Origin of the sequence: Streptomyces sp. PTY087I2 (assembly GCF_001687325.1) — a bacterium.
Lineage (GTDB): Bacteria > Actinomycetota > Actinomycetes > Streptomycetales > Streptomycetaceae > Streptomyces.
This window is the reverse complement of sequence record NZ_LZRD01000008.1, coordinates 170,105-285,447: the sequence shown is the minus strand read 5'-3', so window position 1 is coordinate 285,447 and position 115,343 is coordinate 170,105. Positions and strand designations below refer to the sequence as shown.

Annotated in this window: 94 protein-coding genes, 1 pseudogene and 1 riboswitch (2 of these 96 running past the window's edge); of the genes and pseudogenes, 60 read left to right on the top strand and 35 right to left on the bottom strand. The window is 71.7% G+C overall.

What is annotated here, in order from left to right; genetic code table 11:
* The 9 genes from A3Q37_RS11305 to A3Q37_RS37740 form a co-directional block, all read left to right on the top strand.
* Window positions 1–2,764, top strand: the 3' portion of a protein-coding gene (locus A3Q37_RS11305; protein ID WP_065481854.1) for a DNA translocase FtsK. The gene continues 26 nt to the left of window position 1, outside the view; only the last 2,764 of its 2,790 coding nucleotides appear in the window; its start codon lies off the left edge, out of view; its stop codon occupies window positions 2,762–2,764.
* Between the two features lie 331 nt (window positions 2,765–3,095).
* A complete protein-coding gene (locus A3Q37_RS11300; RefSeq protein WP_065481774.1) occupies window positions 3,096–3,896 on the top strand; it encodes a helix-turn-helix domain-containing protein in 801 nt (266 codons plus the stop codon).
* Window positions 3,897–4,061: 165 nt separating this feature from the next.
* Window positions 4,062–5,543, top strand: a complete 1,482-nt coding sequence (gene rimO, locus A3Q37_RS11295; RefSeq protein ID WP_065481771.1) for a 30S ribosomal protein S12 methylthiotransferase RimO — start codon at window positions 4,062–4,064, stop codon at window positions 5,541–5,543.
* On the top strand, window positions 5,540–6,388 hold the full coding sequence (pgsA, locus tag A3Q37_RS11290; protein ID WP_065481765.1) for a CDP-diacylglycerol--glycerol-3-phosphate 3-phosphatidyltransferase: 849 nt from the start codon (window positions 5,540–5,542) through the stop codon (window positions 6,386–6,388). The genes rimO and pgsA overlap by 4 nt, the downstream gene beginning before the upstream one ends.
* Window positions 6,385–6,894, top strand: coding sequence for a CinA family protein (locus A3Q37_RS11285; protein WP_065481762.1), 510 nt, complete (start codon window positions 6,385–6,387; stop codon window positions 6,892–6,894). The genes pgsA and A3Q37_RS11285 overlap by 4 nt, the downstream gene beginning before the upstream one ends.
* 109 nt (window positions 6,895–7,003) lie before the next feature.
* Window positions 7,004–7,387, top strand: a complete 384-nt coding sequence (locus A3Q37_RS11280; protein ID WP_003965837.1) for a helix-turn-helix domain-containing protein — start codon at window positions 7,004–7,006, stop codon at window positions 7,385–7,387.
* Between the two features lie 199 nt (window positions 7,388–7,586).
* On the top strand, window positions 7,587–8,057 hold the full coding sequence (locus tag A3Q37_RS11275; RefSeq protein ID WP_065481759.1) for a Dps family protein: 471 nt from the start codon (window positions 7,587–7,589) through the stop codon (window positions 8,055–8,057).
* Between the two features lie 101 nt (window positions 8,058–8,158).
* Window positions 8,159–8,350, top strand: coding sequence for a CsbD family protein (locus tag A3Q37_RS11270; RefSeq protein WP_065481754.1), 192 nt, complete (start codon window positions 8,159–8,161; stop codon window positions 8,348–8,350).
* A 171-nt stretch (window positions 8,351–8,521) separates the two neighbouring features.
* The gene (locus A3Q37_RS37740) at window positions 8,522–8,779 is read left to right on the top strand and encodes a hypothetical protein (protein WP_079137743.1); all 258 of its coding nucleotides are present in this window, start codon (window positions 8,522–8,524) and stop codon (window positions 8,777–8,779) included.
* Here the strand turns inward: A3Q37_RS37740 and A3Q37_RS11265 are convergent.
* The 3 genes from A3Q37_RS11265 to A3Q37_RS11255 form a co-directional block, all read right to left on the bottom strand.
* A complete protein-coding gene (locus tag A3Q37_RS11265; RefSeq protein WP_065481743.1) occupies window positions 8,727–9,491 on the bottom strand; it encodes an SDR family NAD(P)-dependent oxidoreductase in 765 nt (254 codons plus the stop codon). The two genes, A3Q37_RS37740 and A3Q37_RS11265, sit on opposite strands and share 53 nt — an antisense overlap.
* Window positions 9,492–9,689: 198 nt before the next feature.
* Entirely contained in the window at window positions 9,690–10,559 is an 870-nt protein-coding gene (locus A3Q37_RS11260) for an Fpg/Nei family DNA glycosylase (RefSeq protein WP_065481738.1), read from the bottom strand.
* Window positions 10,560–10,645: 86 nt separating this feature from the next.
* Window positions 10,646–15,340 carry a DEAD/DEAH box helicase gene (locus A3Q37_RS11255; protein ID WP_065481735.1) on the bottom strand — a complete coding sequence of 1,565 codons (4,695 nt, stop codon included), beginning with the start codon at window positions 15,338–15,340 and terminating at the stop codon, window positions 10,646–10,648.
* Window positions 15,341–15,442: 102 nt separating this feature from the next.
* On the opposite strand from A3Q37_RS11255, the gene A3Q37_RS11250 reads away from it, so the two are divergent.
* From A3Q37_RS11250 to A3Q37_RS11240, 3 genes are all read left to right on the top strand, one after another.
* A complete protein-coding gene (locus tag A3Q37_RS11250; protein ID WP_065481732.1) occupies window positions 15,443–16,291 on the top strand; it encodes an AraC family transcriptional regulator in 849 nt (282 codons plus the stop codon).
* Between the two features lie 95 nt (window positions 16,292–16,386).
* Window positions 16,387–17,211: an AzlC family ABC transporter permease gene (locus A3Q37_RS11245; protein WP_065481727.1), complete on the top strand. Its 825-nt coding sequence runs from the start codon at window positions 16,387–16,389 to the stop codon at window positions 17,209–17,211.
* A complete protein-coding gene (locus tag A3Q37_RS11240; protein WP_065481724.1) occupies window positions 17,208–17,513 on the top strand; it encodes an AzlD domain-containing protein in 306 nt (101 codons plus the stop codon). The genes A3Q37_RS11245 and A3Q37_RS11240 overlap by 4 nt, the downstream gene beginning before the upstream one ends.
* Window positions 17,514–17,553: 40 nt before the next feature.
* Here the strand turns inward: A3Q37_RS11240 and A3Q37_RS11235 are convergent, their stop codons facing one another.
* Window positions 17,554–18,468, bottom strand: a complete 915-nt coding sequence (locus A3Q37_RS11235) for a hypothetical protein (protein WP_065481851.1) — start codon at window positions 18,466–18,468, stop codon at window positions 17,554–17,556.
* Between the two features lie 79 nt (window positions 18,469–18,547).
* On the opposite strand from A3Q37_RS11235, the gene A3Q37_RS11230 reads away from it, so the two are divergent.
* Together A3Q37_RS11230 and A3Q37_RS11225 are read left to right on the top strand one after the other, a co-directional pair.
* Window positions 18,548–18,742 (top strand): DUF3046 domain-containing protein, encoded by a 195-nt coding sequence (locus A3Q37_RS11230; protein WP_065481721.1) that lies wholly within the window; start codon window positions 18,548–18,550, stop codon window positions 18,740–18,742.
* A 256-nt stretch (window positions 18,743–18,998) separates the two neighbouring features.
* Window positions 18,999–20,156 (top strand): AI-2E family transporter, encoded by a 1,158-nt coding sequence (locus tag A3Q37_RS11225; protein WP_065481718.1) that lies wholly within the window; start codon window positions 18,999–19,001, stop codon window positions 20,154–20,156.
* A 45-nt stretch (window positions 20,157–20,201) separates the two neighbouring features.
* Here A3Q37_RS11225 and A3Q37_RS11220 read toward each other — a convergent pair whose 3' ends face one another.
* Window positions 20,202–21,155 carry an SDR family oxidoreductase gene (locus A3Q37_RS11220; protein ID WP_304364738.1) on the bottom strand — a complete coding sequence of 318 codons (954 nt, stop codon included), beginning with the start codon at window positions 21,153–21,155 and terminating at the stop codon, window positions 20,202–20,204.
* A gap of 237 nt (window positions 21,156–21,392) precedes the next feature.
* Here A3Q37_RS11220 and recA point away from each other — a divergent pair, with 237 nt between their 5' ends.
* Complete coding sequence (gene recA / locus A3Q37_RS11215) at window positions 21,393–22,517, top strand: recombinase RecA (RefSeq protein WP_065481705.1); 1,125 nt, start codon at window positions 21,393–21,395, stop codon at window positions 22,515–22,517.
* Between the two features lie 3 nt (window positions 22,518–22,520).
* Window positions 22,521–23,276 carry a recombination regulator RecX gene (recX, locus tag A3Q37_RS11210; protein WP_065481697.1) on the top strand — a complete coding sequence of 252 codons (756 nt, stop codon included), beginning with the start codon at window positions 22,521–22,523 and terminating at the stop codon, window positions 23,274–23,276.
* A gap of 97 nt (window positions 23,277–23,373) precedes the next feature.
* Here the strand turns inward: recX and A3Q37_RS11205 are convergent, their stop codons facing one another.
* From A3Q37_RS11205 to A3Q37_RS11170, 9 genes are all read right to left on the bottom strand, one after another.
* A complete protein-coding gene (locus tag A3Q37_RS11205; RefSeq protein WP_065481680.1) occupies window positions 23,374–24,000 on the bottom strand; it encodes a hypothetical protein in 627 nt (208 codons plus the stop codon).
* Window positions 24,001–24,122: 122 nt separating this feature from the next.
* On the bottom strand, window positions 24,123–24,557 hold the full coding sequence (locus A3Q37_RS11200; RefSeq protein WP_065481677.1) for a rhodanese-like domain-containing protein: 435 nt from the start codon (window positions 24,555–24,557) through the stop codon (window positions 24,123–24,125).
* Window positions 24,554–25,123, bottom strand: coding sequence for a cysteine dioxygenase (locus A3Q37_RS11195; protein WP_065481674.1), 570 nt, complete (start codon window positions 25,121–25,123; stop codon window positions 24,554–24,556). The genes A3Q37_RS11200 and A3Q37_RS11195 overlap by 4 nt, the downstream gene beginning before the upstream one ends.
* A 73-nt stretch (window positions 25,124–25,196) precedes the next feature.
* Window positions 25,197–25,283, bottom strand: coding sequence for a putative leader peptide (locus A3Q37_RS38325; RefSeq protein WP_311605579.1), 87 nt, complete (start codon window positions 25,281–25,283; stop codon window positions 25,197–25,199).
* A gap of 246 nt (window positions 25,284–25,529) precedes the next feature.
* Window positions 25,530–27,239, bottom strand: a complete 1,710-nt coding sequence (locus A3Q37_RS11190; protein ID WP_065481673.1) for an FAD-dependent monooxygenase — start codon at window positions 27,237–27,239, stop codon at window positions 25,530–25,532.
* 176 nt (window positions 27,240–27,415) lie between these two features.
* Window positions 27,416–28,357, bottom strand: coding sequence for an amino acid ABC transporter permease (locus tag A3Q37_RS11185; protein WP_065481670.1), 942 nt, complete (start codon window positions 28,355–28,357; stop codon window positions 27,416–27,418).
* Window positions 28,354–29,001 (bottom strand): amino acid ABC transporter permease, encoded by a 648-nt coding sequence (locus A3Q37_RS11180; RefSeq protein WP_065481666.1) that lies wholly within the window; start codon window positions 28,999–29,001, stop codon window positions 28,354–28,356. The genes A3Q37_RS11185 and A3Q37_RS11180 overlap by 4 nt, the downstream gene beginning before the upstream one ends.
* Window positions 29,002–29,214: 213 nt before the next feature.
* A complete protein-coding gene (locus tag A3Q37_RS11175; protein ID WP_065481665.1) occupies window positions 29,215–30,138 on the bottom strand; it encodes a glutamate ABC transporter substrate-binding protein in 924 nt (307 codons plus the stop codon).
* Window positions 30,139–30,170: 32 nt separating this feature from the next.
* A complete protein-coding gene (locus tag A3Q37_RS11170) occupies window positions 30,171–30,956 on the bottom strand; it encodes an amino acid ABC transporter ATP-binding protein (RefSeq protein WP_065481664.1) in 786 nt (261 codons plus the stop codon).
* A 387-nt stretch (window positions 30,957–31,343) separates the two neighbouring features.
* On the opposite strand from A3Q37_RS11170, the gene A3Q37_RS11165 reads away from it, so the two are divergent.
* Window positions 31,344–32,036 carry a response regulator transcription factor gene (locus tag A3Q37_RS11165; RefSeq protein ID WP_065481661.1) on the top strand — a complete coding sequence of 231 codons (693 nt, stop codon included), beginning with the start codon at window positions 31,344–31,346 and terminating at the stop codon, window positions 32,034–32,036.
* A gap of 21 nt (window positions 32,037–32,057) precedes the next feature.
* A complete protein-coding gene (locus A3Q37_RS11160; protein ID WP_065481658.1) occupies window positions 32,058–33,452 on the top strand; it encodes a HAMP domain-containing sensor histidine kinase in 1,395 nt (464 codons plus the stop codon).
* Between the two features lie 93 nt (window positions 33,453–33,545).
* Here the strand turns inward: A3Q37_RS11160 and A3Q37_RS11155 are convergent, their stop codons facing one another.
* Window positions 33,546–34,547 (bottom strand): TAXI family TRAP transporter solute-binding subunit, encoded by a 1,002-nt coding sequence (locus tag A3Q37_RS11155; protein WP_065481656.1) that lies wholly within the window; start codon window positions 34,545–34,547, stop codon window positions 33,546–33,548.
* 137 nt (window positions 34,548–34,684) lie between these two features.
* Between A3Q37_RS11155 and miaB the strand changes: the two genes are divergently transcribed.
* Window positions 34,685–36,205 (top strand): tRNA (N6-isopentenyl adenosine(37)-C2)-methylthiotransferase MiaB, encoded by a 1,521-nt coding sequence (gene miaB / locus A3Q37_RS11150; RefSeq protein ID WP_065481651.1) that lies wholly within the window; start codon window positions 34,685–34,687, stop codon window positions 36,203–36,205.
* A gap of 178 nt (window positions 36,206–36,383) precedes the next feature.
* The gene (locus A3Q37_RS11145; RefSeq protein ID WP_065481644.1) at window positions 36,384–37,103 is read left to right on the top strand and encodes a class III extradiol dioxygenase subunit B-like domain-containing protein; all 720 of its coding nucleotides are present in this window, start codon (window positions 36,384–36,386) and stop codon (window positions 37,101–37,103) included.
* A 99-nt stretch (window positions 37,104–37,202) separates the two neighbouring features.
* On the opposite strand, the gene A3Q37_RS11140 is transcribed toward A3Q37_RS11145, so the two are convergent.
* Window positions 37,203–37,487 carry an antitoxin gene (locus A3Q37_RS11140; RefSeq protein WP_065481642.1) on the bottom strand — a complete coding sequence of 95 codons (285 nt, stop codon included), beginning with the start codon at window positions 37,485–37,487 and terminating at the stop codon, window positions 37,203–37,205.
* 205 nt (window positions 37,488–37,692) lie between these two features.
* Here A3Q37_RS11140 and miaA point away from each other — a divergent pair, with 205 nt between their 5' ends.
* The 6 genes from miaA (at window position 37,693) to hflX (ending at window position 45,875) form a co-directional block, all read left to right on the top strand.
* Complete coding sequence (gene miaA / locus A3Q37_RS11135) at window positions 37,693–38,631, top strand: tRNA (adenosine(37)-N6)-dimethylallyltransferase MiaA (RefSeq protein WP_065481639.1); 939 nt, start codon at window positions 37,693–37,695, stop codon at window positions 38,629–38,631.
* 107 nt (window positions 38,632–38,738) lie between these two features.
* Window positions 38,739–39,191 (top strand): hypothetical protein, encoded by a 453-nt coding sequence (locus tag A3Q37_RS11130; protein WP_010072354.1) that lies wholly within the window; start codon window positions 38,739–38,741, stop codon window positions 39,189–39,191.
* Window positions 39,192–39,324: 133 nt separating this feature from the next.
* Window positions 39,325–40,191: a diaminopimelate epimerase gene (dapF, locus tag A3Q37_RS11125; RefSeq protein WP_065481636.1), complete on the top strand. Its 867-nt coding sequence runs from the start codon at window positions 39,325–39,327 to the stop codon at window positions 40,189–40,191.
* A gap of 213 nt (window positions 40,192–40,404) precedes the next feature.
* Window positions 40,405–42,627: a bifunctional (p)ppGpp synthetase/guanosine-3',5'-bis(diphosphate) 3'-pyrophosphohydrolase gene (locus A3Q37_RS11120; RefSeq protein WP_065481633.1), complete on the top strand. Its 2,223-nt coding sequence runs from the start codon at window positions 40,405–40,407 to the stop codon at window positions 42,625–42,627.
* Between the two features lie 150 nt (window positions 42,628–42,777).
* Window positions 42,778–44,223, top strand: coding sequence for a M1 family metallopeptidase (locus A3Q37_RS11115; RefSeq protein ID WP_065481630.1), 1,446 nt, complete (start codon window positions 42,778–42,780; stop codon window positions 44,221–44,223).
* A gap of 131 nt (window positions 44,224–44,354) precedes the next feature.
* On the top strand, window positions 44,355–45,875 hold the full coding sequence (gene hflX / locus A3Q37_RS11110) for a GTPase HflX (RefSeq protein ID WP_065481627.1): 1,521 nt from the start codon (window positions 44,355–44,357) through the stop codon (window positions 45,873–45,875).
* A 90-nt stretch (window positions 45,876–45,965) separates the two neighbouring features.
* On the opposite strand, the gene A3Q37_RS11105 is transcribed toward hflX, so the two are convergent.
* Together A3Q37_RS11105 and A3Q37_RS11100 are read right to left on the bottom strand one after the other, a co-directional pair.
* Window positions 45,966–47,138 (bottom strand): serine protease, encoded by a 1,173-nt coding sequence (locus tag A3Q37_RS11105; RefSeq protein ID WP_065481625.1) that lies wholly within the window; start codon window positions 47,136–47,138, stop codon window positions 45,966–45,968.
* A 219-nt stretch (window positions 47,139–47,357) separates the two neighbouring features.
* Window positions 47,358–48,524 (bottom strand): serine protease, encoded by a 1,167-nt coding sequence (locus A3Q37_RS11100; RefSeq protein ID WP_065481622.1) that lies wholly within the window; start codon window positions 48,522–48,524, stop codon window positions 47,358–47,360.
* Between the two features lie 355 nt (window positions 48,525–48,879).
* Between A3Q37_RS11100 and A3Q37_RS11095 the strand changes: the two genes are divergently transcribed.
* The 5 genes from A3Q37_RS11095 (at window position 48,880) to A3Q37_RS11075 (ending at window position 57,062) form a co-directional block, all read left to right on the top strand.
* The gene (locus A3Q37_RS11095) at window positions 48,880–50,274 is read left to right on the top strand and encodes a diaminobutyrate--2-oxoglutarate transaminase family protein (RefSeq protein ID WP_065481616.1); all 1,395 of its coding nucleotides are present in this window, start codon (window positions 48,880–48,882) and stop codon (window positions 50,272–50,274) included.
* Window positions 50,275–50,302: 28 nt separating this feature from the next.
* Window positions 50,303–52,192, top strand: a complete 1,890-nt coding sequence (locus A3Q37_RS11090; RefSeq protein WP_065481609.1) for an IucA/IucC family siderophore biosynthesis protein — start codon at window positions 50,303–50,305, stop codon at window positions 52,190–52,192.
* Window positions 52,193–52,275: 83 nt separating this feature from the next.
* On the top strand, window positions 52,276–53,001 hold the full coding sequence (locus tag A3Q37_RS11085; protein WP_065481606.1) for a GNAT family N-acetyltransferase: 726 nt from the start codon (window positions 52,276–52,278) through the stop codon (window positions 52,999–53,001).
* 60 nt (window positions 53,002–53,061) lie between these two features.
* Entirely contained in the window at window positions 53,062–55,053 is a 1,992-nt protein-coding gene (locus A3Q37_RS11080; RefSeq protein ID WP_065481603.1) for an IucA/IucC family siderophore biosynthesis protein, read from the top strand.
* Window positions 55,054–55,091: 38 nt separating this feature from the next.
* On the top strand, window positions 55,092–57,062 hold the full coding sequence (locus tag A3Q37_RS11075) for an ATP-dependent DNA helicase (RefSeq protein WP_065481600.1): 1,971 nt from the start codon (window positions 55,092–55,094) through the stop codon (window positions 57,060–57,062).
* 180 nt (window positions 57,063–57,242) lie between these two features.
* Here the strand turns inward: A3Q37_RS11075 and lexA are convergent, their stop codons facing one another.
* Window positions 57,243–58,040 (bottom strand): transcriptional repressor LexA, encoded by a 798-nt coding sequence (gene lexA, locus A3Q37_RS11070; protein WP_010072358.1) that lies wholly within the window; start codon window positions 58,038–58,040, stop codon window positions 57,243–57,245.
* 547 nt (window positions 58,041–58,587) lie between these two features.
* Between lexA and nrdR the strand changes: the two genes are divergently transcribed.
* Together nrdR and A3Q37_RS11060 are read left to right on the top strand one after the other, a co-directional pair.
* Complete coding sequence (nrdR, locus tag A3Q37_RS11065; protein WP_065481596.1) at window positions 58,588–59,100, top strand: transcriptional regulator NrdR; 513 nt, start codon at window positions 58,588–58,590, stop codon at window positions 59,098–59,100.
* Between the two features lie 165 nt (window positions 59,101–59,265).
* On the top strand, window positions 59,266–62,163 hold the full coding sequence (locus A3Q37_RS11060) for a vitamin B12-dependent ribonucleotide reductase (protein ID WP_065481592.1): 2,898 nt from the start codon (window positions 59,266–59,268) through the stop codon (window positions 62,161–62,163).
* 137 nt (window positions 62,164–62,300) lie between these two features.
* On the opposite strand, the gene A3Q37_RS11055 is transcribed toward A3Q37_RS11060, so the two are convergent.
* Window positions 62,301–62,837, bottom strand: a complete 537-nt coding sequence (locus tag A3Q37_RS11055) for a TerD family protein (protein WP_065481587.1) — start codon at window positions 62,835–62,837, stop codon at window positions 62,301–62,303.
* A gap of 173 nt (window positions 62,838–63,010) precedes the next feature.
* On the opposite strand from A3Q37_RS11055, the gene A3Q37_RS11050 reads away from it, so the two are divergent.
* The 6 genes from A3Q37_RS11050 to A3Q37_RS11025 all read left to right on the top strand — a co-directional run bounded on the left by A3Q37_RS11050 (window position 63,011) and on the right by A3Q37_RS11025 (window position 68,985).
* Window positions 63,011–63,616: a YdbC family protein gene (locus A3Q37_RS11050; RefSeq protein ID WP_065481583.1), complete on the top strand. Its 606-nt coding sequence runs from the start codon at window positions 63,011–63,013 to the stop codon at window positions 63,614–63,616.
* Window positions 63,617–63,770: 154 nt separating this feature from the next.
* Window positions 63,771–64,430 (top strand): histidine phosphatase family protein, encoded by a 660-nt coding sequence (locus A3Q37_RS11045; RefSeq protein WP_065481581.1) that lies wholly within the window; start codon window positions 63,771–63,773, stop codon window positions 64,428–64,430.
* A gap of 12 nt (window positions 64,431–64,442) precedes the next feature.
* Window positions 64,443–65,351 (top strand): ADP-ribosylglycohydrolase family protein, encoded by a 909-nt coding sequence (locus tag A3Q37_RS11040; protein ID WP_065481578.1) that lies wholly within the window; start codon window positions 64,443–64,445, stop codon window positions 65,349–65,351.
* Between the two features lie 216 nt (window positions 65,352–65,567).
* The gene (locus A3Q37_RS11035; RefSeq protein WP_065481577.1) at window positions 65,568–67,355 is read left to right on the top strand and encodes a DUF4153 domain-containing protein; all 1,788 of its coding nucleotides are present in this window, start codon (window positions 65,568–65,570) and stop codon (window positions 67,353–67,355) included.
* Between the two features lie 210 nt (window positions 67,356–67,565).
* Window positions 67,566–68,276 (top strand): ribonuclease HII, encoded by a 711-nt coding sequence (locus A3Q37_RS11030; RefSeq protein ID WP_065481574.1) that lies wholly within the window; start codon window positions 67,566–67,568, stop codon window positions 68,274–68,276.
* Between the two features lie 64 nt (window positions 68,277–68,340).
* Entirely contained in the window at window positions 68,341–68,985 is a 645-nt protein-coding gene (locus A3Q37_RS11025; RefSeq protein ID WP_065481571.1) for a hypothetical protein, read from the top strand.
* A 51-nt stretch (window positions 68,986–69,036) separates the two neighbouring features.
* Here the strand turns inward: A3Q37_RS11025 and A3Q37_RS11020 are convergent, their stop codons facing one another.
* Complete coding sequence (locus tag A3Q37_RS11020; protein ID WP_065481568.1) at window positions 69,037–69,684, bottom strand: hypothetical protein; 648 nt, start codon at window positions 69,682–69,684, stop codon at window positions 69,037–69,039.
* A gap of 365 nt (window positions 69,685–70,049) precedes the next feature.
* On the opposite strand from A3Q37_RS11020, the gene A3Q37_RS11015 reads away from it, so the two are divergent.
* The 4 genes from A3Q37_RS11015 (at window position 70,050) to A3Q37_RS11000 (ending at window position 74,942) form a co-directional block, all read left to right on the top strand.
* Window positions 70,050–72,209: a RecQ family ATP-dependent DNA helicase gene (locus tag A3Q37_RS11015; protein WP_065481847.1), complete on the top strand. Its 2,160-nt coding sequence runs from the start codon at window positions 70,050–70,052 to the stop codon at window positions 72,207–72,209.
* Between the two features lie 159 nt (window positions 72,210–72,368).
* Entirely contained in the window at window positions 72,369–73,004 is a 636-nt protein-coding gene (locus A3Q37_RS11010; protein ID WP_065481565.1) for a hypothetical protein, read from the top strand.
* Window positions 72,994–74,007, top strand: a complete 1,014-nt coding sequence (locus A3Q37_RS11005; RefSeq protein ID WP_065481562.1) for an aromatic prenyltransferase — start codon at window positions 72,994–72,996, stop codon at window positions 74,005–74,007. The genes A3Q37_RS11010 and A3Q37_RS11005 overlap by 11 nt, the downstream gene beginning before the upstream one ends.
* Window positions 74,004–74,942 (top strand): methyltransferase domain-containing protein, encoded by a 939-nt coding sequence (locus tag A3Q37_RS11000; protein ID WP_065481558.1) that lies wholly within the window; start codon window positions 74,004–74,006, stop codon window positions 74,940–74,942. Before A3Q37_RS11005 ends, A3Q37_RS11000 begins: the two co-directional genes overlap by 4 nt.
* Before the next feature lie 128 nt (window positions 74,943–75,070).
* Here A3Q37_RS11000 and A3Q37_RS37200 read toward each other — a convergent pair whose 3' ends face one another.
* From A3Q37_RS37200 to A3Q37_RS10965, 8 genes and pseudogenes are all read right to left on the bottom strand, one after another.
* The gene (locus A3Q37_RS37200) at window positions 75,071–75,319 is read right to left on the bottom strand and encodes a DUF6461 domain-containing protein (RefSeq protein WP_065481556.1); all 249 of its coding nucleotides are present in this window, start codon (window positions 75,317–75,319) and stop codon (window positions 75,071–75,073) included.
* Between the two features lie 15 nt (window positions 75,320–75,334).
* Window positions 75,335–75,708: pseudogene (locus tag A3Q37_RS37735) on the bottom strand (transposase); the annotation flags it as partial.
* Window positions 75,709–75,750: 42 nt separating this feature from the next.
* Window positions 75,751–76,341, bottom strand: coding sequence for a hypothetical protein (locus tag A3Q37_RS10990; protein WP_065481553.1), 591 nt, complete (start codon window positions 76,339–76,341; stop codon window positions 75,751–75,753).
* Between the two features lie 327 nt (window positions 76,342–76,668).
* Complete coding sequence (locus A3Q37_RS10985; protein WP_065481550.1) at window positions 76,669–77,736, bottom strand: aromatic acid exporter family protein; 1,068 nt, start codon at window positions 77,734–77,736, stop codon at window positions 76,669–76,671.
* A gap of 70 nt (window positions 77,737–77,806) precedes the next feature.
* Window positions 77,807–79,249: a glucose-6-phosphate dehydrogenase gene (gene zwf, locus A3Q37_RS10980; protein ID WP_065481547.1), complete on the bottom strand. Its 1,443-nt coding sequence runs from the start codon at window positions 79,247–79,249 to the stop codon at window positions 77,807–77,809.
* A complete protein-coding gene (locus tag A3Q37_RS10975) occupies window positions 79,249–80,727 on the bottom strand; it encodes a sugar porter family MFS transporter (RefSeq protein ID WP_065481545.1) in 1,479 nt (492 codons plus the stop codon). The genes zwf and A3Q37_RS10975 overlap by 1 nt, the downstream gene beginning before the upstream one ends.
* A 148-nt stretch (window positions 80,728–80,875) precedes the next feature.
* Complete coding sequence (locus A3Q37_RS10970) at window positions 80,876–81,787, bottom strand: aldose 1-epimerase family protein (RefSeq protein ID WP_065481542.1); 912 nt, start codon at window positions 81,785–81,787, stop codon at window positions 80,876–80,878.
* 138 nt (window positions 81,788–81,925) lie between these two features.
* Window positions 81,926–82,993 (bottom strand): TrkA family potassium uptake protein, encoded by a 1,068-nt coding sequence (locus A3Q37_RS10965; protein ID WP_079137742.1) that lies wholly within the window; start codon window positions 82,991–82,993, stop codon window positions 81,926–81,928.
* Window positions 82,994–83,282: 289 nt separating this feature from the next.
* On the opposite strand from A3Q37_RS10965, the gene A3Q37_RS10960 reads away from it, so the two are divergent.
* The 6 genes from A3Q37_RS10960 (at window position 83,283) to A3Q37_RS10935 (ending at window position 91,363) form a co-directional block, all read left to right on the top strand.
* Window positions 83,283–84,677 (top strand): DUF4192 domain-containing protein, encoded by a 1,395-nt coding sequence (locus tag A3Q37_RS10960; RefSeq protein WP_065481539.1) that lies wholly within the window; start codon window positions 83,283–83,285, stop codon window positions 84,675–84,677.
* Between the two features lie 135 nt (window positions 84,678–84,812).
* Window positions 84,813–85,571: an NUDIX domain-containing protein gene (locus A3Q37_RS10955; protein ID WP_010063447.1), complete on the top strand. Its 759-nt coding sequence runs from the start codon at window positions 84,813–84,815 to the stop codon at window positions 85,569–85,571.
* Window positions 85,572–85,716: 145 nt separating this feature from the next.
* Window positions 85,717–87,450 (top strand): ATP-binding cassette domain-containing protein, encoded by a 1,734-nt coding sequence (locus A3Q37_RS10950; RefSeq protein ID WP_065481536.1) that lies wholly within the window; start codon window positions 85,717–85,719, stop codon window positions 87,448–87,450.
* A gap of 159 nt (window positions 87,451–87,609) precedes the next feature.
* Window positions 87,610–88,497 carry a FadR/GntR family transcriptional regulator gene (locus A3Q37_RS10945; RefSeq protein WP_176711393.1) on the top strand — a complete coding sequence of 296 codons (888 nt, stop codon included), beginning with the start codon at window positions 87,610–87,612 and terminating at the stop codon, window positions 88,495–88,497.
* A 322-nt stretch (window positions 88,498–88,819) separates the two neighbouring features.
* On the top strand, window positions 88,820–90,367 hold the full coding sequence (locus A3Q37_RS10940) for an RNA polymerase sigma factor (protein WP_065481529.1): 1,548 nt from the start codon (window positions 88,820–88,822) through the stop codon (window positions 90,365–90,367).
* Window positions 90,368–90,532: 165 nt separating this feature from the next.
* On the top strand, window positions 90,533–91,363 hold the full coding sequence (locus A3Q37_RS10935; RefSeq protein WP_065481528.1) for a trypsin-like serine protease: 831 nt from the start codon (window positions 90,533–90,535) through the stop codon (window positions 91,361–91,363).
* A gap of 257 nt (window positions 91,364–91,620) precedes the next feature.
* Here the strand turns inward: A3Q37_RS10935 and A3Q37_RS10930 are convergent, their stop codons facing one another.
* The gene (locus A3Q37_RS10930) at window positions 91,621–91,854 is read right to left on the bottom strand and encodes a hypothetical protein (protein ID WP_006128079.1); all 234 of its coding nucleotides are present in this window, start codon (window positions 91,852–91,854) and stop codon (window positions 91,621–91,623) included.
* A gap of 447 nt (window positions 91,855–92,301) precedes the next feature.
* On the opposite strand from A3Q37_RS10930, the gene A3Q37_RS10925 reads away from it, so the two are divergent.
* The 3 genes from A3Q37_RS10925 to A3Q37_RS10915 all read left to right on the top strand — a co-directional run bounded on the left by A3Q37_RS10925 (window position 92,302) and on the right by A3Q37_RS10915 (window position 96,715).
* A complete protein-coding gene (locus A3Q37_RS10925) occupies window positions 92,302–94,428 on the top strand; it encodes a type IIA DNA topoisomerase subunit B (RefSeq protein WP_065481525.1) in 2,127 nt (708 codons plus the stop codon).
* A gap of 254 nt (window positions 94,429–94,682) precedes the next feature.
* Entirely contained in the window at window positions 94,683–95,126 is a 444-nt protein-coding gene (locus A3Q37_RS10920; RefSeq protein ID WP_065481520.1) for a DUF485 domain-containing protein, read from the top strand.
* Window positions 95,123–96,715: a cation acetate symporter gene (locus A3Q37_RS10915; RefSeq protein ID WP_065481511.1), complete on the top strand. Its 1,593-nt coding sequence runs from the start codon at window positions 95,123–95,125 to the stop codon at window positions 96,713–96,715. The genes A3Q37_RS10920 and A3Q37_RS10915 overlap by 4 nt, the downstream gene beginning before the upstream one ends.
* A gap of 28 nt (window positions 96,716–96,743) precedes the next feature.
* On the opposite strand, the gene A3Q37_RS10910 is transcribed toward A3Q37_RS10915, so the two are convergent.
* Complete coding sequence (locus A3Q37_RS10910) at window positions 96,744–97,418, bottom strand: response regulator (protein WP_065481509.1); 675 nt, start codon at window positions 97,416–97,418, stop codon at window positions 96,744–96,746.
* Entirely contained in the window at window positions 97,415–99,097 is a 1,683-nt protein-coding gene (locus tag A3Q37_RS10905; RefSeq protein ID WP_065481497.1) for a sensor histidine kinase, read from the bottom strand. Before A3Q37_RS10905 ends, A3Q37_RS10910 begins: the two co-directional genes overlap by 4 nt.
* A 218-nt stretch (window positions 99,098–99,315) precedes the next feature.
* Between A3Q37_RS10905 and A3Q37_RS10900 the strand changes: the two genes are divergently transcribed.
* Window positions 99,316–100,335: a LacI family DNA-binding transcriptional regulator gene (locus A3Q37_RS10900; protein WP_065481490.1), complete on the top strand. Its 1,020-nt coding sequence runs from the start codon at window positions 99,316–99,318 to the stop codon at window positions 100,333–100,335.
* Between the two features lie 62 nt (window positions 100,336–100,397).
* On the opposite strand, the gene A3Q37_RS10895 is transcribed toward A3Q37_RS10900, so the two are convergent.
* Complete coding sequence (locus tag A3Q37_RS10895) at window positions 100,398–101,645, bottom strand: citrate synthase (protein WP_065481487.1); 1,248 nt, start codon at window positions 101,643–101,645, stop codon at window positions 100,398–100,400.
* Window positions 101,646–101,754: 109 nt separating this feature from the next.
* Between A3Q37_RS10895 and A3Q37_RS10890 the strand changes: the two genes are divergently transcribed.
* Both A3Q37_RS10890 and A3Q37_RS10885 read left to right on the top strand, forming a co-directional pair.
* Complete coding sequence (locus tag A3Q37_RS10890; RefSeq protein WP_065481483.1) at window positions 101,755–102,909, top strand: citrate synthase/methylcitrate synthase; 1,155 nt, start codon at window positions 101,755–101,757, stop codon at window positions 102,907–102,909.
* 23 nt (window positions 102,910–102,932) lie between these two features.
* Complete coding sequence (locus A3Q37_RS10885) at window positions 102,933–104,066, top strand: GTP-binding protein (RefSeq protein WP_065481473.1); 1,134 nt, start codon at window positions 102,933–102,935, stop codon at window positions 104,064–104,066.
* A 98-nt stretch (window positions 104,067–104,164) separates the two neighbouring features.
* Here A3Q37_RS10885 and A3Q37_RS10880 read toward each other — a convergent pair whose 3' ends face one another.
* Window positions 104,165–106,621 carry a DNA topoisomerase (ATP-hydrolyzing) subunit A gene (locus A3Q37_RS10880; RefSeq protein WP_065481471.1) on the bottom strand — a complete coding sequence of 819 codons (2,457 nt, stop codon included), beginning with the start codon at window positions 106,619–106,621 and terminating at the stop codon, window positions 104,165–104,167.
* A gap of 306 nt (window positions 106,622–106,927) precedes the next feature.
* Here A3Q37_RS10880 and A3Q37_RS10875 point away from each other — a divergent pair, with 306 nt between their 5' ends.
* From A3Q37_RS10875 to A3Q37_RS10860, 4 genes are all read left to right on the top strand, one after another.
* Window positions 106,928–108,301 (top strand): pitrilysin family protein, encoded by a 1,374-nt coding sequence (locus A3Q37_RS10875; RefSeq protein ID WP_065481461.1) that lies wholly within the window; start codon window positions 106,928–106,930, stop codon window positions 108,299–108,301.
* Between the two features lie 26 nt (window positions 108,302–108,327).
* On the top strand, window positions 108,328–109,698 hold the full coding sequence (locus A3Q37_RS10870; protein ID WP_065481451.1) for a pitrilysin family protein: 1,371 nt from the start codon (window positions 108,328–108,330) through the stop codon (window positions 109,696–109,698).
* Window positions 109,699–109,941: 243 nt separating this feature from the next.
* Window positions 109,942–110,108: riboswitch (cyclic di-AMP (ydaO/yuaA leader) on the top strand.
* Window positions 110,109–110,122: 14 nt separating this feature from the next.
* Complete coding sequence (locus tag A3Q37_RS10865; RefSeq protein WP_065481444.1) at window positions 110,123–110,938, top strand: M23 family metallopeptidase; 816 nt, start codon at window positions 110,123–110,125, stop codon at window positions 110,936–110,938.
* Window positions 110,939–111,118: 180 nt separating this feature from the next.
* Window positions 111,119–111,826 (top strand): GntR family transcriptional regulator, encoded by a 708-nt coding sequence (locus A3Q37_RS10860; RefSeq protein WP_065481438.1) that lies wholly within the window; start codon window positions 111,119–111,121, stop codon window positions 111,824–111,826.
* Window positions 111,827–111,997: 171 nt separating this feature from the next.
* Here A3Q37_RS10860 and A3Q37_RS10855 read toward each other — a convergent pair whose 3' ends face one another.
* On the bottom strand, window positions 111,998–112,279 hold the full coding sequence (locus A3Q37_RS10855) for an HPr family phosphocarrier protein (RefSeq protein WP_065481435.1): 282 nt from the start codon (window positions 112,277–112,279) through the stop codon (window positions 111,998–112,000).
* A gap of 96 nt (window positions 112,280–112,375) precedes the next feature.
* Here A3Q37_RS10855 and A3Q37_RS10850 point away from each other — a divergent pair, with 96 nt between their 5' ends.
* On the top strand, window positions 112,376–115,343 hold the 5' portion of the coding sequence (locus tag A3Q37_RS10850; protein ID WP_065481432.1) for a bifunctional GNAT family N-acetyltransferase/acetate--CoA ligase family protein. The gene runs 62 nt beyond the window's last position; the window shows 2,968 of its 3,030 coding nt (coding positions 1–2,968); the start codon lies at window positions 112,376–112,378; its stop codon lies off the right edge, out of view.

The window sequence follows — 115,343 nt, the reverse complement described above, 5'->3', positions numbered from 1 at the left end:
TTCCCAGGGCACGGCGGGCACCGCGAAGCGCGTCGGCCGTACTCCGGGCCCGGCGAAGAAAGCCGCGCCCGCCAAGAAGACCGCGCCGAAGAAGTCGGCCGCCCCCGCCAAGAAGGCTCCCGCGAAGAAGGCGGCGGCCAAGAAGCCCGCGCCCAAGCCCGCGCCGTCACCCACCGGGGGCGTCTACCGGCTGGTGCGCGCGGTCTGGCTCGGCATGGCACACGGCGTCGGCGCGGTGTTCCGCTCGATAGGGCGTGGCGCCAAGGGACTTGACCCCGCCCACCGCAAGGACGGGCTCGCCCTGCTGCTGCTCGGCCTGGCGCTGATCGTCGCCGCGGGCACCTGGTCCCATCTCCAGGGGCCGGTCGGCGACCTGGTCGAGATGCTGGTGACCGGCGCCTTCGGCCGGCTCGACCTGCTCGCGCCGATACTGCTGGGCGCGATGGCGGTGCGGCTCATCCTGTACCCGGAGCGGCCCGAGGCCAACGGCCGGATCGTCATCGGACTGTCCGCCCTCGTCATCGGGGTCCTCGGTCAGGTCCATATCGCCTGCGGTACGCCGGGCCGCGACGCGGGCACCGAGGCCATGCAGGACGCGGGCGGGCTCGTCGGCTGGGCCGCGTCCAAGCCGCTGATCTTCATGATGGGCGAGGTGCTCGCCGTACCGCTGCTGGTGCTGCTGACCGTGTTTGGGCTCCTCGTCGTCACCGCCACCCCGGTCAACGCCATTCCGCAGCGGCTGCGCCAGCTCGGCGTCCGCCTCGGCATCGTGGAACCGCTGCCCGAGGCCCACGAGGGGTACGAGGACGACGACGAGCGCTACGAGGAACAGTGGCGTGAGGCGCTGCCCGAGCGGACCCGCCGGCGCGGCACGCGGCGCACCGACGCGGACCCGGTGTACGACCACGACCAGGCCGAGGCGGAGGCGCTCAGCAAGCGCCGCAGGACCCGCAAGCCCTCCGCGCAGCCCGCGATGAACCGGCCGCTGGACGCGGTGGACGTCGCGGCCGCCGCCGCTGCCGCGCTCGACGGGGCCGTGCTCAACGGCATGCCGCCCTCGCCGGTCGTCGCCGACCTGACCCAGGGCGTCTCCGTGGACCGGGAGCGCACCGGGACGCCCGTGCCCGGGGCCCGGGAGGCAGAGCGGGAGGAGCGCCCGAAGCCCGGAGTCCGTAGGTCCGCTCCCGAGCCCGAGGGCGCCGAGGAGCGGTCGGGCGGGGTGCCCGACCTGACCAAGCCCGCCCCCGAGTCCTCGCCGGGGCTGCCCGCCCGGGCCGAACAGCTCCAGCTCTCCGGCGACATCACGTACTCCCTGCCCTCGCTCGACCTGCTGGAGCGCGGCGGCCCCGGCAAGACCCGCAGCGCCGCCAACGACCGCGTGGTCGAGTCGCTGACCACCGTCTTCACCGAGTTCAAGGTGGACGCCGCCGTCACCGGCTTCACCCGGGGTCCCACCGTCACGCGGTACGAGGTGGAGCTCGGCCCCGCCGTGAAGGTCGAGAAGATCACCGCGCTCACCAAGAACATCGCCTACGCGGTGGCCAGTCCGGACGTACGGATCATCTCGCCGATCCCGGGCAAGTCGGCGGTCGGCATCGAGATCCCCAACAGCGACCGGGAGATGGTCAACCTCGGCGACGTGCTGCGCCTGGCCGAGGACGACGACCCGATGATGGTGGCCTTCGGCAAGGACGTCGAGGGCGGCTACGTCATGCACAGCCTGGCGAAGATGCCCCACATGCTCGTGGCCGGCGCCACCGGCTCCGGCAAGTCGTCCTGCATCAACTGCCTGATCACCTCGATCATGGTGCGGGCCACCCCCGAGGACGTACGGATGGTCCTCGTCGACCCCAAACGCGTCGAGCTGACCGCGTACGAGGGCATCCCGCACCTGATCACCCCGATCATCACCAACCCCAAGAAGGCCGCCGAGGCGCTCCAGTGGGTCGTGCGCGAGATGGATCTGCGCTACGACGACCTCGCCGCCTTCGGCTACCGGCACATCGACGACTTCAACAAGGCGGTCCGCGAAGGCAAGGTGAAGCTCCCCGAGGGGAGCGAGCGCGAGCTGTCCCCGTACCCGTATCTGCTGGTGATCGTCGACGAGCTGGCCGACCTGATGATGGTGGCCCCGCGCGACGTCGAGGACTCGATCGTCCGCATCACCCAGCTCGCCCGCGCGGCCGGCATCCACCTGGTGCTCGCCACCCAGCGGCCCTCGGTCGACGTCGTCACCGGCCTGATCAAGGCGAACGTGCCCTCCCGGCTCGCCTTCGCCACCTCCTCGCTCGCCGACAGCCGCGTCATCCTCGACCAGCCCGGCGCCGAGAAGCTCATCGGCAAGGGCGACGGGCTCTTCCTCCCGATGGGCGCCAACAAACCCACCCGTATGCAGGGCGCCTTCGTCACCGAGGACGAGGTCGCCGCCGTCGTCCAGCACTGCAAGGACCAGATGGCCCCGGTCTTCCGGGACGACGTCGTCGTCGGTACGAAGCAGAAGAAGGAGATCGACGAGGACATCGGCGACGACCTGGACCTGCTCTGCCAGGCCGCCGAACTGGTCGTCTCCACCCAGTTCGGATCGACCTCGATGCTCCAGCGCAAACTGCGGGTCGGCTTCGCCAAGGCGGGCCGGCTGATGGACCTGATGGAGTCCCGCTCCATCGTCGGACCCAGCGAGGGATCCAAGGCCCGGGACGTCCTGGTGAAACCCGACGAGCTCGACGGGGTGTTGGCCGTCATCCGCGGGGAATCCGCTCCATAACGGAATCCGCACGGAATCCGCTCCGTAAAGGTTTTGTGGGCAACCGTTTCGTACGGTCGTACGTCCAGTTGAAGGGAGGGACGGAACCGTGCTCCTCCCCGCGGCTCACCCCGTCACCACCCCGCCCTTACTCCCACCCCGTTCGGCCCACTACAGGTTGCCCAGTCCTCGATCGGGGCTGTTCTCCGCCCCCGCTCCGCATCGGAACCGGAGGCGGAGACGTCCGGCGAACCCGATGGCGTACAAAGTCGTCCCTCCCGGTTGCCCCTCCCTTTCGTACCCCCCCTAGACTGAACATCCAGCAGGTGGCTCACGCTCGAAAGGCGCCCCCGTGTCCATCGGCAACTCCCCCGAAGATGACCGGCCTTCGATCGGTCGTGCCCTTCAGCAGGCCCGCATCGCCGCAGGTCTGACGGTCGAGGAAGTCAGCAGCTCCACCCGGGTGCGCATCCCCATCGTGCACGCGATCGAGCAGGACGACTTCTCCCGCTGCGGCGGCGACGTCTACGCCCGCGGCCACATCCGCACGCTCGCCCGTGCCGTCGGTCTCGATCCGGAACCGCTGGTCGAGGAGTACGACGCCGATCACGGCGGCCGTCCCGCCCCGACCCCCGCGGCACCGCTGTTCGAAGCGGAACGCATCCGCTCCGAGCCCCGGCGGCCCAACTGGACCGCCGCCATGGTCGCGGCCATCGTCGCCGTCATCGGTTTCGTCGGCTTCACGCTCTTCAGCGGCGAGGACGAACCCACCAACACCGCGCAGGTCGCGGAGGGCTCCAAGCCCGACAAGACCGCGGCCAAGCCCACCACCACGAAGCCCGCCGAACCCAAGCCCGTGCCCTCCGAGAGCGCCATCGCCGCCGCCCCCCGGGACAAGGTGACGGTCAAGCTCAGCGCGGACCGCGGCAAGAGCTGGATCTCGGTCAAGGACCACAACGGACGGCGGCTCTTCGACGGGCTGCTGCTCCAGGGCGAGTCCAAGACCTTCCAGGACAAGGAGCGCATCGACCTCGTCCTCGGCGACGCCGGGTCGATCGACCTCTTCGTCAACGGCAAGCAGGTCGAGGACCGCTTCGGTCCCGGCCAGGTCGAACGGCTCTCCTACACCAAGGGTGACCCCGAGGCCGGCTGATCCGCCGTCCACGATTCCCTTGCCGCGTCCCGACGGGCGCCCGGCCTCGTGCCGGGCGCCCGTCGGCGTTCCCCGCCCCGTCCGGCTGCTACGGGGAGTAACAGCGGCGGGGGCAGGCAACCCTGCACGGCAGGGCGGTCGCCGGGACGAAGTAGTCTTGAGTCCATGCCCGAACGCCGTACCGTCGCCCTTGTCACTCTTGGCTGCGCCCGTAACGAGGTGGACTCGGAGGAGCTTGCAGGCCGCTTGGCAGCGGACGGCTGGGACCTCGTCGAGGACGCCTCGGACGCGGATGTCGCAGTCGTCAACACCTGTGGGTTCGTCGAAGCCGCCAAGAAGGACTCCGTCGACGCCCTGCTCGAAGCCAACGATCTCAAGGACCACGGCCGCACCCAGGCCGTCGTCGCCGTCGGCTGCATGGCCGAGCGCTACGGCAAGGACCTCGCCGAGGCCCTGCCGGAGGCGGACGGCGTCCTCGGGTTCGACGACTACGCCGATATCTCCGACCGGCTCCAGACCATCCTCAACGGCGGCATCCACGCCTCGCACACCCCGCGCGACCGCCGCAAGCTCCTGCCGATCAGCCCCGCCGAGCGGCAGGACGCCGCCGTGGCGCTGCCCGGCCACGCCCAGGAGACGCCCGCCCCGGCCCCCGAGGACCTGCCCGAAGGCGTCGCCCCGGTCTCCGGGCCGCGCGCCCCGCTGCGCCGCCGGCTCGGCACCAGCCCCGTCGCCTCGGTCAAGCTCGCCTCCGGCTGCGACCGCCGCTGCTCCTTCTGTGCCATCCCCTCCTTCCGCGGCTCCTTCATCTCGCGGCGGCCCTCGGACGTGCTCCAGGAGACCCGCTGGCTGGCCGAGCAGGGCGTCAAGGAGGTCATGCTCGTCTCCGAGAACAACACCTCGTACGGCAAGGACCTCGGCGACATCCGCCTGCTGGAGACCCTGCTGCCCGAGCTGGCCGACGTGGACGGCATCGAGCGGATCCGGGTCAGCTACCTCCAGCCCGCCGAGATGCGCCCCGGCCTCATCGACGTCCTCACCTCCACGCCGAAGGTCGCCCCCTACTTCGACCTCTCCTTCCAGCACTCCGCCCCCGGCGTGCTGCGCGCGATGCGCCGGTTCGGCGACACCGACCGCTTCCTGGAGCTCCTGGACACCATCCGGTCCAAGGCCCCCCAGGCCGGCGCCCGCTCCAACTTCATCGTCGGCTTCCCCGGCGAGACCGAGGCGGACCTCGCCGAGCTGGAACGCTTCCTCACCGGCGCCCGCCTGGACGCCATCGGCGTCTTCGGCTACTCCGACGAGGAGGGCACCGAGGCGCTCGGTTACGAGAACAAGCTGGACGCCGACGTCATCGCGGAGCGCCTGGCCCACATCTCCCAGCTGGCCGAGGAGCTGACCTCTCAGCGGGCCGAGGAGCGCGTCGGCGAGACGCTCCAGGTGCTCGTGGAGTCCGTGGAGTCGGAGGACGACGGCGAGGTCGCGATCGGGCGCGCGGCCCACCAGGCTCCCGAAACGGACGGCCAGGTGGTCTTCACCACACGCGAGGGTCTCGTACCGGGCCGTATGGTCGAGGCAAAGGCAGTGGGCACCGAGGGCGTCGACCTCGTGGCCGAACACCACGAGCTTGCGGAGGCAGCCAGATGACGGGAGTCCCGGCATCCGCGGCAGGCGGTTCCGGCGCGAAGCCGGTCCGCGGCGGCAAGCTGGGGACTGCGGCCGTCAACCAGGCCAGCCTGTGGAACATCGCGAACATCCTGACCATGGTGCGGCTGCTGCTCGTGCCCGGCTTCGTCCTGCTGCTGTTCCACAACGGCGGCTACGACCCGGCCTGGCGCTCGTTCGCCTGGGCGGCCTTCGCCGTCGCCATGATCACCGACCTGTTCGACGGCCATCTGGCGCGGACGTACAACCTGGTCACGGACTTCGGGAAGATCGCCGACCCGATCGCGGACAAAGCGATCATGGGCGCGGCGCTGGTCTCGCTGTCGATCCTGGGCGATCTGCCCTGGTGGATCACCGGGGTGATCATCGCGCGTGAGCTGGGCATCACGCTCATGCGGTTCTGGGTGATCCGTCATGCCGTGATCCCGGCCAGCCGGGGCGGCAAGCTGAAGACGCTCGCGCAGGGGACGGCGGTCGGGATGTACGTCCTGGCGCTCACCGGCCCCCTGGCGACCTTGCGCTTCTGGGTGATGATGGTCGCCGTCGTGCTGACGGTCGTCACCGGACTCGATTACGTACGCCAGGCCGTCGTCCTGCGCCGCAAGGGCCTCGCGGCGGAGCGCGCCGCCACGGCCGAGCGGGCGGCGGAGGCCACGGAGGAGGCGTTGCAGGCTGCGGCGGGGACCGCGGCCGGTGGCGCAGTCGGCGGCACGGTCGGCGCGGGTTCCTCCGGCGGCGCTGTGGCCGGTGTGGCGGATGTGCGTGGTGGTGTGGCAGACGTACGCGGTACGGCCGAGGCGCGCGATGCCGCGGAGGCCGAGCGGTGACAGCCGCTGCCCGGGTGCTCCGGCTGCTCGGGGCGCGGGGCGAGACGCTCGCCGTCGCCGAATCGCTGACCGGCGGCCTGGTCGCCGCCGACCTGACCTCCGTACCCGGAGCCTCGCGGTCCTTCCGGGGCTCGGTGACGGCCTACGCCACCGAGCTGAAGCGGGACGTCCTGGGCGTCGACCCGACCCTTCTGGCGGAGCGCGGCGCCGTGGACCCCGAGGTCGCGCTCCAGATGGCGGCCGGTGTGCGCCGGGCGCTCGACGCGGACTGGGGGATTTCCACCACGGGCGTCGCGGGGCCGGAACCCCAGGACGGGCAGCCCGTCGGCACCGTCCACGTGGCTGTCGCCGGACCCTCCGGCGTCGAGAAAGTGACGGCTCTGCGGTTGAATGGTGAGAGGGCGGATATCCGTAGTGAGAGTGTGCGAAGCGTCCTCGAACTGCTCGCGAGCGAACTCGGCGGGAATGCGCGGGCACAGGATACGGAACAACACGGGGGGAATTGATGTTTGCAGCCCTGAGTGAACACGACATCGCTCCCCGCACGGCCGCAGCACAAGGCGGTACGGTAGGGCGTGAAGGATGCGGCTACGCGGTCCGAGGAGGGAGCCACCGATGATTCTGCTCCGTCGCCTGCTGGGTGACGTGCTGCGTCGGCAGCGCCAGCGCCAAGGCCGTACTCTGCGCGAAGTCTCCTCGTCCGCCCGGGTCTCGCTCGGTTATCTCTCCGAGGTGGAGCGGGGGCAGAAGGAGGCATCCTCCGAGCTGCTCTCCGCGATTTGCGACGCGCTTGACGTACGGATGTCCGAGCTCATGCGAGAGGTGAGCGACGAGCTCTCGCTCGCGGAGCTGGCCGAGTCGGCAGCTGCCAGTGATCCGGTCCCAGTACCGGTTCGTCCCATGCTCAATTCCGTCTCCGTCTCGTCGGTCGCAGGTGTGCCGTCGGGACGCGTGACCATCAAGGCGCCCGCGGAAGCGGTGGACGTCGTCGCCGCCTGATCCATGCGGCACTGAGCTCGACCGGAGTCCCGGTCGGCCCCTACCGGGGCCGGCCGGGACTTTTGCGTGAGGTGTGTGAGGCCGGAGTCAGTGGGCACACGGAGGACAAGGCCCACATGACCGTTTTGCTTTATTTGTGCCATCGTGGGTGATGCACCGAGACGGTCAGTGAAGTGGCTGACGGATGGGAGTAGCGCACATGTCTGTGGTCAAGAGCACGTTGTCCGAGGGCGACCTCAAGGTCGTGGGAACGGCGCTCCAAGGCGCTCTGGTCGACCTCGTCGACCTCTCCCTGGTGGCCAAGCAGGTCCATTGGAACGTGGTCGGTCCGCGCTTCCGCTCCGTGCACCTTCAGCTCGACGACGTCGTCACCACGGCCCGGCAGCACTCCGACACGGTGGCCGAGCGTGCCTCGGCGGTCGGGGTCAACCCGGACGGGCGCTCCGGCACCGTGGCCAAGGAGACGGCCATCGCGTCCGTGCCCGAGGGCTGGATCAAGGACGCCGACGCGGTGAAGATCCTGGTCGACGCGCTCGGCGTGGTCATCGGCCGGATGCGGGAGCGCATCGAGGCGACCGACGAGCCGGACCCCGTGACCCAGGATCTGCTGATCGCGCTGACGGCGGACCTCGAGAAGCACGCCTGGATGTTCCAGGCGGAAAGCGCCTGACCGGCTGCCGATGCGGCCGATGCGACCTGTGGCCGGTGACCGGCGACCGATGACCGGTGACCGGCGACCGCGATACGTCTGACGAGCGAAGGAGCGACATCATGAGCGACGGAGCCATGGACAAGCTGAAGGGCAAGGGCAAGGAAGCGGTCGGCAAGCTGACCGGCGACCACCGCAAGGAAGCCGAGGGCAAGGCCGACCAGGCCAAGGGCGGAGCCAAGGACGCGGCCGACGGGCTCACCGAGCGCGCCAAGGGCGTCAAGGACTCCCTCGGCCGGGACGACGACAAGTAGTCCCGCGGCCCCGGCCGCCCAGGTTCTCCGTGCCCCCGCCGTTTCGGCGGGGGCACGGCCGTGTGGTCGGGCCTCGCCCGCGGGGGTGGCTCTTCGGCCGGACGTTCTGGATGCACTGCCGTCGCTGCCAGGGGAAACTGCCGAAAAGGACCCCGGCCGCAGGAGGCAGCGATGATACGGCGATGGGTGCCGGCGCTGGTTCTCGGCGGGCTGTGGTGGTGGGCGGTGCTCCGGCTGGTGCTGCGCCCGGAACAGGCGGGGCTGGTGGAGGGGGCGGTGGCGGCGGGCGGCTGGGGGCTGAGCCTGTTGCCGGTCCATGTCGCGTCGGTGGTGCCGTTGGGCTCGTCGAGGGGCTCGGGCGCGGCTCCTGGGCGGCTCACCAGGGCATGGCGACGCCGCCGTTCGGCCGGAGGATCTGGCCGGTCATGAAGGCCGAGGCGTCCGAGGCCAGGTGCAGCACGGTATGGGCGACGTCCTCGGGTTCGCCGACCCGGCCCAGCGGGGAGATCCGGGCCATCGTCGCCTCCGCCCGGTGCTGCCCGGCGGCATCGTGCCGGTCGGTCATCGGCGTACGGATCCAGCCGGGTGCGACGGCGTTCACCCGTATGGCGTGCGGCCCCAGCTCCGTGGCCAGCGTCTTGGTGAGCTGCACCACGGCGGCCTTCGCGACGCTGTAGCAGAGCAGGCCCGCGCTCGCGGAGTCCACGGCGCCCGACGCCATCGTGATCAGCGAACCGGGGGCGGAGCGGGCCGTCAGGGAGCGGGCCACTTCCTGGCAGGCGTACAGCACCCCCTTGAAATTGGCCGCCAGTACGCGGTCCAGGTCCTCGTCCGCCGTCTCCAGCACGCTGCTGGTGTGCATGATCCCGGCCGCGGCGACCAGGATGTCGAGATGCCCCGCCGCGCCGACGGCCGCGCGGACCTGGTCGCGGTCGGTGACGTCCAGGGGGTGGGTCCGGGCGCTGCCGCCCGTACCGGTGATCAGGTCGTACGTACGGCGCAGGCCCGTCTCGTCGCGGTCCGCGCAGTGCACCAGGGCCCCGGCCTCCGCGAGCAGCAGGGCGCTCGCCCGCCCGATGCCGCTCGCCGCACCGGTGACGAACGCGGCGCGGCCCGTGAGGTCGTACGCGGAGAGAGCCATGACCGGACCGTACGGCCGTATCTGACGGGTCGTCAACTAGGGGGTGTCTTGTTGATCAGGCCGGATCAGGGAGCGGGGTCTGGTGCCGTGCATCGCAAGGCGGAGGAGGGAGTCATGGCGGAGCCATGGCGAGTGACGACAACGCGGCGAGGTGCGGTGCCAGGGCACGCGAGCCCGGCCTGACCGGCAAGACACCCCCTAGGGGGTCGGTCCTGATTGGCAGCCGGGACACCAGTAGGTGGGCCGGTCGTCCTGGTCGGCGAGGCGGATCGGGGTGCCGCAGCGCAGACAGGGGCGGCGGGCGCGCCCGTAGACGTACAGCCGTTCCTGTACGCGGCGGGGTGGCCCTGTCCGGGGGCGGCCGGGGTCCGGGGCCGGGATCGGGCCGAGGTTTCGGTTCGGCGGGGTGCGGAGTTCGGCGGCGATCGTCGTTGTGCGCGTCGGGCGGTCGCGGTTGGCGTGCAGCAGGCGTTCGGCGAGGGTGACGAGCCGGGGGAGTACGCCGTCGGGGAGGGCGCCGACGGGGAGCCACGGGGTGACGCGGGCGAGGAAGCAGAGCTCGCACTTGTAGACATTGCCGATGCCCGCCAGATTGCACTGGTCCAGGAGCGCTTCCCCGAGGGGGCGGTCCGGTGCGGCGAGCAGCCGGTCCAGGGCGACGCCCGGGTCCCAGTCGGGGCCCAGCAGATCCGGCCCCAGATGCCCCACGGCCCGGTCCTCCTCGTCGGTGCGCAGCAGCGCCAGCACGGGGAGCCGGTAGCCGACGGCGGTGTGCTCGGTGTTGCCGAGGATCGCCCGGATCTGGTGGCCCGGGCCGCCCCGCCAACGCTCGTCCGGGGCGAACACCCGCCAGGCCCCGTCCATCCGGAGGTGGCTGTGCAGGGTCAGGCCTCCCTCGATCCGGGTCAGCAGGTGCTTGCCGCGCGCGGTGACGTCCAGGACGGTCCGGCCGGTGAGGTCGGCGGTGGCGAAGCGGGGGACGCGGAGGTCCGACCGGGTCAGCACTTGCCCCGCCAGCGCCGCGTGCAGCCGGGTGGCGGTCTGTAGGACGGTGTCTCCTTCGGGCATGCCTCCATGATGGGCGCGCGGCAGCTATTACGCGCCGGTCCGGGGCGGGCGAGGACGCCGCTTCGGACCTCAGCCGGGCTGCCGGGTCAGGCGCGCAGACGCAGGCCTCTCGGGGTGGCGAGGAAGCCGGCTGCCTCCAGCGTCCGGCCCAGGGGGGAGGTGAGGGAGGAGACGCCGTTCGTCCGCTCCACCGTCACCGTGCCCAGCGCTCCGGCGCGGGCCGATGCCGCCAGGGCCTCGGCCGCCGCTCGCAGGGCCGGGGCCTCGGGGTCGGACGGCCAGGCCAGGAGGGTCTTGCCGCCGCGCTCCATGTAGAGCGTCAGCTCGCCGTCGACGAGGACCACCAGCGCCCCCGCCTTGCGGCCCGGTTTGTGTCCGGCGCCGTCCGGGGACTCCGGCCACGGCAGCGCCGCGCCGTACGCGTTGGCCGGGTCGGCCGCGGCGAGCACCAGGGCCTCGGGCGCGGTGCCCGGATCCCGGCGGTCGCGCGCCGTGGAGGCCGCCCGCAGCCGGTCCACCGCCCCGTCCATCGCGAACTGGGCGGCCCCCAGACCCTCGACCACATAGCCGCGCCGTGCCTGCCCGCTGTCCTCGAAGGCGGCCAGGACGCGGTACGTCGCGGAGAAGCCGCCCTCCACCCCCTCGGCCTGCACCGCTCCCCGGGTCACCACACCGTGCCGGTCCAGGAGCGTGCGGGCCAGGGCGTGGGCGCGGTGGGTCCGTTCCGGTTCGACCGGGGGCAGCAGGGACCAGCGGCCCGAGACGGTCGGCGGGCCGGTCCGGGACGCGGGGCGGGCGGCGGCGGTGAGCGAGCCGTAGCGCCCGCGCGGGACGCTGCGCCGGGAGCGGTGGGCCGTGGAGCCCGCCGTCCGCCCCGAGCCCAGGAGCGAGCGCAGCGGGGCCAGGGTGTCGTTGGTGAGCCGCCCGGACCAGGCCAGATCCCACAGGGCGTCGGCCAGCTGCTGGTCCGTGCAGTCCGGGTGGGTGGTGGCCCGGACCTGGTCGGCGATCTGGCGGAAGAAGAGGCCGTATCCGCCGGAGAGCGTGGTGAGCACGGACTCGTGGAGCGCCGACAGCTCCAGCGGGTGCGGGGGCGGCAGGAGCAGCGGTGCGCTGTCGGCGAGGTGGAGGGAGACCCAGCCGTCCTTGCCGGGCAGCGCCCCCGCCCCGGCCCACACGACCTCGCCCGTGGTCGTGAGCTCGTCGAGCATCGCCGGGGTGTAGCCGAGGACCCGGCTCGGCAGGATCAGCTTCTCCAGCGCCGACGCGGGCACGGGCGCGCCCTGGAGCTGCTCGACGGCGCGGGCCAGCCCGTCGATGCCCCGCAGCCGGTGGGAGCCGAAGTGCTGCCACTGGGGGAGGAAGGAGGCCAGGGCCGCGGGCGGCACCGGCTCCAGCTCCTGGCGGAGCGCGGCCAGCGAACGGCGGCGGAGGCGGCGCAGCACCGTGGCGTCGCACCATTCCTGGCCGATGCCCGCCGGGTGGAATTCGCCCTGGACGGTCCTGCCGGAGGCCGAAAGGCGTTGCAGCGCGCCGTCGGTGACGGCGGTGCCGAGCCCGAAGCGCTCGGCGGCGCGGGCGGCGGTGAACGGTCCGTGCGTTCGTGCGTACCGGGCGAGGAGGTCGCCGAGCGGGTCCTTCACCGGCTCGGTGAACGCCTCGGGGACGCCGACCGGAAGCGCGGTGCCCAAGGCGTCGCGCAGCCGGCCCGCGTCCTCGATCGCCGCCCAGTGGTCGGCGCCGGCGATCCGGACCCGGATCGCCCGGCGGGCCGTCGCCAGCTCCGGCGCCCAGGACGGCTCGGCGCCCCGCTCGGCCAGCTCGGCGTCGGTCAGCGGACCGAGCACGCGCAGGAGGTCGGCGACCCCTTCGGCGTCCTTGACGCGCCGGTCGTCGGTGAGCCACTGGAGCTCCCGCTCCAGCTCGGTGAGGACCTCGGGGTCGAGCAGCTCGCGCAGCTCCGCCTGGCCCAGCAGCTCGGCGAGGAGATGGGAGTCCAGGGAGAGGGCGGCGGCGCGCCGCTCGGCGAGCGGCGAGTCCCCCTCGTACAGGAACTGGGCCACATAACCGAAGAGGAGCGAGCGGGCGAACGGCGAGGGCTCCTGGGTGGTCACCTCGACCAGCCGGACCCGGCGCGCCTCCAGGTCACCCATCAGTTCCGTCAGCCCGGGGACGTCGAACACGTCCTGGAGGCATTCGCGGACGGCCTCCAGGACGATCGGGAAGGAGCCGAACTCCGAGGCGACCTGGAGCAGCTGGGAGGCCCGCTGGCGCTGCTGCCAGAGCGGGGTGCGCTTGCCGGGGGAGCGGCGCGGCAGCAGCAGGGCGCGCGCGGCGCACTCGCGGAACCGGGCGGCGAACAGGGCCGAACCGCCCACCTGGTCGGTGACGATCTGCTGGACCTCGCCCTGGTCGAAGACGACGTCGGCGGCCGCCACCGGGGGCTGGTCGCTGTCGTACGCCAGGGCCGCCGGTGCCGGTCCGCCGTTCTCGGTCTCCGACGCCCCCGAGTCCCCGGGGGCGTCGAAGTCGAGCAGGTCCAGGCCCATCATGTCCGCGTCGGGCAGCCGCAGCACGATCCCGTCGTCGGCATGCATCACCTGGGCGTCCATGCCGTACCGCTCACCGAGGCGGGCGGAGAGGGCGAGCGCCCACGGGGCGTGCACCTGGGCGCCGAAGGGGGAGTGCACGACGATCCGCCAGTCGCCCAGCTCGTCCCGGAACCGCTCGACCAGGATCGTCCGGTCGTCCGGCACATGGCCGCAGGCCCGGCGCTGCTCGTCGAGATAAGCCAGGACGTTGTCCGCCGCCCAGGCGTCGAGCCCGGCGGCGAGCAGCCGCAGCCGGGCGTCCTCCTCGGACAGGCCGCCGATCTCGCGGAGGAAGGCCCCCAACGCGCGGCCGAGCTCCAGCGGGCGGCCCAGCTGGTCGCCCTTCCAGAACGGCAGCCGCCCCGGAACGCCCGGGGCCGGCGAGACCAGGACCCTGTCCCGGGTGATGTCCTCGATCCGCCAGGACGTGGTACCCAGGGTGAAGACGTCGCCGACGCGGGACTCGTACACCATCTCCTCGTCCAGCTCGCCGACCCGGCCGCCGCCCTTCTTCGGGTCGGCCCCGGCCAGGAAGACCCCGAAGAGGCCGCGGTCGGGGATGGTGCCGCCCGAGGTGACGGCGAGCCGCTGCGCCCCGGGGCGGCCCGTGACCGTACCCCCCACGCGGTCCCACACCACCCGGGGGCGCAGCTCCGCGAAGGCGTCGGAGGGATAGCGCCCGGCGAGCATGTCGAGGACGGCGGTGAACGCCGACTCGGGGAGCGAGGCGAACGGGGCGGCCCGCCGCACCAGGGCCAGCAGGTCGTCGGCCTGCCAGCTGTCCAGGGCCACCATGGCGACGAGCTGCTGGGCCAGGACGTCCAGCGGATTGGCCGGGATGCGCAGCGCCTCGATGGCCCCTTCGCGCATCCGCTCGGTGACCACAGCGGCCTGCACCAGATCGCCCCGGTACTTCGGGAAGACCACTCCGGTCGAGACCGCGCCCACCTGGTGTCCGGCCCGGCCCACCCGCTGGAGCCCGGAGGCGACGGACGGCGGGGACTCCACTTGGACCACCAGGTCGACCGCGCCCATGTCGATGCCCAGCTCCAGGCTGGAGGTGGCCACCACGGCGGGCAGCCGGCCCGCCTTGAGGTCCTCCTCGACCTGGGCCCGCTGCTCCTTGGAGACCGAGCCGTGGTGGGCGCGGGCCAGCAGGGCCGGGGCGCCCTTGCCCGCCCCGGACTGGGCCATGATCTCCGCCGGGGCATGGGCCTCCGGCAGCGCGGGGGCCGGGTCGTCCGGGTCGAAGGCGGTGCCGGTCGCCCGCTCGTAGGCGATCTCGTTCAGCCGGTTGCACAACCGCTCCGCCAGCCGCCGGGAGTTGGCGAAGACGATGGTGGAGCGGTGCGACTGGACGAGATCGGCGATGCGCTCCTCGACATGCGGCCAGATCGACGGCTTGTCCGCCTGGGCGGAGTCGCCGTCGGTGGCGGGGGAGCCGCCCAGCTCGCCCAGATCCTCGACCGGGACGACGACCGAGAGGTCGAACTCCTTGGTGGAGCGGGGCTGGACGATCTCCACCTTCCGCTGCGGCGACAGGAAGCGGGCCACCTCGTCGACCGGCCGGACCGTCGCGGACAGGCCGATGCGCCGGGCGGGGCGGGCCAGCAGCTCGTCGAGCCGCTCCAGGGAGAGGGCGAGGTGGGCGCCCCGCTTCGTCCCGGCGACGGCGTGCACCTCGTCGAGGATCACCGTCTCGACGCCCGCGAGCGTGTCCCGGGCGGAGGACGTCAGCATCAGAAAGAGCGATTCGGGCGTGGTGATCAGGATGTCCGGCGGTCGGGTCACCAGGGAGCGCCGCTCGGCGGGCGGGGTGTCCCCGGAGCGGATACCGACGCGCACCTCGGGCTCCGGCAGGCCCAGGCGCACCGACTCCTGGCGGATGCCGGTCAGTGGCGAGCGGAGGTTGCGCTCGACGTCGACCGCGAGGGCCTTGAGCGGAGACACGTACAGCACCCGGCAGCGCTTCTTGGCGTCGGCGGGCGGCGGCTCGGCGGCCAGCCGGTCCAGCGAGGCGAGGAACGCGGCCAGCGTCTTGCCGGAACCGGTCGGCGCGACGACCAGGACGTCACTGCCCTCGCCGATGGCCCGCCAGGCGCCCTCCTGCGCGGCGGTGGGCGCGCTGAAGGCCCCGGCGAACCAACTGCGGGTCGCGGGCGAGAACGCGTCGAGCGCGGATCCGGTCATGTCCCCCATCGTGCACCCCGCCACTGACAACGGACCGGTGGCACCGCCCGCCGTGGCCCGCTCGGCCGGTCACGCACGACCCGGACCTGCGAGGATGACCCCATGGCGGGAGCGGACGGCGCGGGTGAGTGGGCACGGCACTGGCAGTACGCCGCGCTGCCCGACCTCGATCTGCTGCGCGCCCGGTACGTCCGCCACACCTTCCCCCGGCACAGCCACGAGGGCTATGTCTTCGGAGCGGTGACCGGCGGGGTCGAGGACGTGGGGCTGCCGGGCGGCACGGTCCACGCGATCCCCGGAACCGTCGTCATGATCAACCCGGAGGTGCCGCACACCGCGCGTTCCGGGGCGCCCGAGGGCTGGGCGTACTCCACGCTCTACCCGTCGGCCCGGGTCGTCAACGACATCGCGGCCGAGGTGACGTCCCTGCGCGGTACGGTCGGCTTCGCCGAGACCCGGGTGACCGACCCCCACGCCTCCCGGCTGATCACCGAGGTGCACCGGGCGGCGGAGGAGGGCAACGCGCTGGCCGCCGACAGCCTGCTGCGAATCCTCGTCACCCGGCTCGTCGGCCGGCACGGCAGCCCCTTGCCCGGCCTGACCGCGCACGCCGGGGGCGCGCGGAACGCCGTACGTGCCCGGGCCGCGCTGGAGGAGCGCATGGCCGATCCGCCCACGCTGGAGACGCTCGCCGCCGAGCTGGGCACCGGCCCGTTCGCGCTGCTGCGGGCCTTCAAGAAGGAGTACGGGATGCCGCCCCACACCTGGCTCACCGACGCCCGGGTGCGCAGGGCCCGCCGCATGCTCGACGCCGGGGTCGCCCCCGCCGAGGCCGCGACCGCCGTCGGCTTCACGGATCAGCCGCACCTCAACCGGCACTTCACCCGGATCGTGGGTGTGCCGCCGGGCGCGTACCAGCGCGAGCGCGGAGTGCTGCGGTCCGGTGGGTGAGAACCCGGTGGTGCCGGTGAGCGGGAAACCGGTGGTCGGCGGGCATGCAAGAACGTACAAGACCGAGCCCGGAAGATCCCCGTAGCGTTCCGGACGTGGCAGAACAGACAGCACTCCCAGAGAGCACCGGCGCGCCCGGTGCCATATCCGCCGGTCCCGGCGGGCCGGCGGCCGAGGCCCGGCCGGACAAGCCGGACGCGGCCGTCGTCCGGGACGCGCTCGGCGTCGGCATCGCCGTCGGGCTCTCCGGCTTCGCCTTCGGCGTCACCTCCGCCGGCTCCGGCCTCAGCCTGCTCCAGACCTGCGTCCTGAGCCTCCTCGTCTTCACCGGCGCCTCGCAGTTCGCCCTGGTCGGGGCGCTGGCCGCGGGCGGCAACCCGTACACCGCGGCGGCCGGGGCGTTCTTCCTGGGCGTCCGGAACGCGTTCTACGGTCTGCGCCTCTCCCAACTGCTCGCCCTTCCTCGTGCGGTACGGCCGTTCGCCGCCCACTGGGTCATCGACGAGACGACCGCGGTCACCCTGGCCCAGCCCACCCGGAGGGCCAGGCGCATCGGCTTCACGGTCACCGGACTCACCCTGTATGTGCTGTGGAACCTCACCACCCTGGTGGGCGCTCTGGGCGCCGAGGCGCTGGGCGACACCGACGCGTGGGGCCTCGACGCGGCGAGCCCCGCCGTGTTCCTCGCGCTGCTCGCGCCGATGCTCAGGAGCACCACCGAACGCGTCACGGCGGGACTGGCCGTCGTCCTGGCCCTGACCCTGCTGCCCGTGCTGCCCGCGGGGGTGCCCGTCCTGCTGTCGGCGCTCGCCGCGCCCGTCGTCCTCTTCCTCATGGGACGGACGAAGCGGGGGCCGGGCGACGGGAACGGTTCGAGCGGTGCGGTGACACAGCGGAAGAAGGGTGAGCGGAACTCATGAACGTCTGGATCGCCATCGGACTGACCGTGGCGGGCTGCTACCTCGCCAAACTCCTGGGCCTGCTGGTGCCCGCGGGCGTTCTGGAGCGGCCGCTCGTCCAGCGGATGGCCGCCCTGCTGCCTGTGGCGCTGCTGGCGGCACTCACCGCGCAGCAGACCTTCGGCGACGGCCAGCAGCTCGTCCTCGACGCCCGTGCCGCCGGTCTCGGCGCGGCGGCGCTCGCCCTGGTGTTCCGTGCTCCGTTCCTGGTCGTCGTCGGCGCGGGTGTCCTGGTCACGGCGGGCGTACGGGCGCTGGCCTGAGCGGGCTACCCCGCACCTCCTGTGCGGCCGGTGACGGTGGTCAGCCGAGCGGGCGACCGTACGCGCGGAGCGTCTCCAAGGCCCTGAGCGTCACCAGCGGGCGCCCTTCCAACGCGGTTCCCGGCGCCCACCGACGCCAGTTCACCGGCCATCCGCCGTCGTCCTGCTGCTCGGCGGCCAGATGGTCGAGCGAGCGCTCCAGCTCCTCGTCCGTGAACCAGCGACGGGCCAGGGAACCGGGCGTACGGGCGTAGTCGTACGGGAAGTGGTGCTCGCCGGGGGCGTAGCCGGCCGCCACCGGGTAGTCCTTGCGCCGGGCGGGGTCGAGCACCGCGAGCCGTTGTTCACGCACCAGGCGGCCCAGGCGGTCGGCCGCCACCTCCGCGCGGGCGCGGTCCGGGGCGCCGTCCAGGAAGGCGACCGCGGCTTCGACCTCGTAGGGATGGGACTGCTCCAGAGCCTCGACGGCGCTCCAGCAGAAGTCCGTCGCCCGGAACAGCCAGGCGTTCCACACCTGATTGCCGTGCAGCAGCCCGACGACCGGCCCGGTCGCGAGCAGCTCCGCCGGCGGGTCGTCCACGATCGGGATGAACGGTGCCGCGGGATAGCCACGCTGTGTGGGCAGCAGAGCGGGCAGCGCGCCTTCTTTGGTTGATACATCGGTCAGATAGCGACAGATCCGTTCAACGCGCTGTCCGTCGCAGCGGTCGATCGAGTCGAGAACGCTCAGCGCGTGGGCGGTGTGCAGCGGCTGGCTGACCGGGCCCCGGAGATCGGGTTCCAGCGCGTGACCGTAGCCGCCGTCCTTGTTCAGATAGGCGGTCAGGGCCGTCTCGACGGCGTCGGGATCTCCGCCCAGGAAGGCATGGGCGAACCTCCTCTGTTCGAGGACGCGGGCGGTGAGCCAGATGAACTGCTCGGCACGGGCGAGGGTGTGTGCTCCGGTTCCAGCCATGGACCGACCGTAGAGGGCGAAGGGGCCGGGCACATGCCAGGTGGACCTGCTGCACTCTCAGGAGCGGGATACTGGTGGCATGCGGTTGACGATTTTCTGGGAGCGGATGGCCGACCACTTCGGCGCTGCGTATGCGGATTCCTTCGCCCGTGACCATGTGATGGCCGAACTGGGCGGGCGCACGGTGCACCAGGCGCTGGAGGCGGGCTGGGACGCCAAGGACGTCTGGCGCGGGGTCTGTACGGCCATGGACGTTCCGGCGGACAAGCGCTGAACGTCTCACGGCTGTCCGGGACGTCCTGGACAGCCGTGGACGCTCCGGCGGAGAGGCCTGAGTCCGTGAGCTCCCGTTTTCGGCGGGAGCGGAGGCGGAGCGGCCGGTTCGGGGCGGGGGACCGGCTGTCCGTGGCGTAGGCGAGACTTGTCCCGTGTCATCGACAGACGAGAGCGCCCCGGCCCAGCCGCCCGCCTCCCCGCCCGCTCCGCCGGCCGCCCCACCCGCGTCGCCGTCCGGTGCCGGCGGGGTCCGTATGCCCGGCTGGCTGCCGCGGGCGATGGCGATGGCCCTGGGGCTCTACGCGTGCTTCCAACTCGGCAGTTGGGCGTTCGACCAGCTCATCGGGTTGCTGACGAACGTTCTGATCGCGTTCTTCCTCGCGCTCGCCATCGAGCCCGCGGTCGGCCGGATGGCGGGGCACGGCATACGCCGCGGACTCGCCACGTTCCTCGTCTTCCTCGGCCTGACGATCTTCGGCGTCGGATTCGTGGTGCTGCTCGGGTCGATGCTCGCGGGTCAGATCGTCGACATGGTCGACGAGTTCCCCAAGTACATCGACTCGGTGATCAACTGGGTCAACCAGACCTTCCACACCGAACTCTCCCGGGTCGAGGTCCAGGACAGCCTGCTGCACTCCGACTGGCTCCAGAAGTACGTCCAGAACAGCGCCACCGGAGTGCTCGACGTCTCCACCACGGTCATCGGCGGGCTGTTCCGGCTGCTGACGATCTTCCTGTTCTCGTTCTACTTCGCGGCCGACGGCCCCCGGCTCCGCCGCGCCCTGTGCTCCGTCCTGCCGCCGGCCCGGCAGACCGAGGTGCTGCGCGCCTGGGAGATCGCGGTCGACAAGACCGGCGGCTACATCTACTCGCGCGGCCTGATGGCGCTGATCTCCGGCATCGCGCACTACATCCTGCTGGTGATCCTCGGGGTGCCCTACGCCCCGGCGCTCGCGGTCTGGGTCGGACTCGTCTCGCAGTTCATCCCCACCATCGGCACGTATCTCGCGGGCGCCCTGCCCATGCTGATCGCCTTCACGGTCGACCCCTGGTACGCGGTGTGGGTGCTCGGCTTCGTCGTGATCTACCAGCAGTTCGAGAACTATGTGCTCCAGCCCAAGCTGACCGCGAAGACCGTCGACATCCACCCCGCGGTCGCCTTCGGATCGGTCATCGCCGGTACGGCCCTGCTCGGCGCGGTCGGAGCGCTGGTCGCCATCCCCGCGGTCGCCACGCTCCAGGCGTTCCTCAGCGCTTATGTGAAGCGGTACGACGTCACCGACGACCCGCGTGTCCACGGGGGGAGCAGCCGCGCGCCCGGGAGGCCGTTGGCGTCACGCATGCGCCGCCTGCTGAAGAGGCCCCGGGGCGGAGGAGCGGAGGGTACGCCGGACGGGCCGCGTCAGCGGTAGTCCGTCACAGCGGGGCGGCGCCGGGGTCGGTCGCGGTCGGTCGCGTCAGCGGTAGCCCGTGACGTCGGCCGGGAGGCCCGGGTCCTGGACCTCGGTCAGATAGCGCCAGGCGTCGGGCCGGCTGCCGTCCACGTCGGTGAAGCCGTACACCTGGGCGAGCTGCCCGCTGGAGAGCGACCTGCCGTTCCAGCGGGCCACCTCGGGATCGCCGGCGAGGGCGGCCACGGCACGGCCGACATACGCGGGGGACTCGGAGATCGCGAAGTGGGGCGCGTGCGCGACGGCGTCGCGCCAGGTCGCCTCGGTCACCCCGTGGGCCTGGAGCATCGCCTCGGACCGGAGCCAGCCCGGGGTGAGCGCCACGGCCGTCGCGCCGTGCGGTGCGAGTTCATGGCCGAGGGCGAAGGCCATCCGGTTCACCGCGGCCTTCGCCAGGTCGTAGAAGAACGAGACGCGGTAGCGGGACCCGTTGTACTCGTCCGTTCCGTCGGTCATCTCGACGACCAGCCCGCCCGGCGTCTCGATCAGCAGCGGCAGCGCGAAGTGACTGGTGATGGCGTGGGTGTCGACGGCCAGCCGCAGGGTGTGCAGTCCGGTGTCGAGCGACGACTCCCACACCGGCTTGTCCCACTCGATCTCCGCGCCCCAGATGTCGTTCACCAGGATGTGCAGAGCCCCCTGCTCGCTCGCGATCCGGGCCACGAGCGCCCTGACCCGGTCGGGGATCAGATGGTCGACCTGGACGGCGATGCCCCGCCCGCCCGCCGCGTCGACCAGGGCCGCGGTCTCCTCGATCGTCTCGGGCCGGTCCATCTCGGAGCGCTCGGAGCCGCTGGTGCGTCCGGTCACGTACACGGTCGCCCCGGCGGCGCCGAGCTGGACGGCGATGCCTCTCCCGGCCCCGCGGGTGCCTCCGGCGACGAGCGCCACACGGCCGGCCAGGTCGGGCCCGGGGCCTTCTCCTCCGTACGGTGTTCCGGACTGCGCAGTCGGTCCCATAACGGTCGAATATAGGGCGATACGCTCAGGTGTGCAGGGCCCGCCACGTGCGACTGGAGCCGCGTGGTGCGCTTGACACGGAAATCGAACATCCATTCTGATGGGATTCCGGCCGGGTTTCCCGGGCCCGGCCGTGGAGTTGTCCACAGGTCGGGAGGACGTCGAGGCCCATTGTCAGTGGCAGGGGTTAGCGTCTGTGACGTGAAGCGATCGACTCAAGCAAATCGGGTGGAACCCATGGCAGGAACCGACCGCGAGAAGGCGCTGGACGCCGCGCTCGCACAGATTGAACGACAGTTCGGCAAGGGCGCGGTGATGCGCCTCGGTGAGCGGCCGAATGAGCCCATCGAGGTCATCCCCACGGGATCGACCGCCCTCGACGTCGCCCTCGGCGTCGGCGGTCTGCCGCGCGGCCGCGTGGTGGAGGTGTACGGACCGGAGTCCTCCGGCAAGACGACGCTGACGCTGCACGCCGTGGCGAACGCGCAGCGCCAGGGCGGTTCGGTGGCCTTCATCGACGCCGAGCACGCCCTCGACCCCGAGTACGCGAAGAAGCTCGGCGTCGACATCGACAGCCTCATCCTGTCCCAGCCGGACAACGGCGAGCAGGCGCTGGAGATCACCGACATGCTGGTGCGCTCCGGCGCGCTGGACCTGATCGTCATCGACTCCGTGGCGGCCCTGGTGCCCCGTGCGGAGATCGAGGGCGAGATGGGCGACTCGCACGTGGGTCTCCAGGCCCGGCTGATGAGCCAGGCCCTCCGTAAGATCACCAGCGCGCTCAACCAGTCCAAGACCACCGCGATCTTCATCAACCAGCTCCGCGAGAAGATCGGCGTGATGTTCGGCTCCCCGGAGACCACGACCGGTGGCCGGGCGCTGAAGTTCTACGCCTCGGTGCGCCTCGACATCCGCCGGATCGAGACGCTCAAGGACGGCACCGACGCGGTCGGCAACCGCACCCGCGTCAAGGTCGTCAAGAACAAGGTCGCCCCGCCGTTCAAGCAGGCCGAGTTCGACATCCTCTACGGCCAGGGCATCAGCCGCGAGGGCGGACTGATCGACATGGGCGTGGAGCACGGCTTCGTCCGCAAGGCCGGCGCCTGGTACACGTACGAGGGCGACCAGCTCGGCCAGGGCAAGGAGAACGCCCGCAACTTCCTCAAGGACAACCCCGACCTCGCCAACGAGATCGAGAAGAAGATCCTGGAGAAGCTGGGTGTCGGAGTCCGCCCGGACGCCGACGCGGGCGAGCCCGGCGCGGACGCGGCCGCGGCACCGGCGGCCGAAGCGGCGGCGAAGCCCGCGACCACCGCGACCACCAAGGCCAAGGCGGCCAAGACCGCGGCGGCCAAGAGCTAGGCCGTGACACGTCGTACGGAGTGGCCGGACAGTCCTGCCGAGCCCGGCGGCGACGCCGGATCCGGTTACGGGCCTCCCGACGACGCGTCCGCCGCCGCGCGGGGGGCGGCAGCGGGCGACGTCGAAGGGCGGTCCGGGCGCCGCTCACGCGGTGGAGCGGGCGCCGGAAGCGGATTCGGCGAAGGAGCGGGCCGCCGTGCCCGCTCCGGCACCAGAAGCAGCGGCTCCCCCTCCTCGTCGAGGGCCGAGAAGGGGGAGCCGCGTGACCCGGTCGAGCAGGCGCGCAACATCTGCCTGCGGCTGCTCACCGGGACACCGCGGACGCGCAAGCAGCTCGCGGACGCCCTGCGCAAGCGGGAGATCCCGGACGAGGCGGCCGAGGAAGTGCTCGCGCGCTTCGAGGACGTCGGGCTGATCGACGACGCGGCGTTCGCCGGGGCCTGGGTGGAGTCCCGGCACCACGGCCGGGGCCTCGCCCGCCGCGCCCTCGTCCGTGAGCTGCGGACGAAGGGCGTGGACTCCGCCGTGATCGACGAGGCGGTCGGGCAGCTCGACCCGGACCAGGAGGAGGAGACGGCGCGCGAGCTCGTGGCCCGCAAACTCCGCTCCACCCGGGGCCTGGACCGGGACAAGCGGCTGCGCCGCCTGGCGGGGATGCTCGCACGCAAGGGATACGGGGAGGGCATGGCCCTGCGGGTGGTGCGTCAGGCGCTGGAGGAGGAGGGCGAGGACACGGAGGGCCTGGACGAGCCCTTCTGACGCCGGGCCACTGGCGCGACCCCTTGTCCGGTGGCCGGCGTTCGGTGGTCAGCGGCTAACGGTCGGCGGCCAACGCTCGGTGATCAGTGCTCGGCGGTCACTGTCCGGCCAGGGAGGCGCGGCGGATGGTGGCGTCGACGAGGGCCAGGGCGTCGGCGGCGGTGCGGCCGGGATGGCGGTTCCAGGGGCCGATCAGCCCCGTCCAGCCCTGCGCGCGCAGCTCCGTGATCAGCCAGGCACCGGCCCGGTCCACGGTGTCGAGGGAGCCGTAGCCGAGGCGGTGCGCGGAGACCATGGCGCCGCAGACGCAGCGTGCGCCACGCGCGTTCCGCAGCCGGTACGGGGTGTTCTGCCAGCCCCACTCGGCCAGGATCTGCCGTGCGTAGCCGAGATGGGCCGAGGGGCGCAGGTCGCTCTGCCCGACCCGCCGCCAGAGGTGGACGCGGTCGGGCAGCATCGCCCCCAGCCGCCCGGGCAGCGGACGCTCGTGCGGAGACGGCGCGGGCAGGGCCCGCAGGGTGTCGTCGATCAGCCGGTCCACGGGTACGGACAGCAGGCTCCGCCAGTCGGAGGGCCGCGCGGGGGAGGGGGCAGGGGCAGCCGCGGGGTCGGGCTCGGGGGCGGTGTGCTTCCAGCCCGTGACGATCTGCTGCCACGCCTGGGTGTCGTGCAGCCGGGCGGCCTGGCCGTCGAGCCGATCGGGGGTGAGGACAGCGGTCGCCATATGCGGTCATCTCCGTACATTTCGGTCCTCTGTGTGAGGCGAATGTCGGTCACGCGCGGCGATTGCTCCAGTGGAACGTGGCGTTCGGGTGTGTGGCACCCGCCCCCTGGCGGGTCCGGGCGTCAGGCGGAGGTGACCGGGAGTCCCGCCGCGCGCCAGGCCTGGAAGCCGCCGACCAGATCGGTGGCCCGGTGCAGTCCCAGCTGCCGCAGTGAGGCGACCGCGAGGCTGGACGCGTATCCCTCGTTGCAGATGACGACGACCTGGAGGTCATGGCCGACCGCCTCGGGCGCGCGGTGGCTGCCCTGCGGGTCGAGCCGCCATTCCAGTTCGTTGCGCTCGACGACCAGCGCGCCGGGGATCAGTCCGTCCCGGTCGCGGAGTGCCGCGTACCGGATGTCCACCAGCAGGGCCCCGGCCTCCGCCGCCGCGGCGGCATCGGCCGGGTCGATGCGCTCGTAGCCGGCCCTGACCCGCTCCAGCAACTCGTCGATGCCCACCGGGACAGGGACGTCCGGCACGGCCTCGCTCCCGTTCGTGCTCCGGTTCTCGCTCACTGCCAGTCCTCGGGGCTCTCGGTCTGCTCCAGCCGGAGCACCGCACCGGTGCGGCTGAACCGGCGGATCCGCGGCAGCGGCGGGTAGTAGGCGTGGACGGAGATCGCGTGCACGTCCTCGGACTCGTTGAGGACCTCATGGACGTGGTTCTGTCCGAAGGCCCGGCCCTGACCGGCCGCCAGCTCCCTCGACCGGTCCACCCCGTCCGTCAGCTCCAGCGTCTTCCAGCCGTCGGTGGGCAGCCGCACGGCCAGCGAGTGCTCCTTGAGGACACCGGCCGCCGTCGTGAACGCGCCGATGGAGTCGGCGTGATCGTGCCAGCCCGTGCCGGTGCCGGGCGGCCAGCCGATCAGCCACGCCTCGCTGCCGCCGGGGCCGTCGAGCCGGATCCAGGTGCGGCCCTCCGGATCGAGGGGCAACGAGGCGATGAGCGCCTCGTCCCGGGCGGTGCGGCGGACGAACTCCAGCAGCTCCGCGACCGTCGGCGCGGCGGCAGCGGCAGCGGAGGAAGAGGAAGGAGAAGGCACCGAGCCGGCCGTGGGCACGGCGGAGTGAGCGGAAGACACGAGGACCGTCCTGAGAGTTCGCGCGGGGTTCCGGCCGTGCGGAAAGCGGCACGGACCGGCAGAGGGAGGCGATTCAGCAGGACGGGCGACACACGCAGCCCGCGTAACGGACGAGGTCCATATGGACCCTCCGCCACAGGCGCACATCGGTGTCGGTCATGATCTGGAGTACACCACGCGGGCCCGTAACGGTCAATGTGCGCTCGGGTCCCGTCCGACCCGCGGACGGGACCCCTGCGTCCGCGACGGACCACCGGTCCGCGGGGCCCAACCCCCGTCAGCGGACCCGCCACCCGTCAGCGGGCGTCCGACCGCGGACGGGACCTGCGCGTCCGCGACCGACCACCGGCCAGCGGGGCCCAACCCCCGCCACCGGGCCCACCATCCGTCACCGACCCGCCACCCCTCAACGGTGCCTGGCGGTCCCCTCCGCGTGGACCCGCGCCCGGGGCGGCTTCTCGCCCCTGCCCTCCCGGTCGCCGCTCTCCTCCTCGTCCTCCTCCGCCGCGTGCTCCCGCCCGCCACCGGGCGCACCGCCCAGTGCGGCCTGCGCAGCGGTGAACAGCTCCGCGGGCCGTACGCCCCCGAAGGCCGCCACCAGATGCCCGTCCGGCCTCACCAGCAGGACGGTATGGGCGGACGCTCCCGGATAGCTCTCCGTGACCAGCAGCTCCGTCGTCCCGGGGAGCGCCGCCACGGCGTCCGTGAGGCGGGGCATGACGCCCGCGGTCCGCCAGTGCCGCCGGTCCCAGACGCCGGTCCCCGGCGCGACCAGGATCACCAGCAGGTGGCCCTGTCCGAGCCGCTCCCGCAGCCGCGTCGTCGTTCCGTCCGGCGCGGCCACCGTCACATCGGCGACCGGCGCACCGGGGGGCGTACCGACAACGGTGTGCGCCTCGGCGTGCGGTGGTGAAAGGGGGGAGTGCGAGTACGAAGGGGGCGCACCCAGCGCTCCGCGGCCCAGATGGCCGTCGGCGAGCAGGGTGTCGTGACCGCGTGCGGCGCCCGGGACCAGGGTCCGCAGACCGCCTCCGCCGCGCAGTATCGGCAGCGACTGATCGGCGGCGCGCAACCGGGCGGCCACCGCGGCCCGCCGCTCCGCCTGGTAGCTGTCGAGCAGTTGCTCGGCCGGGCCGTGGTGCCAGGCGTGGGCCAGCTTCCAGGCCAGGTTCTCGGCGTCCCGAATCCCCTCGTCGAGCCCCTGCGTGCCCAGAGCCCCCAGCAGGTGGGCGGCGTCTCCGGCCAGGAAGGCACGCTGCTTGCGCCAGCGCCGGGCAAGCCGGTGGTGGAGCGTGTGGACGCCGGTGTCCAGCAGTTCGTACGCTGGGGTCTCGCCGCACCAGCCGGCCAGCGTGTCCCGGATCCGGGTGATCACGGCCTCGGGGGTGACCAGTTCGCCGCGCGGCGGCAGCAGCCAGTCCAGCCGCCAGACGCCGTTCGGCAGCGGTCGGGCCGCGATCTCCTCGCCGCCGGTCCGCCAGGGCGGCTGCCGGTGCAGAACGGCCTCGTCGGGCCAGGGCAGTTCGGCCCTCAGCGCGGCGACGGCATGCCGCTCCACCGCCGTACGACCGGGAAAGCGGATGTCCAGCAGCTTGCGCACGGTCGACCGGGCGCCGTCGCAGCCGACCAGATAACTCCCGCGCCACCAGGTCGATCCCGGCTCCCTGGTGTGCACCGTGATGCCGTCGCGGTCCTGCTCCAGGGTGTCGATCCGGCTCATCGGCGCCAGCTGGACCAGCGGTTCCTTGTCCACCGCCGCACGCAGCGCGCCGCTCAGCTCGTGCTGCGGCAGGTGCAGCGGTGAGGGAAGGAGCCCGGGGAGCGGCTCGCCGTCCTCGTCCGTGCGGCCCCCGCTCAGCGGCATGTCCCGGACCAGCTGCTTCCGGCGCATCGAACGCCAGCCCGCCCAGCGCAGCCCGACCCGGTCCAGCTCCCGGCAGCCGAGGCGGCCCACCAGGTCGGCGGTGTCCTCGCGCAGCACGACCGTGCGGGCGGGCCGGGGCTCCTCCGCGCCGGGGCCCTCGTCGAGGACCACCGAGGGGACGCCCTGGGCGGCGAGGGCCAGCGACAGCGTCAGGCCGACGGGCCCGGCGCCGACGACGATCACCGGGTCCACAGCGCGTACCCTCCGGCCCTGACGGTCATGCGGAACGTGGCAGAAACAGCCGGGTGCGTGATCACAGAACGTATGCAACCCACTGGTGGTGCTTGCGTCAAGTGACCGAGGCAGCGACGCGTGCGCCGCTGCCTCGAATGCTCCTGCACGGCGGGGCCGGGAAGGCCCCGGGGAGGTCAGTCCTTCGTCACTCCGGCCCCAGCGGCACCATCGACCGTCGGGCCTGCGCCCCCTGCGCCCCCGGCCCGCGGGCCGGGAATGTCCTCCACCGCGGGGATGTCGGCGGTCTGGACGCCGGGTGCCACCTTGATGCCGGTCTTGGCGCGGCGGCCGCGCTTCTCGATCCACGTCGCCAGCGCCGAGAGCAGCAGACACATCGCGATGTAGATCGTGCCGATGACGACGATCGTCGAGACGTACGGGTACTGGCCGTTCACCTGGGTGTTGGAGGCGATCAGGCGTGCGGTCTGGAGCAGCTCCGGGTACAGGATGATGAAGCCGAGCGAGGTGTCCTTGAGGGTCACCACGAGCTGGCTGATGATCGTCGGCAGCATCGACCGGATCGCCTGCGGCATCAGGACGGTCGTCATGACCTGCGTCTTGCTCATGCCGAGGGCGTACGCCGCCTCGCGCTGGCCCTTGGGCACCGCGTTGATGCCGGCCCGCAGCACCTCGGCCTGGACGCAGCCGTTGTAGACGGAGAGGCCCGCCGCCAGCGCCCACATCGAGTAGTCGGTGAGGAAGCCGACCCAGATCGCGTAGATGGTGATCAGCAGCGGCAGCGAGCGGAACAGCTCGATGAACGTGGTCGCCACCCAGCGGACCGGCTTGTGGTCGGAGAGCCGGCCCACCGCCAGGAGCACGCCGAGGACGAGCGAGCCGACCGCCGCGAGACCGAACGCCTTGAGGGTCGCGAGCACGGCGTCGGCGATGTTCTGCCGGATCCCCGCGTAGTTGAAGATGTCCCACATCTCGGGGGCGAGGTGCCCCTTGTCGGCGAGCCGCAGGATGCTGACGACGATCAGCGCCGCGATGGCGAGCGTGCCGACGACGGCGTAGATGCGGTTGCGGACGACGGCCTTGGGACCCGGGGCGTCGTAAAGAACGCTGGCGCTCATCGGGCGACCTCCATGCGACGCTCCAGCAGCCGGAAGAGGCCGCTGATGGTAAAGGTGATGATCAGGTACCCGATGGCCACCCAGATGAAGACGGGGACGATGTCGTAGCCCTTGTCACTCATCAGCTTCTGCCAGCCGAACAGTTCGGCGTTGCTGAAGGCGCCGGCGATCGCGGAGTTCTTCGTCAGGGCGATGAAGATGCTGCTGAGCGGCGGGATCACCGTCCGCGTCGCCTGGGGGAGCACGACGATCCGCAGGGTCTGGGCGAACGTCATGCCGATCGAGCGCGCGGCCTCCGCCTGTCCCAGCGGCACGGTGCTGATGCCGGAGCGGACCGCCTCGCAGATGAAGGACGAGGTGTAGAAGCCGAGGGCCAGGGAGCCGAGGACGAACGGGCTCATCCCCGGGAAGAGGATCTCCGGCACCACGAAGAAGAAGATCAGGAAGAGCAGCGTCAGCGGGGTGTTGCGCATCAGCGTGACCCACGCGGTGCCGAAGTACCGCAGCGGCGGCACCGGCGAGACGCGGAATCCGGCGACGACGACACCGAGAACCAGGGCGATAAGCGAGCTGACGGCGGTGATCGACACAGTTCCTATGAAGCCGTCGCGGAACGCTGGGAAATTGTCGAGCAGTACGTTCATGAGGTCTCCGCGTCGGCGGTCATCGGCATCGGGGCAGGGGAAGGAGCGCCCCGTTCGCCCGCCGTCCCCGGGGAGAGGGTGCGGCGGGGGCGTACGGGACGCCTGTGTCACTCGCGGGGCGTCGTGACGGGTGTCGGCACGCGGACACCGGCGGCTGCCGGGTCCGACGCGGACATGTGCCGGGCGCCCGGTGGTGCCGGGCGCCCGAGGACGTCAGTAACGCTCGATGGCCGGCGGGTCGACGTAGTCCGAGCCGGACAGGCCGAGGGTGGCCTCGTAGATCTTCTTGTACGTGCCGTCCTTGACGCGGTCCTCCAGCGACTTGCTGATGGCCTCGCGGAGCACCTTGTCGTCCTTGTTCAGGCCGACGCCGTAGGGCTCGTCGGTGAACGGCTTGCCGACGACCTTGAGCTTGCCGGAGTTGGCGGCGGCGTAACCCTTGAGGATCGAGTCGTCCGTGGTGACGGCGTCGACCTGCTTGGTCAGCAGCTGCTGCACGCAGTCGGAGTACTTGGCCAGCTCGACGACGCTCGCGCCGTACTCCGGCTTCTTGATCTCCTGGAGCGGCGTGGAGCCGACGATCGAGCAGACCTTCTTGCCCTTCACCGACTCCTTGCCGGTGATGGACTTCTCGTCCTGGCGCACCAGGAGGTCGGCGCCGGCCTTGTAGTACGGACCGGCGAAGCCGACCTGCTTCTTGCGCTCGTCGTTGATCGTGTAGGTGCCGACGTAGTAGTCGACCTGGCCCTTGGAGATGGCCGTCTCACGGACGCCGGAGTCGACCGTCTTCCACTCGATCTGCTTGTCCGAGAAGCCCAGGTCGGCGGCGACCATCTTGGCGATCTCGATGTCGAAGCCCGAACGCTCCTTGGTCGACTGGTCCTCGAAGCCCAGGTACGGCTGGTCGGCCTTGGCGCCGATGACCAGCTTGCCGCGCTCCTTGGCCTTCTTGAAGACCGGGGAGTCCAGGTCGACACCGGAGGCCGCGGTGTACGTCGGGAGCGCGGGGGCCTCGGAGGAACCCGGCTTCGTGCCGCCCGGCTTGTCACCGGCGGAACCCTCCTTGCCACCACACGCGGTCGCGGTCAGGGCGAGGACGGCGATGGCCGCCAGGGCGGCGGATTTGCGGAGCTTCATGTGAACAATCCTTAGGTCGTAGGTCGTTGTCGTCAGTGGTGAAGGATCTTCGACAGGAAGTCCTTGGCCCGGTCGCTGCGCGGATTGCTGAAGAACTGGTCGGGCGCCGCCTCTTCGACGATCTTCCCGTCCGCCATGAACACGACGCGGTTGGCGGCGGACCGGGCGAAGCCCATCTCATGGGTGACGACGATCATCGTCATCCCGTCCCTGGCCAGCTGCTGCATGACCTCCAGGACCTCGTTGATCATCTCCGGGTCGAGCGCCGACGTGGGCTCGTCGAAGAGCATGACCTTCGGGTCCATCGCCAACGCCCGTGCGATCGCGACGCGTTGCTGCTGGCCACCGGAGAGCTGCGCCGGGTACTTGTCGGCCTGTACGCCGACGCCCACCCGGTCGAGCAGGGTCCGGGCCTTCTCCTCCGCGGCCTTCTTGTCGGCCTTGCGGACCTTGATCTGGCCCAGCATGACGTTCTCCAGCACCGTCTTGTGTGCGAAGAGATTGAACGACTGGAAGACCATGCCCACGTCGGCACGCAGCCTGGCCAGCTCCTTGCCCTCCTGGGGCAGGGGCTTGCCGTCGATCGAGATCGCTCCCGAGTCGACCGTCTCCAAGCGGTTGATCGTGCGGCACAGCGTGGACTTGCCGGACCCGGAAGGCCCGATGACGACCACGACCTCGCCACGGGCGATGGTCAGGTCGATGTCCTGGAGCACATGCAGCGCGCCGAAGTGCTTGTTGACGTTGCTCAGTACGACCAGGTCGTTCGCCGCGGGCGCGGCATCCTCGGCGGCCTTGGTCACTGAAACTCCGCTCATCGGCTTCTTGCTCCGTCCTCCTCGGTTGAACAAGGACCCTAATGACGCAGTGCGACCAACGTCATTACATCTGAGCGGAAATTGAGCATAACGATCCGGCGGCAACCGGACACTCCGCGTGAACAGGACGCCCCGCGCCGCCCCGGGGCGTACCGGGTGCATAACGGAAACCCCGCTGTAACCGGCAGACTCTTGACTGGTGAGCCGTTCATCGGCGTGGATGCCTTGAGCGAGGTCGACGCGAAGCGTCGATGAACGGAAGATCACCGCACGGGTCTTCCGGATGAAGCAGGGTGAAACGCGGGACAACACCCGGTGACAGCGTGCAACGGTTGTACGGAGGAGCCCGAGGAGCCGGACGGCCCCGGGAGAGACGGAGGGAGGGTCATGAGACTGCTGCTCGTCGAGGACGACGACCATGTCGCGGCGGCCCTGTCCGCCGTGCTCGCCCGGCACGGATTCCAGGTCGTGCACGCCCGCAACGGCGAGGAGGCCCTGCGTGCGCTGCTGCCCGCCGAGAGGGAGCCCTTCGGGGTGATCCTCCTCGACCTCGGCCTGCCCGACCAGGACGGCTACGAGGTCTGCGGCAAGATCCGCAAGCGCACCGCGACCCCCGTGATCATGGTCACCGCCCGCGCCGACGTGCGCTCGCGCATCCACGGCCTCAACCTGGGCGCCGACGACTACGTCACCAAGCCGTACGACACCGGCGAGCTGCTCGCCCGTATCCACGCGGTCGCCCGGCGCACCTCCGGGGGCGAGGACACCGCCCCGACCCCCGTCGCCGCCCTGCGCCTCGGCCCGGTCGCCATCGAGCTGCCGACCCGCCGGGTCAGCGTCGACGGCGAGGAAGTCCAGCTCACCCGCAAGGAGTTCGACCTGCTGGCCCTCCTCGCCCAGCGCCCCGGCGTCGTCTTCCGCCGCGAGCAGATCATCAGCGAGGTCTGGCGCACCAGCTGGGAGGGGACCGGACGCACCCTGGAGGTCCACGTCGCCTCCCTGCGCTCCAAGCTGCGGCTGCCCACCCTGATCGAGACCGTGCGGGGCGTCGGCTACCGGCTCGTCGCGCCGTCCGCGTAACCGAACGGGTACGTTTCCCCGGTGCGCTCCCGCCTGCTCCCGCTGCTCATCGTCCTGATGGCCGCAGTCCTGGTCACCCTCGGCTTCCCGCTCGCGATCAGCGTGGCCGCCGCCGAGCAGCAGCGCCTGGTCATCGACCGGATCGACGACACCGCGCGGTTCGCCGCCCTGGCGCAGGCCATCACCGACACCTCCCCGGACAGCGAGGAGCGCCGCCGCACCCTCCAGACCGACCTGGAGGTCTACGCCTCGGTGTACGACATCCGCGCCGGCGTCTTCTTCCAGGACGACCGGGCCCTGGCCAAGGCGCCCGGCTCCTGGACCCTGCCCGCCGAGGGGGAGGGGCGCACGGCCTTCGACGAGGCGCTGCTCGGCCGCCGCTCGCACGATCCGCCGCAGGTCTGGCCCTGGCGCGACGGGCGCGTCGTCGTCGCCTCGCCCGTGGTGCGCGACGGCGATGTGGTCGCCGTGGTCGTCATCGACTCACCCACCGGCGAGATGCGGTCCCGGATCCTGCGGACCTGGCTGCTGATCGGCCTCGGCGAGGCCCTGGCCCTGCTGGTGGCGGTCGCCGCGGCGGTCCGGCTCACCGGCTGGGTCCTGCTGCCCGTACGGACATTGGACGCGGCCACCCGGGACATCGCCGGGGGCCGCATGCGCTCCCGCGTCGCCGCCTCCGCCGGGCCGCCGGAGCTCCGGCACCTGGCCCGCTCCTTCAACGAGATGGCGGACAACGTCGAGGACGTGCTGGAGCAGCAGCGCGCCTTCGTCGCCGACGCCTCGCACCAGCTGCGCAACCCGCTCGCCGCCCTGCTGCTGCGCATCGAGCTGCTCGCCCTGGAGCTGCCCGAGGACAGCGAGGAGATCGCCGCCGTGCGCACCGAGGGCAAGCGGCTGGCCCGGGTCCTCGACGACCTCCTGGACCTCGCGCTGGCCGAGCACGCCGAGGCGGACCTCCAGCTGATCGACATCGTCCCGCTCACCGCCGAACGCGTCGCCTCCTGGCGCCCGATGGCGGACCGCGAGGGCGTGCGGCTCACCCTGGAAGGCTCCCCGGCGGCCACCGCCTGGGCCGACCCCGTGGCGCTCTCCAGCGCCCTGGACGCGGTGATCGACAACGCCCTGAAGTTCACCCCGGCCGGCGAGGACGTCACCGTCACCGTCGCTGCCGGAACCCGTACGACGACCGTCGCGGTCGCCGACCGGGGCCCCGGCCTCACCGAAGCGGAACTGGAACGTGTCGGGGACCGCTTCTGGCGCAGCACCCGCCACCAGAATGTCAGCGGGTCGGGCCTGGGCCTCTCGATCTCCCGGGTGCTGCTCGCGGCGGGCGGCGGCTCGATCGCGTACGAACACCACGCACCGCACGGCCTGCGGGTGACCGTCTCACTGCCCCGCGAACAGCCGGGCGGCTGAGCCGGGAGCCCGGGTTGAGGAGGGCCCGTGCCCTCGCCGAACAGCTTTCGGGGTTTCACCGAACCGCCATTCACGGCTTTCACCGAACAGCGTTTACGGCTTCACCGAGCGGTAATAGTCCTTGGCGCCTTCGTGCACGTCCAGCGGATCCGTGTAGATCGCCGTCCGCAGATCCACCAGCTGCGCCGCGTGGACCTCACGGCCGATCCGGTCCCGGCTGTTGATCACCGTCCGGGTGAAGGCCTCGGTCATGGCCGCGTCCGTACGGTCGGTCGTCACCAGCAGATTGGCGACGGCGACTGTGGGCACCGACTGGCCCTGCTGGGCCTCCGGATAGGCGTCGGCGGGCATCATGGCCGACCGGTAGAAACGGGTGGGCCCGGTCGCCGCCTGCAACTTCGCGACCAGGGCCGCCTCCAGCGGCACCAGCCGGATGTCGAAGCGCTCCGACAGCTCCTGCACGGCGGCGGTCGGCAGCCCGCCCGACCAGAAGAAGGCGTCCAGCCGCCCCTGCGTCAGCCGTACGGGCATGGTGTCGATGCCCACCGGCACCGGGGTGATGTCGTCGGCCGGATCGAGCCCCGCCGCCTTCAGCAGCCGGTCCGCGACCAGCCGCACCCCCGAACCCTCCTGGCCGACGCCCACCCGCTTGTCCCGCAGGTCGGAGACGCTGCGGATGTCGGAGTCGCGGGGGACGACCAGCTGGACGTAGTCGTCGTACAGCCGGACGCAGCCGCGCAGCCGCTGGGCGCCCGGCCTGCCGTCGCGCAGATAGGTCGCCACGGCGTCGGCCGTCGCGATGGTGAAGTCCGCCTCGCCCGTCGCCACCCGGGCGAGGTTCTGCTGCGACCCCTCGCTGGTCCGCAGCCGTATGGCCACCTCCGGCATGTCCTTGGCGAGCGCGTCCTCCAGCCGTTCCCCGTACCGCTGGTAGACCCCGCTGGGCACCCCGGTGGAGAAGGTGAGCGGACCGCTCGGGTCCCCCTCGTCCCCCTGGGGCAGAAGCCACCACGCGAGCAGCCCGAGCACGACCGCTAGGACGGCGCCCGTCTGAAGGGTGCGTCGGCGGCCGAATCGGGACAGAGCGTGGTGCATGCGCGCGATCCTGCCAGCTCACCCGCCCCCCTGGCCAGGCTCGCCCATGAGGCCCGCCCCACAGTCGGCGGGGGAGCGGAGAGGGGCAGGGCACGGGGGCGGAGGGGCGCCGCCCGGCAACCGCCTACCCTTGTCCCATGAGCAGCGGCAACCGGAGCGAAGCAGTGGACGTCCAGAAGAGCTACGAGGTGCGCACCTACGGGTGCCAGATGAACGTCCACGACTCCGAACGGCTGTCGGGTCTCCTGGAGGGCGCCGGTTACGTCCGCGCCCCCGAAGGCTCCGACGGCGACGCCGACGTCGTCGTCTTCAACACCTGCGCGGTGCGCGAGAACGCCGACAACAAGCTGTACGGGAACCTCGGCCGCCTCGCGCCCATGAAGACCAAGCGCCCCGGGATGCAGATCGCCGTCGGCGGCTGTCTCGCGCAGAAGGACCGCGACACCATCGTCAAGCGGGCCCCCTGGGTCGACGTCGTCTTCGGCACGCACAACATCGGCAAACTGCCGGTCCTCCTGGAGCGCGCCCGCATCCAGGAAGAGGCCCAGATCGAGATCGCCGAGTCCCTGGAGGCCTTCCCCTCCACGCTCCCCACTCGCCGCGAGTCCGCCTACGCCGCGTGGGTCTCCATCTCCGTCGGCTGCAACAACACCTGCACCTTCTGCATCGTCCCGGCGCTGCGCGGCAAGGAGAAGGACCGCCGCACCGGCGACATCCTGGCCGAGATCGAGGCCCTGGTCGCCGAGGGCGTCTCCGAGATCACCCTCCTCGGCCAGAACGTCAACGCGTACGGCTCCGACATCGGCGACCGCGAGGCCTTCTCCAAGCTGCTGCGCGCCTGCGGAAAGATCGAGGGCCTGGAGCGCGTCCGCTTCACCTCGCCGCACCCCCGCGACTTCACCGACGACGTCATCGCCGCCATGGCCGAGACGCCCAACGTGATGCCGCAGCTCCACATGCCGATGCAGTCCGGATCGGACACCATTCTGAAAGCGATGCGCCGTTCCTACCGCCAGGAGCGCTTCCTCGGGATCATCGAGAAGGTGCGCGCCGCGATGCCGGACGCCGCCATCTCCACCGACATCATCGTGGGCTTCCCCGGCGAGACGGAGGAGGACTTCGAGCAGACGATGCACGCCGTCCGCGAGGCCCGCTTCGCCAACGCGTTCACCTTCCAGTACTCCAAGCGCCCCGGGACCCCGGCCGCCGACATGGACGGCCAGATCCCCAAGGAGGTCGTCCAGGAGCGGTACATGCGCCTGTCCGCCCTCCAGGAGCAGATCTCCTGGGACGAGAACAAGAAGCAGGTCGGCCGCACCCTGGACGTCATGGTCGCCGAGGGCGAGGGCCGCAAGGACGGCGCCACCCAGCGCCTCTCCGGCCGCGCGCCCGACAACCGCCTGGTCCACTTCACGCAGCCCGAGAAGCCCGTGCGCCCGGGTGACGTGGTGACCGTCGAGATCACCTACGCCGCCCCGCACCACCTGCTCGCGGAGGGCACGCCGCTCGCCGTACGGTCCACCCGCGCGGGCGACGCGTGGGAGAAGCGCACCACCGAGGCCGCCGCGAAGCCCGCGGGAGTGATGCTGGGCCTTCCCGGCATCGGCGCCCCGGACCCGCTTCCGGCCGCCACGGCCCCGGCCTGCGGCATCGGCTGAGGGCTGAGCGGGCCGAGGGGCTGAGCGGGTCGGGAGCGCGCCGGTCGGGGCCTTGGGCTGAGGCCCCAGGGCCGGCGGTCCGTCGCCCTGGGCCGATGGCCGGGTGTGGTCCACCGGTCCGGGCCGACGGCCCACGCGGCCGACCGGCCCGCGGCCGTCGGCAAGTACGCTGACCGGCATGCTTGTCGCCGCCGCCGTGTGCCCCTGTCCGCCGCTCCTGGTGCCCGAGGTCGCCGCCGGGGCCGCCCCCGAGCTCGACGCCGCGCGTGACGCGTGCCTCGACGCCGTGGGCGTGCTCGCCGCCGCGCGACCGGACCTGCTCGTCGTCGTGGGGCCGGGGGACGACCGGTCCGCCGGGCCCTACCCGGCGGGTGCGCACGGCACCTTCCGCGGCGTCGGCGTGGACCTCGACGTGACGCTCGGCGACGCACCCGAGGACGCCGCGACGGCGGGCGGTCCGCTGCCCCAGTCCCTCACCGTGGGCGCCTGGCTGCTGGACCGGGCCCACTGGGCGGGGGCCCCCATCGAAGGGCTCGCCCTTTCACAGGGCGCGGCCCCGGAAGACTGCGCGGAGGCCGGACGCGCCCTCGCCCGCCGCGCCGACCGGGTCGCGCTCCTGGTGATGGGCGACGGCAGCGCCTGCCGCACCCTCAAGGCGCCCGGCTACCTCGACGACCGGGCCGCCGCGTTCGACGCCCTGGCCACCGAGGCGCTCGGCTCCGCGGACCTCGACGCCATCGCCGCGCTCGACGCCACGCTCGCCCACGAGCTCAAGGCGGCCGGCCGGGCCCCCTGGCAGCTGCTCGGCGGCGCCGCGCGGGACGCCGGACTCGCCGGACGGCTGCTGTACGAGGACGCCCCCTACGGCGTCGGGTACACCGTCGCCGCCTGGTCCTGACAGGCCGGCCGCTCCTGGACGTACACCCTGGTCGCAACAGACCGGCGGCGGGCCCGGAGCGCTCGGCTCCGGACCCGCCGCCGGGGTGGGACCGCTGCCTCAGGACGCGGGCGGCGGCGGAGGCGTGTTGCCGGGGGTGTTCCCGGGCGTACCCGGGGTTCCGGGCGTGCCGTCGTCCTTCTGGCCCAGCTTGTCCACGGCCTCCTTGGCCTTGCGCGTACCAGAATCGATCTTGTCGCTGTACTTGCCCTTGGTCTTCTGGTCGACCGTGCGCGCGGCCTTGTCGAGACCCTGCTCGATCTTGTCCCCGTGCTGCTGCGCGAGGTCACCGACCTTTTCCTTGGCCGGCCCCAGCTTGGCCTTCAGGTTGTCCAGGAACCCCATTGGGTCACCTTCCGTGCAGTGTGAGGACAGTGTTCGCGGGAGCGTTCTCCCGCCCCCATTGTCCGTCACCTGTCCGTTCCTGCCGTATTTACTCCTCCGATGGCGCTTACGCGTTGCATCCTTGACGTCGCCTTAAGCGCCCGGCCACCTCCCACCGACCACCCGGTCTGTTCGGGAGGGCCCGGAATTTTGGGAGACTGTCCGGGTGACCCCTCCCCGCCCCGCCCCCCGCGTCATCACCGTCGTAGGCCCCACAGCGGCCGGCAAATCGGATCTGGGGGTCTTTCTCGCCCAGCGGCTCGACGGCGAGGTGATCAACGCCGACTCCATGCAGCTCTACCGGGGGATGGACATCGGCACGGCCAAGCTGACGCTCCCGGAGCGCGACGGCGTGCCGCACCGGCTGCTGGATATCTGGGACGTCACCGAGGCCGCCAGCGTCGCCGAGTACCAGCGCCTGGCCCGCCTGGAGATCGACCGGCTGCTCGCCGAGGGGCGCACACCCGTTCTGGTCGGCGGCTCCGGGCTGTACGTCAAGGGCGCCATCGACGCCCTGGAGTTCCCCGGTACGGACCCCGAGGTGCGCGCCCGCCTCGAAGCGGAGCTGGCCGAGGGCGGCTCCGGCGTCCTGCACGCACGGCTCGCCGCCGCCGACCCGGAGGCCGCCCGGTCCATCCTGGCGAGCAACGGCCGCCGTATCGTCCGCGCCCTCGAAGTCATCGAGATCACCGGCAAGCCCTTCACCGCCAACCTCCCCGGCGACGAGCCGGTCTACGACGCCCTACAGATCGGCGTCGACGTGGACCGCCCCGAACTGGACGAGCGCATCGCCCTGCGCGTCGACCGCATGTGGGAGGCCGGACTCGTGGACGAGGTGCGCGCCCTGGAGAAGTCCGGGCTGCGCGAGGGCCTCACCGCCTCACGGGCCCTCGGCTACCAGCAGATCCTCGCGGCACTCGCGGGGGAGTGCACTGAGGACGAGGCGCGGGCCGAGACCGTGCGCGCCACCAAGCGCTTCGCCCGCCGTCAGGATTCGTGGTTCCGCCGCGACCCGCGTGTCGTGTGGCTCGGCGGCGGAGACCGTGACCGGGGGGAACTCCCGGACCGGGCACTGACGTTGGTCGAACGAGCGGTCACAGCCTGATCACGTGATGGCATCGGGAAGCTCCGCCCGTCAATTCGGCGCCCGTGACCGTGCCATCATCGAGCATCGATCCACCAGTGGAGTCCGAGTTGGGAGGGCGCGTGGCGATGGAGGCCGGCCCTCGCGACACGGAGCAGCGCGACACAGAGCACGAGGTGCCGTCACCGCGGGAGACCGCGGGACGGCTGAGCCCCGACGGGCCCGACGAGCAGGACGTGACCCCCGAGGTCGAGGTCGAGCTGCGGCCCACCCGCAAGCTGCGGATCTGGCAGCTCGCCCCCATCGTCATGCTCGCCGCGGTCGGCTCGCTGATGTTCGCCTTCCCGCTCGCCTTCGAGTTCGGTGACGGCGGCGCGATCGTCGCCATGCTCGGGCTCCTGATCAGCTGCTGCGCGGCCGGCTGGGGCATGATGGCGGCCCGCCGCGTGGGGCACACCTGGCCCGGACTGCCCTCCCGGGGCTCGGGCGACCGCCCCGACTGGCGGGTGATCGCGCTGTACGCCGCGACCGGCCTCGCCCTCGTCGCCCTCGCCGTCTGGCGCGTGGCCCGGCTGCGCTGACGGCCGCGGACCCGCGACGAGCCCTCGGCGCCCCGGTGGACCGACCCGGATGACGAAGCCGATCGCGCGGGGGCTGCCCCGGACGCCGGGTCCGCCGGAGCGGACTGTCGGCGCCGCCTCGTACAGTGGGCGTGTGAGCACCTCGCAGATCGCCTTCCTCAAGGGTCACGGCACCGAGAACGACTTCGTGATCGTCCCGGACCCGGACAACGCCCTCACGCTGCCCGCAGCCCTCGTCGCCCGGCTCTGCGACCGCCGGGCCGGTATCGGCGGCGACGGCCTGCTGCACGTCGTGCGGTCCGCCGCGCACCCCGAGGCGCGGTCCATGGCGGACGAGGCCGAGTGGTTCATGGACTACCGCAACGCGGACGGCTCGATCGCCGAGATGTGCGGCAACGGCGTGCGGGTCTTCGCGCACTACCTCCAGCGCGCCGGCCTCGTCGACGAGGGCGACCTGACCGTCGCCACCCGGGGCGGCCCCAAGCGCGTGCACCTTGCCAAGAACGGCGACATCACCGTCTCCATGGGGCAGGCCCTGCTGCCCGACGCGAGCGTCACGGTCAGCGTCGGCGGCCGCAGCTGGCCCGCCCGCAACGTCAACATGGGCAACCCCCACGCCGTCGCCTTCGTCGACGACCTGGCCCACGCGGGCGATCTGTTCACCGCCCCTCCCTTCACCCCCGAGGCGGTCTACCCCGAAGGCGTCAACGTCGAGTTCGTCGTCGACCGGGGCCCGCGCCACGTCGGCATGCGGGTCCACGAGCGCGGCTCCGGCGAGACCCGCTCCTGCGGCACCGGGGCCTGCGCGGTCGCCGTCGCCACCGCCCGCCGGGACGGCGCCGACCCCGCCGCGACCGGCCTCCCCGTCACGTACCGGGTGGATCTCCCCGGCGGCACCCTCGTCATCACCGAACACCCCGACGGCGCGGTCGAGATGACCGGCCCCGCCGTGATCGTCGCCGAAGGCGTCATCGACCCGGCCTGGCTCGAAACCGCCTGAGAAATGGCCGGACACCTCCCGCTGACCGGCTCGCCGCCCTCAGAGGCCGGGCTCGCTCGAAACGGTGATCGGTCCGGGCTTCGCTCGAATGGGTGATCCGTTTCACGCTGGGCGAGAGCGGGACTGCGCCACGTGGTGGGCTCGATAGCATCAAGCACCGGCCCCGAGGCGCATCCAGCCCTCGCCCCGCCGGTCGAGTCGCCGGAGGTGCCCATGAGTGCAGAGGCCGCCGATCCGGGCGCCCCCCTTCGCAGGCGGAGCCGCCCCCGGATCGATCTGCGCAGACTGGGCCGGGTGGCACTGCGCGGTCCGGTCTCCCGCGACCGGCTGCCCGACGCCATCAGCCATGTCGCCGAGGCGCACCGCGCCCACCACCCCGACGCCGATCTGACCATCCTGCGCCGGGCCTACGTCCTCGCGGAGTCCTCGCACCGCGGCCAGATGCGCAAGAGCGGCGAGCCGTACATCACGCATCCGCTGGCCGTGACGCTGATCCTCGCCGAGCTGGGCGCCGAGACCACCACCCTCACCGCCTCCCTGCTCCACGACACCGTCGAGGACACGGAAGTGACGCTCGATCAGGTCCGGGGGCAGTTCGGCGAAGAGGTCTGCTATCTCGTCGACGGCGTCACCAAACTGGAGAAGGTCGACTACGGCGCCGCCGCCGAACCGGAGACCTTCCGCAAGATGCTCGTCGCCACCGGCAACGACGTCCGGGTCATGTCCATCAAGCTCGCGGACCGGCTGCACAACATGCGCACCCTCGGGGTGATGCGCCCCGAGAAGCAGGAGCGGATCGCCAAGGTCACCCGGGACGTCCTCATCCCGCTCGCCGAACGGCTCGGCGTACAGGCGCTCAAGACCGAGCTGGAGGACCTGGTCTTCGCGATTCTGCACCCCGAGGAGTACGAGGAGACCCGCGCCCTCATCGCCGCCGCGACGGGCCCGGACGACCCCCTCGAAACCATCGCCGACAATGTGACGCACACCCTGCGCGACGCGGGCATCAGCGCCGAAGTCCTCATCAGGCCACGCCACTTCGTCTCCGTGCACCGGGTCCGCAGGAAACGCGGCGAACTGCGCGGCACCGATTTCGGCCGGCTGCTCGTCCTGGTCGGCGAGGACGCCGACTGCTACGCCGTCCTCGGGGAACTGCACACCTGCTTCACCCCGGTGATCTCCGAGTTCAAGGACTTCATCGCCGCCCCCAAGTTCAACCTGTACCAGTCGCTGCACACCGCCGTCGTCGGCCCCGAGGGAGCCGTCGCCGAAGTCCTCATCCGTACGCACCGGATGCACAAGGTCGCCGAGGCGGGCGTCGTCGCGCTGGGCAACCCGTACGCCCAGGACCCCGCCGCCGCCCAGCACGCCGAGCCGTCCGACGAGCGCGCCGACCCGACCCGGCCCGGCTGGCTCTCCCGGCTGCTGGACTGGCAGGAGTCCGCCACCGACCCCGACACCTTCTGGACCACCCTGCGCGACGACCTCGCCCAGGACCGCGAGATCACCGTCTTCCGCACCGACGGCGGCACCCTCGGGCTGCCCGCCGGGGCCAGCTGCGTCGACGCCGCCTACGCGCAGTACGGCGACCGGGCCCACACCGCCATCGGGGCCCGCGTCAACGGCCGCCTCGCCACCCTGAGCACCGTCCTCAGCGACGGCGACACCGTGCAGCCGCTGCTCGCCCAGGACACCGCCTCCGGCCCGTCGCCCGACTGGCTCGACCACGCGCGCACCCCCGCCGCCCGGATCGCGATCACCGGCTGGTTCAGCGACCACCCGGACGAGGCGAAGCCCGACCCGGAGCCCGTCGACGCGACCGGACCGGGCGCTCAGGGCGAGCCCTCCGCCGTATCGGGCTCCTCCGCCCTCTCGGCTTCTCCGGCTTCTTCGACTCCTTCGGCTTCTTCGGAACGCGAGGGTCCGGGGGGCGCGGCCGCCGTCCGCACCCGGTCCGGGCCCCGTGCCACGGGCGTCGTCGTCGAGGGCCCGGACGCGCCGGTGCGCCTGGCCGGCTGCTGTACGCCGGTGCCCCCCGACGAGCTGACCGGCTTCGTCGTCCGGGGCGGCGCGGTCACCGTGCACCGCAAGGAGTGCCCCGCCGTCGCCGCGATGCAGGAGATCGGCCGCGCCCCGGTCGGGGCCCACTGGGCGGACGGGGAGGGCCGGGAATCCGACGCGGGCTGCCGGGTCACCCTGGTCGCCGAATCGTTCGGCCGCCCCCGGCTCCTCGCCGACCTCACCGAGGCCATCGCCACCGCCGACGCGGCGATCGTCGCCGCCACCGTGGAACCGCCCAGCGAGCAGCGGGTCCGCCACACCTACACCCTCCAGCTCCCCGACGCGGCCGGTCTTCCCGGCCTGATGCGCGCCATGCGCGATGTCGCCGGGGTCTACGACGTCAGCCGCGCCCAGCACCCGGCGCCGGCCGGCTGAGCGGCACCCGGAAAAGCCGTCCCACCGGCCGGGCCGCACCGAACGCGGCCCGCCCCGGCAGGCTGAGCCGCCCCGCACCATCCGTCCTCGTTCGGGTGGTGCGGCGCGCGGCTCCCCGGCCCGGCGGCCCCGCGCTGATAGCCGTAGTCCATGCCGCTCCTGACCCGCCGCCTGCGCGTCGCCCTGCTGGCGACCGCCTCGGCCACCCTCGTCGCCGCCGCCCTGCCCGCCCCCGAGCCCCTGGGCATCGGCGACCGGCTCTTCCCCGAGCTGGGCAACCCCGGATACGACGTCCTCGCGTACGACATCGCCTTCACGTACCACGGCTCCAACACCAAGCCCCTGGACGCCGTCACCAGGATCAGGGCCCGCACCACCGCCCCGCTGGACCGGATCAACCTCGACTTCGCCCGGGGCGCCGTCCGGGGCGTCGAGGTCAACGGGCAGAGCGTCGACTTCGGCAGCAAGGGAGAGGACCTCGTCCTCCAGGCGCCCCGCCGCCTCCCCGCCGGCGTACCGCTGAACATCACCGTCCGGCACACCAGCGACCCGAGCGGATCCGGGGACGACGGCGGCTGGGTGCGGACCGCCGACGGGCTCGCCATGGCCAACCAGGCCGACGCCGCCCACCGCGTCTTCCCGAGCAACGACCACCCCTCCGACAAGGCGTACTTCACCTTCCGGATCACCGCCCCGCACCGGCTGACGGCGGTCGCGGCCGGGCTGCCCGTGGCCAAGACCCGGCACGGCTCCTCGACCACCTGGACGTACCGTACGCAGCACCCCATGGCCACCGAACTGGCCCAGGTCTCCATCGGCAGCTCCGCGGTCGCCCACCGCACCGGCCCGCACGGGCTGCCGGTGCGCGACGTCGTCCCGGCCGCCGACCGGAAGAAGCTGGAGCCCTGGCTGAGGAAGACCCCGGCCCAGCTGGAGTGGATGGAGCAGCGGGTCGGCCGCTACCCCTTCGAGACGTACGGAGTGCTCGTCGCCGACAGCCCCATCGGGTTCGCCCTGGAGACGCAGACGCTGTCCCTGTTCGGGAAGTCGTTCTTCACCGAGCCCGCCTACCCGGAGTGGTACGTCGACTCGGTGATGATCCACGAGCTGGCCCACCAGTGGTTCGGCAACAGCGTCTCGCCCGCGAGCTGGTCCGACCTGTGGCTCAACGAGGGACACGCCAGCTGGTACGAGGCCCGGTACGCCGAGGAGAACGGCGGCCCGACCCTGGAACGCCGGATGCGCGAGGCGTACAAGCTCTCCGACGGCTGGCGGGCGGACGGCGGCCCTCCGGCGCACCCGGACGGCCCGGCCCCGGGGCAGAAGCTCAGCCTGTTCCGCCCGGTGATGTACGACGGCAGCGCGCTGGTGCTCTACGCCCTGCGCCAGGAGATCGGCGAGGCCGCCTTCGACCGGCTGGAGCGCACCTGGGTCCGGGTGCACCGGGACTCCACGGCGACCACCGCCGACTTCACCCGGCTCGCCTCCGGGATCGCTGGACGCGACCTGGCCGCCTTCTTCGACGGCTGGCTGTACGGCAAGAAGACGCCGCCGATGCCCGGACACCCGGACTGGAGCAGCGCGAAACCCGCGTGACGGGCCCGGCGGGGCCGTGCCACTATCGACGCGTCGGCGCGGCGGACCGCACCGGAGTTCCCCGCAGGGAATCATCCGGGAAGATCACACGTTGTGACTGGCGTAAAGACTTCTATCGACGTAAGGATCCAATGACCTCCTCTTCTTCCCTTCCCCAGGACGCGCAGGACGCGCAGAGCGCCACGGAGAACACCACCGAGAGCCTCACCGAGGCCCGCCGGGCCGACGCCCTGATGGAAGAGGACGTCGCCTGGAGCCACGAGATCGACGGAGCCCGGGACGGCGACCAGCTCGACCGCTCCGAGCGTGCCGCCCTGCGGCGTGTGGCCGGTCTCTCCACCGAGCTCGAGGACGTCACCGAGGTCGAGTACCGCCAGCTGCGCCTGGAGCGCGTGGTGCTGGTGGGCGTCTGGACCTCGGGGACGGTGCACGACGCGGAGATCTCCCTCGCGGAGCTCGCCGCACTCGCCGAGACGGCGGGCGCGCAGGTGCTGGACGCGGTGTACCAGCGGCGCGACAAGCCCGACCCGGCGACGTACATCGGTTCGGGCAAGGCGCTGGAGCTGCGCGACATCGTGCTCGAATCCGGTGCCGACACCGTCGTCTGCGACGGTGAGCTGAGCCCCGGCCAGCTGATCCATCTGGAAGACGTCGTCAAGGTCAAGGTGGTCGACCGGACCGCCCTGATCCTCGACATCTTCGCCCAGCACGCCAAGTCCCGCGAGGGCAAGGCGCAGGTCTCGCTCGCACAGATGCAGTACATGCTGCCCCGGCTGCGCGGCTGGGGTCAGTCGCTCTCCCGGCAGATGGGCGGCGGCGGTTCCAGCGGCGGTGGCGGTATGGCCACCCGTGGTCCCGGTGAGACCAAGATCGAGACCGACCGGCGGCGGATCCGCGAGAAGATGGCGAAGATGCGCCGGGAGATCGCGGAGATGAAGACCGGCCGCGAGATCAAGCGGCAGGAGCGCAAGCGCAACAAGGTGCCCTCCGTCGCCATCGCCGGATACACCAACGCCGGCAAGTCCTCGCTGCTCAACCGGCTGACCGGGGCCGGTGTCCTGGTGGAGAACGCCCTGTTCGCCACCCTGGACCCGACCGTCCGCCGGGCCGAGACGCCGAGCGGCCGTATCTACACCCTCGCCGACACCGTCGGCTTCGTCCGGCATCTGCCGCACCACCTCGTCGAGGCGTTCCGCTCCACGATGGAGGAGGTCGGCGAGTCCGATCTCATCCTCCATGTGGTGGACGGCTCCCACCCGGTGCCGGAGGAGCAGCTCGCCGCGGTGCGTGAGGTGATCCGGGACGTCGGCGCGGTGAACGTACGAGAGATCGTCGTCATCAACAAGGCGGACGCGGCGGATCCCCTGGTCCTCCAGCGCCTCCTGCGCAACGAGAAGTACGCGATCGCGGTCTCGGCCCGGACGGGCGAAGGCATCGAGGAGCTGCTCGCGCTCATCGACGCCGAGCTGCCCCGGCCGTCCGTCGGGGTCGAGGTGCTCGTGCCGTACATCCAGGGGGCCCTGGTCTCCCGGGTGCACGCCGAGGGCGAGGTGCTCTCCGAGGAGCACACCGCCGAGGGGACCCTGCTCAAGGCCCAGGTCCACGAGGAGCTGGCCGCCGAGCTGGAGACCTTCGCCCTCGCCGCGCACTGACGGCCGCAGGACCGCACGACAGCCGAAGGCCCGGCCCGGACTCTCCAGGAAGTCCGGGCCGGGCCTTCGGCGTGCGGTCGGTGTCCGTGCCTACTGTCCGGCGAACTTGTCGCTCATCGTCGCGAAGGTGCGCCGGGCGTCCTCGCCGAGCCGGGGTCCGGCCAGCCAGCCCGCCGTGACCGGGCCGATCGACGTGTTGGAGACCAGCATCGACTTCCCGTCCGGTCCGGCGACGAACCAGCCGCCACCGGAGGAGCCGCCCGTCATGGTGCAGCCGATCCGGTACATGGTCGGGGTGCCCGGGGCGATCGAGAGCCGCCCGGGACGGTCGACGCACTGGTGCATCAGCAGACCGTCGTACGGCGGACCCGCCGGGTAGCCCCAGGCGCCCATGCCGCTGATCTGCTGGATCTCCGGAGCGTCGAAGGAGACCGGCAGCGCGTTGCCCACCGTCTCCTCCAGCGACTTCGTCCCGTTCTGGGGCTTCACGTGCAGGACCGCGTAGTCGTACGGCGCGCCGGCGCCGCCCGTCGGACCGCCGCCGGAGATCCACTCGCCGGAGGACGCGGCCCAGTCCGCCCAGTAGGAGCCGTACGGGGCGACCTCCTGCGGCTGCGCGGTCCGCAGCTGCGCCGCGTTCTTGCCCTGGTCGTTGTACGAGGGCACGAAGATGATGTTGCGGTACCAGCCGCCGCCCGCGCCCGCGTGCACGCAGTGCCCGGCGGTCCACACGAGGTTGGACTTCCCGGGGTTCTTCGGGTCCTTCACGACCGTGCCCGAGCACACCATGGAGCCCTTGGGGGAGTCGAAGAAGACCTTGCCGACCGGGGCGGCGTGCCGGTGGTAGGGCAGCTTCTCCGGCTTGGCCTGCACCGGGGCGGGCTCCGGGTCGCTGACGTCCTGGCCTGCGGAGAGGTCACCGGCCGACATCGTCTTGGCGGGCTCCTCGGCCGACGCCATCCGCTCCGGCTTCCACAGGCCGTCGATGACCGGGTTGACGAAGTCCTCGGCCTTGCGGAGCCAGTTCTCCTTGTCCCAGTTCTTCCACTCCCCGTTCTTCCACTTCTCCGGGTCCACCCCGTGCTTCCTCAGGGCGTCGCCCAGATCACCGGGAAGACCGGCGGCGGGGTCCTTCTCGGCCGCCCCGTCGGTGGCCGACGGCTCGGCGGCCGCGGAGTTCTCCTCGGGGCCGCAAGCTGTGGCCGTCAGTGTGAGCGCCGCGACGAGGCCGGTGACGGCCAGCAGCGGACGTATCGATCGCATGGAAGAAATCCCCCTGAACAGCTGATGCGTGCGATGGCGCGCGACCGCGTCCGGCGTGCGGACGTGGCGGTCGCGGTCGTGCATTCTGTCATGCGCTTGTCATGTGGGGCGCCGGAGCGGGCCGTCGGCCGCCCGCGGCCCCGGCAGGCGTCTGCCGGTTGTCCGCGGCCCCCGGCGGACGACTGACGGGGGCCGCGGATCCGCAGGCCCTCGCGGGCTCTACTGACCCGCGTACTTCTCACTCACCGCGCGGTAGACGCCCTCGGCCTCCTTGCCGAGTCGCGGACCGGCCAGCCAGCCCGCCGTGACCGGGCCGATCGAGGTGTTCGAGACCAGGGCGGGCTTGCCGTCCTGACCCGCCGCGACCCAGCCGCCACCGGAGGAACCACCGGTCATCGTGCAGCCGATGCGGTACATCGTGGGCTGCTCCCGGAAGACCGAGAGCCGGCCCGGCCTGTCCTTGCACTGGAGCAGCTTCTGACCGTCGTACGGCGGTGCGGCCGGGTAGCCCGTGGCCGTCATCTCGGCGATCTTCGGCACGGCCGGAGCGTTGAACTCGACCGGCAGCGCCGAACCGACCGTCTCCTCCAGCGACTTGCCTCCGGCGCCCTTCTCCGGCGTGACGTGCAGCACCGCGAAGTCGTACGGCGCGCCCTGGCCGCCGACCGCGGCGCCCTGCTCGATCCACTGCTCGGAGGTCTGGGCCCACTGGCCCCACCACACACCGTAGGGAGCGATCTTCTCCTTCGGCGCGGTCTCCATCTCGGCCAGCGACAGACCGTCGTTGTTGTACGCCGGGACGAAGGCGATGTTGCGGTACCAGCCGCCCTTCTTGCCCGCGTGCACACAGTGCCCGGCGGTCCACACCATGTTGGACTTGCCGGGGTTCGCCGGGTCCTTCACGACGGTCGCGGAGCAGACCATCGAGCCCTTCGGGCCGTCGAAGAGCAGCTTCCCGGACTCCGGGGCGTTGTCGTGGTACGGCGTCGCGACACCGGCGGCCCGGACCGGGGCCGGCGTCGGGTCCGTCACGCCGTCGTCGCCCGAGATGTCGTTGTCGACCGGGTTCTCCGGGGGCTTGTCGGCCTCCCGCATCCGGTCCGGGTCCCACAGGCCCTCGATGATCGGGTTGACGAAGTCCTTGGCCTCACGCAGCCACTTGTCCTTGTCCCAGTTCTTCCACTCCCCGTCCCGCCACTTGTCGGGGTCGATCCCGTGCTCCTTGAGCCGGTTCTTCAGGTCGTCCGGAATCGTGACCTTGCCGTCGGACTGACCCGCCGAGGCGCTGGGCGTGGCGGCCGCGTCGTCCTCCTCCGGACCGCACGCGGTGGCGGTGAGCGCCAGCACGGCGGCGACGGCGGTCGCGGCGAGCGCGGAGGAGGGCATGCGCCGTGCGCGCCTCCCGCGGCGTGCGGTATCGGTCGGGCGAATGGGTCGCATCTCGTGATCCCCCTGGGACTTCGTCACTCGGTACTCGTGCTGCTCTGCGGACACTTCGGGCGCCGGAGCGAATGCTTCCGCGCCGCTGTGCGGCCCCCACTATGCCGGTGCCGATGGTGACGGTACGCGGCAGGTCCGCGGTTCCGTCGCCGCGAGGATGTTCCGATTTACCCGTGATCCATCGCGGTCGGCGTCGTTGGTACGTACGGGGGACACCAGGACAGCGTTCACGGCCTCGGTGCGTCCGCGCGAAATCGTACCGACGTGCAACGCAACTGTTACCGCAGGAGGATCAAGAGCCGTGTCCGTGACCGAACCCGCACCGGTGGCGCCGCCCTCCGCACACGAGGGCATCCTCCGCCGCCAGATCCTGCGCGAATCGGCGGCCCGCACCTACGCCCGGTCCCTGCCGATCGTCCCGGTGCGCGCCCGCGGGCTCACCATCGAGGGCGCGGACGGCCGCCGGTATCTGGACTGCCTGTCGGGCGCGGGCACCCTGGCGCTCGGCCACAACCACCCGGTCGTGCTTGAAGCGATCCGTAAGGTCATCGACTCCGGCGCCCCCCTGCATGTGCTGGACCTCGCCACCCCGGTCAAGGACGCCTTCACCACCGAGCTGTTCGCCACCCTGCCCCGCCAGTTCGCGGAGAACGCCCGCATCCAGTTCTGCGGACCCGCCGGCACGGACGCCGTCGAGGCAGCGTTCAAGCTGGTCCGCGCCGCGACCGGCCGCTCCGGCCTGCTGACCTTCACCGGCGCCTACCACGGCATGACCGCCGGAGCCCTGGAAGCCTCCGGCGGCGCCACCGACGTACGGGTCACCCGGCTCCCCTTCCCGCAGGACTACCGCTGCCCGTTCGGCACCGGCGGCGAGCGCGGCGCCACGCTCGCCGCCCGCTGGACCGAACACCTCCTGGACGACCGCAAGGGCGGAGTGCCGGCCCCCGCGGGGATGATCGTGGAGCCGGTCCAGGGCGAGGGCGGCGTCAACCCCGCCCCCGACGCCTGGCTGCGCCGCATGCGCCGGATCACCGAGGAACGGTCCATCCCGCTCATCGCCGACGAGGTGCAGACCGGGGTCGGCAGGACCGGCGCGTTCTGGGCCGTCGAGCACAGCGGCATCGTCCCCGACGTCATGGTCCTCTCCAAGGCGATCGGCGGCTCCCTGCCCCTCGCCGTGATCGTCTACCGCGCTGAGCTGGATCTTTGGCAGCCGGGCGCGCACGCGGGTACGTTTCGTGGCAACCAGCTCGCCATGGCGGCGGGCGCGGCCACGCTCGCGTACGTCAGGGAGAATCAACTGGCGGACCGCGCAGCGGTCCTGGGGGCCCGGATGCTCGCCCGTCTCAGGGAACTGAGGGCGCATCACCCGGGAATCGGTGACGTACGGGGGCGTGGACTGATGATCGGCCTGGAGCTGGTGGATCCCGAGAGCGCGCCCCTGCCCGCCGAAGCCGGCGACCCCGCCCCGGCCCCGCCGCCCGACCCGGCCCTCGCCCTCGCCGTCCAGCAGGAATGCCTGCGCCGCGGCCTCATCGTCGAACTCGGCGGCCGGCACGGCGCCGTGGTCCGCCTCCTGCCGCCCCTCACCCTCACCGACGAGCAGGCGACTGCCGTCGTCGACCGTCTCGCCGACGCGCTGGCAGCCGCGACACGCTCCCCGCACCGTCGGACCACCGCCGGGCCGACCACCTGACCCCGGAATCCCCACAAGGAAGAACGCCGTGAACCCCACCCCCGCGCCCGAGGCCGACGGCCCCGGTACCCCCCAGCACCGAGGGCAGGACGGACCGGCCGCCCCCGGCACGGTCGAGGCGACGACCGTGCCACGCCAGAAAACCCCGCACGACCCCGCGGCTTGTGCGCCCGGTTCGGACCTCGCTGCCCGGAGCCAGGACGTCGACGCGCTCGACGACCCGGACCCGCTGCGGGCCGCCGACGCGGCGGGCACCGAAAGCCTGCTGCGCTGCTGGACCCGGGAGAACGACCTGCCCCGCCCCGACGGCGACACCCTGCGCATCGCCTTCCCCGCCAGCGGCACCGCCCTCCTCGTCCCCGTCCACTACTGGTCCGCCACCGGAGCCCACCGCTTCGGCGCGCCCGTCCTGGAGAACGCCCCCAACAGCGCCCCGCCAGCCGACGCCGCCACCGTCGCCGTCCTCATCGGCCGCGAGGGCGGCGAGAGCGGCGCGGGTGATCTGGTCGCCCGGGTCGCCGACTCCGTACGCCACACCGCCGGCTTCATCGAGCAGCGGCGGCGCAGCCCGGCCGACCCCGCCGATGCGGACCTCTTCCTCACCGCCGAACAGTCCCTGCTGCTCGGCCACCCCCTCCACCCCACACCCAAGAGCCGCGAGGGCCTCTCCGAAGCGGAGTCCCGCCGCTATTCACCGGAGCTCCACGGCTCCTTCCCGCTGCACTGGTTCGCCGTCGACCGGTCGCTGGCCGCCACCGACTCCGCCTGGACCGAGGGCGGTCCCGCCACCGCCGAGGTCCTGCTCGCCCCGCACGCCGAAGGGCTGAAGACGCCCCCCGGCACCGTCGCCGTCCCCGTACACCCCTGGCAGGCCGCTGACCTGCTCCACCGCCCCCAGGTCCGCGCCCTCGCCGAGACCGGCCTGCTCCACGACCTCGGCCCGCACGGCGAGCCCTGGCACCCCACCTCCTCCATCCGCACCGTGCACCGGCCCGGGGCGCGGGTGATGCTCAAGCTCTCCCTCGGCGTACGCATCACCAACTCCCGCCGGGAGAACCTCCGCAAGGAGCTGCACCGGGGCGTCGAGGTCCACCGCCTCCTGTCGGCCGGGCTCGCCGAGCACTGGCAGCGGGAGCACCCCGGCTTCGACATCGTCCGCGACCCCGCCTGGCTCGCCGTCGACGATCCCGAGGGCACCCCCGTCACCGGGCTCGACGTGGTGCTCCGCCACAACCCCTTCGGCCCGGGCGACGACGCCGCCTGCATCGCCGGACTCACCGCGCAGCGGCCCCGGCCCGGCCGCCCCGGTATGCACTCACGGCTCGCGGAGGTCATCTCCGGTCTGACCGCCCGCACCGGCCTCACCGGCACCGACGTCTCCGCCGAATGGTTCCGGCGCTATCTGCACCACGTCGTGCGCCCCGTCCTCTGGCTCGACGCCCACGGCGGAGTCGCCCTCGAAGCACACCAGCAGAACACCCTCGTCCTCCTAGACCCGGACGGCTGGCCCGTCGGCGGCCGCTACCGGGACAACCAGGGCTACTACTTCCGCGACTCCCGCCGCGCCGAGCTGGACCAGCGGCTCCCGGGGATCGGCACCGTCAGCGACACCTTCGTCTCCGACCCGGTCACCGACGAGCGGTTCGCTTATTACCTCGGCATCAACAACGTCCTGGGCCTCATCGGGGCGTTCGGGTCCCAGCGCCTCGCGGATGAACAGCAACTCCTCACGGTCCTGCGCCAATTCCTTGACCAGACCGCGGAACTGGGCTCGCCCCTGCCCGCGTATCTCCTGGAGAACCGCCAACTGCGCTGCAAGGCCAACCTGCTGACCCGGCTCCACGGCCTCGACGAGCTGGTCGGACCGGTCGACACCCAGTCCGTTTACGTCACCATCGCCAACCCGCTCCACAGCTGAACCGCCGCACCAGAGAGACTTCGGCCGCACCCGCACCGGAGAAGCTCACCGACCGCATCCGGTCCAGAGAGGAGAGCGCCACCGTGCCTCCCGCCGACGCCTCAGCGGAACCCGGCACCGCACCCGACGGCGGGAGCACCGGAGTCGAGGACACCCTCGACCTGAAGCTCACCGAGGAGCTCCTCGCGTTGATCGCCGAGGAGCGCGGCGCCGGGACGGGGCGGACCGCCGTCCCCGGCGACCTGCTGGGCGACCCGGGCTCCTGGCCGCCCGTGCGGACCGCGGCGGGGGAGTTCGCCCTTCTCCCCGTCCGGCTGGAGCGGGACCTCCCCGTCGTCAGCCGCTGGATGAACGACCCCGCCGTGGCGGCCTTCTGGGAGCTCGCCGGACCCGAGTCCGTCACCGCCGACCACATCCGGCCCCAGCTCGAAGGGGACGGGCGCAGCATCCCCTGTCTCGGCGTGCTCGACGGCATCCCCATGAGCTACTGGGAGATCTACCGCGCCGACCTCGACCCCTTGGCCCGCCACTACCCCGCCCGGCCCCACGACACCGGTGTCCACCTCCTCGTCGGGGGCGTGAAGAACCGGGGCCGGGGCGTGGGCACCACCCTGCTCCGCGCCGTCGCCGACCTGGTCCTGGACAACCTTCCGCGCTGCGGGCGGGTCGTCGCCGAACCGGACCTGCGCAACACCCCGTCCGTATCCGCGTTCCTCAGCGCCGGCTTCCGCTTCTCCGCCGAAGTGGATCTCCCCGACAAACGCGCCGCGCTGATGATCCGCGACCGAAGTTACCGAGCCCAGCTGTGACCTGCTCTCCGCACTTTCCATACCGCTCGAACCTCATAGGTTCCCTCCGGAGGAGTCCCCGTGCCGATATATCCCACGAGCCGTGACGCAGCCGAGTCCCCGCAACTGTTCAGCCCTCCGGAGCTGGACCGGCAGATCTGGGACCGGGCCGCGGCGCGGCTCCTCGCGAAGATGCTCGGCGAGTTCTCCTACGAGAAGATCATCGAGCCGGTGCCGGTGCCCGGGACCGGCGGACTCCACCGGCTGACCCTCGACGACGGGGGAGTGCTCACCTTCACCGCCCGGCGAGGCGTCTACGGCAGCTGGCGCGTCGACCCCGAGTCGATGGAGATCACCGTACGGGCCCCGGCCACCGCCCAGACCAACGGCTCGGCGACCGCGCAGGCCGACGTGCCGTCCAACGGCTCGGCCACCACCGAGGCCGCCGCCCAGACCGACGTGCAGTCCAACGGCTCGGCCACCGCCCAGGTCGACGTACAGTCCAACGGCTCGCCCGCCGCCTCCCGCCCGTTCCGCGACCCGCTGACCTTCCTCACCCGGGCCCGTGACCTTCTCGGGCTCGACGGCACGACGCTCGGCCACCTCATCCGCGAGCTGACCCTGACGCTGTCCGCCGACGCCCGGCTGGCCCACACCGCACTCACCGCGGACCGGCTCGCCGCCCTGGACTACGCCGAGCTGGAGGGCCACCAGACCGGCCACCCCTGGCTGGTGGCGAGCAAGGGGAGGCTCGGGTTCTCCGCCACCGACGCCGCCCGCTTCACGCCCGAGACCCGCAGCCCGATCCGGCTGCCGTGGATCGCGGTCAGCAACCGCATCGCGCAGTTCCGGGGCACCGGCCGCGTCGCCACCCCCGACCAGCTGTACGCCGGAGAGCTCGACCCGGACATCCGGGACGCCTTCGCCGACGTGCTGCGGGCCCGGGGGCACGACCCGGAGGACTACTTCCACCTCCCCGTCCACCCCTGGCAGTGGGACGAGTGGATCGTGCCGCTCTTCGCCCCGGCCATCGCCGACGGCGACATCGTGGCCCTGCACACCGACGGCGACGCCCGCCTCCCGCAGCAGTCCATCCGCACGTTCGCCAACGTGGACCGGCCCGAGCGGCACACGGTGAAGCTCCCGCTCTCCATCCTCAACACCCTGGTCTGGCGCGGCCTGCCGACCGAGCGGACCCTCGCCGCCCCCGCCGTCACCGCCTGGGTCCAGGGGCTCTGCGAGGGCGACCCGTTCCTGCGCGACACCTGCCGGGTGATCCTCCTCGGCGAGGTCGCCTCCGTCGCCGTCGAACATCCGCTGTACGACCACCTCCCCGAAGCGCCCTACCAGTACAAGGAACTCCTCGGCGCGATCTGGCGGGAGCCCCTGCCGCCCCGCCTCGCCCCGGGCGAACGCGCCCGCACGCTCGCCTCCCTCCTCCATACGGATCCGGCGGGCCGCGCGTTCACCGCGGAGCTGGTCGAGCGCTCCGGCCTCGCCCCGGAGACCTGGCTGAAGCGGCTCTTCGCCGCCCTGCTGCCGCCCCTGCTGCACTTCCTCTACCGCTACGGCACCGTGTTCTCCCCGCACGGCGAGAACGCCATCGTCGTGTTCGACGAGAACGACGTGCCCGTACGGCTCGCCATCAAGGACTTCGTCGACGACGTCAACATCAGTGCCCGCCCGCTGCCGGAACACGAGACCATGCCCGACGAGGTGCGGGCCGTCCTCCTCACCGAGGAACCGTCCTTCCTCACCCAGTTCATCCACTCCGGCCTCTTCGTCGGCGTCTTCCGCTATCTGTCACCGCTGTGCGAGGAGCAGCTCGGCGTCTCCGAGGACGCTTTCTGGTCACTCGTCCGGGCGGAGATCGTGCGCCACCACACCCGCTTCCCCGAGCTGAAGGAGCGGTTCGAGCTGTTCGACATGCTCACCCCCGAGATCGAACGCCTCTGCCTCAACCGCAACCGCCTGCATGTCGACGGCTATCGGGACCGGGCCAGCCGACCGCACGCGGCGATCCACGGCACGGTTCCCAACCCGTTGCACCCCTCGGCCCGCGTCCGGGAGTGACCGTCGTTGTCAGTGGTGCGCCGTAGGCTGGTCGGGCTATGACGAAGCCATCCCTCTCCGAGCTCCTGCACGCCGCCGTCACCGCCGTCGGCGGTACGGAACGGCCCGGCCAGGTCACCATGGCCGAGGCCGTCGCCGAGGCCGTCGACGACCAATCCCACCTGCTCGTCCAGGCCGGCACCGGTACGGGCAAGTCGCTCGGCTATCTGGTGCCGGCCCTGGCGCACGGGGAGCGGGTCGTCGTGGCCACGGCCACCCTCGCCCTCCAGCGACAGCTCGTGGAGCGCGACCTTCCGCGTACGGTCGAGTCCCTGCATCCGCTGCTCCGCCGACGGCCGCAGTTCGCCATGCTCAAGGGCCGGTCGAACTACCTCTGCCTGCACCGGCTCCACGAAGGGGTGCCGCAGGACGAGGAGGAGGGCCTCTTCGACCAGTTCGAGGCGGCGGCCCCGTCCAGCAAGCTGGGGCAGGACCTGCTGCGGCTGCGGGACTGGTCGGACGAGACGGAGACGGGCGACCGGGACGACCTCACGCCCGGCGTCTCGGACCGGGCCTGGGGCCAGGTCTCGGTCTCCTCGCGGGAGTGCCTCGGCGCGACGAAGTGTGCGTACGGCGCGGAGTGTTTCGCCGAGGCGGCCCGCGAGCGGGCCAAGCTCGCGGATGTCGTCGTCACCAACCACGCACTGCTCGCGATCGACGCCATCGAGGGCGCGCCGGTGCTGCCGTCGCACGAGGTGCTGATCGTCGACGAGGCCCATGAGCTGGTCTCCCGGGTCACCGGCGTCGCCACCGGCGAGCTGACCCCCGCCCAGGTCAACCGCGCGGTCCGGCGGGCGGCGAAGCTGGTCAACGAGAAGGCGGCCGACGCCCTCCAGACCGCGGCCGAGGGGTTCGAGCGGGTCATGGAGCTGGCCCTGCCCGGACGGCTCGAAGAGGTGCCCGAGGACCTGGGGTACGCGCTGATGGCGCTGCGGGACGCGGCGCGCACGGTGATCTCCGCGATCGGCGCCACCCGGGACAAGTCCGTCGAGGACGAGAACGCCGTCCGTAAGCAGGCCCTGGCCTCGGTCGAGTCGATCCACGGCGTCGCCGAGCGCATCACCCAGGGCTCCGAGTACGACGTCGTCTGGTACGAGCAGCACGACCGGTTCGGGGCCTCCGTCCGGGTAGCCCCGCTCTCCGTGTCGGGGCTGCTGCGCGAGAAGCTGTTCGCCGAGCGGTCCGTGGTGCTGACCTCGGCCACCCTCAAGCTCGGCGGTGATTTCAACGGGGTGGGCGCGTCCCTCGGGCTGGCCCCCGAGGGCACGGCGGGCGAGGACCTTCCGCAGTGGAAGGGGCTGGACGTCGGCTCCCCGTTCGACTACCCGAAGCAGGGCATCCTCTATGTTGCCCGGCATCTGAACACCCCGGGGCGCGAGGGATCGCGTACGGACATGCTGGACGAGCTCGCCGAGCTGGTGGAGGCGGCCGGCGGCCGGACGCTGGGTCTTTTCTCCTCCATGCGGGGAGCCAAGGCGGCGGCCGAGGAGCTGCGGGGACGCCTGGACAAGCCGATCCTGCTCCAGGGCGAGGAGACGCTCGGCGAGCTGATCAAGAACTTCGCGGCCGACCCGGAGACCTGCCTCTTCGGCACGCTGTCGCTCTGGCAGGGCGTGGATGTGCCGGGGCCGAGCTGTCAGCTGGTGATCATGGACCGGATCCCGTTCCCCCGGCCCGACGATCCGCTGATGAGCGCCCGGCAGAAGGCGGTCGAGGAGGCGGGCGGCAACGGCTTCATGGCGGTGGCGGCGACGCATGCCGCTCTGCTGATGGCCCAGGGCGCGGGCCGGCTGGTCCGGGCCACGGGCGACAAGGGCGTCGTCGCCGTGCTGGACCCGAGGCTCGCCAACGCGCGGTACGGAAGCTATCTGCGCGCCTCGCTGCCGGACTTCTGGTACACCGCCGACCGGAACCAGGCGCGCCGCTCGCTGGCCGCCATCGACGCCAAGGCCAAGGCGGACGGGGCGTAGGGCGCAGGCGCACGGCGCAGTGGACAGGGCTCCCGGGGCAAGGCGAAGCCCCGGGAACAACGCAAAGCCGGAGGACAACGCAAGGCCCCGGGCAAGGCAAAGCCCCGGGACCGACGTCATGATCGACGTCCTAGGCAGGGATCCCGGGGCGGACGAGCCGTGACCGACGCTTGCGCTTCCTCAGACCCGGCGCAGCACCGCCACCACCTTGCCCAGGATGGTCGCCTCGTCGCCGGGGATCGGCTGGTACGCGGCGTTGTGAGGCAGCAGCCATACGTGACCGTCCTCCCGGCGGAAGCGCTTGACCGTCGCCTCGCCGTCGAGCATGGCGGCGACGATGTCCCCGTTCTCCGCGACGGGCTGGCGGCGGACGGTGACCCAGTCGCCGTCACAGATCGCGGCTTCGATCATCGAGTCGCCGACGACCTTCAGGACGAACAGCTCACCGTCGCCGACGAGCTGACGGGGGAGAGGGAAGACGTCCTCGACGGACTCCTCGGCGAGGATCGGACCACCGGCGGCGATCCGGCCCACCAGCGGCACATAGGAAGCGGCGGGCTTGCCCGTCGTGTCGGTCGGCTGGGTGCTGGGCTGGTCCGATCCGCGCACCTCGTACGCGCGGGGGCGGTGCGGGTCCCGGCGGAGGAAGCCCTTGCGCTCCAGGGCCATCAGCTGGTGGGCGACGGACGAGGTGCTGGAGAGGCCGACCGCCTGACCGATCTCCCGCATGGAGGGCGGGTATCCCCGCCGTTGCACGGAGTCGCGGATGACCTCGATGACCCGCCGCTGCCGGTCCGTCAGCCCCGAGCTGTCCGCCCGGATGCCGGGAGGCCTGCCGGGCATGGAACGTCCGGGGCGTGCGGGCTCGGGCCCGTCCGTGTTCGTGACTGAGTCATTCATGGCATGCACCGGCTCAAGTCGGCTCTGGGAGCGGTGGTCCCGGGCGGTGATGGTGGCGCTGTCTGCGGTGGTGGTCACGTCGGCCCCTCTCGAATGTTCTCCCTAGCTGGACAACGGTAGTAGCTTTCGAAAGGTTGCGCCAAACACACGTTCGAGTGAAAAACGAATAAAGGGGTGCCGCGGTGCTGCCGACAGGTGTATGGGCACTGTGCTGGAGGGGGTGCGGACACGGTGTGCCGGGCGGCCGCGGGCCCCGGGCCAAGTCTTCCACCGTCCTTCATCCGGAACCCGCGCCGGGCCCGTGCGCCGAGTCTGTCATCCGGCCTCGTGTGCCGACGCCCCGGCGGCTCGGCGGCCCCGCGTTTCCCGTACCCTCTTCTCTGGCCCACGCTCCCCGGGCGACCTCGCGGTGACCTCCCGGCGAGATCCGGCGCGCGACACGCGATAGGGCTGAAAACGCGACCCAACCCTAGATCTAGTGGTTGGATTGCTTCAGTCGCCCAGAAGTTGTGGTCTCGGTTCAATCGCGCCGTGGTCATCGCCTATGCTGGGGACTGCTTCCAGGGGCCCGGACACGGCCCTGAAGAGGCTATTCAGTCGTGCGTGTGAAGGAGGGTTGGGAGCCATGCACTGCCCCTTCTGCCGGCACCCCGACAGCAGAGTCGTCGACAGTCGCACCACCGACGACGGGACGTCGATCCGTCGCCGCCGCCAGTGCCCCGACTGCTCCCGCCGCTTCACCACGGTGGAGACCTGCTCGCTGATGGTGGTCAAGCGCAGCGGCGTGACCGAACCCTTCAGCCGTACCAAAGTCATCTCCGGCGTCCGCAAGGCATGCCAGGGACGGCCCGTCACGGAGGACGCCCTCGCCAAGCTCGGCCAGCGGGTCGAGGAGGCGGTGCGCGCCACCGGCAGCGCCGAGCTGACCACCCACGACGTGGGACTGGCCATTCTCGGCCCCCTTCAGGAACTCGACCTCGTCGCGTACCTGCGCTTCGCGTCCGTGTACCGGGCGTTCGATTCCCTGGAAGACTTCGAGGCCGCCATCGTGGAACTGCGTGCGCAGCGGCCTTCCGCAGAGGACTGCGGGCCCGGCGAGACCCTTGAGGTCCCCACGCCCGCCATTGCCGCCGACTGAGCGGTACGCGCCCGTCACGGTCCGGAGGCACCTCCGCCGACCGTCGGCCGGGCGAATCAAGACCTGTTCCCGTGGCCGAGTGCGGCCCACGGGGCAACGGACACACACTGTGCCTGGGAAGATCTGGGCACTTCAGGGCGTTTTCGCCCACATATGGGAGGCGGCATGACAGAGACGGCGAGCGGCCCGGCACGAGGTTCCCGCACCAAGGGCGCCAAGGCGAGCAAGGGTCTGCGTATCGAGCGCATCCACACCAACCCCGGCGTGCATCCGTACGACGAGGTCGAGTGGGAACGCCGTGACGTCGTCATGACCAACTGGCGCGACGGCTCGATCAACTTCGAGCAGCGTGGCGTCGAGTTCCCCGACTTCTGGTCGGTGAACGCGGTCAACATCGTCACCAGCAAGTACTTCCGCGGGGCTGTCGGCACCCCGCAGCGTGAGACCGGCCTCAAGCAGCTGATCGACCGGATCGTGAAGACGTACCGGAAGGCCGGCGAGGACAACAACTACTTCGCCTCTCCCGCGGACGCCGAGATCTTCGAGCACGAGCTGGCCTACGCCCTCCTGCACCAGATCTTCAGCTTCAACTCGCCGGTCTGGTTCAACGTCGGCACGCCCCAGCCGCAGCAGGTCTCCGCCTGCTTCATCCTTTCCGTCGACGACTCCATGGAGTCGATCCTCGACTGGTACAAGGAAGAGGGCATGATCTTCAAGGGCGGCTCCGGCGCCGGCCTGAACCTCTCCCGTATCCGCTCCTCCAAGGAGCTCCTCTCCTCCGGCGGCAACGCCTCCGGACCGGTCTCGTTCATGCGCGGCGCCGACGCCTCCGCCGGAACGATCAAGTCCGGTGGCGCGACCCGCCGCGCGGCCAAGATGGTCATTCTCGACGTCGACCACCCCGACATCGAGAACTTCATCGAGACCAAGGTCAAGGAGGAGGAGAAGATCCGCGCGCTGCGCGACGCGGGCTTCGACATGGACCTGGGCGGCGACGACATCACGTCCGTCCAGTACCAGAACGCCAACAACTCGGTCCGGGTGAACGACGAGTTCATGAAGGCCGTCGAGTCGGGCGGCAAGTTCGGGCTGCGCGCCCGGATGACCGGCGACGTCATCGAAGAGGTCGAGGCGAAGTCCCTCTTCCGCAAGATGGCCGAGGCCGCCTGGGCCTGCGCCGACCCGGGCATCCAGTACGACGACACCATCAACGCCTGGCACACCTGCCCGGAGTCCGGCCGGATCAACGGCTCGAACCCGTGCAGCGAGTACATGCACCTGGACAACACCTCGTGCAACCTCGCCTCGCTGAACCTGATGAAGTTCCTCAAGGACGACGGCCTGGGCAACCAGTCCTTCGAGTCCGAGCGCTTCGCCAAGGTCGTCGAGCTGGTCATCACCGCGATGGACATCTCGATCTGCTTCGCCGACTTCCCCACGCAGAAGATCGGCGAGAACACCCGTGCCTTCCGCCAGCTGGGCATCGGTTACGCCAACCTCGGCGCCCTCCTGATGGCGACCGGTCACGCGTACGACAGCGACGGCGGCCGCGCGCTCGCCGGCGCCATCACCTCGCTGATGACCGGCACCTCGTACAAGCGCTCCGCCGAACTGGCCGCGGTTGTCGGCCCGTACGACGGCTACGCCCGCAACGCCGAGCCGCACCAGCGCGTCATGAAGCAGCACGCCGACGCCAACGCCAAGGCCGTCCACATCGACGACCTCGACTCCCCGGTCTGGGCCGCCGCCACGGAGGCCTGGCAGGACGTGATCCGGCTCGGCGCGAAGAACGGCTTCCGCAACGCGCAGGCCTCGGTCATCGCGCCCACCGGCACCATCGGTCTCGCGATGTCCTGCGACACCACCGGTCTGGAGCCCGACCTCGCCCTGGTCAAGTTCAAGAAGCTGGTCGGCGGCGGCTCGATGCAGATCGTCAACGGCACGGTGCCGCAGGCGCTGCGCCGTCTCGGCTACCAGCCCGAGCAGATCGAGGCGATCGTCGCCCACATCGCCGAGCACGGCAACGTGGTCGACGCCCCCGGCCTCAAGACCGAGCACTACGAGGTCTTCGACTGCGCGATGGGCGAGCGTTCCATCTCCGCGATGGGCCACGTCCGGATGATGGCGGCCATTCAGCCGTGGATCTCCGGCGCGCTCTCCAAGACGGTGAACCTCCCCGAGAGCGCCACCGTCGAAGACGTCGAAGAGGTCTACTTCGAGGCGTGGAAGATGGGCGTCAAGGCGCTCGCGATCTACCGCGACAACTGCAAGGTCGGCCAGCCCCTCTCCGCCAAGACCAAGGAGAAGGAGAAGGAGGAGGTCGCGGCCAAGGCCGAGGAGACCATCCGCGAGGCGGTCGAGAAGGTCGTCGAGTACCGCCCGGTCCGCAAGCGTCTCCCCAAGGGCCGTCCCGGCATCACCACCTCCTTCACGGTGGGCGGCGCCGAGGGCTACATGACCGCCAACTCCTACCCGGACGACGGTCTCGGCGAGGTCTTCCTGAAGATGTCCAAGCAGGGCTCGACCCTCGCGGGCATGATGGACGCCTTCTCCATCGCCGTCTCGGTCGGCTTGCAGTACGGCGTTCCGCTGGAGACGTACGTCTCGAAGTTCACCAACATGCGCTTCGAGCCGGCCGGTATGACGGACGACCCGGACGTGCGGATGGCGCAGTCGATCGTCGACTACATCTTCCGCCGCCTGGCGCTGGACTTCCTGCCCTTCGAGACCCGCTCCGCCCTCGGCATCCACTCCGCCGAGGAGCGCCAGCGCCACCTGGACACCGGCAGCTACGAGCCGTCGTTCGAGGCGGACGGCCTGGACGCGGACAGCCTGGCCCAGTCCGCCCCGGTCCACGCCGAGCCCCTGAAGGCGGTCCCGGCCCCCGCGGAGTCCGCGGACAAGCCGGCCCCGAAGACGGCGCACACCTCGGCCGAACTGGTCGAGATGCAGCTCGGCATCAGCGCCGACGCCCCGCTCTGCTTCTCCTGCGGTACGAAGATGCAGCGCGCCGGCTCCTGCTACATCTGCGAGGGCTGCGGCTCGACGAGCGGTTGCAGCTGAACCGGACGCGGCTGATCGGACGCGGAAGCGTGTGCGGAACCGCGTAGGGCTTAGTTGACCCGCGGCTCACGGAGGGGACCGGCCACCGGCCGGTCCCCTCCGGCATGCCACCCCGGATTGTCCGGAACCGACCGCTGTCAGCTCTCGGTGCCCCGGCTCCCCATCGCCGCGGCGAACGCGTCGGCGTCGCCGTCGTAACCGCGTACGGCCGACCGGAAACCCCAGGGGCCCGAGCCGTCCCGGGTGAACTCGCCGACCACCGCCGCAGTCGCCCACGCCACGTCGGAGAAGTCGTTCTCCGTCAGCTTCGTGTAGCCCTCGGCGATCTCCATCGCCGTGTTCCCTACGGCACCGAAGGTCTTGTGCCCTTCGCGCTGCTGGATGGCGACACCGACGACCACCCGCCCGTACCGCTCGGCCAGCCGGTACAGCTCGATGGTCATGACCTCGTCGAAGCCGAAGCCCTGGCCGGTCCGGCTGTCCCGGTTCAGCGTGATGGTGCCGTCCGGGGAGCGGCTGTCGAAGTGGACCAGGTAGGCGGGGGCGCCGTACGGATCGTCGGCCGGGTAGGTCGCCGCGATGATGTCGAGGTCGTTGGCCGGTGTCCCGTGCGGGCTGGGGTCCCACTTGACCCGCACCTCGACCTTCTCGATGTTCTTGCTCGGAGTGCTCAAGGGACTCCCCTCCCGGCCGACGGCCCACGGACCGTTCTCATCACCCGATACACGCTTGACCCGATCATGTACGGAACCGGCCGCTGAACCAACTGCCCCCGGATCGGGCGGCGGATTCGGGCCACCCGCCGGGACCGTGACGCGTGCCACGTTCCGCGCCGTACGATGGCGCGGTGCTGGTGAAGTGGATTCGCTGTTCCGTGGTGGACCGTCATGGTTTCGAGCGGGGGCAGCGGAAGTGGGCGAGGCTGGTCGGCGAGCCGGGGTTCCGGGGACAGAGCGGCGGGTGGAGCCGAACGCGCCCCGAAGTCGCCCACGTCTTCGCGTTCTGGGAGAACCGCGTCTTCTACGACTCCTTCATGGCCCGCGGCCACGACCGGCTGGCTGCCGGGCAGTCGGGCATGTTCCGCGACATGCAGGTCACGCTCTTCGAGCGCCGCTTCGACGTGAAGACGGGCTTCGAGCCCCACTTCGCGGAGGCGGACGTCGCCAGGGTCGCGCACAGCCGGGTGCACGCGGACCGCGCCGAGCACTTCGTACTGATGCAGCAGCAGGTATGGAATCCCGCCATGGCCGGATCGCCCGGCATGCTGCGCGGCGTGTTCGGCGAGGCGCCGGGCAACGAGTTCCTGGCGCTGTCCCTGTGGAAGTCGAGCGCCGAGCGCGGCAAGTACCGCGCGGCCGGGGCCGAGCGGCTCGCGGCCCGCGCGCAGACCGAGACGGACGTGATCGAGCTGACGGGCGACGTCGTGGAGCTGGAACCCTCCTGGACGGTGTGACCCACGGGCGCCCTGCTCAACCACGGCGTGACCAGCGCGGTCCCCTCCCACCGCCCCGACCGGTCGTGCGGGGCCGATCCGTTCTAGGGGGTGTCTTGTCGATCAGACCCCGCGAGCCCGGCCTGATCGACAAGACACCCCCTAGGCTCGGGACATGGCACGACCACAGCGCATCGTCCTCGTCCGGCACGGCGAGTCCGAGGGCAACGCCGACGACACGGTGTACGAGCGCGAGCCCGACCACGCGCTCCGGCTCACCGCCACCGGTCTGCGGCAGGCCCGGGAGACCGGCGAGGAGCTGCGCGAGCAGTTCGGCGACGAGCGGGTGAGCGTCTACATCTCGCCCTACCGCCGCACCCACGAGACGTTCCGGGCCTTCGACCTCGACCCGGCACGCGTCCGGGTCCGCGAGGAGCCCCGGCTGCGCGAGCAGGACTGGGGTAACTGGCAGGACCGCGACGACGTGCGGCTACAGAAGGCCTACCGGGACGCCTACGGGCACTTCTTCTACCGCTTCGCCCAGGGCGAGTCCGGCGCCGACGTCTACGACCGGGTCGGGGCGTTCCTGGAGAGCCTGCACCGGAGCTTCGAGGAGTCGGACCACCCGGAGAACGTCCTGCTGGTCACCCACGGACTGACGATGCGGCTGTTCTGCATGCGCTGGTTCCACTGGTCGGTCGCGGAGTTCGAGTCGCTGTCCAATCCGGGCAACGGCGAGACCCGGACCCTGCTGCTCGGCGAGAACGGCCGCTACACCCTCGACCGGCCCTTTCAGCACTGGCGGACCCCTGAACCGTACGGCCGCACCGGTTAGAGTGGCTGTGCGATGACCGCTGATTCTGCTTCCGCGCGGCGCTTCGAACGCGCCCTGGCCAGCCTGCGTGGGCTGTCCGTGGGAGACGCCCTGGGCTCCCAGTTCTTCGTTCCGGCCAACTATCCCCTGCTGAAACAGCGGGCCCTGCCGCCCGGCCCCTGGCAGTGGACCGACGACACCGAGATGGCCTGCTCGGTCCTCGGCGTGCTCGCCGAGCACGGACGTATCGACCAGGACGCGCTCGCCCGCTCCTTCGCCGAGCACCACGACTTCGACCGCGGCTACGGCCCCGCCGTCAACCGGCTCCTCAGGCTCGTACGGGAGGGCGGCGACTGGCGGGAACTGTCCTCGGCGCTGTTCAAGGGCCAGGGCTCCTGGGGCAACGGTTCGGCGATGCGCATCGCCCCGCTCGGTGCCTGGTACGCGGACGACCCGGAGCAGGCGACGCACCAGGCGGAGATCTCCTCGTACACCACGCACCAGCACCGTGAGGCCGTCGTCGGCGCGATGGCCGTGGCGGCCGCCGCGTCGCTCGCCGCCGCCCCCGGAGGGCCCCCGAGCCCCGAGGAACTGCTCGACGGCGTCATCGCGCTCGTGCCGCGCAGTGCCGTCGGCGCGGGGCTGCGCCGGGCCCGCGACATGCTGGACTACCAGGACGCGGGCACGGTCGCCGCGGTCCTCGGCAACGGCCGCCGCACCAGCGCCCACGACACCGTGCCGTTCGCGCTCTGGTCGGCCGCCAGGAGCCTCGGGAACTACGAGGAGGCGTTCTGGGTGACGGCCCAGGCCGGCGGCGACGTCGACACGACGTGCGCCATCGTCGGCGGTGTCGTCGCGTCGGGCGATGCCGGAGCGCCGCCCTCCGGCTGGCTGGCACAGACGGAGGAACCTCCGGCGTGGCTGACCCCGTCCCTGCGCTGACTCGTCCGCTCTTCCGCCGAGGACTCCATCTGTTCTGCTGAGGACTCCTCTGTCACGGTCCTGCCACAGGATCACTCTGCGTGTCTGCGAACGCGAGTTCGGGACTACTCTTTCGGCCACGCCGCCCCTGGTTGATCTTGAGGCGCGCGCCGAATGAGACACCGGGCCGGGCGTACGGCCATGGGCCGCGCCCGGAACCGGTAGGGGAGGGGTCCCATGTCCGATCAGCCGTCCGAGGCGTCCAGACCGCCGGAGCAGTCGCCGGAAGCCGGTACGCAACAGCAACCGGAACCACAATCGGAACCGGAACCGCAATCGGAACCGGAACCGCAGTCGCCGGTAACTGCCGATACCGCCAAGACCAGCGAGACCAGCGAGACCGCCACGGCCACCGCGACCGTCGGCACACCGGCAGCCGCACCCGCCAACCCCTGGCAGTACGCCGCAGGGGCGTCCGGAGCCCCCGGAGCCAAGAACGGCACGGGCGACGGCGTGACGGCCGGGCTCCGGCCACCCGCTCCGCCCCTGATCCGCCCCGCCGTGCTCTGGTCCGTCCTGGCCACCGCCGTCCTCAGCGCGCTCTTCCTGGGCGACGGACTCGGGGTGAACCTGCTGATCGTGGCGGTGCCCGCCGCGCTGGCCGCGTTCTTCGCCGCACGGTCGGCGGGCCGTCGGCTGCGGCCCTGGACCGCGACCTGGGCGGTCGGAGGCCTCGCGCTGCTCGCCGTGCCCGCGCTCCGGGACGCGGGCTGGCCCACGTTCCTCGCCGTGATCTCCGCCTTCGCGCTCGGCTCGCTGGCGCTGCACGGCAGCCGCAGCTGGATGGGCGTACTGATCGGGTCGGTGGGCCTGTTCGACTCGGCCGTCCCCGGCATCATCTGGGCCGTACGGGGGATACGCGCCCGCGCCGACGGCTCCCGGGCCCGCTGGGGCGCGGCCCTGCGCACCACGGCCGTGGCCGTCGTCCTGCTGGTGGTCTTCGGAACGCTCTTCGCCAGCGCGGACGCCGCGTTCGCCGATCTGCTGGGCAGCCTCATGCCCGACGCCTCGGTCGGCGAGGGGCCCTGGCGGATCTTCCTGTTCGCCCTCGGCCTGGCCGGGGCGCTCGCCGCCGCGTACGCCGCCGCGGCCCCGGTGCGCTGGGACGGGATCACCATGTCGCCCGGCACACCGCGGGGACGGATCGAGTGGGCCCTGCCGCTGATCGTGCTCAACCTGCTCTTCGCCTCGTTCATCGCCCTCCAGCTCGTCGTCCTCCTCGGCGGCTACGAGAAGGTGCGGGCGGAGACCGGGCTCGACCACGCCGAATACGCCCGCCAGGGCTTCTGGCAGCTGCTGTGGGCCACCCTGCTCACCCTCCTCGTCATCGCCCTGGCCCTGCGCTGGGCCCCGCGCGGCGGCCGCCGGGACCGGACGCTGGTGCGCGCCGTCCTCGGCACCCTCTGTGTGCTCACCCTCGTCGTCGTCGCCTCCGCGCTGCGCCGCATGGACCTGTACGTCGACGAGTACGGCCTGACCCGGCTCCGGATATCCGTGGCAGCGATGGAACTCTGGCTCGGGGTGGTGCTGGTCCTCACCCTGGCGGCCGGGGTCTTCGGGGCCCGGTTCCTGCCGCGGGCCGTCGCGGTGAGCGCGGCGGCCGGGGTCCTGGCCTTCGGGCTGCTCTCGCCGGACGCACTGATCGCCGAGCAGAACGTCCAGCGCTTCGAAACCCGCGAGTCGGCCGGTATCGACATCGATTACGTCAAGGACCTCTCCGCCGACGCCGTACCCGCCCTGGACCGGCTGCCCGAACCGGAACGCTCCTGTGCGCTGCGGATCATCCAGCGCGAGGTTCTCCACAGCGACACCCCCTGGTACGCGACCAGCTGGGGAGAGGCGCGGGCGAAGGAGATCCTGGAGAAGCGCCCGGTGCGGGGTGACGGCCGTGACTGCTACCGCCTGGGCACGGACGGGGTCCGCGACGGCTACGAGCCGGACGACGACGGCTACGACCCGTACTGAGCGGACGGCCACGACCCGTACCGGGCAACGGCTTTCAGAGCGGCAGCGCACGCTCCGGGCCGACGCACTCTCCGAGCCCACGGGCCCTTTGAACCCAGCCGGGTTCGGAGGGCCCGTGGCCTTCGAACCCGCCCTCGATGGCTGATTCGCAGTACGCACGGTGCCCCGGGGTGTTGCTGCCGTGGCTCTCGGCGTACGCTGGCTGGCGCCATGCCGTACGAACCACCCACGCACACCGTCGAGCGCTCGATTCGCGCTACCACCGGTGCCAGGACCGTCGCCGGTGTCGATGAGGTCGGACGTGGGGCGTGGGCCGGACCCGTCACCGTGTGTGCGGCGATCACCGGCCTGCGCCGACCGCCCGAAGGTCTCACCGATTCCAAGCTGTTGACCCCGCGGCGGCGCGCCGAGCTCGAACCCGTGTTGCGGAGCTGGGTCACCGCCTACGCGTTGGGCGACGCCTCGCCGCGGGAGATCGACGACCTCGGAATGACCGCCGCTCTCCGGCTCGCCGCCGTGCGCGCCCTGGAAGGGCTGCCGGTCCGTCCCGACGCGGTGATACTCGACGGCAAGCACGACTACCTGGGCGTCCCCTGGAAGGTCCGCACCGTGATCAAGGGCGATCAGTCCTGTATCGCGGTCGCGGCGGCCTCGGTGATCGCCAAGGTGCACCGTGACCGGATGATGGCCGAGCTCGGTGCCGCGTCCGAGGACTGCACCGGCTTCGCCTTCGAGGCCAACGCGGGGTATCCCTCGCCGGTGCACCGGGCCGCGCTGGAGGAGCGGGGGCCCACGGCCCACCACCGCCTCTCCTGGTCGTACCTCGACGCGCTGCCCCGGTGGCAGCACCTGAAGAAGGTCCGTATTTCCGCCGAGGCGGCCGCACTCGAAAGCGGGGGCCAGTTCGGCTTCGAATTCTGATCGCGCACACGCGCCCTTTTTCCCGGCGCCGACGACCTCGGCGTCCGACACCCAGACCACCTTCATGCCTCTGATCTCCGAGGAGCCTCAGATTCCCGAGAGCGCCCAGGGTCCCCGCGTCACTCCGGCCGCCGGCCGCACCGCGCCGACCCCCCGTCCCGTACCCGGTCCGCGTTCAGCGGCCACCCCGCGTCCCGGCCGTCCGGGCCCCGGCCCCGCGCGCCCCGCGCCCCCGGCGCAGCGCGCCCACCCCGCCCACCCCGCCCCCGCTCCTGCGGCTCCGGCCCCCGCCCGTCCGAAGTCGGCGGAGAACCGTTCCGCACCGCAGATCCAGCTGATCCCGGCCCCGGCGGCCGGTGCGCTGGACGCGGCCGAGGAAGCCGTCGACCTGCTGCTGGAGTCCGGTCGCGCACCGGGCGACATCCTGGTCCTCACCACCGGCGAACAGCACCCGTGGGCCGCCCACGAGCTGTCCTTCGGCGAAGCCGCGTACTGGGCCCAGCACGACGCGGGCGACGACGTCTTCTTCGCCGACGTCTCCGCGGCCGGCCGGGCGGGCTCCCGGCCCGTGGTCGTCGTCGCGGTCAACGGCGACGCCGACCGGACCGTGGCGCGTACCCTGCCCGTCGCACGCGACCGCGCGGGCGCGCTGCTGATCGTCTGCGGAGACCCGCAGACGATCAACTCCGCACTCGGCGCCGGGGTCTGACCCTGCTGTTCCCGGCCGCCCGCACGGGCGGCCGGGGCACCGGTGGGGCCGTCAGCGGGCCGCCGTGCGACGCAGTGCCTCCACCGCTCCGCCGCCCGACCGGGTCGGGGCGCTCCGGTGGTCGTGGACGGCGACGGTGTCGGCCAGGAGCGCGGGCTCCGACAGCGAACTGGGCCGCCGCCCGCCCCTTCCCTCACCGAGCACCTGCCAGCCCCCGCGGGTCAGCGTGATGTACGCGCCGCAGCGCAGCCCGTGCAGGGTGCAGGCGTCCCGGAGGCCCCACATCCACGCGCCGTCCTCCTCGGTCCACCGTTCGTCGCCGTCACGGCAGTACAGAAGAACGGCCGTACGGACCGGCGTACGGCGGCGCAGATCGTGCGGGATGACCCGCCGCAACTGCGCCAGCAGGGCGTTGCGGAACTCCCAGCCGTCCGCGGCCACTGTCGACCGGCGGGCGAACGAGGCGCTCGCGGTGAGGCGTTCCTCATGGTCGAGGACCGCGACCACCGCGGTGGCCGGAGTCGGCCGGTGGCGGGAGTGCAGCCCGCTGACGACCTCCCGGGGGCTGCGCAGCAGGGGGATGCCCGCCGAGGCCCACTCCGCCGGTTCGAGCATCCGGGCAAGGCGGTTGACGGAGTCGGCGGAAACCGAGGACGCCGATGTCGACGTGGCTGAGGACGGGGCGAATCCGAAGGTCACGGTCCTCCCTTCGCTACGCGCCCACGGTGCGGGCAGGGTCGAGTGAGGGCGCGCCGCGGCACAGCCCTTCCGGGCCCGACGAGAACTGTGCGGGGGCGCTTCCAATTCTCCCTGGCCTACCGGCAGGCGGCAACGAGCAATTACTGCTGCTGACGGGAATCGGCCGGAATGACACTGATATCCCTGCCCAGGCCCGCCCGGAACGACTCCTCCTGTCACCTCCTGTCACCCCTGAACCGCGAGGACCAGCGGAAACACCCCCTGAGCTCCGGCCCGCCGCAGCGTGCGCCTGCGGACGACTTGCCAGTGAGTGGTTACGCAGGGTGAAGTCGTCGATTGTCAGTGCCATCGGGTTGCATGGGGGTATGGACACCCTGGAACTGCGCGTTGAAGCCGACACCGTCCTCGCTGAGCTGGTCGGCGCCCCCGCGGGCTCGGCGCGGCTGCGGGAGGACCAGTGGCAGGCGGTGGCGGCCCTGGTCGAGGAGCGCCGTCGCGCGCTGGTGGTGCAGCGCACCGGCTGGGGAAAGTCGGCTGTGTATTTCGTGGCCACCGCGTTGCTGCGCCGGCGTGGGGCCGGCCCGACGGTGATCATTTCGCCGCTGTTGGCGTTGATGCGTAACCAGGTCGAGGCGGCAGCGCGGGCGGGAATTCGGGCGCGCACGATCAACTCGGCCAATCCGGAGGAGTGGGAGACGATCTACGGCGAGGTGGAGCGCGGTGAGACCGACGTTCTCCTCGTGAGCCCGGAGCGCCTCAACTCCGTGGACTTCCGCGACCAGGTGCTGCCGAAGCTCGCGACGACGACCGGCCTTCTGGTGGTCGATGAGGCGCACTGCATTTCCGACTGGGGCCACGACTTCCGGCCTGACTACCGGCGGCTGCGCACCATGCTGGCGGAGCTTCCGACGGGAGTTCCCGTGCTCGCCACGACGGCCACCGCCAACGCCCGCGTGACCGCGGATGTCGCGGAGCAACTGGGCACCGGCGGTGAGGACGCCTTGGTGTTGCGGGGGCCGCTGGACCGGGAAAGCCTTCGCCTGGGGGTGCTGGAGCTGCCGAATGCGGCGCACCGGCTTGCGTGGCTGGGGGAGCGGCTCGGGGGTCTGCCGGGTTCCGGGATCATTTACACGCTGACGGTGGCGGCGGCTGAAGAGGTCGCGGCATTCCTGCGGCAGCGTGGATATCCGGTGGCTTCCTATACGGGGAAGACGGAGAACGCCGAGCGGTTGCAGGCGGAAGAGGATCTGCTGGCCAACCGGGTCAAGGCCCTGGTCGCCACCTCCGCGCTGGGAATGGGCTTCGACAAGCCGGACCTCGGCTTCGTGGTGCACCTGGGGTCTCCTTCGTCGCCGATCGCCTATTACCAGCAGGTCGGACGTGCGGGGCGTGGCGTGGACCATGCGGATGTCCTGCTGCTGCCGGGGCGGGAGGACGAGGCGATCTGGGCGTATTTCGCTTCGGTGGGTTTCCCGCCCGAGGAGCAGGTGCGGCGCACTCTGGATGTGCTTGAGCAGGCGGGCCGCCCGTTGTCGCTGCCGGCGTTGGAGCCTTTGGTGGATCTTCGGCGTTCGCGTCTGGAGTCGATGCTGAAGGTCTTGGACGTGGACGGGGCGGTCAAGCGGGTGAAGGGCGGCTGGACAGCTACAGGGCAGCCGTGGGCGTATGACGCGGAGCGGTACGCCTGGGTCGCGAAGCAGCGGGCCGCGGAGCAGCAGGCCATGCGGGACTACGTACAGACCACCGGCTGCCGCATGGAGTTCTTGCAGCGGCAGCTCGATGACGAGAAGGCGGTCCCCTGCGGTCGCTGCGACAACTGCGCCGGCCCCTGGCTCGACCCCGCCGTCTCGTCCTCGGCCCTCGCGGCGGCGACGGGTGAGCTGGACCGGCCCGGCGTCGAGGTCGAGCCCCGCAAGATGTGGCCGACCGGCCTCGCCGCAGTCGGCATGGACCTCAAGGGCCGCATTCCGGCGGGGCAGCAGGCGGTGACCGGGCGGGCGCTGGGGAGGCTGTCGGACATCGGTTGGGGCAACAGGCTGCGCCCGCTCCTGTCGGCGCCGGCAACGGACGGGCCGGTACCGGACGACGTGCTGAACGCCGTGGTGACGGTGCTGGCGGACTGGGCCCGTTCGCCGGGCGGCTGGGCCGGCGGAACTCCGGACGCGGTGGCCCGGCCCGTCGGCGTCGTGGCCATGCCGTCCCGCACACGTCCCCAGCTGGTCGGCTCCCTGGCCGAGGGAGTGGCCAGGGTCGGCCGGCTCCCGCTCCTGGGCAACCTCGCCTACACCCCCTACGCAGACGAACACGCCGCACACCGCAGCAATTCGGCCCAACGGCTACGCGCACTCGCGGACTCGTTCACCGTGCCCGACGAACTCGCCGCCGCCTTGGCCGCCACCCCGGGCCCGGTCCTGCTCGTCGATGACTACACCGATTCGGGCTGGACCCTCGCGGTGGGCTCCCGCCTCCTGCGCCAGGCCGGAGCCGACCAAGTGTTCCCACTTGTCCTGGCGCTCGCCGGATAGCTGTACGGGCGGGGCCCCGATGTCAGCACTTCGGGTGAACTACGCCGTCTTCCGGGCGCGCTGCGGTCGTGCGGAGCCCAAGGTGACGGTGGTGTCCCGGCCGCCGGGACCGCGTGGCGCAAGAAGGGCGGAAGTCCATGAGCGCGGGGAGAACGGGGCGTGAAGGTGCTCGGTGAGGAGGACCAGGACCGTCTGCGCCGGCTGGCCGAGGTGGTTGCGGAGTACGACCTGCGGCGGGTGGTGGAGGAGGTGGCCGGTGGCGGGGTGGCTCCGGGGGTGATGGCGTCGCTCGCCGCACGGTGCGTGTTCGACCATGTCGCCTCACTCGTCTTCCCCGATCGCGTCGAGGACGTGGTGGACCTCCTGCATCGATGGGGCTTCGAGGTGTGCGCGCCGGTGCCGAGCGTGGTGGTACGCGACCGGCTGATGCGGCGCCACGTACTGGACGCGTACGACTGCGACGTCTCGATCGTCAAGGCACGGCCCGGGCGCACGCCCCGTGGTTCCCAGGGCCTGGAAGTGTTCGTCTTCCCCCGGCCGCGGAAGGACGACCCCGTCGCGGTCGCCGAGCGCAGCTCACGCCAGGAGGACCACTTCGCCCTGCGCGTCACCCACCCCGGCGACGGTGGCCTGGACCTTGTGCGCCGGCTGCTGGCCGAGTCCCTGCCGATGGTCCCGGACGGCGGTGGCCACAACCCCTACGACGGCGCGGGCGGCAGCTCGGTGCTCTACTTCACCGCCCCCGGCGGACGACTGGAACTCACCTGCGACGGGATCCCGACCGATGGCGCATGACGACAACGAGAACACCACGACGGTCCAGAAGGGGAGCGGCGACCGCCCCCGTACCCCAGCCGCCCACCACTTCTCCCGGACGCGCTTCCTGACCGATCTGCGCGCCACCGCCGCGGCCCTGGGCGCGCCCTACTCCGAAGCCGTCACGAATACGGTGCTGGACGCCTACGCCCCCGCCTTCCACGAGGGCGCCGTGCTGTGGCGGACCACCGACCGGCCCGGGGCGGGGCTCGACTACCGCTTCTACGCACGCCGCCCCCTGGACACCGTGACGATCGCCCGGCGGGCGGGGTTCATCGCCGGGGACGATCCGCTCGCCGATCTCGTGCAGGAGTGGAGCGGCCTGTACGGGGGTGCTCCTGAGCAGTCCTGCGACTTCGACGCGGCCCTGGGACAGACCAAGACCTGGGTGTATCTGGCGGGCACCCGTCCCCTGGACGATGTCCTCGGCGTCCCCGGAGTCCCCGCCGCGCTCAGGCGGCTCGCCCCCCTCTTCCATGGGCTGGGGCTCGACCACGTACGGCATGTGGCGGTGGACTACCGCCACCGGAGCGTGAACCTCTACTTCCGCGCCCGCGGGCCCGTCGACCCGGAGCAGTGCCGGCGGTTCACGGCCCTGGCGGGCGCCGAACCACCGGGGGAGCGGCTGTTCGGCGAGATGGCCGCCTTCCTCTCCCGCGGCGCCTACACCTTCTCGGTCACCCTTTCCGCCGCGACCGGCGCGGTGGAAAGGGTCGCGTTCTACGCGCTGAAACTGCCCGAGAGTCAGTTCCCCTCCCTCGGCGGCAAGTTGCGGACCTTCTTCGCCACCGCGCCTTCCTACGACCCCGAGGACATGAACGCCGTCGCCTGGTCCTTCGGGCCGCACGGCGCGACCTACGTCAAAGCGGAACGGAGCCACAGCGGCGATCTGATCTCCCTCATCCGCGGCTGGAACACCTTCTTCAGCCGGTCCGAGACCACTGACCCCGCTCTGGCAGCACCGGGCGGTGGTACCGCATGAAACCGGACAGACCCGCCCCCGCCTACCTTCTCGGTCACGCCCCCGCCGAGATGGACCGGCTCCTCCTCCAGGCCCGCCTGTACGGGCCCGTCACCGCGCAGGCACTCCGGCAGGCGGGGCTGGGCCCCGGGATGCGGGTCCTGGACGCGGGCTGCGGCGCCGGGGACGTCACGTTCCTCGCCGCCGAAGCCGTCGGGCCCAACGGCTCGGTCACCGGCGTCGACACGGCATCCGAGGCACTGGACCTGGCGCGCGCCCGGCTGCGCGACCGGGCCCGCACCCCCGACGCGGCCGGGGCGGGCTCCGTGGAGTTCCGCCGGGCGACGCTGCCGGACATCGTGCTCGACGCACCGGTGGACGCGTTGATCGGACGGCTCGTCCTGGGCCACCAGGACGACCCCGCCGCCTTCCTGCGCCGCCTCACCGGCCTCGTCCGCCCCGGGGGCCTGATCGCGTTCCAGGAGTTCGACAACCACTCGCTGCGGGCCGTGCCGGAAACCCCCCTCACCGGGGCGGTGCTGCGGGGCATCACCGAGGCGCTCCGCGCCGGGGGCAAGGACCGGGGCGCGGGCGCACGCCTCTACTCCCTGTTCCGGCAGGCGGGACTCACCCCGGCGGGAACCTCCGCCACAACACCGATGGGCGGAGCCGAGAACCCTTTGGTGCTTCCGCTCACCGCGTACACCTACCGCACCCTGTGCTCCCGCCCGTCCGCCCCCCACCGCGGGCCGGATGCCGACCGGCAGACGATCGGCGACCCTGCGACCATCGAGGGCCGGATGCGCGTGGAACTCGACGCGGCCCATTCCGTACTGATCATGCCGACCGCCGTCACCGTCTGGGCCACCGCTCGCATCCCCGGAAGGCAGTTGCCTGGCGCTCGGTCCGGACGAGCGTTACGGCAGACCACGCCGGGCGGGACCGAGGCGGAGTGAATCCCTCAGCTTGCTCTCTATCTACCCGTATGGCCTTGCAGCCGCTCTAACGCTGATCGTGCGGGGTTGGGGCAGCCGGTGTAGGCGCGGGTGTCGTGTGTATCGGTGACGTCGATGACGAGACCAGTTCAGTGTTCGGTGGGGATATCGACCGGGCTGCGGAAGTGCGAGACGCCACGGGTGCCGTAAGTGGCGTGCTTCATCGCATCGGTGTGTATCTCGATGCCGCCGTTGATCTCAAGAGCCGGGACCCAATCGGCGTCTTCGTCGTGGACCAGGGCTGCGCCGACGAACATGCGGTCGCCCCGGTCATCCTGATCGTCCTGAAATTCGCGGTCCCGGGCGATGAAGTCATCGAAGCCGTCGCAGCCCTTCACGGCCGACTGTCGGCCCACTGGTTCACCGTCGTGCTCCAGCCAGGCAGAGCGGTGGGTCGGCCTCGGGTGGACCCGGTCCCACGCCTGAGCTTCGGCCTTGCCGTAGTTGGCGGTGTCGGTGATGTCGCCGCTTCGGCCCAGGTCTCGGGTTTGGCGAATCTGCCGGGCGCGGCGCGTCCGAGCGCAGCCACGGTGCCACGTCGACCGCCAGCACCAGGCGCCCGCCCTCGAAACGCGGCACCGGGCAACCCAGCCGGCACAGTCCGCAGACGGCCGACGTCCATCCCGCCGCGGTTGAGAGCGCCGTACAACGCGCCATGCCCACGGCGATGCTCAGATGCCGGCGTCAGATCCACCGGTGATTTCACCGGGCCGTCTAAGCACAGGATCAGGCGAGAGCCACCCTCAGGTCCGGCGAAACAAGAACAAGCTCAGAGCTGGTTCTTGAAGTACGCGGCGATGTTGCCGGACGCTTCGGGGATGACGGGCACAACTCTCTTGATGGTCCTCATGGACTCCATGGCGCTGTACACGCCGCCCCAAACCAGGCTGCCCAGGAGGAAATTGCTGGACTCCTGGAACAGATTGACAATCTGTTCCTGCCACTCGGGGTGCTCGTGCCCGAGGTTCTTCAGGGTCTGGTTTGTTCTGTCCTGGGAGGCGTTGAAAGCCGCCTTGTTCTGATCATCTTGACTGTCGATAAATGCGTCGAAGTCATCGTCAGTGATCGCATGGGTATTGTAGCGGTCAAGTGCTTGGTCTACGTTGGTGTTGTTGGTGCTGGCCTGCTGTTCGTTCGGGTATGCGTAATCGCTGTTGAAGCAGTCCTGGATCGGCATAGGGACGTTACCCGAATTGAATTGTACGGCCTTGATGTGCGGGGGAAGCGCCACAATCTGGGGGGCGCCTGATATGGTCCCATGTTTTCCGAGGTACGCTATTCGCCGTTTGCTGGTGGCGAAGATCTCGTCCAGGTAGTGCTCGAATTCCCCCGGCTGAAGAGCGGTCTCTCCCGTGGTCATTATTGTCTCCTTCTCGTCTTCTGTCGCGGCGTGCGAATGCATTCCTGGGGACGTGCACTCCAGGAGTGGTCCTCAGTCCACGGAGAGATGTTCCGCCTGAACTCCGAGTGGGGGAAGGGGAAATCCGGTCGATCGGATCAAGTCACTCATGGGGTGAACCTGTGTGCGATTCCGGCTCGCCCTGCATGAATTCAACTATGGTGAATCTGGGGCGATTGAGTCCAGGGGGCTGCCGGGTTCGAAATCGGGGAGAGGCGCAGTCCAGGCGAGGTGCAATCCACCGGAGCCGCCGGCATGATCGACCGCGGCGCGCCAAGGAAATTCCGGCTACTCCCCGGGACGCGACCGGCGTACGACGGCGATGTCGGTGGACCCGTCGCGCACCGCTCGTTCGGCCTCGTCCGGGTCGGCGCCCGCGAAGACCAGGATGTCCGCCGCGACCAGCCGTACGCTCTCCCTCGCCGCGACCGGCACGGCCGAGCCGCGTTCGGGGGCGTCCCGGACGATGTCCAGGGTGCGCCGGGCGGCGTGCTGGAACACAGGATGGCTTCCGCGCGCCTCCGCCAGCGTGTCCAGGACCCCGGACAGGCCCCGTACCGTGGTGGCGAGCGCCTTCCTGGGGCCGGGGTCGAGGACCGTGGCGCCCCGGATGAGGGTGAGGCAGCTGTTGCCGAGCAGGTCCAGGTAGCGCGTGGCGGCGATCTCCTGCCGGATGGGCTCGCGTCGGCCGCGCCAGCGCGGGGTCCGGCGGGCGACGGCGATCGCGTCGTCACGGGTCCGGCCGAGGTCGTTCAGCAGGGTGTAGACCGGGCGCAGTTCCTTCCACGGCTGGTCCTCCCGCTCATCGGCCGCAGCGTCCAGCGTCCGGGCCGCCAGCTCCAGCGCACGGCCCAGTCCCTTCAGGGTGGCGGCCTCGGCCCGCCTCAACAGGGTGAACGGGTGCGGAGGGAAGAGCACTTGGCTGAACACGAGCGCGACCCCCGCTCCGAGCAGGGCGTCCAGTACGCGGTCGATACCGGCCTGCTGCCCGGCCGCGACGGAGATCACCGCGCCGACGGCGGCCTGCGCCATCGTGATGCGTTCGCCGTCCAGGAGGAGCGCGACGAGGAGCGCACCCAGCACGGCCACGCCGACCGCCGCGTCGCCGTGGCCGAGGAAGCGGAAGGCCACCTGCCCGACGACCACGCCCGCGATGACCCCGGACATGACCCGTACCGCGTTGGTGCCCCGCCCGCCGACCGGGGTGTTGAGGGCGACGAGGGTCGCGATCGGGGCGAAGAGCGGGACGTGGTGGTCGAAGACGCTCCCGGCGATCCACCAGGAGAGCGCGGCCGCCGCGGACTGCTGGAGCACCGGCCACAGGTTGTCCTTGACGCGCGAACACGCCTCGTACATCGTCCTCCCTCCACGCCCCGGGCAGGGACGGTTCGCGGCGGGGCGCTCAGCCGGCCGGTCCGCCGCCGGGTCAGCGCTCCCCGGCCGGGCGGGCGTCGTCGAACAGGCGAGGGCCCAGCTGGTGCCAGTTCCGCAGCCCGGGAAGACGGTCACCCGCTTCCGGGCCCCAGCTTCCGGGCGCGTACGGCAGCGGCGGCTCGACCGGGTCGAGGACGGGGCCCACGATGCGCCAGCACTCCAGGACGGTGGGGAAGAACGCGAAGCACTCGGGGTCGCCGACGACGGCCCCGTGCAGGATGTTCTCGTACGGGAGTTCCTGCCGCCCCAGCACCTGTGCGAAGTCGACGCCGATGGGCACGGTCAGCGGCCCGTCGGTGCTTTCGGGCTTGTTCAGCATCAGGTCCGCCCTGATGCCGGTGTCGCCGTCGATGCGGAAGCGGATGACGTTCGGGGGCGTCTGGATGTCGTCGCCGCCGAAGAGTTCCAGCGGAGGCTTGCGCAGTTCGACCACGACCTCGGTGGCGGAGACGGCCAGCGCCTTGCCACTGCGGAGGTAGAAGGGGACATCGGCCCAGCGCCAGTTGTCGACGAACATCCGGGTCGCGAAGTAGGTCTCCGTGGTGGAGCCCGGCTTGACGCCCTCGACGTCCCGGTAGCCGTCGTACTGGCCGCGCACGGTCACGGCGGGGTCCATGGTGCGGGTCGCGTGCAGGGCCCGCCACTTCTCCAGCCCCTGCGCCTGGGCGTTGGTGGCACTCGGCGGTTCCATCACGAGGAGGGCGAGGACCTGGAGCATGTGGTTCTGGACCACGTCGCGCAGACAGCCCACCGCGTCGTAGAAGGAGCCGCGGTCGGCGACGTCGAAGTCCTCGGCGAGGGTGATCTGCACGTTGTCCACGTAGGCGCGGTGCCAGATCGGCGCGAGCAGCGTATTGGCGAACCGGGAGACCATCAGGCTCTCCACCGCGCGGTTGCCGAGGAAGTGGTCGACGCGCAGCAGATGGGCGTTGTCGAAGTGGGCGGAGAGTTCGTCCTGGAGCTTCCGCGCGGAGTCAAGGTCGTGGCCGAACGGCTTCTCCACCACCAGCCGGGCGTTCCGGTTGAGGCCCTCGGCGGCCAGCGACCCGGCGACCTCGGTGAACAGCGACGGCGGGATCGCCAGGTAGTACGTCACGAAGCCGCGCCCGGTCACGGCCTCGCGCAACCGCGTGAAGGTGGCGGCGTCGGCGAAGTCGCCGGTGACGATGGACAGGTTCGCCGCGAACCGGGCGAAGACCTCCTCGTCGATGTCCGCGCCCTCGGCGGTGACCGCCTCCCGCGCGTGCCGACGCAGAGCGTCGTCGTCCCAGTCGGTGGCCGCCACCCCGATGACGGGCACGGTGAGCTTGCCGGACTCGGTGAGCCGGTACAGCGCGGGCAGCAGCATCTTCTTGGCGAGGTCGCCGGAGACGCCGAAGAGCACCAGGACGTCGGACCGTTCCATCTCGGGCGGGCTGAGCAGGGTTTCGGTCATCACGACCGTCCTTTCCGGTGATCGGCCGCCTTCGAGGGGATGTCCGGCGTGCCCTGGTCGCGCCCGAAGCGGGCGTTCAGCGCCGCCTCGATCTGCTCGGGGTCGCGGCCCTTGGTCTCGGGCAGGTAGCGGCCGACGAAGAAGAACGCGGCCACGCAGATCGCGGCGAAGATCCAGAAGGTCTCGCCCTGGCCGAGGGCGGAGGCCACGGGCAGGAAGGCGAGGCTGACGACGAAGTTGGAGATCCAGTTGACCGCCGTGGCCACGCTCGATCCCTCCGCCCGGACGGACGGCGGGAAGATCTCGCCCAGCAGGGTCCAGAACACCGGACCGAGGCCGCCGGCGTAGGCGGCGATGTAGATGACCATGAACAGCAGGGTGAGCACCGAGTTCATGCCGACCACGAACGCCAGCCCCAGCATGAAGATCGAGACCGCCATGAGGGCCAGGGAGACGAGCACCATGACGCGGCGGCCGGCCCGGTCGACCAGGCGGATCGCGACGAGCGTCATGACCAGGTTGATCAGGCCGATGAACACGGAGTAGAAGATGGAGTTCGACGCGTTCAGACCGGTCTGCTGGATGATGGTCGGTGCGTAGTAGATGATCGTGTTGATCCCGCCGAACTGCTGTACGGCGGCGAGGGTGAGCCCGACGACGAGGGCCGGACGCAGGTCGGGCGTGAGCAGCCTCTTCGCCGTCCGGCCGGAGGACCCGGCGTTCCGCTTCTGCTGCTCGCGATCCTCGGCGATCCGGTGCTGGGCCCGGGCGACCAGGGTGTCCGCCGTGGCCTCGTCGGCGATCGCGGCGATCCCCTTGCGCGCCCTCTCCGCCTGGCCGTGGGCGATGAGCCACTGCGGCGACTCGGGCAGGAACCACAGGGTCGCCGCCACCATGAGGGCGGCCGGGACCGCGCCGACGGCGAACATGGCCCGCCACATCTCGTTGCTGGAGAAGGCGAGGTTGACCAGGTACGCGATGAGGATGCCGAGGGTGATCATCAGCTGGTTCATGGTGAGCAGCCGGCCGCGGATCTTCGTCGGTGAGATCTCGGAGAGGTAGACCGGAACCGTCGCCGACGCCGCTCCGACCGCGAGGCCGAGGACGATACGGCCCAGCATGAGGACGGGGTATCCGTTCGCGGTGCTCGCGATCGCCGTACCGATGATGAACACCACGCCGATCAGGCCGAGGGCCTTCCGCCGGCCGAGGCCGTCGGAGAGCCGGCCGGCCGAGGTGGCGCCGATCACCGCGCCGATGAGCAGCACGCTGACCACGCTGCCCTGCTCGAAGGAGTTCAGGTCGAAGTCCTGCTTGATGTACAGCAGGGCGCCGGACACGACCCCGGTGTCGAAGCCGAACAGGAAGCCGCCCAGAGCGATCGCGGCCGCCCAGCGGGTGATCTTCCGCTGACCCTCCGCCGGGATCTCGGTGAGCGGCCCGTGGGTGCCCGGTTCCTTGGAAAAGCCCTGGACCATGTCGCTCCCTCCGTCGTGAGCGGGCTCGTCCTGGCTACATCACCACCTTTCGGGAGGAAAGGGCGACGGTGCGAAGCAATCGGGTGGCTTGAGGGCAAAAGGAGTGGGACGCCCGACGGCCACGACGGGTCGGCACTCAGCGGCCGGGTCAGCCGTGGCAGACGCCCCAGCCGCCCGCGTACGACTCGCCCGGTGCCAGCCGGATCAGGTCGGTACCGCTGCCCAGAGCATTCGGCGGTCCCGTCATCGGTTCGACGCCGATGCCCCGGCGGTGCGAGGCGGGCGGCACCTGGTCCGCCGTGTAGACCTCCAGCCACGGCTGGGCCTCGTCCAGCCAGAACCGGGTGGCGCGCCGCGACCCTTCCAGGCGGACCCAGGCGCGCCCGTCGGCGTCGCGGTCGAGACCGGTGAAGGCGACGTCGATGGCCTGCGTCCCGATGCGGCGCGGGGTGGTGAAGTCGTACGCCGTGCCCGAGACGTCGACCGTCGGGCCGGAGGGGAGCATTCGCGCGTCGACCGGCTGGTAGCGGTGGCCGGGCAGGGTCAGCACGCAGTCGTCGAGCGGTTCGCCGACCGTCAGGTAGGGGTGGGTGCCGTGGGCGTACGGGGCGGGGCGGGTGCCGGCGTTGCGGGTCACGAGCCGGACGGTGAGGCCCGTACCGGCGTCCAGCGTGTACGTGACCTCGATGTCGAGGCGGAACGGGTATCCCGTCGACCCGTGCAGGCCGTAGGCGAGGGTGACGGCGTGCGGTTCCTGCCGGACCGGGCGCCAGGTCGTCCACCGGACGAGTCCGTGGATCGCGCAGTCCAGCTCGGGTTCGGAGATGTCGAGCCGGTACTCCGTGCCGTCGAAGGTGTAGCGGCCGCGGTCGACCCGGTTGGGCCAGGGGATCAGCAGTTGGCCGAAGGCCGCCGGGGCCGGTTCGTCGGGGCCGTACGAGAGCAGGAGCGGTTCGCCCCGGTGGCTCAGCTCGCGCAGCCCCGCGCCCGTCTCGGTGACGGTCGCCGCGTAGTCGCCGGCGGTCAGCCGGTACTGCTCACCTGTGGTGTTCTCGTTCATGGACAGATGGCTGTCCCCTTGGCGGGGGAGTGGCGGCGGTCGGGGCCCGGCGTCGGCCGATCGGGCGGATTTCCTGCTCCGTACGGCTCCGTCCCGGTACCGCCCCCGGCTTCGTCCCGGTGTCGCCCCGGAAGCCTCTCAGCCCTTCTCCTCGTGGCCTGCCCTCCGCCGGTGGGACGCGGGCGTCTCTCGGGCGATGACCAGGCGGTCGTCGGCGCGGACGGTGCCGATCCGGGAGTCGCTGTACCGCAGGGGCTTGCCGTCGCGGACCACGGCCAGCACGGACTCGGTGATCTGGCGGGGATCGCGGCCGACCTCCGCCGGTTCCGGGGAGCGTTCGGCGACCTCCAGTCCGAGCCCGGCGGAGAGCAGCTCCTCCAGCACCGTGCCGACCGAAGGGCTCAACGATGCGACGCCGAGCAGGTGTCCGGCCGTCTCGGAGGACGTGATGACGTTGTCCGCGCCGCCTTCGCGCAGCAGGGCGACGTTCTCGGCGCGGGCCACGGAGGCGGTGATGACGGCGGTGGCGTTCATCCGGCGGGCGGTCAGAGCCGCGAGGACGGCGGTGTCGTCGCTCGCGGTGGCGATCAGCACGTGCCCCGCCTTGCCCAGCTCCGCCCGTGCCAGCACGTCGGAGCGGGTCCCGTCGCCGACGATACCGACGAGGCCGTGCCTGTTCGCCTCGCCGACTGCGGACGCGGCGACGTCGACCACCACGATCTCCCGCGGCTGTGTGCCCCGTGCCCGCAGGGTGGCCACCGCGGCCCGGCCCTGGGTGCCGTAGCCGACCACCACGATGTGCTGTCGCACCTTGCTCCTCCAGGTCTGCTCGCGCCATTCGGCCCGGGTCCGCTCCGTCAGCGCGCTGATCGTGGTGCCGACCAGGACCAGCAGGAAGCCGAGGCGCAGGGGGGTGATCACCAGGGTGTTCACGATCCGCGCCGAGTCGCTGGCCGGGACGACGTCCCCGTACCCGATCGTGGTCAGGGTGACGGCCGAGTAGTAGAAGCTCGTCAGCAGACCGAGAGGGTGTCCGGTGGAGTCTCGGTAGCCGCTGCGGCCGAGGTAGACGACCAACGTGCCCAGGAGGATGAGCCCGAAGGCGAGGGCGAGCCGCGACACGATGATCCGGAGCGGTCCGCGCGGCCGGTAGGGGAATCCGAACCGCGACCGCCGGCCGGCCTGGTCCTCGCCCTGGACGTCCACAGGGCCGAGTCTCCGGCACAACCGGAACGGCGACCACCGGAGGCGATTTCGGACAGGCCGGGCCGGGCCGCCGCCGCGACCTGGTTGCGTATCAGCGGCGGCAGCGGTGGGACGATCACGGCCGGGCCGCTGCCCTGATCGCTGCACAGTCTGCGCGCTGCACGGTCTGCGTTGGTCATGCCCCCATGCAACCCGATGACCACGACAGACCGCGAACGACGGCGCGAGCCTGTGGATAACGTTATCCACAGGGGTCGCGGGATTCGGCGGCTCGCGGGACCGTCGAGCCATGAACAAGCACCACGAATCCACCGGTCCCGCCGGAGAGCAGCAGATCACCCTGCGCGGCCCCGCCGATCTCGCCGACGCCCTCCCGTATCTGATGGGCTTCTATCCCAACGACAGCGTCGTGATGGTGGCCCTGCACGGCGGTCAGGGCCGGTTCGGCGGCCGGCTCCGCCTCGGAATTCCGCAGGCGCCCGGCGAATGGGGGCCGGTCGCCGACCAGCTGGCGGAGTGCCTGGTCTCGGGGAGCGAGCGTCGCGAAGGGCGGCCCGACGCGATTGTGATCTTCCTCTGCCAGGACTCGCCGGACGGGGCCAGCGGCCGGCAGACCATGGAGCGGCTCAGGCCGTTCGCGCAACGTCTGCGCACGGCGTGCGGAGCGCTCGACGTCCCCGTCCTCGAAGCGCTCTGCATCTCCGACGGCCGCTACTGGTCCTACTGCTGCCCCGACCCACGGTGCTGCCCCGACCAGGGGAACCCTCTGGCCATGCCCGGTACGACGGTGATGGCCGCGGCCGCCACCTACGCGGGCGTCCATGTCCGGGGCACGCTGCGCGACATGGAGGCGCGGCTCCAGCCCTGGCGGACCCCGGCAGCCGTCCGGGCACAGGAGAAGGCCCTGGACACGGTGGGACCTGCGCTGCTGCCGAGGCTTCTCGACGAACGGGCCAGGCGGGAGGTGGCGGCGGAGACCCTTCGGCTGGCGCGCAGGCTCATGGACCGGATCGAGGACGCACAGCCGGCCCCACCCGCACTCGCGGACGCCGGGGACGACCAGTTGATCGGCTCCGACGAAGCCGCCGCCGTCATCCTCGGGCTCCAGGACCGTGAGACCCGGGACAAGGCCGCCGCCTGGATGGAAGGACCGGAAGCCCAGGCCGCCCTGCGGTTGTGGCGGACGCTGGCACGGCGCTGCGTCGGACCGTACGGGGAGCACGCCGCCGCCCCGCTCACCCTGGCCGGCTGGGTCTCCTGGTCCACGGGCGACGAGCCGGGCGCCCGGGTCGCCCTGTCGCTGGCGCTGCGAGCCGATCCGGACTACACGTTCGCCCAACTGCTGCACCGGGCCTGCAACGAAGGGCTCGATCCGGAGGCTTTGCGCCGTTGTCTGCGCGAGGCGGCCGACGCCGACGCCGATGCCGATGAGGAACAAGCGGGTGCGGCCGTCGAGGCGGTGGGGTCCGGCAGCGACCGGGGAGCCACCCCTCTGCACGTCCGCAAGGTCCGGCCGCTGCCCGGGAGCGGTCGGCGGCGGGCGCGCGCTCCGCGGCCTCCGGGCGCCGAGCGGCGGAAGATGTCACCCGGCTCGACCCGCCCCCGGGTCCCGGCGCCCGGGCGGCGGACGCGCGAGGCCCGGCGCTACGGCCGACGCGGCAGCAGGGCGCGGCGACATGACTGACCGTCCCGTCGAGCGGGCGTTCCGGCCATGCCGTGGCGCTCCCCACCGCGGCGATTCCGTCACCGTGGCACCCGGACCGATCACGAGCATGCTGAAGGGAGTGTTTATCGTCAGGCAGACGACTATGATCGCGGCATGCCGCCCTACGACCCGTCGACCTTCCCGCCCTTCGCAGTCACCGTCGACCTGGTCGTGCTCACGGTGCGCCGTCACGCGCTCTGCGCGCTGGTCGTCCGTCGCGGAGAGACCCCGTTCCAGGGCCGATGGGCGCTGCCCGGCGGTTTCGTCAGGCTGGACGAGGACCTGGGCTCCGCGGCGGCGCGCGAGCTCGTCGAGGAAACCGGCCTCTGCGCGCACGATCCGGCGAAACCGGCCGTCGGTAACGGAGCACATCTGGAACAGCTGGCCACCTACGGCGATCCGGCGCGCGATCCCCGGATGCGGGTGGTCAGCGTCGCCCACCTCGCCCTCGCACCGGACCTGCCCGCGCCCCGGGCCGGCGGCGACGCCAACAGTGCGCGCTGGGCTCCGGTCGAGGATCTGCTGCACCCCGGCACCGGGCGGGAGGGCGAGCAGGCGGCGCCGCTGGCCTTCGACCACGCGCGGATCCTGGCCGACGGGGTGGAACGGGCCCGCTCCAAGATCGAATACTCCTCCCTGGCCACGGCGTTCTGTCCGCCCGAGTTCACGGTCGGCGAACTGCGCCGGGTGTACGAAGCGGTGTGGGGCGTGGTCCTCGACCCCCGTAACTTCCACCGCAAGGTCACCGGGACGCCGGGATTCCTGGTGCCCTCCGGCGGGACCACCACGCGCCAGGGCGGACGGCCCGCGCAGCTCTTCCGGGCCGGGGCGGCCACGGTGCTCAATCCGCCGATGCTGCGACCCGAGGTCTGAGCCACCGGGCGTTCCCCCGCACCGGTCCCGCGGAACGCCCGTCGATCTCCCCCTGCGCAAAAAGTCCGAAATGTCGCGTTATCTTGCTGCGGTACCCCCTTGCCGCCGAGCGGTCTCACCGTCCGCGAGAGACGCGAGAGAAGCGATGCTCCAGGCCATCGGACTCACCAGCACCCCCCGGCGCGACGCTCCGCCCGCCGTGAACGATCTGACCTTCGAGGCTCCTCCCGGCCGGGTCACCGCCCTGCTGGGCGCCCCCGGTTCGGGCAGGACCACGGCCCTGCGGCTGATGCTCGAACTGGACGCCGGGCGGGGCGTCGCCTACTTCCGGGGGCGGCCCCTGCACCGCATCGCCCACCCGGCGCGGGAAGTGGGCGTGCTGCTCGGTGACGTACCGGGCCATCCCTCCCGCACCGTCCGCGGGCAGCTCCGGATGCTCTGCGCGGCCGCGGGCGTGCCCGCCACCCGGGCCGACGAGGTGCTGGAGGTCGTCGGGCTCGCCGGACTCGGGGACCAGCGCCTGGGGACCCTGTCGGTGGGGATGGACCGCCGGCTCGGCCTTGCCTCCGCGCTGCTGGGAGACCCGCACACCCTGATCCTGGACGAACCGGCGGAGGGGTTGTCCCCACGGGAGAACAGCTGGCTCTACGGGCTGCTGCGCGCGCACGCGGCCCAGGGCGGCACGGTCCTCCACACCACCGGCGACCCCAAGGAGGCCGCCCGCACCGCCGATCACGTCGTCACCATCGGCGGCGGGCGCCTCGTCGCCGACCAGGACGTCGCCGAGTTCGCCCGTACCCGGCTCCGGGCCCGCGTCGCCGTCCGCACTCCGCACGCGGCCCGGCTGGCGGCCGTGGTCAGCCGGGAGGCCCGGGCGGCGCAGCACTCCGTCGAGGTGGTCGAGGAGGCGGGCGGCCGGCTGACGGTGTACGGCAGCAACTGCGCGGAGGTCGGCGACACCGCCTACCGGCACGGCGTCCCCGTGCACCGGCTCGCCGACGAGATCGGTGACACCGGGCCCGCCGAGCCCGCGGCCGGGAGTGCGGAGCGGGACGACGCGGCCGCCGCTCTCTCCGAGCTGCCGCCCCCGATCCGCGTGCGACCCGCGCGCGGCCCGCTGCGCCCGCTCCGCTACGAACTCCGACGCTCCCTCGGTGTCCGGACAACGACCATGATCATGGCGGCCGTTCTGGTCGTGTCGGCCGCGATGTCCGTTCTGCTGGCCCGCACCGACGGCACCGCCCTTCCCCGCGTGCTCGCCGCCTGGCCCGCTCTGCTGCCGCTCCCTCCCGCCGCGCTCGGCGCGGGGCTGCTCGGGGCGCTGTCCTTCGGGGACGAGTTCCGCTATCCCGCGCTCGCCGCCGCACGCGGCACCGTGCCCCGGCGGCTCGGGCTGCTGCTGGCCAAGCTCACTGTGACCGCGAGCTTCGCCCTGCTGCTCGCCGCCCTCACCGTGGTGGGCGGAGCGCAGAGCCTCCGGCTCGTGTACGGGCCGGACTTGATCGAGATCCCTTCGAACGCCGTCGCGCTGGGCGCGAGTTGGGCTGGCCTGACGGTCGGCTGCGCCTGGGCGGGGCTGCTGGCCGCCGGTGTCTTCCGGGTGGCCGGGGCGGGTATCGCCGCGGTGCTGGCCGTACCGGTGCTCGTCGTTCCGCTGGTGCAGAAGATCTTCGCGGTGCCGTCCGCGCGTTCGGTCGCCGGACTTCCGGGCCGGCTGCGTGAACTGGCCGGGTGGCAGCTCCCGCAGGAGGCGGACCACTGGATCCTCGCCGTCGCGCGGGTGGTGGCGCAGCCCGTCGGGACCGCGCTCACCCTGTCGTTGTCGGCCCTGATCTGTGCGTATCTGTTCACCAGCCTTCGGGGAAAGGCCCGTTGGTGATCGCCGCCGCCCGCGCCGAGGAGAGGGGCCAGCAACTCCCTGAAAAATGACTGATTTGTGCGGATATGGCGTCAATTGCGGCGCGAGCGCCGATCACCCTTTCGTGTGCTTTTCACCAAAGACCTCAAGGGGTGGACGAGCCGCGCCGACAAAGGATGCGTGAGTACCCTTGCGCACACCATGATGACCGCCGCCCGCACCGCCGATTCCGGCCTGGCCGGCTCGGGCGAACTCGACCGCTATCCCTATCCGGAGGCACCGGCCGGCGAGCGTGCCGCGACCCGTTCCTGGGGCGGCGCCGATTCCGAGCTGGGACGGGCGAGCCGACGGGGATCGGCCAGCCGGGGGCGCGGTCTCCACGGCCAACTCGTCCAGCAGCTGGGCCAGATGATCGTCTCCGGCGACCTCGGCGCGGACCGCCCCCTCGTGCCCGAGGAGATCGGCCAGCGGTTCGAGGTCTCCCGCACCGTCGTCCGCGAATCCCTGCGCGTCCTCGAAGCCAAGGGGCTGGTCAGCGCGCGTCCCAATGTGGGGACGCGGGTCCGCCCGGTCAGCGACTGGAACCTGCTGGATCCCGACATCATCGAATGGCGCGCCTTCGGCCCGCAGCGGGACGACCAGCGTCGCGAGCTGGCCGAGCTCCGCTGGACCATCGAACCGCTCGCGGCCCGCCTCGCGGCCGGGCACGGCCGGGACGACATCCAGCAGCGGCTCGCCGACATGGTCGAGATCATGGGGCACGCGATGGGGCAGGGAGACACGATCACCTTCTCCCGCGCCGACGCGGAGTTCCATGCCCTGCTCATCCAGGCCGCGGGCAACCGGATGCTCGAACACCTTTCCGGCATCGTCTCGGCCGCCCTCCATGTCTCCGGCGGTCCCGTCACCGGCTGTGACCGTCCCGGCGAGACCTCGCTCGCCCACCACGCACGGATCGCCGACGCCCTGGCATCGGGCGACGCCGGGGCCGCCGAGACCGCCATGCGTCAACTGCTCGTCGTCCATCCCGACGTCGAACGAGTGGTTCCCGCGCCGCGCGAGCACTGACCGGGGGCGGCGGGACCGCGGGGCCCGATGCCGCCGGGCCGCACGGGTCCGGCGGCACAATGGAAGGGGATGCAACCTTTGGTCCCGTACGCCGCAAATGAGGTGTGACTCGGGCCACGCGGATTGGCCGTAACACTCCTCGAAGCAGCGCGATGACTTAAGAGGTGAGCGCAGCGGAAGGAATACAGCAGCCCTGGGGCGCGCTGTTTCAGTTCTGAGGCCAAACCCGCGCCGTCGACGACATCCCCAGTCGGCGGTCGTCGGTTCCAGCCCCCTCCAGGGCAGGGCCGGAAGCCGTTTCCATCGTTCCGAGAGGTTGTTCGTGTCGGCCAGCACATCCCGTACGCTCCCGCCGGAGATCGCCGAGTCCGAATCTGTGATGGCGCTCATCGAGCGGGGAAAGGCTGATGGGCAGATCGCCGGCGATGACGTGCGTCGGGCCTTCGAGGCTGACCAGATTCCGCCAACCCAGTGGAAGAACGTTCTGCGCAGCCTCAACCAGATCCTCGAGGAAGAGGGTGTGACGCTGATGGTCAGTGCCGCGGAGTCGCCGAAGCGCGCCCGCAAGAGCGTCGCAGCGAAGAGCCCGGTCAAGCGCACCGCCACCAAGACCGTCGCGGCGAAGACCACCGTGACCAGGACCGTCGCGGCCACCGCCGCCCCGGCGGCCGAGAGTGCGGACGCGGTGGCCGAAGACGCCGTCGTGGCCGCTCCCGCGAAGAAGGCGGCAGCCAAGAAGACCGCCGCCAAGAAGACCGCCGCGAAGAAGACGGCGGCCAAGAAGACCGCCGCGAAGAAGTCCGGCAAGCAGGACGACGAGCTCCTCGACGGCGACGAGCCGGTCGAGGAGGTCAAGGCCGGCAAGGGCGAGGAAGAGGAGGGCGAGGGCGAGAACAAGGGCTTCGTCCTCTCCGACGACGACGAGGACGACGCACCCGCGCAGCAGGTCGCCGTCGCCGGCGCCACCGCCGACCCGGTCAAGGACTACCTGAAGCAGATCGGCAAGGTCCCCCTCCTCAACGCCGAGCAGGAGGTCGAGCTCGCCAAGCGCATCGAGGCCGGCCTCTTCGCCGAGGACAAGCTGGCGAACGCCGACAAGCTCGCGCCGAAGCTCAAGCGCGAGCTGGAGATCATCGCCGAGGACGGCCGCCGGGCCAAGAACCACCTCCTGGAGGCCAACCTCCGTCTGGTGGTTTCTCTGGCCAAGCGCTACACCGGCCGCGGCATGCTCTTCCTGGACCTGATCCAGGAGGGCAACCTCGGTCTGATCCGCGCGGTCGAGAAGTTCGACTACACCAAGGGCTACAAGTTCTCCACGTACGCCACCTGGTGGATCCGTCAGGCGATCACCCGCGCGATGGCCGACCAGGCCCGCACCATCCGTATCCCGGTGCACATGGTCGAGGTCATCAACAAGCTCGCGCGTGTGCAGCGCCAGATGCTCCAGGACCTGGGCCGCGAGCCCACCCCGGAGGAGCTGGCCAAGGAACTCGACATGACCCCCGAGAAGGTCATCGAGGTCCAGAAGTACGGCCGCGAGCCGATCTCGCTGCACACCCCGCTCGGCGAGGACGGCGACAGCGAGTTCGGTGACCTGATCGAGGACTCCGAGGCGGTCGTCCCGGCGGACGCGGTCAGCTTCACGCTCCTCCAGGAGCAGCTGCACTCGGTGCTCGACACGCTCTCCGAGCGTGAGGCCGGCGTCGTCTCGATGCGCTTCGGTCTCACCGACGGTCAGCCGAAGACACTCGACGAGATCGGCAAGGTCTACGGCGTGACGCGTGAGCGCATCCGTCAGATCGAGTCGAAGACGATGTCGAAGCTCCGGCACCCGTCGCGCTCCCAGGTGCTGCGCGACTACCTCGACTAAGTCGAGGGAAACGGCTCGCCGAAGGGCGGAACGCCGAAGATTCACCGGCCGAGGGCCCGGAACCCCCAGGGGATCCGGGCCCTCCGGCGTGTCTCCGGGGCCTGACACGGACTGCCTGGATCACGCTGGGTGAAACGGTTTGTCGCCTCAGTGTCAGGAGTCCCCATGCCCCGTCCCGTCGTCCGTGCCCTGACCGGGGCGCTCGCCCTGACCGCCGCCACGGCCGTACTGCCCCTCGCCGCCCCCTCCACGGCGGTCGCGGAGAGCATCGTCGTCGGCGGACACCCCGCCCCGGTGGCGGACAGCCCCTGGGTCGTGGCGCTGTCGAGCCGCGACCGGTTCGGAGGCGCGCGCTCCGGGCAGTTCTGCGGCGGCGTGGCCGTGGCTCCCACGAAGATCCTGACGGCCGCCCACTGTCTGAGTGACGAGGCGCTCGGCGGACCGGCGAGGCGGGTGAAGGACCTCCTGGTCATCGCCGGCCGGGAGCGGCTCAGCGATTCCGGCGGCCGGGAGATCCCGGTCCGGCGCATCTGGGTGAACCCGGCCTACGACCCGGTCTCCAACGCGGGCGACCTCGCGGTGCTCACCCTGTCCCGCGCCCTGCCGACGGGCGCGACCATTCCGATGGCCGGAAGCGGGGACGCCGCCTACCGGGCCGGGACGCCCGCGGATGTCTACGGCTGGGGCGATACGACGGGCAGCGGCACCTACGCCTCCGTGCTGCGCTCAGCCCGGGTCCGGGTCCTGCCGGACGGCGACTGCGCGCGGGCCTACCCGGGCGGCCGGGAGGGTACGTACAAGGCCTCGGCGATGCTCTGTGCGGGCGAACCCGCGGGCGGCCGGGACGCGTGCCAGGGCGACAGCGGCGGGCCGCTGGTGGCCCGTGGGCGGCTCATCGGCCTGGTGTCCTGGGGCAGCGGCTGCGGGCGCCCGGGCAGCCCCGGGGTGTACACCCGGGTCTCCGCCGCCCTGGACTGGGCCGCGGGCCGCATCTGAGCCGCGCCGGGCCGCCTCGTAGCCGTACGGCCCCGTGACCGAGGCCTGTGGGGCCCGCGGCCTCGTCCGGGACGGCACGGGCGCGTACCGAGGCCCCGGAGGCGGCACGGGCCCCGGAAGCCACGCACAGCCCCTGGGGTCTCCCCACCGGCCTCACAACACCGGCAGCGCAACGAGAACGGGCGGCTCCCCCCGGTGGGGGAGCCGCCCGTCGGCCGGTCCTGGACCAGCCCCTGGCTCGTCGTGGATGCGAGGTGTCAGTGTTGGTCCTCGTCGGCAGCAGCCGTCTGTACGGCGGTCAGCCGATCCGTCTCATCCTGTATTTCCGCGGCGATCTTCTTGAGTTCCGGCTCGAACTTGCGCCCGTGGTGGGCGCAGAAGAGCAGTTCACCGCCGCTGATCAGGACGACGCGCAGATAGGCCTGGGCGCCGCAACGGTCACAGCGGTCTGCTGCGGTCAGCGGGCTCGCGGGGGTCAGAACAGTAGTCACGTCGCCTCTTCTCTAGCTCGACGAGCTGTCGTACCAGGGTCAACATCCAACCAGGCCGAAAACGTTCCCGCTCGTGGCTTTTCTTCGAAACTTCTTCTCGGTGTGGCTGTCTGTTGCCGGTTGGCGGCGAATGTGCCGTATGCGGAGCGCTACGGTTTCGCATTGCTTGTCTTGGGGGTGGGTCCCGCCGGCCGGCTTGCCGGTTTGTTCATGAGGACGTGCCCGGAGCCTAAATGGTTCATGCGTCGAAGGGAACGTGATGTGCACGTCACTCCAACGAATGATCGAACACCCATGCGAGCCCGGATGGAGCTCGACTAGCATGAGGATTCCCCGAGGGTGGCGTTACAACCGCTCTACCAGGCCTCTGTAGGCTCTCAGCGGCAACCGACGCCCAGCCCGATACCCACGGGGGCCCCAGATGAAATTCAGCGAGGAGCGAACCGCGTGACCGCCGAAACGTCCGTGCCGTCCACCGCGATGCTGGCCGCAGCAGGAGGCGACCGGGACAGCTCCAACTACACCGCGCGGCACCTTCTCGTCCTCGAAGGGCTGGAGGCGGTCCGCAAGCGCCCCGGCATGTACATCGGGTCCACCGACAGCCGTGGCCTGATGCACTGCCTCTGGGAGATCATCGACAACTCCGTCGACGAGGCCCTCGGCGGCTACTGCGACCAGATCGAGGTCATCCTCCACGACGACTCCTCCGTGGAGGTCCGGGACAACGGCCGCGGCATCCCGGTCGACGTCGAGCCCAAGACGGGTCTCTCCGGCGTCGAGGTCGTCATGACCAAGCTGCACGCCGGAGGCAAGTTCGGCGGCGGCTCCTACGCCGCGTCGGGCGGCCTCCACGGCGTCGGCGCCTCCGTGGTCAACGCCCTCTCCTCCCGCCTGGACGTCGAGGTCGACCGCAACAGCGCGACCCACTCCATCAGCTTCCGGCGCGGCGTCCCCGGCATGTTCACCGAGCAGGGACCGGACAGCCCGTTCGATCCGGCCAACGGCCTGCACAAGGGCAAGCGCGTCCCCAAGACCCGTACCGGTACCCGGGTGCGGTACTGGGCGGACCGGCAGATCTTCCTCAAGGACGCCAAGCTCAACCTGGAGACCCTCCACCAGCGGGCCCGCCAGACCGCCTTCCTCGTCCCCGGCCTCACGATCATCGTCCGCGACGAGCGGGCGCTCGACGGCGAGGGCAAGACGGAGGAGACGTTCCGCTTCGACGGCGGCATCAGCGAGTTCTGCGAGTACCTGGCCCAGGACAAGGCCGTCTGCGACGTCCAGCGGCTCAGCGGCACGGGCACCTTCAAGGAGACCGTCCCGGTCCTCGACGACCGCGGCCACATGACCGCCACCGAGGTCACCCGCGAGCTCGCCGTCGACATCGCCCTGCGCTGGGGAACCGGCTACGACACGACCGTACGGTCGTTCGTGAACATCATCGCCACCCCCAAGGGCGGCACCCACGTCACCGGGTTCGAGCGCTCCCTGACCAAGACGGTGAACGAGGCGCTGCGCTCCGCCAAGATGCTGCGGGTCGCCGAGGACGACATCGTCAAGGACGACGCCCTCGAAGGGCTCACCGCCGTCGTCACCGTACGGCTCGCCGAGCCGCAGTTCGAGGGGCAGACCAAGGAGGTGCTCGGCACCTCGGCGGCCAACCGGATCGTCGCCAATGTCGTCGCCAAGGAGCTCAAGTCCTTCCTGACCTCGACGAAGCGGGACGCCAAGGCCCAGGCCCGGGCAGTGCTGGAGAAGGCCGTCGCCGCCGCCCGCACCCGGATCGCGGCCCGGCAGCACAAGGACGCGCAGCGCCGCAAGACCGCGCTGGAGTCCTCCTCGCTGCCCGCCAAGCTCGCCGACTGCCGCAGTGACGACGTCGACCGCAGCGAGCTGTTCATCGTTGAGGGCGACTCGGCGCTCGGCACCGCCAAGCTGGCCCGGAACAGCGAGTTCCAGGCGCTGCTGCCGATCCGCGGCAAGATCCTCAACGTCCAGAAGTCGTCCGTCTCCGACATGCTGAAGAACGCCGAGTGCGGCGCGATCATCCAGGTCATAGGAGCCGGTTCCGGGCGGACCTTCGACATCGACGCCGCCCGCTACGGCAAGGTCATCATGATGACCGACGCCGATGTCGACGGCTCTCACATCCGCACCCTGCTGCTGACCCTCTTCCAGCGCTACATGCGCCCGATGGTCGAGGCGGGACGGGTCTTCGCCGCGGTGCCCCCGCTGCACCGGATCGAGCTGGTCCAGCCCAAGAAGGGCCAGGACAAGTACGTCTACACCTACTCCGACAGCGAACTGCGCCAGACCCTCCTGGAGTTCCAGCGCAAGAACATCCGGATCAAGGAGTCGATCCAGCGCTACAAGGGCCTCGGTGAGATGGACGCCGACCAGCTGGCCGAGACGACGATGGACCCGCGCCACCGCACGCTGCGGCGTATCAACATCGGCGACCTGGAATCCTCCGAGCAGGTCTTCGACCTGCTGATGGGCAACGAGGTCGCGCCCCGCAAGGAGTTCATCACCAGCTCCGCCGCCACCCTGGACCGCTCGCGCATCGACGCCTGATCCCTGGACCCCTGGGTTCCGTCGCACGGCCCTCGCCCCGGTTCCGCCGGAGCGGGGGCCGCGAGCGTTTCCCGGGGGTCCCGCCGGGGAAGCGCGCAGCAGTCCCGGATATCTGTCACCTGAAGGGGTGAAGTCGGGCGAATGACGCGCCCGGGACCCTCCCGAACCGCCCATCGTTGGCCGTGCGGCCGAAAAGGTCCGCGGATCAGGGGAGTTGTTCGGTGGAGAAGGAAGCAGGGTCGCAGACCGCGGGAGTGCGGCTCGACGACCCGTGGGACGACGTACCGGCACCCGGCCGGGGTGACCAGGACGGTACGGGAGGTGCCGCGGCCCTCGACGCGTCGGGTGAGGCGGCGCCGGATCCCCGGCCCAGCGCGGCCGACATCTATCTGGAAGTGCACCGCAGTGACGCCTTCCGCGAGGTGCGCCGCCGCTACCGCCGCTTCGTGGCCCCCGCCGCCCTCGCCTTCCTGCTCTGGTATCTCGCCTACGTCGTCGCCGCGACCACCGCCCCCGCCCTGATGGCCCGCCCGGTCGCCGGAGCGGTGAACGTCGCGATGGTGGCGGGGCTCGGCCAGTTCCTCACCACGTTCCTGCTCACCTGGGCGTACGCACGGCACGCGCGGCTGCGCAGGGACCGGGCGGCGCTCGATCTGCGCTGGGACACCCAGGAGATGACGAGAGGGCTCGCACGGTGAAAGGAGACCACCAGACCCTCGCCCTCCTGCTGTTCAGCGCGTTCATCGCGGTGACGCTCTTCATCACCACCTGGGTCGGCCGCAACCGGCAGGGCTCCGCCGAGGAGTTCTACGCCGGCGGACGCCTGTTCTCGCCCATGGAGAACGGATTCGCCATCGCCGGGGACTACATGTCCGCGGCCTCCTTCCTCGGCATCTCCGGGCTGATCGCCCTCTTCGGCTACGACGGCATGCTCTACTCCGTCGGCTTCCTCGTCGCCTGGCTGGTCGTCCTGCTGCTCGTCGCCGAACTCGTCCGCAACTGCGGCCGGTTCACGCTGGCCGACGTGGTCGCCGCACGGATGGCCGAGCGCCCGGTGCGTACCGCCGTCGGCACCTCGTCCGTCACCGTCTCCGTGCTCTACCTGGTCGCCCAGATGGTCGGCGCGGGCAGCCTGGTGGCCCTCCTGCTCGGCGGTACGAGCGACGCGGCCCGGTCCTGGACCGTCGTCGGGGTCGGCGCGCTCATGGTGATCTACGTGTCCTTCGGCGGCATGCGCGCCACCACCTGGATCCAGATCGTCAAGGCCGTCCTGCTGATGGCCGGGGCCGTCGTGCTCACCGTGCTCGTGCTGGTCCACTTCCACGGGAACATCAACAGCCTGCTCAACACGGCGGCCGAACGCAGCGGCCACGGCAAGGACTTCCTCACCCCCGGCCTGCGGTACGGCGGGGACTGGACCTCGCGCTTCGACTTCATCAGCCTCGGGGTGGCCCTGGTCCTCGGCACGGCGGGGCTGCCACACATCCTGTCGCGCTTCTACACCGTGCCCACCGCCCGCGCCGCGCGCCGGTCCGTCGTCTGGTCCATCGGCCTGATCGGCAGCTTCTACCTGATGACGATCGTGCTCGGGTTCGGCGCCGCCGCACTCGTCGGCTCCGCCGAGGTCCGCGCGTCGAACGCGGCGGGCAACACCGCGATCCCGCTGCTGGCCCTCGATCTCGGCGGCGGCGAGGGCTCCACCGGTGGAACGATTCTCTTCGCCGTGGTCGCCGCCATCGCCTTCGCCACCATCCTGGCCGTCGTCGCGGGCATCACGCTCGCCTCGTCCGCCTCGGTCGCCCACGACCTCTACGCCTCGCTCCGCCGCCCCGGGCGCAAGAAGCACAGCGAGGTCGCCGTGGCGCGTATCGCCGCCGCCGGGATCGGCGCGGTCGCGATCGGTCTCGGGCTGCTCGCCCAGAACCTCAACGTGGCCTTCCTGGTGGGCCTCGCCTTCGCCGTGGCCGCCTCCGCGAACCTCCCGGTCCTGCTCTACTCGCTGTTCTGGCGCAACTTCACCACCCGGGGCGCGGTCTGGTCGGTGTACGGAGGACTGGTCCCGGCGGTCGTCCTGGTGCTGGTCTCGCCCGTCGTCTCGGGCAGCCCGACGTCCCTGTTCCCCGGCGTCGACTTCCAGCTCTTCCCCCTGGAGAACCCGGGCCTGGTCTCGATCCCGCTCGGCTTCCTGGCCGGCTGGATCGGTACGGTCACCTCGCCCGAGCCGCCCGACGAGGCCAAGCACGCCGAGGCCGAAGTGCGGGCGCTGACGGGGGCCGGGGCGGCGTAGGACGCGGAGCGACCCCGGGCCGTGGGCTTCAGCCCGCGGCCCAGGCGTACCGGTGTTCCGGGCGGCCCGTCTCGCCGTACCGCAGCGTCAGCCGGACCTTGCCGGTCCGCTCAAGAAGCTTCAGATAGCGCTGGGCCGTCTGCCGGCTCATCCCCGCGCTGTCGGCGATCTCCTGCGCGGAGAGCGGGCCGTCCGCGCCGCGCAGGGCCCCTCGGACGAGTTCGGCGGTGGTGGGGGAGTGGCCCTTGGGGAGGGCCGGCTCGCCCGCCGCCCACAGCGCGCCGAAGAGCCGGTCCACCTCCGCCTGCTCGGCCTCCCCGCCCCCGTCGAGCGTCCGCCGCAGCGCCGCGTACGCCTCCAGCTTCGTACGCAGACCGGCGTACGTGAACGGCTTCACCAGGTACTGGAGCGCACCGTGCCGCATCGCGTCCTGCACGGTCGCGACGTCCCGGGCGGCCGTCACCATGATCACGTCGACCCGACGGCCGAGGCGGCGCAGCTCCCGTACGACGGCGAGGCCGTTGCGGTCGGGCAGGTAGTGGTCCAGCAGGATCAGGTCGACCGGGACCTCCTCGACCGTCGCCAGCGCCCCGGCCGCCGAGTGGGCCTGCGCGGCCACCCGGAAGCCGGGCACCTTGGCGACGTACGCCGCGTTGATCTGCGCCACCCGCACGTCGTCGTCGACGATCAGGACCTCGATCACCGCTGCTCTCCCGTCGTCACCGGATGCGTGGGGTGCGGCGTACCGACCGGGGCATTCGCGGCGGGCTCCGCCAGCGCCTCCGGCAGGACGACGGTGAACACCGCGCCGCCGCCGTCCGCACCGGACACCGTCACACTGCCTCCCTGGCGCTCCGCGAGCCGCCGTACGAGGGCGAGCCCGAGGCCGCGTTTGCCGTGCGCCGGGACGTCCTTGGTGGACCAGCCCTCCGTGAAGATCGACGCGTGCTGGTCCTCCGGGACGCCGGGGCCGCTGTCGCGCACCCCCAGGATCACCGTACGGCCCTCGGCCCGCAGGCCGACCTCGATCCGCGCCCCGTCCGATCCGGCCGCCGCGTCCGTGGCGTTATCGACGAGGTTGCCCACCACCGTCACCAGGCCCCGGGGATCGACCACCCGGTCCGGCAGCAGCGTGCCGGGAGCCAGCCGCAGCGAGACACCGCGCTCGGCGGCGACCGTCGTCTTGCCGACGAGGAGGGCGGCCAGCAGCGGGTCCTGGACCTTCTCCGTGACCTGCTCGGCCGTCGCCCGGTGCACGCCCACCACCTCGGTGACGAACTCCATCGCGTCCTCGTGCATCTCCAGCTCCAGCAGCCCCAGCAGGGTGTGCAGCCGGTTCGCGTGCTCGTGGTCCTGGGCGCGCAGGGCGTCGATCAGCCCCGTGGTGGAGTCGAGCTCGCGGCCCAGGTGCTCCAGCTCGGTCCGGTCGCGCAGGGTCACCACGGCTCCGCCGTCGTCCGTGGGCATCCGGTTGGCCAGCAGCACCCGGCTGCCCCGTACCGCCAGCAGGTCGTCGCCGACCACCCGCCCGGCCAGCACGTCCGTGGTCCTCCCGTCGCCCAGCACCTCGTCCAGCGGGCGGCCCGCCGCCTCCGGGCCCAGCCCCAGCAGCCGCTGCGCCTCGTCGTTCAGGAGCCGTACGCGCCCGGCTGCGTCGAGGGCGACGACCCCTTCGCGGATGCCGTGCAGCATGGCCTCGCGTTCGGTCAGCAGCGCGGAGATGTCGGAGAACGCCAGGTCATGGGTCTGCCGCTGCAACCGGCGGGAGATCAGATACGCGGCGAGCGCCCCGACGGCCAGGGCCCCGCCGGCGTACGCGAGGAGCCCCGGGATCGCCCCGAGGAGCCGGGCCCGGACGCTGTCGTACTCGATCCCGACCGAGACCGCGCCGATCACCTCGCCGGACGGGCCGAACAACGGCACCTTGCCCCGAGCCGAGCGGCCGAGGGTGCCGCTGTCGATCTCCATCACCTCACGCCCGCGCAGCGCCTCACCCGGGTCGGTGGAGACGACCGCGCCGATCCGGTGGGTTTCGGGATGCGACCAGCGCACCCCGCGCCGGTTCATGACGACCACGTACTCCGCGCCGGTCGCCCGCCTGACCCGCTCGGCGGCCGACTGTACGGGGCCCCCGTCCGACGGGTCCGTGCTGCTCAGGTTCTCCACGATGTCCGGCCGGGCGGCGGTGGACTGGGCGATGGCCAGGGCGCGGCGCATCGCCTGGTCGTCCAGCTGCTCGCTGAGGGGGGCCAGGAAGAGGCCGGTGACCAGGATCGTCACCCCGGTGATGATGGCCAGCTGCATCAGCAGGACCTGCGAGAAGACCCGCTGGGGCCAGCCGAACCGGCGCGGTCCCCGGCCGGGGGTCGGTGGGGCGTTCATCGTAGAGACGGTAAGGGCCGGGCGGCCGGGGTGGAAATCTCGTCGCACGGAGCCCGGGAATTCGTCGCGCGGCACCCGGGAATCGGTGCGTCCGCTCCGCGCACCTCTTGCCTCCGGCCGCCGCGTCTGTGAGCGTTTCAGCGCTGCCTCCGTGAGCGTTCCCACCGAGTTCGCCATCAACGCAATCTTCTTGCGTTTCTTGCGCTAATCTTGCGTTCATGACGCGACGACTTGCTCAAGTGGCCCAGAAAGTGGGAGTCAGCGAGGCGACGGTCAGCCGGGTGCTGAACGGCAAGCCGGGCGTCTCCGACGCCACCCGGCAGGCCGTGCTCTCCGCGCTGGACGTCCTCGGCTACGAGCGCCCGACCCAGCTGCGCGGCGAACGCGCCCGGCTGGTCGGCCTGGTCCTGCCCGAGCTCCAGAACCCGATCTTCCCGGCCTTCGCCGAAGTGGTCGGCGGCGCGCTCGCCCAGCAGGGGCTGACCCCGGTGCTGTGCACCCAGACCAAGGGCGGCGTCTCCGAGGCCGACTACGTCGAGCTGCTCCTCCAGCAGCAGGTCTCCGGCGTGGTCTTCGCGGGCGGCCTCTACCACCAGGCCGACGCCCCGCACGACCACTACAAGGTGCTCGCCGACCGCAAGATCCCCGTCGTCCTGATCAACGCGGCCATTGAACATCTCGGCTTCCCCGGTGTCTCCTGCGACGACTCCGTCGCCGTCGAGCAGGCCTGGCGTCATCTCGTCTCGCTCGGCCACGAGCGCATCGGACTCGTCCTCGGACCGTCCGATCACGTGCCCTCGCAGCGCAAGCTCGCCGCCGCCCGGGTGCTCGCCGAGGAGACCGGGACGAGCATCCCCGACGAGTGGGTGGCCCGGGCCATGTTCTCGCTGGAGGGCGGGCAGGCCGCCGCGACGCGACTGCTGGAGCGCAGTGTCACCGGCATCATCTGCGCCAGCGACCCGCTCGCGCTGGGCGCCGTGCGCGCCGTCCGCCGCCGGGGGCTCTCGGTGCCCGGCGACGTGTCGGTCGTCGGCTACGACGACTCGGCCTTCATGAACTGCACCGAGCCGCCCCTGACCACCGTCCGCCAGCCCATCGAGGCCATGGGGCGCGCGGCCGTGGAACTGCTCTCGGTGCAGATCGGTGGGCGGGCCGTGCCCTCGGACGAGCTGCTCTTCGAACCGGAGCTGGTGGTCCGCGGGTCCACCGCCCAGCCACCGCGCGAGAATTCCCTGTGATCCGTAGCTAATTTGCGCTCCCCGGAGGGGCCTTGGTCCGTACCTGCGGCCTGGGGTCCTGGTCAGAGGAGCGGCTGGGGCGGCCGGGGGCCGACGTACTGCCCGCTCGGCCGGATGCGGAGCGGGCGCTCCCCGTACTCCTCCAGTGCGTGGGCGATCCAGCCCGCCATACGGGACACTGCGAACACCGTCTCGCCCGCGTCCGCCGCCATCCCCCGGGAGACCGACAGGACGGCCAGCGCCAGGTCGATGTTGGCGTGCAGCGGAGCGTGCCGCGCCGTCGTGGCCACCACCTCACGGGCCGCCGCCAGCGCCCCGGCCGCCTGCGGCACCTCCGCCAGCAGCTCGAACAGGACCGTCGCCCGGGGGTCCTCGCCCCGGTACAGCCGGTGGCCCAGGCCGGGCACCCGCCGCCCGGTCCGCAGATGGTCGGCGACCACGGGGACCGCACTGCCCCGGTCCACCGCTTCCCGGAGCAGCCGGTGCGCCAGCCCGCTCGCCGCACCGTGCAGCGGCCCCTCCAGCACGCCGAGGCCCGCCGAGACCACCGCGTACGGATGGGCCCGCGCGGAGGCGGCGACCCGGGCGGCCAGGGTGGAGGCCGCCAGGTCGTGGTCGACCAGCAGCGCCAGGGCCGCGTCCAGCACCGCGAGGGAAGGGGCGTCGGCCGGCTCCGCGGTGAGCCGTGACCACAGCTCCGCCGCCAGCGAACCCCCTTCGGCCGCCGGACCGCCCAGCACCGGCAACGCGCCCACCAGCGTCGGGATCAGGCCCCGCGCACTGTTCAGCACCGCCTCCGGCGACAGGTCGAACCGCAGCGGATCCGTGGCCGCGGCAGCCGTCACCGCCACCCGCAGCCGGTCCGTCGACCCGCTGTGCGCGGGCAGCGCCTCGACCGCCCTGCGCGCCGCCGCGAGGGTCCCGGCGGACGCGGCGAACCGGGCGCCGGGCCGCAGCTCGCCCGTCCACAGCCACTTCGCGACCTCCTCGTAGCCGTACCGCCGGGCCAGCTCCGTCGCGTCGACCCCGCGGAAGTAGCACCGGTCGCCCTCGATGAGCGTGATGCCCGTCCGGAAGGCGAGGTCGCCCCCGCCCGGGGACGGGTCCCGGCGCCCCGAACGCCGCGCCAGCGCCCGGACCTCCTCGGCGTCGAACGTGCTGCCCCGGCCCCCGGCGGCCCGCACGCTGCTCAGCTGGCCCCGGCTGACGTAGGCGTACACCGTCTCCGGCTTCACGCCCAGCAGTTCGGCCGCCTGCCGGGTGGTGAGCCGGGACGCTTCGTGCCGCTCGGGCTCTGGTTGATCCGTCATGGAAACCACCGTATCCACTCCGCATGAACATTGATTCAATCAACATTGACAGATTTTCAGTCAAGCATGGACAGTCGAATCAATGTTGCATGCACGGAGGAGAGCAGCCATGACCAGCACCCCTGTCGCCCCCGCCGTCCCCCGTGGCCTCGCCGGTGTCGTCGTCACCGACACCGCCCTCGGCGACGTCCGTGGCCGCGAAGGCTTCTACCACTACCGCCAGTACTCGGCGATCGAGCTGGCGCAGACCCGCGGCTTCGAGGACGTGTGGTACCTGATGTTCCACGGGGAGCTGCCCGACCGGGCCGCGGCCGCCGACTTCGCGGCCCGTACGGCGAGCCTGCGCACACTCCCCGCCGACGTCACCGAGGCCCTGCCCGCCATCGCCCGCGCGAGCGCCGTCTCGGGCCCCCTCGCGGGACTCCGCACCGCGCTCTCCCTGCTCGGAGCGTCGGCCGGCTTCCGCCCGGTGTACGACATCGACGCCGGGCGCCGACGCGAGGACGCGCTCGCCGTCTGCGCGGCCGTGCCCACGATCCTGACCGCCCTCCACCGCCTCGGCCAGGGACTGGAGCCGGTCGCACCCCGCGCGGACCTGCCGCACGCCGCGAACTACCTGTACATGCTGACCGGTTCGGAGCCCGGGCCCGAGCAGGTACGAGCGATCGAGCAGTACCTCGTCTCGACCGTCGACCACGGCTTCAACGCCTCCACCTTCACCGCCCGCGTCGTCGCCTCCACCGGAGCCGACCTGGCCGCCTGCCTGGTGGCGGCGGTCGGCGCGCTCTCCGGACCGCTGCACGGCGGAGCCCCCAGCCGGGCCCTGGACACCCTGGACGCCATCGGCACCCCGGACCGCATCGACGGCTGGATCCGCGAACAGGTCCTCTCCGGCCGCCGCATCATGGGCTTCGGCCACCCCGTCTACCGCACCGAGGACCCGCGCTCCCGGATGCTCAAGTCGATCGCCCAGGGCTTCGGCGGCCCGCTCGTCGACTTCGCCGTGGAGGTGGAGGCCCAGGTCGAGGCGATCCTCGCCGAGCTCAAGCCGGGCCGGGAGCTGCATACCAACGTGGAGTTCTACGCCGGGGTGGTCATGGAGCTGTGCGGGCTGCCGCGCGCGATGTTCACCCCCACCTTCTGTGCGGCGCGGGTGATCGGCTGGAGCGCCAATATCCTGGAGCAGGCGGAGGACTCGAAGATCATCCGCCCGGCGGCCCGCTACGTCGGCGCACCCCCGCCGCAGCCGGTCCCGGCACCCTGACGACGCTCCCAGGAAGGCCCCCGTTGACCCCGCCCCGTACCCCGCAGATCCCGGTCGTCGTCCTGGCGGGCTTCCTCGGCTCCGGCAAGACCACGCTCCTGAACCATCTGCTCCGCAACCGGGCGGGCACCCGGATCGGCGTGATCGTCAACGACTTCGGGGCCATCGAGATCGACGCCATGACCGTCTCGGGCCAGGTCGGCTCGACGGTCTCGCTGGGCAACGGCTGCCTGTGCTGCGCCGTGGACGCGAGCGAACTCGACACCTTCCTGGAGACGCTGACCCGGCCGTCCGCCCGGCTGGACGTGATCGTCATCGAGGCGAGCGGACTGGCCGAACCCCAGGAGCTCGTCCGGATGCTGCTGGCCAGCGACAACCCGCACATCCTGTACGGAGGCCTCGTCGAGGTCGTCGACGCGGCGGAGTTCGATTCCACCCGGCAGCGGCACCCCGAGCTCGACCGTCATCTCGCCGTCGCCGACCTCGTCGTCCTGAACAAGACCGACCGGGTGGGGGAGGCCGAACGGGAGCGGCTGCGGGCGACGGTCGCGGAGCTGAGCGGCCCCGCCGCCGTGATCTCCGCCGAGCACGGCCGGATCGATCCCGAGCTGCTCTTCGACCCCGCGCTGCGGCCGGACGGCGAGGAGATGGCGGGTCAGCTGAGCTTCGAGGACCTGCTGCGCCAGGAGGAGTGCGACGAGCACGAGGAGTGCGACGGGCACGGGCACGCCGACCACCTGCACGCGGCGTACGAGAGCGTCGACTTCACCGCCGACGTGCCGATGGACCCGCGCCGCTTCATGGCCTTCCTCGACTCCCGGCCCGAAGGGCTCTACCGGATCAAGGGGTTCGTCGACTTCGGCGCGGGGGACCGGGACAACTCCTATGCCCTGCACGCGGTCGGCCGGTTCCTGCGCTTCGTCCCCCGGCCGTGGGCGCGCGGCGAGCAGCGGCTCACCCAGCTCGTCATGATCGGCGCGGGCATCGACGCCGAAGCGCTGGTGGCCTCGCTGGCCGCTTGCCGCGCGGAGCCGGGGCCGGGGCCCGACGCCTCGGACACCGAGCGCGCCATGTGGGGCGTGCTCCGTTACGTACCGGAGCCCGCCATCGAAGGGACCGCGGAGGCCGACGTACGGGAAGCGGTCGCGGAGGCGTAACCGGCAAGCGGCCGAGGAGAGGTCATCCCTCCCCGGCCGCTCCCTCGCGTACGACAACGCTCACTCCCGTACGACACGCTCCCCGCCGTACGGCAGCGTCAGTACAGCGGCGGTCCCGCGATCACGGCCACCTTCTCCAGCAGCGGCGTGCCCGAACCGTCCCGCCTCGGGTCCGGCTCCGGCAGCTTCGCCGGGGTGCCGTTCTTCTGGGCAGCCCGGGCCGGGGTCGGCCCCGCCCAGGCGAAGACCAGGACGTCCTCGCCCTTCAGGAACCGCTGGCAGCGCACCCCGCCGGTCGCCCGGCCCTTGCGCGGATACTGGTCGAACGGGGTGAGCTTGGACGTCAGCACCGAATCGTCCAGCGTGCCGTGCGAACCGGCCACCGTGAACACGACCGCCTCGGCCGCCGGGTCCACCGCCGTGAACGACAGCACCTCGGCCCCGGCCGCCAGCTTGACGCCCGCCATGCCTCCGGCGGGCCGCCCCTGCGGACGCACCGAGCCCGCCGGGTAGCGGAGCAACTGGGCGTCGGAAGTGATGAACACCAGATCCTCCTCGCCCGTCCGCAGCTCGGTCGCGCCCACGATGCGGTCACCGTCCTTGAGGGTGATGACCTCCAACTCGTCCTTGTTGGCCGGGTAGTCCGGCACGACGCGCTTCACCACGCCCTGGAGCGTGCCGAGTGCGAGACCCGGCGAGTCCTCGGCGAGCGTCGTGAGGCAGATCAGCTCCTCGTCCGCCTCCAGCGTGAGGAACTCGGAGATCTGCGCCCCGCCCGAAAGGTTCGGCTCCGCGTGCGTGTCCGGCAGCTGCGGCAGGTCGATCACCGAGAGCCGCAGCAGCCGGCCGGTCGACGTGACGGCCCCGACATCGCCGCGGGCCGTCGCCGCCACCGCCGACACGATCACGTCGTGCTTGGTGCGCCGGGCGTCCTCGGAGATCTCGACCGGCTCCGCGTTCGCCGTACGGGCCAGCAGACCCGTCGAGGAGAGCAGCACCCGGCACGGGTCGTCCGCCACCTCCAGCGGCACGGACGCGATCTGCGAACCGGCCGACTCCAGCAGCACCGTGCGCCGGTCCGTGCCGAACTTCTTCGCCACGGCGGCCAGCTCCGAGGAGACCAGCTTGCGCAGCTCCGCGTCCGACTCCAGGATCGCGGTCAGCGCGTCGATCTCGCCGTTCAGCTTGTCGCGCTCGCTCTCCAGCTCGATCCGGTCGAAGCGGGTGAGGCGGCGCAGCGGGGTGTCCAGGATGTACTGCGTCTGGACCTCGCTCAGCGAGAAGCGCTCCATCAGGCGTTCCTTGGCCTGCGCGGAATTGTCGCTGTCCCGGATGATCCGGATGACCTCGTCGATGTCGAGGAGGGCGACGAGCAGACCCTCGACCAGATGCAGCCGGTCGCGCCGCTTGGTGCGGCGGAACTCGCTGCGCCGGCGCACGACCTCGAAGCGGTGGTCGAGATAGACCTCCAGCAGCTCCTTGAGGCCCAGGGTGAGCGGCTGGCCGTCGACCAGCGCCACGTTGTTGATGCCGAAGGACTCCTCCATCGGCGTCAGCTTGTAGAGCTGCTCCAGCACCGCTTCCGGCACGAAGCCGTTCTTCACCTCGATGACGAGACGCAGCCCGTGCGCCCGGTCGGTGAGGTCCTTGACGTCGGCGATGCCCTGGAGCTTCTTCGCCGAGACCAGGTCCTTGATCTTGGCGATCACCTTCTCCGGGCCGACGGTGAAGGGCAGTTCGGTGACGACGAGGCCCTTGCGGCGGGCGGTCACGTTCTCCACGGAGACGGTGGCGCGGATCTTGAACGAGCCGCGGCCCGCCGTGTACGCGTCCTTGATGCCGGTGAGCCCGACGATCCGGCCGCCGGTGGGCAGGTCGGGTCCGGGGACGTAACGCATCAGCGTCTCGACGTCGGCGCCCGGGTGCTTGATCAGATGCCGGGCGGCGGCGATGACCTCGCCCAGGTTGTGCGGGGGCATGTTGGTGGCCATGCCCACGGCGATCCCGGAGACCCCGTTGACCAGGAGGTTGGGGTAGGCCGCCGGGAGGACGACCGGCTCGCGCTCCTGGCCGTCGTAGTTCGACTGGAAATCGACGGTGTCCTCGTCGATCGCCTCGGTCATCAACGACGTGGCATCGGCCATCCGGCACTCGGTGTACCGCATGGCGGCCGGCGGGTCGTCGTTGCCGAGGGAGCCGAAGTTGCCGTGGCCGTCGACCAGGGGGAGACGCATCGAGAACGGCTGCGCCATACGCACCAGGGCGTCGTAGATCGAGGCGTCGCCGTGCGGGTGCAGCTTGCCCATGACCTCGCCGACGACGCGGGCGCACTTCACATAGCCGCGGTCGGGGCGCAGCCCCATCTCGTTCATCTGGGACACGATGCGGCGGTGCACCGGCTTCATGCCGTCGCGGGCGTCGGGCAGGGCCCTGGAGTAGATCACCGAGTACGCGTACTCGAGGAAGGAGCCCTGCATTTCGTCGACGACGTCGATGTCGAGGATCTTCTCCTCGAAGTCGTCCGGCGGCGGGGTCTTCGTGCTACGGCGGGCCATCGCGGCTGCGACTCCTTCACGGATTCTGTTCGGGCGACCTGAGCTTGTTCGGGACAACACGAGCTGCTGACGCGGTCCATTGTGGACCGCCCCACTGACAACGCCGACCTCGACCCGTCCGAAGGCCTGTCCGGAGGACGGTCCGAAGCCGCCCGGGCGGTACACCGCCGACGGCGTTCGCGACACCATCGACGGAAACATCCGCCGAACGGGAACTTCGCCAGGTGCCGGTGCGCTTGCTTAGAGTGGCAGGTCTGGCGGGGAGTACCGGTCAGGAAGTCCAGTATCGCGATCGAAGGGACGTACATGCCCATGGGTCACACGGCCACCGCACAGGCCGGCTCCGGCGGCTTGACAGCGACCGAGCACCGCCTGGCCAACGGCCTGCGTGTGGTGCTCTCCGAGGACCATCTGACCCCGGTCGCCGCGGTCTGCCTCTGGTACGACGTCGGTTCGCGCCACGAGGTCAAGGGACGCACCGGCCTGGCTCACCTCTTCGAGCACCTGATGTTCCAGGGCTCGGGCCAGGTCAAGGGGAACGGTCACTTCGAGCTCGTCCAGGGGGCCGGCGGTTCGCTCAACGGAACGACCAGCTTCGAGCGGACCAACTACTTCGAGACCATGCCCACCCATCAGGTGGAGCTGGCTCTCTGGCTGGAGGCCGACCGGATGGGCTCCCTCCTCGCCGCGCTCGACGAGGAGTCCATGGAGAACCAGCGCGACGTCGTCAAGAACGAGCGCCGCCAGCGTTACGACAACGTGCCCTACGGCACCGCGTTCGAGAAGCTGACCGCCCTCTCCTACCCCGAGGGTCACCCCTACCACCACACCCCGATCGGCTCCATGGCCGATCTGGACGCGGCCACGCTGGAGGACGCCCGCGCGTTCTTCCGTACGTACTACGCGCCCAACAACGCGGTGCTCTCGGTGGTCGGCGACATCGACCCCGAGCAGACCCTCGCCTGGATCGAGAAGTACTTCGGCTCCATCCCCTCCCACGACGGCAAGCAGCCGCCGCGCGACGGGACGCTGCCCGAGATCATCGGCGAGCAGCTGCGCGAAGTGGTCCACGAGGAGGTTCCGGCGCGCGCCCTGATGGCCGCCTACCGCCTCCCGCACGACGGCACCCGCGCCTGCGACGCCGCCGACCTGGCGCTGACCGTGCTGGGCGGCGGCGAGTCCTCCCGGCTGCACAACCGCCTGGTCCGCCGCGACCGTACGGCCGTGGCGGCGGGCTTCGGCCTGCTGCGGCTCGCCGGTGCGCCCTCGCTGGGCTGGCTGGACGTGAAGACCTCCGGCGGCGTCGAGGTGGAGACGATCGAGGCCGCCGTCGACGAGGAGCTGGCCCGGTTCGCCGCCGAGGGGCCCACCCCGGAGGAAATGGAGCGGGCCCAGGCGCAGTTGGAGCGCGAGTGGCTCGACCGGCTCGGCACGGTCGCCGGCCGCGCCGACGAACTGTGCCGTTTCGCGGTCCTGTTCGGCGACCCGCAGCTGGCCCTGACCGCCGTGAGCCGCGTCCTGGACGTCACCGCCGAGGAGGTGCGCGCGGCGGCCGAGGCGGCCCTGCGCCCCGACAACCGGGCGGTGCTGGTCTACGAGCCCGTCGAGCCGGCCGACGAGGCCGACGAGGGCGAGGACGGCACCGAGGGGACCGACGCGCACGAGGGGGCGGCCAAGTGAGCGACGCCGCCGTGACTGGAGTAGCCATGGAGTTCCACCCGCAGCCCACGCCCGGCACGGCCCGCCCCTGGGCCTTCCCGGCGCCCGAGCGCGGCGCTCTGCCCAACGGGCTGACCGTGCTGCGCTGCCACCGCCCCGGCCAGCAGGTCGTCGCCGTGGAGATCTTCCTCGACGCGCCGCTGGAGGCCGAGCCCGAGGGCCTGGACGGCGTGGCCACGATCATGTCGCGGGCGCTCTCCGAGGGCACCGACAAGCACAGCGCCGAGGAGTTCGCCGCCGAGCTGGAGCGCTGCGGCGCCACGCTCGACGCGCACGCCGACCACCCCGGCGTCCGGGTCTCCCTGGAGGTCCCGGCCTCCCGGCTGGCCAAGGCGCTCGGACTGGTCGCCGAGGCGCTGCGGGCCCCCGCCTTCGCCGAGAGCGAGATCGAGCGCCTGGTGGGCAACCGCCTCGACGAGATCCCGCACGAGCACGCCAACCCGTCCCGGCGCGCCGCCAAGCAGCTCTCCAAGGAGCTGTTCCCGGCCACCGCCCGGATGTCCCGCCCCCGCCTGGGCACCGAGGAGACGGTCCGGCGGATCGACGCGGCCGCCGTGCGCGCCTTCTTCGACGCCCACATCCGCCCGTCCACCGCGACCGCCGTGATCGTCGGCGACCTGACCGGTATCGACCTGGACGCGCTGCTGGCGGAGACCCTCGGCGACTGGTCGGGCAACACCGCCCAGGCCCGCCCGGTGCCGCCGATCACCGCGGACGACACCGGCCGCGTGGTCATCGTGGACCGCCCCGGCGCGGTCCAGACCCAGCTGCTGATCGGCCGCATCGGCGCCGACCGGCACGAGAGCGTGTGGCCCGCGCAGGTGCTCGGCACCTACTGCCTGGGCGGGACCCTCACCTCCCGGCTGGACCGGGTGCTGCGCGAGGAGAAGGGCTACACCTACGGCGTACGCGCCTTCGCCCAGGTGCTGCGCTCCTCCGGCCCCGACTCGGGCGGCGCGGCGATGCTCGCGATCAGCGGCTCGGTGGACACCGAGTCCACCGGACCGGCCCTGGACGACCTCTGGAAGGTCCTGCGGACGCTGGCCGCCGAGGGGCTGACCGACGCCGAGCGCGAGACGGCCGTGCAGAACCTGGTGGGTGTCGCCCCGCTGAAGTTCGAGACCGCCGCCTCCGTCGCGAGCACGCTGGCCGACCAGGTCGAGCAGCACCTCCCCGACGACTACCAGGCCCACCTCTACGCCCGGCTCGCCGAGACGGGCACCGTTGAGGCGACCGCCGCCGCGGTCAACGCCTTCCCGGTCGACCGGCTGGTCACGGTCCTCGTCGGGGACGCCGCCCGGATCGAGGAGCCGGTGAAGGCCCTCGGTATCGGAGAGGTGACCGTCGTCACCGGCTGACACCACCGCGGCGCACGGCCGCCCGCTGTGCGGCCACTGCCGTGAACAGGACCCCGACGGAAGAGATTTCGTCGGGGTCCTGGTCTTTTGCCGCATTAGTCTGATTTAACCCATTTGGGGGAGTGGTTGCCTGTCTGCCCTGTGGGATGCGCGACAAATCCCCTTGTCCGTTTGGTGATGGGAAGTCGCCCCGCCTAGCGTCGGCCCGGCTGTCCGTCACCCGTATGCCGCAGCCGCGGCGCCGGACAGTCATCGCCGAGTCCCCGTCAGGCGCGAGCCTGGGGAGCCGGGGACCCACGCAGTCCCTGGGGTGAATCGGAGGCCCGTGCCGCGAACCGGCGCGGGGATCCGTAGGAGACCTTCCTGCTCCGAACCCGTCAGCTAACCCGGTAGGCGAGAAGGAAGGAAAGGAACCAGCCCCTCCATGGCGTTCACCCGTGCCACCGGGAAGCACCGTGCCCCGAGCCGCCTCACGCGTCGGAGCGCCCAGGCCGCCGGCATCGCGGCCCTGGCCACCACCGGAGTCCTCGGCTCGCTGTCCTCCCCGGCCCTCGCCGCCGACACCGAGGCCGCCAAGGTCGCCGACACCGGCCTCACCCAGGCCCTCTCCCTCGACGCCACCCTCGCCGAGCGGATCGACGCGCAGGCCGACGCCCAGCAGCGGCAGGCCGACGCGGTCGCGAAGGCGAAGGCCAAGGCCGCCGCCGAGGCCCGCGAGAAGGCCGCCAGGGCCAAGGCGAAGGCCGAGGCCGAGCGCAAGGCCGAGGCCCGCGCCAAGGAGATCCGCGAGGAGAAGGCCCGTGCCGCCCGCGCCGCCGAGCGCGCCCGGCTGAACGCCTTCCACCTCCCGGTCGCCGGCTCCTACGTCACCACCGGCTACAACGCCGGCGGCTCCCTCTGGTCCTCCGGCAGCCACTCCGGCGTGGACTTCCGGGCCGCCTCCGGCAGCTCCGTCGTCGCGGTCGGCGCCGGCACGGTCGTCGAGGCCGGCTGGGGCGGCGCGTACGGCAACAACATCGTGCTCCGGATGGCGGACGGCACCTACACCCAGTACGGCCACCTGTCCTCGATCGGCGTCTCCGTCGGCCAGAGCGTCTCCTCCGGCCAGCAGATCGGCCTCTCCGGCTCCACCGGCAACTCCACCGGCCCGCACCTGCACTTCGAGGCCCGCACGACCCCCGACTACGGCTCCGACATGGACCCCGTCGCCTACCTGCGCTCCCACGGTCTGAACGTCTGACCCCACCCCGAGCGATCCACCGTCCGAAGGCCCCGGCACCTGCCGGGGCCTTCGGTAATTCCCGCCAGAAGATATCCCTGGATTCCGGCCTGCCATCGGAAATTCCGGCGGATTGTCATAGAGTCACGGAACAGACGTCGGGCGGCCGCGTTTCGCGGGGATCAAGGCGGAGGTTCGGATATGCGCATTCCCGCGCATTCGGTATGCACGGCGATCCGTGACGACATCGTCTCCGGTGTCTACGAGCGCGGCAGCCGCCTCACCGAGGAGCTGCTGGCCCGCCGCTACGGGGTCTCCCGCGTCCCGGTCCGCGAGGCGCTGCGCACGCTGGAGTCCGAAGGCTTCGTGGTCACCCGCAGACACGCCGGCGCCTGTGTCGCCGAGCCCACCGTGCAGGAGGCGGCCGACCTCCTGGAGGTGCGGATGCTCCTGGAGCCGCTGGGCGCGGCCCGCGCCGCCCAGCGCCGCACGGAAGCCCACCTCAAGGTGCTCCGCGGTCTGGTCAGGCTGGGCCAGGAGCGGGCCCGCCGGGGCGAGGGCGAGGATCTGCGCTCCCTGGGCGGCTGGTTCCACGAGACCCTGGCCCAGGCCTCCGGCAGCCCCGGGCTCATCGCGCTGCTCACCCAGCTCCGGCACAAGATCGCCTGGATGTACGCGGTCGAGCAGCCGGCCCGCCCGGTCGACTCCTGGGCCGAGCGCGGCGCGATCGTGGACGCCGTGGCGCGCGGCGACGCGGAACGGGCGAGGGCGCTCACCGCCCAGCACGCGGAACGCTCCACCGCCGAGCACCGGCTCCGCCGCCCGGACCTCGCGGGGCGTCGCACCGCTCCCGTTCCCCCGGTGAGAAGTTCGCAACACGGCGTAAACACTGCGGGCGTCCGGCATTAACAAAAGCGCCGTATACAAAGGGAAGTAATTTCGGAGCACCTATTTTGTGCTGCCTGAATCATCGAGATGCGGATCTCTCTCGATCTCACCCGAAAACGAAAGAGCCGTGATCCCTTGACGGAATCACGGCTCTCGCGCGGATCGAATCCGGACGGACCGGAGTCGGAGGGGTCAGACGGTCTCCGGAAGCTCTTCCAGGCCCTCGGCGACCAGCTTCGCCAGCCGGTCCAGAGCGGCCTCGGCATCGTCCGAGTCGGACGCGAGCACGATCTCCTCGCCGCCCTGCGCGCCCAGACCGAGCACGGCCAGCATGGAGGCGGCGTTCACCGGATTGCCGTCGGCCTTGGCGATCGTCACGGGGACGCCGGAGGCCGTGGCGGCACGGACGAAGATGGAAGCGGGGCGGGCGTGCAGGCCCTCGGCCCAACCGACGTTTACGCGGCGCTCAGCCATGGTTCTGCCCTTCACATATCAACGGTTGTCTAGACCAGTCTCTCATGCAGTACGTGGTGCTGTGCCCGGCCTCCCGTCCGGCCGTAGGCTTTGGCCATGGAGCCCACGCCGGAGCAGAGTCCGCATCACGCGTACCCCGACCACTGGGAAGCGGACGTGGTGCTCCGCGACGGCGGCACCGCGCGCATCAGGCCGATCACCACGGACGACGCCGAGCGACTGGTCAGCTTCTACGAGCAGGTGTCCGACGAGTCGAAGTACTACCGCTTCTTCGCCCCGTATCCCCGTCTATCCGACCGGGACGTGCACCGCTTCACCCATCACGACTACGTCGACCGGGTGGGGCTGGCGGTCACGATCGGCGGCGAGTTCATCGGGACCGTCCGCTACGACCGCATCGACGACACGGGCCGCCCCGCCTCCGCCCCCGCCGACGAGGCCGAGGTCGCCTTCCTCGTCCAGGACGCCCACCAGGGCCGCGGAGTCGCATCGGCGCTGCTCGAACACATCGCCGCGGTCGCCCGTGAGCGCGGCATCCGGCGCTTCGCCGCCGAGGTGCTTCCCGCCAACAACAAGATGATCAAGGTGTTCCGGGATGCCGGATACACCCAGCGCCGCAGCTTCGAGGACGGCTCCGTCCACCTCACCCTCGACCTCGAACCCACCGAGAAGTCCCTCGCCGTCCAGCGCGGCCGGGAACAGCGCGCCGAGGCCCGCTCGGTGCAGCGCCTGCTCGCCCCCGGCTCCGTCGCGGTCATCGGTACCGGCCGCACCCCCGGCGGAGTGGGCCGCACGGTCCTGCGCAACCTCCTCGCCGCCGGCTACACCGGCCGCACCTACGCCGTGAACCGCGCTTTCGACGAGGGCCTGGCCACCCTCGACGGGGTGCCCGCCCACCGCTCCCTCGGCGAGATCGACGAGCAGGTCGACCTCGCCGTCATCGCCGTCCCCGCCCACCGGGTCCCCGAGGCCGTCGCCGACTGCGGTGAGCACGGCGTCCAGGGCCTGGTCGTCCTCTCCGCCGGTTACGCCGAGCGGGGCGCCGAGGGCCGCGAGCTCCAGCGCGAACTGGTCCGCCAGGCCCGCTCGTACGGCATGCGGATCATCGGCCCGAACGCCTTCGGCATCATCAACACCGCCGAGACCGTCCGGCTCAACGCCTCCCTCGCCCCCGAGTCGCCCGCCCGCGGCCGGATCGGCCTGTTCACCCAGTCCGGCGCGATCGGCATCGCCCTGCTCTCCGGCCTCCACCGGCGCGGCGCGGGTCTGTCCTCGTTCATCTCGGCGGGCAACCGGGCCGACGTCTCCGGCAACGACTTCCTCCAGTATTCGTTCGAGGACCCGGACACCGACGTTGCCCTGCTCTACCTCGAATCCCTCGGCAATCCCCGCAAGTTCACCCGCCTCGCCCGCCGTACCGCCGCCGTGAAGCCCGTCGTCGTGGTGAAGGGCGCCCGGCACAGCGGCACCAACCCGCCCGGGCACGCCGTCCCGGTCAGCCGCATCCCCGACACCACGGTCTCGGCGCTGATGCGGCAGGCCGGCGTCATCCGGGTCGACACCGTGACCGAGATGGTCGACGCCGGGCTCCTGCTGGCGGGCCAGCCCCTCCCGGCCGGCCCCCGGGTCGCCATCCTCGGCAACTCCGAGTCCCTCGGCCTGCTGACGTACGACGCCTGCCTCGCCGAGGGGCTGCGCCCGCGCCCGCCGATCGACCTCACCACCGCCGCTTCTCCGCAGGACTTCCGCGACGCGCTGGCCGAGGCGCTGGCGGACGGGGCCTGCGACGCCGTGATCGTCACCGCCATCCCGTGGGTGGGGGAGAACGGCGAGTCCGAGACCGGCGACGGCCAGGTGCTGGCCGAGGCCCTGACCAAGGCGGTGGCCGGCGGCTCGGCCAAGCCGGTGGCCGTCGTCCACGTCGAGATCGGCGGCCTGGCGGAGGCGCTGGCCGCCGCGAGCAGCACGGCGGCCCCACGCCCTCGGACCGCCGCGCCCCGGACCGCGTCCCCGGCAACGCCCGCCGCCCGGACCGGGCCCACCGTGCCGGGAACGCCGACCGCCCCGACCGTTCCCGGAACACCGGCCTCCGCGACGCCTCCCACCGGATCCGCCGTCCCCGGCACACCCGCCCCCACAACACCCGCCTCCGAAGCACTCGCCCCCGGAACAGCGACCTCCGCAACGCCCGCCCCCGACGCGACCGCCGCCCCGGAAGCCGCCACCGACCCCGAAGCCCCCACCCGCCCCGGCCGCATCCCCGCCTACCCCGCCGCCGAGCGCGCCGTACGGGCGCTCGCCGAGGCCGTGAAGTACGCCCAGTGGCGGCGGCAGGCGGCCGTGCCCGGCAAGATTCCCGAGTTCCTCGACGACACCATCGACGAGGCCGGTGCCGCAGCGCTCATCGAGGCGCAGCTCGCCGCCGCCCCCGACCCGCGCGGGCGCGCGCTCAGCCACGACGAGGCCCGCGAACTGCTCGGCCTCTACGGCATCGACGTACGCCCCACGCTGCCCGCCCCCGACGCCGAGGCGGCCGTCGCCGCGGCGGCCCGGCTCGGCTACCCGGTCGCCCTCAAGACCACCGCGCCCCACCTGCGCCACCGCGCCGACCTCGGCGGGGTCCGCCTCGACGTCGCCGACGAGGAGGCGCTGCGCCGGGCGTACGGCGAGCTCACCGACCTCCTCGGCAAGCCCGCCGAACTGCTCCCCGTCGTGCAGGCGATGGCCCCGCGCGGCGTGGACACCGTCGTGCGGGCCTCCATCGACGCGGCCGCCGGGGCGATCCTCTCCTTCGGCCTCGCGGGAGCGCCCTCCGAACTGCTCGGCGACACCGCGCACCGGCTGGTTCCCGCCACCGACCGGGACGCCGCCGAGCTGATCCGGTCCATCAGGGCGGCCCCGGTGCTGTTCGGGTGGCGCGGCTCGGCCCCGGTCGACACGGCCGCCCTCGAAGAGCTGCTGCTGCGGCTGTCCCGGCTGGTCGACGACCACCCGGAGGTGGTCTCCGTCGCCCTCGAACCCGTCGTGGTCGCCCCGCAGGGACTCACCGTGCTCGGCGCGAGCG

Excerpts from the sequence above, each read along its gene's own strand:
- A3Q37_RS11075 (WP_065481600.1), top strand. The coding sequence starts at position 55,092 with ATGACGAAGCCATCCCTCTCCGAGCTCCTGCACGCCGCCGTCACCGCC.
- A3Q37_RS10955 (WP_010063447.1), top strand. The coding sequence starts at position 84,813 with ATGCCGCCCTACGACCCGTCGACCTTCCCGCCCTTCGCAGTCACCGTC.
- rimO (WP_065481771.1), top strand. The coding sequence starts at position 4,062 with ATGCCCGAACGCCGTACCGTCGCCCTTGTCACTCTTGGCTGCGCCCGT.
- hflX (WP_065481627.1), top strand. The coding sequence starts at position 44,355 with ATGACCTCCTCTTCTTCCCTTCCCCAGGACGCGCAGGACGCGCAGAGC.
- A3Q37_RS11280 (WP_003965837.1), top strand. The coding sequence starts at position 7,004 with ATGATTCTGCTCCGTCGCCTGCTGGGTGACGTGCTGCGTCGGCAGCGC.
- zwf (WP_065481547.1), bottom strand. The coding sequence starts at position 79,249 with ATGACCGAAACCCTGCTCAGCCCGCCCGAGATGGAACGGTCCGACGTC.
- A3Q37_RS11100 (WP_065481622.1), bottom strand. The coding sequence starts at position 48,524 with ATGCCCTCCTCCGCGCTCGCCGCGACCGCCGTCGCCGCCGTGCTGGCG.
- A3Q37_RS10900 (WP_065481490.1), top strand. The coding sequence starts at position 99,316 with ATGACGCGACGACTTGCTCAAGTGGCCCAGAAAGTGGGAGTCAGCGAG.
- A3Q37_RS11235 (WP_065481851.1), bottom strand. The coding sequence starts at position 18,468 with ATGGCTGGAACCGGAGCACACACCCTCGCCCGTGCCGAGCAGTTCATC.
- A3Q37_RS38325 (WP_311605579.1), bottom strand. The coding sequence starts at position 25,283 with ATGACCGACACCGATGTGCGCCTGTGGCGGAGGGTCCATATGGACCTC.
- A3Q37_RS11025 (WP_065481571.1), top strand. The coding sequence starts at position 68,341 with ATGCCTCTGATCTCCGAGGAGCCTCAGATTCCCGAGAGCGCCCAGGGT.
- A3Q37_RS11240 (WP_065481724.1), top strand. The coding sequence starts at position 17,208 with ATGAACGTCTGGATCGCCATCGGACTGACCGTGGCGGGCTGCTACCTC.
- A3Q37_RS11130 (WP_010072354.1), top strand. The coding sequence starts at position 38,739 with ATGGAGGCCGGCCCTCGCGACACGGAGCAGCGCGACACAGAGCACGAG.
- A3Q37_RS10870 (WP_065481451.1), top strand. The coding sequence starts at position 108,328 with ATGGAGTTCCACCCGCAGCCCACGCCCGGCACGGCCCGCCCCTGGGCC.
- A3Q37_RS11260 (WP_065481738.1), bottom strand. The coding sequence starts at position 10,559 with ATGCCCGAAGGAGACACCGTCCTACAGACCGCCACCCGGCTGCACGCG.
- A3Q37_RS10990 (WP_065481553.1), bottom strand. The coding sequence starts at position 76,341 with ATGACCACGGGAGAGACCGCTCTTCAGCCGGGGGAATTCGAGCACTAC.
- nrdR (WP_065481596.1), top strand. The coding sequence starts at position 58,588 with ATGCACTGCCCCTTCTGCCGGCACCCCGACAGCAGAGTCGTCGACAGT.
- A3Q37_RS11270 (WP_065481754.1), top strand. The coding sequence starts at position 8,159 with ATGAGCGACGGAGCCATGGACAAGCTGAAGGGCAAGGGCAAGGAAGCG.
- A3Q37_RS11175 (WP_065481665.1), bottom strand. The coding sequence starts at position 30,138 with ATGAAGCTCCGCAAATCCGCCGCCCTGGCGGCCATCGCCGTCCTCGCC.
- A3Q37_RS11045 (WP_065481581.1), top strand. The coding sequence starts at position 63,771 with ATGGCACGACCACAGCGCATCGTCCTCGTCCGGCACGGCGAGTCCGAG.
- A3Q37_RS10970 (WP_065481542.1), bottom strand. The coding sequence starts at position 81,787 with ATGAACGAGAACACCACAGGTGAGCAGTACCGGCTGACCGCCGGCGAC.
- A3Q37_RS10935 (WP_065481528.1), top strand. The coding sequence starts at position 90,533 with ATGCCCCGTCCCGTCGTCCGTGCCCTGACCGGGGCGCTCGCCCTGACC.
- A3Q37_RS10960 (WP_065481539.1), top strand. The coding sequence starts at position 83,283 with ATGAACAAGCACCACGAATCCACCGGTCCCGCCGGAGAGCAGCAGATC.
- A3Q37_RS11015 (WP_065481847.1), top strand. The coding sequence starts at position 70,050 with ATGGACACCCTGGAACTGCGCGTTGAAGCCGACACCGTCCTCGCTGAG.
- miaB (WP_065481651.1), top strand. The coding sequence starts at position 34,685 with ATGAGCAGCGGCAACCGGAGCGAAGCAGTGGACGTCCAGAAGAGCTAC.
- A3Q37_RS11205 (WP_065481680.1), bottom strand. The coding sequence starts at position 24,000 with ATGGCGACCGCTGTCCTCACCCCCGATCGGCTCGACGGCCAGGCCGCC.
- A3Q37_RS11230 (WP_065481721.1), top strand. The coding sequence starts at position 18,548 with ATGCGGTTGACGATTTTCTGGGAGCGGATGGCCGACCACTTCGGCGCT.
- A3Q37_RS10905 (WP_065481497.1), bottom strand. The coding sequence starts at position 99,097 with ATGAACGCCCCACCGACCCCCGGCCGGGGACCGCGCCGGTTCGGCTGG.
- A3Q37_RS11275 (WP_065481759.1), top strand. The coding sequence starts at position 7,587 with ATGTCTGTGGTCAAGAGCACGTTGTCCGAGGGCGACCTCAAGGTCGTG.
- A3Q37_RS11005 (WP_065481562.1), top strand. The coding sequence starts at position 72,994 with ATGGCGCATGACGACAACGAGAACACCACGACGGTCCAGAAGGGGAGC.
- A3Q37_RS11220 (WP_304364738.1), bottom strand. The coding sequence starts at position 21,155 with ATGGGACCGACTGCGCAGTCCGGAACACCGTACGGAGGAGAAGGCCCC.
- A3Q37_RS10880 (WP_065481471.1), bottom strand. The coding sequence starts at position 106,621 with ATGGCCCGCCGTAGCACGAAGACCCCGCCGCCGGACGACTTCGAGGAG.
- A3Q37_RS11035 (WP_065481577.1), top strand. The coding sequence starts at position 65,568 with ATGTCCGATCAGCCGTCCGAGGCGTCCAGACCGCCGGAGCAGTCGCCG.
- A3Q37_RS11105 (WP_065481625.1), bottom strand. The coding sequence starts at position 47,138 with ATGCGATCGATACGTCCGCTGCTGGCCGTCACCGGCCTCGTCGCGGCG.
- A3Q37_RS11060 (WP_065481592.1), top strand. The coding sequence starts at position 59,266 with ATGACAGAGACGGCGAGCGGCCCGGCACGAGGTTCCCGCACCAAGGGC.
- A3Q37_RS10895 (WP_065481487.1), bottom strand. The coding sequence starts at position 101,645 with ATGACGGATCAACCAGAGCCCGAGCGGCACGAAGCGTCCCGGCTCACC.
- A3Q37_RS11140 (WP_065481642.1), bottom strand. The coding sequence starts at position 37,487 with ATGGGGTTCCTGGACAACCTGAAGGCCAAGCTGGGGCCGGCCAAGGAA.
- A3Q37_RS10875 (WP_065481461.1), top strand. The coding sequence starts at position 106,928 with ATGCCCATGGGTCACACGGCCACCGCACAGGCCGGCTCCGGCGGCTTG.
- A3Q37_RS10975 (WP_065481545.1), bottom strand. The coding sequence starts at position 80,727 with ATGGTCCAGGGCTTTTCCAAGGAACCGGGCACCCACGGGCCGCTCACC.
- A3Q37_RS37740 (WP_079137743.1), top strand. The coding sequence starts at position 8,522 with ATGATACGGCGATGGGTGCCGGCGCTGGTTCTCGGCGGGCTGTGGTGG.
- A3Q37_RS11170 (WP_065481664.1), bottom strand. The coding sequence starts at position 30,956 with ATGAGCGGAGTTTCAGTGACCAAGGCCGCCGAGGATGCCGCGCCCGCG.
- A3Q37_RS10860 (WP_065481438.1), top strand. The coding sequence starts at position 111,119 with ATGCGCATTCCCGCGCATTCGGTATGCACGGCGATCCGTGACGACATC.
- pgsA (WP_065481765.1), top strand. The coding sequence starts at position 5,540 with ATGACGGGAGTCCCGGCATCCGCGGCAGGCGGTTCCGGCGCGAAGCCG.
- A3Q37_RS11255 (WP_065481735.1), bottom strand. The coding sequence starts at position 15,340 with ATGACCGGATCCGCGCTCGACGCGTTCTCGCCCGCGACCCGCAGTTGG.
- A3Q37_RS11185 (WP_065481670.1), bottom strand. The coding sequence starts at position 28,357 with ATGAGCGCCAGCGTTCTTTACGACGCCCCGGGTCCCAAGGCCGTCGTC.
- A3Q37_RS11030 (WP_065481574.1), top strand. The coding sequence starts at position 67,566 with ATGCCGTACGAACCACCCACGCACACCGTCGAGCGCTCGATTCGCGCT.
- A3Q37_RS11225 (WP_065481718.1), top strand. The coding sequence starts at position 18,999 with ATGCCCGGCTGGCTGCCGCGGGCGATGGCGATGGCCCTGGGGCTCTAC.
- A3Q37_RS11115 (WP_065481630.1), top strand. The coding sequence starts at position 42,778 with ATGCCGCTCCTGACCCGCCGCCTGCGCGTCGCCCTGCTGGCGACCGCC.
- A3Q37_RS10985 (WP_065481550.1), bottom strand. The coding sequence starts at position 77,736 with ATGTACGAGGCGTGTTCGCGCGTCAAGGACAACCTGTGGCCGGTGCTC.
- A3Q37_RS11265 (WP_065481743.1), bottom strand. The coding sequence starts at position 9,491 with ATGGCTCTCTCCGCGTACGACCTCACGGGCCGCGCCGCGTTCGTCACC.
- A3Q37_RS10890 (WP_065481483.1), top strand. The coding sequence starts at position 101,755 with ATGACCAGCACCCCTGTCGCCCCCGCCGTCCCCCGTGGCCTCGCCGGT.
- A3Q37_RS11145 (WP_065481644.1), top strand. The coding sequence starts at position 36,384 with ATGCTTGTCGCCGCCGCCGTGTGCCCCTGTCCGCCGCTCCTGGTGCCC.
- A3Q37_RS11155 (WP_065481656.1), bottom strand. The coding sequence starts at position 34,547 with ATGCACCACGCTCTGTCCCGATTCGGCCGCCGACGCACCCTTCAGACG.
- A3Q37_RS10855 (WP_065481435.1), bottom strand. The coding sequence starts at position 112,279 with ATGGCTGAGCGCCGCGTAAACGTCGGTTGGGCCGAGGGCCTGCACGCC.
- recA (WP_065481705.1), top strand. The coding sequence starts at position 21,393 with ATGGCAGGAACCGACCGCGAGAAGGCGCTGGACGCCGCGCTCGCACAG.
- A3Q37_RS11120 (WP_065481633.1), top strand. The coding sequence starts at position 40,405 with ATGAGTGCAGAGGCCGCCGATCCGGGCGCCCCCCTTCGCAGGCGGAGC.
- A3Q37_RS10865 (WP_065481444.1), top strand. The coding sequence starts at position 110,123 with ATGGCGTTCACCCGTGCCACCGGGAAGCACCGTGCCCCGAGCCGCCTC.
- A3Q37_RS11040 (WP_065481578.1), top strand. The coding sequence starts at position 64,443 with ATGACCGCTGATTCTGCTTCCGCGCGGCGCTTCGAACGCGCCCTGGCC.
- A3Q37_RS11000 (WP_065481558.1), top strand. The coding sequence starts at position 74,004 with ATGAAACCGGACAGACCCGCCCCCGCCTACCTTCTCGGTCACGCCCCC.
- A3Q37_RS10950 (WP_065481536.1), top strand. The coding sequence starts at position 85,717 with ATGCTCCAGGCCATCGGACTCACCAGCACCCCCCGGCGCGACGCTCCG.
- A3Q37_RS11250 (WP_065481732.1), top strand. The coding sequence starts at position 15,443 with ATGGCGGGAGCGGACGGCGCGGGTGAGTGGGCACGGCACTGGCAGTAC.
- A3Q37_RS11180 (WP_065481666.1), bottom strand. The coding sequence starts at position 29,001 with ATGAACGTACTGCTCGACAATTTCCCAGCGTTCCGCGACGGCTTCATA.
- A3Q37_RS11165 (WP_065481661.1), top strand. The coding sequence starts at position 31,344 with ATGAGACTGCTGCTCGTCGAGGACGACGACCATGTCGCGGCGGCCCTG.